Below are 112,914 nucleotides of genomic sequence, written 5' to 3'. Positions count from 1 at the left end.
GCCAACCTGCGGGTGATCGCCATGGTCACCGAGAAGCGCAACGGCACCAGCTGGACCGTGAACGTGACAGACGGCGAACTGACTGAAGTGCATGTTCCGGAGTCGGCGACGGCCGGTGGCTTCTTCCGTCTATGGCCCAGCCCAGCGCGCGGGGTGGCCTTCATTGAATTCGAGGACGGCGTCGGCACAGCTCAGCTGCAATTGATCGGCGCCGATGGGCGGGTTGTCCTGGAACAATCGGTCCGCTCAGCAGCAGGTCGTGTGGCATTTCCGATCCCCCCGGATTACGAAGCGGGCAGCTACTTCCTGCGTGCGGTTGCCGGTGATCGGGTGGGCACGCGCACCCTGGTCATCGAATGATCGGGAATGAAGGCGCCCCGCCATCGAGATGGCAGGGCGCTTAGGCGCGGAATAGCAACCCCTCGCGAACCGCGCCGTGCTCTCAGACCGGTAGGCGCAAAAGGCCCAGGAGTGAAGGAAGGCGCAATGGTGCTGTCGCGCTGGCCTCGATCGTGCTTGAGCCTTCGCTCACATTCCCCTCGGTCGGTTCCCGTTCCTTCGGCGAATCGTCGGCATCCATCTGGTCCTCGCCGGGCATGCCCTCTTCAAGCCCTTTCGACGTCATGCGCCAAGCCTTGCCGATCATGCGGCTATCGCGCGTATCGGTCACGTTGTCGACGTCGTGGATCACCCGCTTCGAACCGGCTCTGAAGAAGACGCCCTTGCCCACAGGCACCAGAAGCGTGAATCGCGCCTGTTGCGCCCGGATCTTCTCTGATCGTGCGTAGCGGAGCAGAGGTGAAACACGGAGAACATCCCCCTCCTGGCGGAATTCGGCGCGGATTCCGGATGCTGTGGCAGAGGCGAGCTTGGCTGTGCGCCCGAACGCCTCGCGCACAATCACCAGGTGGTAGAGGCTGTCGGGGCTTTGCTCCACGTCGATACGCGCCCAATCGGCGGTGATGCTGTCGCCTTCGATCCAAAGGCCATGGCAGTTGAAGTCATCGTTGTCATCGAAGCTGAAGCGCAGGTCATCGCCTTCGGTGCCCTCTCCGATCGCATCCAGGTAAAGGAGGTCGGCTTGCGGCGAAGTGAGCGTAATGGCTTCACGAGCTTTCTCATTTCGCTGGAACTCGCGAGCAAGGGAGAGGCCGCCAATGATGGTGGGCACGACCGCAGCGATCCAGATCAATCCGAGGGACCAAGCCAGCCACCCTGGGGTGCGCGTGTTCAGGAGCAAGCGGAAGCCAGCCAGCAGCACGGCCACAATGGGGATCAAGCAGATCAGCGATGCACCCACAAGCATCCAAAGCGCATGCTCGCGCGTTTGGAAAACGAGAGCACCGAAATCAAGAAGACCGAGATCGTCGCTGCCCCAGGTGGCGTGCCATAAGCCAAAGGTGCCGCCAACAACGGCGCTCACCAGCCCAAGCAGCATGCTGAAGGCGAAGAGCACGATGCCCGCTCCGAAGAGCTTAGCGAGCACATCGGCTGCCGCACCGGAACGCCTCTTCGCTTCTTGCCCCCACTTGTTGCCCATGTTGCGTGCCTCGTCAGCCACTCTCTTCCCTCCATCTTCGAATGCCCGCTTCAGATTGTCCACGGTTACCGGCTCACCGTCCATGCGAAGCCTGTCTGCAGCAGTCTCGGCCTTGGGCACCAGGATCCACAATAGCACGTAAAGCAGGATGGGGGTGCCCTTGCCAAGCAGGATGAAGATGATCATGATGATCCGCAGCCAGATCGGATCCATGCCGATGTAGGCCGCCAAACCGCCGATCACGCCACCGACCCATTTATCGACCGGTTCGCGGAAGAAGCGCTTGTAGCCGCGCTGACTGGCATTGCCTGCTGCGGCACCATCTGTTGCACCTGAGCCATCGCCGTAGTCCTCGGGTTTGCCCATCACGCTCATCACATGCTGCACATCGTCTATGGTGACCACCTGCCGCTTGCCGTCGAGCCGCTCGTCGAAGAGCTCAGCGATGCGCGCCTCCACATCGGCCAGGATCTCTTCGCGGCCGGCGTTGGCATCGAGCTGCGCCCGGATGCCGCTGAGGTAGCGCTGCAATTGGTCGTAGGCATCTTCTTCAATATGGAAGACGGTGCCGCTGACGTTGGCTGTGAATGTCTTTTTCATGGTGGTGAGGGGCTATCGGTTCTTGCGAGTGGTTTTCTTCACGGCCAATGCGAGCTCTTCCCAGGTCTGGTCCAGTTCCGCGAGGAAGCCTTCGCCGGTTGGGGTGAGCTTATAGTACTTGCGCGGTGGGCCGGATTTGCTCTCCTCCCAGCGGTACGTGAGGAATCCGCCATCCTTGAGCCGCGAAAGGAGAGGGTATAAGGTGCCTTCTACGACGATCAGGCGCGCATCCTTGAGCTGGGCGATGATATCAGATGGATACAACTCGCCCTGAGCGAGCACGCTCAGGATGCAGTATTCCAGCACGCCTCTGCGCATCTGCGCCTTGCTGTTCTCGACCTTCATCTCTAGTGGCGTTGGTTCGTTGCGGGGCAAAGATGCATGTTCCGCTTGGTACTATGTACTACAAGGTACCTTTTGTTATTAACGGCGGATGTTCATGTCAAACGGCAAAGCGCGCACGGTTCCCCTTCACCATGCCGTCCTTTGCGTAATGCAGAAAGCGGTTGCAGCGGTTCTCTTGATGCTGGCGCATGGTGTTCAGGGTCAAACCCCGATCTGCACCATCCAAGGAACCGGTCTGAGCAGCCCATTCGAGGGACAGCCGATCACGACAACCGGCATAGTCACAGCCATATTCAGCGGCAGCGGCACGGTACAGGGCTTTTTCATCGAGGACCCAGCCTGTGATCCTGACCCAGCCTCGAGCAATGGTCTTTTCGTGTACAACCCGAACACCGTGGGAATCAATTTAGGGCAGCGCGTGAGCGTGGGCGGCACGGTGATCGAGTTCCAAGGACTCACGGAACTCTCCCAGGTCTCGAACATTTCCATTCTCGGATCGGGCATGGTGTCGCCCACCGGCATCAACCTGCCTATGACCGCAATCGCCGATTGGGAGCGCTACGAAGGCATGCTGGTGCGCTTCCAGCAGGAACTCGTGGTCAATGGCAACGATACTTGGGCGCAATACGGCGAGCTGGTTCTGGCTCCGACGCGATTGTCTGCGCCCACTGACATTGCCGACCCGAACGACAATCCCGCCTCGGGTACAACCAGTACTGGAACCAGCAACGTAGGGGAGATCAATGCGCTCAGTGATCTGCAGGCGCGAAGCACCATCCTGCTCGACGACGGACGCACGAATTCCTACCCGAGTCCACTACCATTGATCGGCGCGCAAGGCACGCTCCGCTGCGGAAGCACGGTGACCGGCCTAACCGGCGTCCTGCATTACGCCTTCGGCGAGTACCGTGTCCACCCTATCGGCGTGGTGCCCCTGGAGCATGCCGCGCGGCCAGCGGTGCCGGAAGTGGGAGGGGACTTGGTCATCGCATCGTTCAATGTGAAGAACTACTTCACCTCCCTGGGCAGCAACGGCGCAAGCACGGCCAACGAACTCCTGCGCCAGCGCACCAAGCTGGTAGCCGCCTTGCAAGCCATGGCCGCCGATGCGTTCGTGCTCTGCGAGTTGCAGAACAGCGATGCCGCTTCGGATGACCTGCTCGCTGCGCTCAACACCGCCATGGGCGGCGGTTACGCCCTGATCGATCAGGATGCGCCTGGAGCGTTCACGCGAACGGTCTTTCTTTACCGGACATCCGCCCTTACGCCCATCACACAGCTCTACTCGCTGAACACCTCCACTTTCGAGCGGGCGCATCTCACACAGGGCTTCATGGCCAATGCAAGTGGCAAGCGCTTTCTGATCAGCGGCGTCCACTTACGGAGCAAATTGTGCGACAATGCAACCGGATCGAATCTCGACCAAGGTGACGGACAAGGCTGTTACAACGCCAGGCGGCGCTCACAAATGGGCGAGTTGCTCAGCCACTGGGATGGGGTGCGCGCTTCGACCTGGGTGCCTGGGCAGCTTGTCGTGGGCGATTTCAATTCCTACGACCAGGAGGACCCCATTGATCGGCTGCGTTCCGGCGGGCTCATCGACCTGATTGCCGGAATCCCTCAGCCCTATTCCTTCGGTTACGCGAATCGCTTCGGGTCGCTGGACCATGCTTTCGCAACTGGTCCGATGGCTGACGCCATCACCGGCGCCGCTGTCTGGCACATCAACAGCGATGAGCCACCCAACCTCGACTACCGGGATTCGAACGCGGCATTCTATCAAGCCAATGCCTTCCGCAGCAGCGACCATGACCCGCTGCTGATCGGAATCGATGCGCAACTGCTGCCGGTTGGGCTGATAGAGAATCCCGGGACGCCCAATGCCGTGCGTTTCCACTACGATCACGTGAGTGGATGGGCGGCATGGGAAGGGCATGGGCTCAGGATGGTCGAGTTATTCGATGCCCTCGGCCGAACACTGCATACTGCGAGCGCCGATGGGATCGGAGCTGTCCGGATGAAGGCTACGGGGGCTGGAAACGGGCCCCTGTTCTGGCGAGCATGGTCGGATGGCTTGCCAGCTGCCGGGCGTCTCATCGCTTGGTGATCACTCGCCAGCGGCTTCCGCGCGCTTGATCTCTTGATCCAGGATCTCATCCATCACCTTCAATTCCTGCTCACTCACTTTGCGATCCGTGCGCACCTACTTCTTCATGAACCGGAACATGGCAGCCTTGCGCACTTCGTAGGCCACGTACACGGTGTATTCCTTGGTCTCCTCGTTGAAGTAAGTCTCCTCGCCGACCTTCCTCAGGTCGGCCAGTTCGGTGTTCATCACCTCGCGGATCAGGCTCTGGAACTTGTCGGCCACATCGGCAGCTTGGGCGTTCTCGGTTTGGCCGAGGTATTGGTCGGTCACCGCTCGAACGTTGGTGCCCACTTGGCTGGCCACTTGGTTCTTGGCATCGATATCGGCCTTGCCCTTTGCGATATTGGTTTTGACGCTGACACCTTGGCCTACGCCACGGAACCAGGTGCCATTGCTCTCGTACTTGCTCCCGCTGAAGGGCGTTTTCACTTTGGTTCCCTGCGGACTGGCACCGCCTCCTTTGCATGCCGTGAATGAAATCGCAGCGAAAAAGAGCAGGGCGGTGGCAGCTTGTATGGTTCTCATGACTGGTCAGGTGACGGATGGTTGGAGCCAAGGTTGGAAAAATCCGTGCCGAGTGATGGCGTTTGGATCCCGGAAGGCATCTTTCGGATCCAAACCCAAGATTCAATGAAAGCACTCAAGATCATCCTCATCCTCGTGCTGGGCATCGGTGCAATGATAGCCGCACTAGGCTTCCTTGGCGACGATACCTACCGCGTTGAGCGTTCGGTGGCGATCACCGCTCCTGTCGATGATGTATGGCCAGCCGTTTCCTCACTCGGCGCCATGGATAAATGGAGCCCTTGGAACGAACTCGACCCGAACATGAAAAAGACCATAGAGGGCACCGACGGCCAGGTGGGCGCCGTGTCCCGTTGGGAAGGCAACAAGGATGTGGGCAAGGGCGAGCAGCGCATCGATTCCATCGCACGCTATTCCTTGGTTCGGACTCGATTGAAGTTCATGGAGCCTTGGCAGAGCGAGAGCGATGCATTGATCGAACTCTCGACCGATGGCGATGGAACCAAGGTCACGTGGGCGATGGAGGGCGAACACACCTTCGGAAGCCGCCTCATGGGCCGGTTCATGGACATGGATGCCATGTTGGGCAAGGACTTTGAGAAGGGCTTGGGCATGCTGAAGGCCCAGGTAGAGGAGGCGCTCGCTGCCAAGCCGAAATTCGACATCAAGTCCCTGGAATGGCCGGCAACCTTGTTCATCGGCAAACGCGGCATTGTAGCGTGGGCCGATATGAAGGCAGCCTTTGAAACCGGCTTCGGATCAGGCATGGAAGCCTTGGGCAAGGCCAAGGTGGAGATGTCCGGTTATCCCTGCGGCGTGTACTTCGAATGGAACGAAGCCAACCAGACCGCTGATATGATTGCCGGCATTCCCGTTTCCATGGATGCCAAGGACAAGCTAAAGGGCATCGACCTCTACGAATCGCCTGCCAGCAAGGCCTTGGCGATTGATTATTACGGCGGCTACAACGGCATGATGGCACCGCACATGGCCATGGACGAATACATCAAGGCCAATGGCCTCACGCATCATTCGAACGTGATCGAGGAATATGTGACCGACCCCGCGACTGAGCCGGACAGCACCAAGTGGCTCACGCGGATCGTCTATTTGGTCAAGTGAACCATCGCGAACAAGAACCGGAGCCCGGATCAAGGTCCGAACTTCGTTCTTTGCGCAGGTAGCCATCGCCATGCCGCTTCACATCTCCGTTTGCCCATACCGATTGCTCTTCAAGCACCCATTCGGCACCGCTCATGGCCTGCGCGATGGCACCGATGCGTTGTTCGTCCGTGTGGAGGAAGAGGGTGCCATAGGCTTCGGGGAGATCACCTTGCCGCCTTATGTGCGCGAGGGCATTGTGGATTCGCGGGCCCGGCTTCACCAGATCGCTCATTCCAGGTCATGGACCGTTGATGATCTGTTGCTTGAGATCGATAATCTTGGATCCTTGGAGGGAGCTCCCGCAACGCGTGCCGGATTGCACTGTGCGCTCCTTGATGCGCGGGCATGGCGCAGTGGAAAGACGGTTGCGCAGTGCTTGGAGTGTTCCGGCAGTGAGTCGCCATCGGTACTCATGACCATCGGGATTTGCGACCCCAATGTGGCCTTGCAGAGATTGGCAGAGCTGCCGGCTACCGGTGCGGTTAAGCTAAAGGTCGGTGATCAACTGGCATCCAGAAGAATAAGTCATTTGGTTGAAAGCACTGATGCAAGATTCATTCTGGACGGCAATCAGGGGATTTCTTCGGTTGTTGAGGCTCAGGAACTGGTCGAGATGATTCCTCTCGGGCGATTGATTGGTATAGAGCAGCCCTTCGCCATGGAACGAGACGATTGGAACCACGAATTGACCGAACGCACCGGGGCTGTGGTCTTCGCGGACGAGTCGCTTCAAGGCCCCCAAGATCTGGAGCGGGTGTCTAAGAGCTTCGGTGGAATAAACATCAAACTGATGAAGTGCGGAGGCTTGGACAAAGCGTACGCGCTTGCCGTTCAGGCGAATCAGTTGAAAATGCAGGTAATGCTCGGGTGCATGAGTGAGAGTTCATTAGGGTGCACGGCAATGGCGCAACTCGCTGGCGAGGCTTCGGTAATCGACTTGGATGGACCATGGTTGCTGCGCAACGATCCGTGGCTGGGAATCATGGTGGACCAAGGGACGATGGTCTTGCCTGAAGGCCCTGGATTAGGTGTACGAGGCCGGTTCGCGCTTGGCTTTGTTGACCCATAATTTATATTATGTAAACATGCATATTTCTAATAATCGGTCCATTACCCCATCGTACTGGCGATTCCGCTTGCTTCTTGCCACACCCTGCTGATCACACCTTAGCTCTCCTACTTTCGCCGCCCTTGCCATGAAGGCCCTCTTGCGCAACCTGATTCGCTGGTTCGTCAGGACCTTTCCCGTTCGCGGCCGCCATCGGTTGGCCGACACCTTGGGAGGCTGGGCCGCGGAACCGGTCACGGTGCGTGAGATCAATGGCATATGCGTGGAACTTGATCGTGCGGTGCAATACCACCGCATGATGCTCTACGACCTGTACGAGGAAGACGTCCTTGCCTACCTGCGCAAACGTCTCAAGCCCGGCATGGTGGTCTTTGACCCCGGTTGCAACATCGGCTACTTCGCGGCGCAGGTACTGGGCATGGTATCGCCTGGTGGACAGGTCTGGTCTTTCGAGCCTTCGCCCCGTTGCCTTGAACGTCTCCATCGCCACAACCCGCCCAATGCCATTCCCGGTTGGCGGTTGATGCCCATGGCCTTGACGGACCGCACTGGCGCGCTCACCTTCTACGACACACCGCGGGTGATTACCCGGGGCTACGCCGTTCTGGAGCAAGCAGGTAAACCGAGTGACAGCAATCCGGTGGAAGTGCCGGTGACCTCTGTCGATGCCTTCTGTGCAGACCATGGCATCCAACACATCGATTTCCTGAAGCTCGACATCGAGGACTCGGAGCTTCCTGCGCTGCGGGGTGCACGGCGCATGATCGCCGCAAAGGCCATCGACACGATCCTCGTGGAAACCGAGGTGCGTCCCGATCGCGAGGAATTGAATAGGGACATCTTCAACTTGCTCCTTGAGGCAGGTTACCGTCCGTTCCATGCCCGGCGTGGCGGGAAGCTTGTGACCATAGTGACCGAGCATCTTCCCCCGTCGAAGGAGGATATCATTTGGGAGCGCCCCAAGTGAACAATGCGTTGCCATTGGACTGACTTTGATCAGCACATGCGACAGGTTGATTCACGCTCTTTGCAGCCGTGGATGCCAAGACGCTGACCAAAGTCACCTGCTACCACTGCGGCGACCCCTGCGCTGATGAGCACCGTGTGCATGACGGCAAGGACTTCTGCTGCCATGGCTGCGAGGTGGTCTTCGACATGCTGAGTGAAGCCGGTCTATGCGACTACTACGCGCTGGAGAAACAGCCGGGCGTGAAGCAGGAATCCAGTGCTGACGAGCAGCGCTTGGAGCTTTTCGCCCTGCCCGAAGTGCGCGAGAAGCTCATTGAATTCAGCGAGGCAGGCATCACGAGGGCGCGCTTCCGCATCCCGCAGATGCACTGCAGCAGCTGCATCTGGTTGCTGGAGAACCTGAATCGGATCGAGCCGAGCATCATCCGGTCGCGCGTGAGCTTCACCGACAAGGAACTCACCATCACGTTCCGCGAGGAGAAGTTGCCCCTGCCTCAACTGGTTAAGCTCCTGCGGCGGATCGGTTACGGCCCACAGCTCACCGCTGGCAAGGACACCGGCCGCGCGGACCAGGTGCCGCGCATGCTCTACATCCGACTGGGCGTGGCGGGCTTCATCTTCGGCAATACCATGCTGTTCAGCTTCCCGGAATACCTAGGGGCTGATGGTGAAGCCCACTTGCGCATCGGCTTTCAATGGCTGTCTGCGCTGTTCTCAGTGCCTGTGGTCCTCTTCCTCAGCACCGACTACTTCCGGGCTGCTTGGGCAGGCCTGCGCAGCAAGCAAGTGAACATCGACCAGCCCATCGCCTTGGGCATCATGGCGCTGTGGTTCCGGAGCCTGCATGACGTGATCACGGGCGCTGGCCCCGGCTACTTCGACTCCCTGGCCGGTCTGCTCTTCTTCCTGCTGATCGGAAAATGGTACCAAGCGCACACCTACCGGGCGCTTCGGTTCGATCGCGCTTTGGAGGATTTCCTGCCCCTCGTGGTCCTTCGAAAGCGCGGTGAAGCTGAGGAACCAGCGCGCGTGGCCGACCTCGCGCCCGGCGACCGCATCGTAGTAAGGGACCAAGAATTGGTGCCGGTGGATGCCGTCCTGCGCGAAGGCACCGGGCACATCGACAACAGCTTCATCACCGGCGAACCGCTGCCTGTGCGCAAGCAAGCGGGCGACACGATCAAGGCCGGAGGCCGTCAGCGTGGCGCTGCCATCGAATTGGAAGTGCTCCGCTCCTTCGCCGAAAGCCGGTTGAAGCGCCTATGGGCCGAGCAGAGCGGCGGTCAGGAACGCCCTGCCATGCCACGCCTGATCGATCAAGTGGCGCGGCGCTTCACCTTGACGGTGCTGCTCATCGCGCTGGGCGCAGGCCTCTATTGGTGGGGCAAGGATGCCAGCATGATCTGGCCGGTGGTCACTGCGGTGCTGATCGTGGCTTGTCCTTGCGCCTTGGCATTGAGCATGCCCTTCGCATACGGGCACACCATCCGGCTGCTTGGCAAGCGCGGCCTCTTCCTGCGCGATGCTGAGGTGGTTGAGCGCATGGCCCACGTGGATGCAGTGCTCTTCGACAAGACAGGAACGCTCACCGAACGCGAAGCGCACCAGGTCGATTGGCATGGCGTCAGCCTCACCCGCGAGGATGAACGGCGCATCGCAGCACTGGCCAGGAACAGCGCGCACCCGTTGAGCGCGGTGCTGGCTGAAAAGCTGAAGAAGGTGCTGAAGGTCGAACAAGTTGGCTTCGCACCGCTCGCGGCAGCGGAGGTGCTGGAACTGATTGGCCAAGGCATCCAGGGCGAAGTGGGCGGGCTGACGATCCGAATCGGTTCGGCGGACTTCACGGGCGGTGATGAATCGGAACACGCCGCTGGCGAGGCCCACGTGCATGTGTCCATCGGTGGCATGCATCGCGGGCATTTCGCCATCCGGAAGCAGGCCCGCTCGGGCATCGTGGAAGCGGTGAGACGCTTGGGTGCATCGCTGCGCGTTGGCCTCATCACCGGCGACCACCAGGTGGATCCAGGACTCTCCGAGGTGTTCCCGGTCGGAAGCATCCGCATGCGGTGCGCACCGGATGAGAAGAGCGAAGCAGTCAAAGGGCTTCAACGCGATGGCCACCGCGTGCTCATGGTAGGCGATGGCCTTAACGATGCCGGCGCATTGGCCCAGGCCGATGTGGGCGTCACCGTGACGGAGACCACCGCGGCCCTCACCCCTGCCAGCGATGCGATCATGGATGCCGACAGCCTGCAACAGCTCCCACATTTCCTGCGGATGACACGGCGCGCGAGGCGAATCGTACTAGCGAGCCTGTGCATCTCCTTGCTCTACAACCTCACCGGCGTTTCCATCGCGGTGGCAGGCCACATGACCCCGCTCCTCGCCGCCATCCTGATGCCGCTCAGCAGCGTGAGCGTGGTGGGATTCGTGACAGTGGCTACCCTGATCGCGGCGCGCAGCGGGCGCCCGTAAGCAGCATCTTGCACGCATGCCCGCTTGGATCAATGAGTCGTCCGGCTCCATCCTGCTCACCCTGCACGTGCAACCCGGAGCCAAGCGCACCGAGGTGTCCGGCACGCACGGCGACGCGCTGAAGATCCGGCTCGCCGCGCCACCGGTTGACGGCCAAGCGAACGAGGCCCTCCTCTCCTACCTGGCCGCGCAATTCGGTGTGCCGAAGCGGCAGGTTGAAATGGTGAGCGGGCATACGAGCAGGAAGAAGCGCGTCCAACTGACCGGCGCCACGCTCCGGCCCGATAAGGACTGGTGAGACATTGGGGCTACATCAGCAGCGCTTGCAGGGCTTTCAAGTCTGAAATGCGAAGCTCTGGGCCTACGGATTTCAAGATCTTCCTGCGCTGCAGGGAACTCAGGGCTCTGATGGTCGCCTCGTAACTGGCCCCGGCATAATCCGCGAGGTCCTGGCGCGATGGCGTGAACGCCAGCAGGTCCCGGTCATCCTTATCGAAACCGAAACAACGGTGCGCGGCGAGGATGGCCTTGGCCACACGCTGCTCCACACCGAGATTCAGCAGGCCCTTGCTCTGATCCTCCGAGCGCCTCAGTTCTTCGGCGAAGAAGAGCATGAAATAGAACGCGAATGACGCATTCGCCTTCAGCGTGCTGAGGAAGAGCGGCATGGGAATGCCATCCACCTCGGTTCTTTCCAGAGCGGTTGCCGAGACCGTGTAGGTGAAATCACCGCCCATGCCGCGATGTCCAAGCACCTGTCCATCACGCGCGAATCGGAGGATGCGGGATGCCCCCGGCTCGAATGTGCTGCACACCTTGGCCTTACCGCGACGGATGATGAAGAGCGTTTCAGCGGTGTCGCCCTCACGGAAGATCGATTCACCGGCTTCAAACGCTCGATGCATCGTCTTCTCCGTGAGCAGGGCCTGCCACTCCGGGCTGCAATGCCGACGGAGCATCTCTGCAAGCGTTTCAGGGACCTTGATGGGTTCCATGGTCGCGACCACGCTCATCCTTTGATGTTGAACGGACCAGCTTCAGCTCCCAAGCGTTCCACGAGCTCGCCGATCGTCGTAGTTGATAGCATCTCGTGCAGTCCAGAGCGCACCTCAAGGAACCGGTGGTGGACCGGGCAGGGCTTCTTATCGCTGCATTGCGGCAGGCCCAAGGCGCATCGCGTGAACATGGTATCGCCATCAACGCATCGCACGATCGCTTCCAGGGTCAGGCTCCGTGCGCGCGATCCGGTAAGTGTGAACCCGCCGCCGGGCCCGCGCATCGAGGCGATCAGCCCGCCGTGCACAAGCTGCTGCAGCACCTTGCCGGTGAAGGCCTCCGGCGCGCCGATGCCCTTGGCGATATCCTTCACCGTGGCGCGTTCATCGTTAGCGGTGGCACGTGCGATGTGCAGAGCTCCACGTATGGCGTACTCACAGGCTTTTGAGAACATGACCGTTGGCGCGAATGTACCTGTGCGATCAATCGGGCTCCGTATCCTTCCTCAGGTCAAGCGCTCGTCTTTGCAGAAGCATCAAAGCCACGCCAGTTGGCATCGCGGCCGAGGCGATGAAGAGGTGCCAATAATGGCCGGGGATCATGCCCCAACCCGCCCAGAAGAAAGTGCCTTGGGCAAAGAGCAGAAGTTCGGTGGAGATGATCCCCGCCACGAGCAGGCCCATGCCCGTTCGAGCTGCCCGGTTCGATGGCGCGCACCATCGATAAGTGATGGCATAAGCAAGCAGCACGGTTGTCATGGTGCCCAATGTGTTCATGTGGATGAATCCCATGACCAGATGGCGCACGGTGAGCGACATGATGGCCACAGCGGGAACGGCCACGGCGGCTTGCACGAGAACCTTCAAAGCCATGCTCACCAATGCAATGCCGATGAGCACGCGCGCCCATGGCGTGAAGCGCGCATACGCTTGGTCCCGAAAGCGCATGAGCAGGCGCAGCGTGCGGATCGCCGCCCACGCTTGCAAGGCCACAGCAACGGAAACCGTGGCGAACACGGCGGGATGCGGTTCGCTCCAGGCGATGGCCAGCGCGTAAGTGAGTATCGCAGCGAGCACCCAAAGCACGACCGTGAATCGATCGATGCGCAGTTGGAAGCCATTGCGCTCAGCCCACCGCGCTCCAATGGCCATGGCCGCGAACCAGAACCAGCCATTGAATTGGAAATGCAGGAAGAACTGCACCGCCCAGTAATAGACCTCCTTACCCTGATTACCGGTGGCGATGATCACCGGCAAGGCCCAAGTGCCCAACGTGCTGATGATAAAGAAGGCCAAGGACCAGCGTGTCAAGCGCCCGCTGCCTTCCGCCGGCCAGGTCCGTGAAAAACGCCAGAGCAGGTAAAGCAGCGGATATGCCAGAAGCAAATGCGCTGATGAGGCTGCAATGGAGGCCGCGCCGTACCCCTGAATGGGAAAGGAGACAAGCATGACGATGACCGCGCCTTGAAGCCCGATCAGCAGCCAACGCATGCGCTTGGAAAGCGCCCCGGCACCCCCATCATGCAGCAGGCATAGCGCCACGCCAATGAATAGCCAGCCGAGCAGAGCCACGTGAGAATGGGCGTGCAGGATTGGCCGGAATCGAACGAACGGGATCTCCCAGATGTACATCGCCCGGAGCAATGCTCCGATCGTGGCTGCGAACAGCAGGTTGATCAAGGCGATACGGAACCAGTGTCCCATGAGGTTGGAATCGCAGCGAACGGAAGGAATCAACCGTTCGGATGACAAACGTCATAAATCGGATTGGCAGGTCCGATGATTTTTGTCACGCGCAACAGATAAGAGCGCGGACCCATGAGATTCCTGAATAACACCCTTGCAATAATGACCCTTGTTGCCGGCCTTGCAACTATGACGGCTTGCGGGGGCGGCACAGCCTCCACGCCCCCCGGAGCGGGCGGGCCCCCAGGTGCTGCAGCCGCTTCTGAGAAAGAAGCTCCTGCCGGATTGATCACCGCGGCCGACATCACCTTGGGCGAAATTGACCACGCCATGGTGGAGAAGGGAAAAGCCACCTACGATGTGAAGTGCCAAGCCTGCCACAGCACCGGACCGAACCGCGTGGTGGGTCCTGGCTGGAAAGGTGTGACCGAGCGCCGAAAGCCCGAATGGATCATGAACATGATGCTGAACATCGATGTGATGCTCGAGACCGACCCGGAAGCCCAAAAGGGATTGGAAGAATGCCTCGTGCGCATGCCCAACCAAGGCCTAAGCAAGGACCAAGGACGCGAGGTGCTTGAGTTCATGCGGACACTCTGACGCCTCTCAAACACCAACGAACCACAACCAATCGACCATGAAACGCTCTCTTCTAATGACCGGGACCACCTTGGGCGTCATCGCGGGTGCCTTCCTATTGATCAACAGCCTGCCCGGCTGCCGCCCATCGGGCACCACGAAGAGCGTGGTGACCGGTGATGCCGCTTCCAAAGTGTATGTGAAGCCTGGAACGCACGATGAGTTCTACAACCTCGTGAGCGGCGGTTTCAGCGGCCAGCTCGCGGTCTATGGATTGCCAAGCGGGCGCCTGCTGCGCGAGGTCCCCGTGTTCAGCGTGGATCCTGAGAGTGGCTATGGCTACAGTGAGGAGTCCAAAGGCATGCTCACCACCAGCCATGGGTTCATTCCTTGGGACGACAGCCACCACCCGAGCTATCGCAGACCGATGGAATCCCTGATGGAAAGTGGTGCCATCAATGGCAACAACACGCCACGATCGCGCTGGTGGACTCGGCACATTCCGCACCGGAAGCATCATTGAGATCCCGAATAGCGCTGGCAACCACAGCTCGCCCTTCACAACAGGCAACAGCGAGTATGTCGTGGCCGGCACCCGGTTCAGCGTGCCCATGGGCGATGACGCCTCACGCGATGTGCCCATCAAGACCTACAAGGAGAACTTCAAGGGCAACGTGAGCTTCATCCACCCCGAACCGGAGACGGGCAAAATGAGCATCGCCTTCCAGATCCTGACCCCCGGCGTGAACTTCGATCTGAGCCACGCCGGCAAGGGCCCCAGCGAAGGCTGGTTCTTCTTCAGCTGCTACAACACGGAGCAAGCCTACAGCCTCTTGGAGGTGAACGCCAGCCAGCGCGACAAGGATTTCATCATGGCCGTGAACTGGAAGATGGCCGAGCAGCTCGCCAAGGACGGAAAGGGCAAGCGCGTTCCGGGCAAGCACCACAGCAACTGGTGGAATGAGAAGACCCACAGCACCGAGACAACGGTGTATGACGATGTGCTCCAACTCGACCCCAAAGACCATCCCGGGCTGGTGTACTTCATGCCTTGCCCGAAGAGCCCGCACGGCTGCGATGTGGACCCCTCTGGCAAGTACATCGTTGGCAGCGGCAAGCTGGCTGCCTTGATCCCGGTGTTCAGCTTCGAGAAAATGCAGAAGGCCATTGCGGCCAACGAGGTCGAAGGCGACTTCGCCGGCATCCCGGTCCTCAAGTATGAAAGCGTGCTGCATGGAGAGGTGAAGAAGCCAGGGCTCGGGCCGCTGCACACCGAATTCGACGCCAACGGAAACGCCTATACCAGCTTCTTCGTGAGCAGCGAGATCGTGAAGTGGAACGTGGAGAAGCTGGAGGTGGTGGACCGCGTGCCCACCTATTACAGCATCGGCCATCTGTGCGTTCCGGGAGGCGACAGCAAGAAGCCTTGGGGTAAATACGTGATCGCTTATAACAAGATCACCAAAGACAGGTACCTGCCCACCGGCCCTGAGCTCACGCAGAGCGCACAGCTTTACAGCATCGACGGGGACAAGATGGAGCTGCTGCTGGACTTCCCCACCACCGGTGAGCCGCACTATGCGCAGGCCATCCCTGCCGATCTGGTGAAACCGCGCGAAGTGAAGTTCTTCAAGATCGAGGAGAACGAGCACCCCTATGTGGCCAAAGGCGAGAAGGAGACCAAGATCGAGCGCCGTGGCAAGGAGGTGCATGTGTGGATGACGACCATCCGCTCGCACTTCGCGCCAGACAACATCGAGGGCATTAAGCTGGGCGATGAAGTGTACTTCCACGTGACCAACCTGGAGCAGGACTGGGACGTGCCGCACGGCTTCGCCATCAAGGGAGCGGCGAATGCCGAGCTGCTTATCATGCCGGGAGAGACGCAGACGCTGAAATGGGTGCCAACTCGGGTTGGTGTGACACCCATGTATTGCACGGACTTCTGCTCCGCGCTTCATCAAGAGATGCAAGGCTACGTCCGCGTTTCCCCTGCCAATAGCAATGTGCCTTTGACCGCCCTCACGGTATCCGTGGACGCGGAGCTCTAGTACTGGTCCGCATCACCCAACAGTGACCACGGCCCCGGTTCATGCCGGGGCCGTGGCCCTGAAGCGGCAGACACCATCCACCCGAACACCATGAAGCCCATCTCACGCATCATGATCGCCGTGGCGGCGCTGAGCTTGCTCGTGCTGCTCTTCGTGCCCATCTGGCGGATTGACCTGCAGGCACCTCAATATCCCGAGGGGCTCTACCTGCAGATCTTCGCTGACCGCTTCGCGGGCGATGTGGAGAAGATAAACGGCCTCAATCACTACATCGGGATGGGGCATATCCACGATGATATGTTCCCCGAGTTCGCGGTGCTCCCTGTTGCTGATGGCGCTGGCCGCTTTCGGCGTCCTGGCCGCGCTCTGGGGCAAGCGGTGGGCGCTGTTCATGGGCCTGGTCACGCTTTCCCTCTTCGGCCTGTGGGCGCTTTGGGACATGTACCGCTGGGGCTACGAGTACGGTCACAACCTCGACCCGCGAGCCGCGATCAAGGTGGAGGACATGACCTACCAGCCGCCGCTCATAGGCCACAAGCAATTGCTGAATTTCGATGCCTGGTCCACCCCTGATGTTGGCGGTTGGGTGCTCTTCGGTGTGATGGCGCTGCTGATCGGCGTGTACATCATGGAGATCCGTTTCAATCCTCACAAGCGATGAAGGCCCGCAACATCCTGATCGCCCTGCTGCTCATGCCTGCGCTCTGGTCATGCGGCCAGCGAACGCCCACGATTGATTTCGGCAAGGCTGAATGCGCCCACTGCCGCATGAATGTGGTGGACCGCCAGTTCGGTGCGGCACTGGTGACCGAGAAGGGCCGGCAGTACGTATTCGATGATGTCTCGTGCATGGTGCGTTTCGTACTCAACGGTTCAGTTGCAGAGGACCAGGTGAAGGCCTGGTACGTCTGCGATCACGACCGGCCCGGCACCTTGATCGATGCCACCACCGCTCGCTACCTCCATGGCCCTGCGTTCCGCAGCCCGATGCGCGGGGATATCGCAGCCTTCTCGGATGAATCCGCCAGGTCCGCTGTTGCACCCGAGGAGGGATCGACCACCATGGATTGGACGATGACGCGTCAACGATTGTCTGAGTAAGCGTACCGATGCGGATAGGGCTGATCGCGCTCCTGGCCTGCATGGCGCACGGTCCTTTGGCTGCGCGTAGCTGGACTTATCGGCCCGGAACGTCAGGCACGCTGCAGCAGCTGATAGGGAAGGCAGCGGCAGGCGATACCATCAGGGTAAAAGGCACCGTGAGCGAAGGGTCCATCCACGTGGACCGCCCATTGGTGCTGCTCGGCGGTGCTGATGCGATCATCGATGGAGCGGGGAAGGGCGACGTGCTGCGTATCACCGCGGACAACGTCACCGTGCGCGGCCTCACCATCAGGGGTTCGCGCCGCAGCAACCTCGACGACCTGGCGGGCATCAAGGTGAATGAGTGCCGCGGCGTGGTGATCGCGGACAACTTCGTGGACCGATGCTTCTTCGCCATCTACCTCAGCGGTGCGAAGGATGCGCTGATCGTGGGCAACACCGCGCTGGGTGAACCGGGCGACGAGGACCATATGGCCAATGGCATTCACTTGTGGAAATGCAGCAACGCCACCATCCGCGACAATCGGATCGAATACCACCGCGACGGCATCTACTTCGAGTTCGTCACGGATTCGCGCATTACCGGCAACACCTCATTGCACAACCTGCGCTACGGATTGCACTTCATGTTCAGCCACCGCGATGCCTACGATGGCAACCACTTCGAGGATAACGGGGCCGGCGTGGCAGTGATGTTCAGCAAGGAGATCGCCATGCGCCGCAACCGCTTCCTGGCCAACCGCGGCGCGAGCGCTTATGGATTGCTGCTGAAGGAGATCAATGATGGCGAGATCATCGGCAATGCGTTCCTGGACAATACCACGGGAATCATGATCGATGGCTGCAACCGGATCGATGTGCGCGACAACGAGCTCCGGCTGAACGGGTGGGCGCTTCGGCTCTTCGCCAATGCCATCGACTGCGACTTCCAGGGAAACGCGTTCGCGGGCAATACCTTCGACGTGAGCACCAATGGGTCGCTTGTCCCGAATACCATGAACGGGAATTATTGGGACCGCTACTCGGGCTACGATCTGGACCGCGATGGCTTCGGCGATGTGCCCCACCGGCCGCTGGGCTTCTTCACCCTGCTGGTCGAGAAACAGCCTTACGCCATGGTCTTCTCGCGCAGCCTCTTCGTTTCGTTGCTCGATCGCGCTGAGCGCCTGATCCCGTCGCTGACGCCTGAGAGCATGAAGGACGACGAACCGTTGATGCGCCCGCCAGCGCTCTTGGGCAGCACCGGCGATCAAGTGCATATGCGTGCCAAGCTGACTTCAGAGTTCCCAGCTTCCAATGGCGCTCCCGTAGCGGTCCTATTGTTCTTTGCTGGTGCGGCGCTCATCGTTTCACGGAGGCTGATCGCGCGCCATGGCTGATACGCGGGTCACTTTCGAGGGAGTCGGAAAGCGCTACGGCAAGCTCTGGGCCTTGCGCAACATAGAGTGCGCATTCCGTCCCGGAGAGGTCATCATGCTCATCGGTCCGAATGCCAGCGGTAAGACCACATTGATCAAGTGCTTGCTTGGATTGGTGAGTCCCACGGAAGGTCGAATCACGGTGAACGGTGAGGCTATCGGCAGCGACCCGGCCTACCGCACGGCGATCGGCTACATGCCTCAGATATCACAGTATCCAGCTACGCTCACCATCGGCCAATTGCTCGAGATGATGGCCGACGTCCGTGGGATGAGCAAGGGCGAACCCGACGACGGTCTCGTGGAAGGTCTTGGATTGTCCGCTCAGTTGGACAAGCGCCTTTCAAGCTTGAGCGGCGGGACCAAGCAGAAGGTGAGCGCTGTTCTCGCTTTGCGTTCGCGTCCGAGCATCCTGGTGATGGATGAGCCCACGGCGGGCCTTGATCCGCTTTCGTCCATGCGGGTGCTGGAACACGCCGCAGCCGTGCGCGATGCCGGAGGAACGGTGCTCATCACCTCGCACTTGATGGAAGAGGTCGAGGCGCTTGCCGATCGAGTGGCCTACTTGGATGAGGGCTCCTTGAGATTCCTTTTGCCGGTTCAGGAGATCCTGGAACGTACGGATGCGAAACGCTTGTCGGAGGCATTGCCAAGGATCTTGGAGTCCAGGACATCTTCCATCGCCCAACGATGATTGACCGTTGCAGGGGGCTTCGTGCAAGGTGGATGGCCGTCAGTCTTCAACGGAATTAGGGCAGCCCGGATGCTGAAAGTCTTCAAATACACCCTCATCGATCTTGCGCGGAACCGCTTCGTGCTGGGTTATGCTGTATTGATGCTGCTGGTCGCGCAGGGACTATTCTCATTGGAGGGCGACCCGACCAAGGCCTTGCTGAGCCTTGTGCAAGTGGTCATGGCTCTGGTGCCGTTGATCGCCTTGGTATTCACCGTGGTCTATTTCTACGATATCCAGGAATTCACGCAACTGCTGGCCGTCCAGCCCATGTGTCGAGGCGCCATCCTCGGCGGACAGTTATTGGCGTTGGCAGTCGCGCTTCTGCTTGCCCAGGCCATTGGTCTTGGCTTGCCTCTGCTGGTCCACTCCCCTACCCTCGCCGCGCTGGTGCTATCATTCAGCGGCTCCGGCCTGGTGCTGGTCTTCATCTCCCTTGGTGCCCTGATCGCGCTGAAGCAACGGGAAAAGGCCCGCGGTGTCGGTGTGGCGTTGGCCATCTGGTTCCTCTTCGTTCTGGTGTACGACGCCTTGCTGATGTGGGGCATGTTCACCCTCAGCGACTATCCCATCGAGCCCTTCGTGGTGCCTTTGGCCGGCATCAATCCCATCGACCTGGCGCGAATCATGGTCATGCTCCAAGTGGATCTGGCCGCCATGATGGGCTACAGCGGCGCGGTCTACAAGAACTTCTTCGGCACTCAATTGGGCATGGCCGTTGCTGCACTGATCATGATGGTCTGGGTGCTCGTTCCAGGCTGGTCGGCCGTACGCGCCTTCAATCGGAAAGACCTCTGAATGGCCGGGGGGCAGCGCATGGGATGATGATAGTCATATTGCGGATGTGACCATCCTCGTTCTTTCGGACCGGCTAAACGACCAAACATCCATGAAGACCCTCAAATCAACAGGCGCACTGTTCGCAGTTATCGCGCTTCCATGCTTCATCGCTTGCGGTGGCAGTGAGACGCCTGCATCTGATGAATCAGCACCTGCAGTGAATGAACCCGGAGCTGGTCAGAGCGCGGTAAAAGACGAGCTCAGCCAGAAGAACGTGGTGCAGATCGCGGTTGCATCGCCGGACCACACCACCTTAGTGAAGGCCGTGCTCCACGTCAAGTATGAGGATGTGCTCGTGAACGCTGGACCATTCACCGTTTACGCACCGACCGATGCCGCCTTCAACGCATTGCCGCCTGGAACGCTCGATGACCTCATGAAGCCCGAGAACAAGGCCGCCTTGCAGAACATCCTGGAGTACCATGTGGCTGTTGGCGTATTCGCTCCGGATAAAATGGCCAACGGTCGCAAGCTGAACATGGCCAACCTTGCCGATACGAAATTCACGGTGGGCGAAGACGGCATCGTGATGATCAACGACGCGAAGGTGCTGGGCACAGCGCCCGCATCGAATGGCCTGGTGGTGGTGATCGACAAGGTGCTGTTGCCGCCGCAATGAGCGCATGGCCGATCCCCGAGTTACGGGAACGGTGAAAGTCAGCAGGGGCGTCCAGAAGGGCGCCCTTGCTGTTGGAGCTCGCCGCACCTGTGAATCGAAGGGTGAATTGCAGCCCATTGTGAACATCCGGGTCATGGGTTTCTGGTGGCCCGCGGTACTGTACGCAGGCTTGTTCACCTGGAAACAATGCGGTGCTATCGACCTTGCGATGGCGTCTATTCAGAGACGATATCCAGCGGTCACGCCAAGCGAGGCTATGGAAATGGCCTGCTTGAATGAGGCCGTGCCGGGCCCTAACGGCCCATCGATCTTCACCGAGCTGAAGTCCGCGTTCAAACCCTGATAGTCGACCCCTGCAAGCAAACAGAATCGTTCGGAGAGATTCACCTTGAAGCCCAGCGCCAGCATGCAGGTAGGCGCCGATGCCAGCCCTTCTTCCTGCTTGGCGAGCAGATTGCCATCGCGGGTGCTCACCTTCAACGTGGGCGAGGAAACACCGGCGAAGCCAACGAGCAGCCGCGTTGTGAAGGACCATTTCTCGTTCAGCGGGAAGGCGCCCATGCCTCCGACGAGCAGACTGCCGGTGACCCATAGGCCGGGTTCCACCTTCAAGTCCAATCCTCCAAGGCTATTGTTGAAGTCGGACTTGAGGGCCTTGTCATTCGTCGCGTTCCCCGTGCCGCGCACAATCGCCGCTACTCCGAATCGCTCGCTCAGCAGATAGCCGAACTCGAGTTGGATCGCGGCGCCATCGCTGGCATACCCCGCGCGCTCCCCTTCAGTGCTCCTGAACTCGCCCAACGGGGATGCAACGCCGAACCCTAGTCCGAGATGGCCCTTGGGCTCATCCTGGGCTTGGATGATGCATGGGCTTGTGGTGATCACGAGTGCCATGATCGACTTGAGCTTCATGCTGCCAAGATGAGGATTTGGGCAAGTTGCCGAAACGGGGTGCGATGAATGGTGCAAAGCCGGGTGGATAACTCAGCCTTCATGTCGACTCACCTCATCAAGCGCGCAGCTCCATGGTTGCCGGGCAGCCACAAGGTGTCTTCGAAGCTTGAGATGGATCTCCTCTGCAGGCTCCTTTGCGTAACTGCCCACCCGTCGCTTTGAGGCGCTGCCGAAGCAATGGCCTAGTCCCAAGGTATCGTTGACGCTGCACTGAGCCTGGCGAAGCAAGAAGGCTGAACAGGGTGAGACATCATTGGAAGATGCATAGGTCCGCTTTGGTCAAGAGTGCTGACCCCGCAGGCTGCTCATGGCATGAACTCCTGATGCAAGGCAGCGGTTCATCAAGCATCTGGGCCCCGAACGCGGCGGTCTTCATCTCCACTAGTTCGCAGTTGGTTGAAACTGCGAAAGAAATGGAGACGACTAGGCTGATCACGGGCCTGGCCTGACGGATGTCAGCATGGCTCATGACCAACCTCAGATTGCGACACTTGCGTGACAGTCACTTTCGCCGCGCAAAGGACGATCCTTGATGAGCGTCATCTTCCTCCTGATCGCCGTGAGCACCGTGGTGGCGCTCTTCTTCCTGGCGGCCTTCGTGAAGGCCGTGAAGAGCGGCCAGTTCGATGATGACCGCTCCCCTGCCGTGCGCATGCTGAATGACCAACCGCCCGCTCCAGCCACTGAAGCGGGCCCCACCTCCACCAATCCCTGAGCGATGACTGAGCGCTTCCAGTACGACAACCGCATCGTCAAGAACTTCCTCTTCGTCACCATCCTTTGGGGCATCGTGGGCATGCTCGTGGGGCTGATCGCCGCCGTGCAGATGGTGGCGCAGAACACGCCGCCCGATGCCTGGTACTTCTGGATCGTGCGGCCCTTCACCTGGCTGGGCGAACTGGAATGGACCAAGTTCGGCCGCATCCGTCCGCTGCACACCAACGCCGTGATCTTCGCCTTCGTCGGCAACGCCATTTTCGCCGGCGTGTACTACAGCCTGCAACGGCTGCTGAAGGCGCGCATGTTCAGCGATGCGCTCGGCAGGATCCATTTCTGGGGCTGGCAGCTCATCATCGTGCTCGCCGCCGTGACGCTCCCGCTGGGCCTGACCACCGGCAAGGAGTATGCGGAGCTCGAGTGGCCCATCGATATCCTGATCACGTTGGTGTGGGTGGTATTCGGCATCAACATGTTCGGCACCATCCTCAAGCGGCGCGAGCGGCATCTGTATGTGGCCATCTGGTTCTACATCGCCACCTGGGTCACGGTGGCCATGCTGCACATCACCAACAGCATCGAGCTGCCCATCTCGCTCACCAAGAGCTACAGCTGGTACGCCGGGGTGCAGGATGCACTGGTGCAGTGGTGGTACGGCCACAACGCGGTGGCCTTCTTCCTGACCACGCCCTTCCTCGGCCTCATGTACTACTTCATGCCGAAGGCCGCCAACCGGCCGGTTTACAGCTACAAGCTCTCGATCATCCATTTCTGGGCGCTCATCTTCCTGTACATCTGGGCGGGCCCGCACCACTTGATCTACAGCGCGCTGCCCGATTGGGCGCAAAGCCTGGGCACGGTATTCAGCATCATGCTCATCGCGCCGAGCTGGGGCGGCATGCTCAACGGATTGCTCACCCTGCGCGGCGCATGGGACCGCGTGCGCGAGGACCCCGTGCTCAAGTTCATGGTGGTGGCCGTGACCTGCTACGGCATGGCCACCCTTGAGGGGCCGCTGCTGAGCCTGAAGAGCTGGAATGCCATGGCCCACTTCACCGATTGGATCATCGCCCACGTGCACATCGGCGGGATCGGCTGGAACGGCATGCTCACTTTCGGCATCGTGTACTGGATGGTGCCGCGCCTCTTCGGCACCAAGCTCTACAGCGTGAAACTGGCCAACACGCACTTCTGGTTCGGCACCCTGGGCATCGTGTTCTACGCCATCCCCTTGTACCTCGCCGGATTCTGGCAAAGCGGCATGTGGAAGCAGTTCACGCCGGACGGCTACCTCGTGTACAAGAACTTCCTCGATACCGTGGTGGAGATCAAGCCGGCCTACTGGCTGCGGGCGCTGGGAGGCCTGCTCTACCTCACGGGCGCCTTCATCATGGTGTACAACGTGGTGAAGACCGTGAAGAGCGGCAAGCTCATCGCGAACGAGGATGCCGAAGCACCTGCTTTGGAGAAAGTCGCCCCCGAGGATGGCGGTTACTGGCACCGCTGGATCGAGCGCCGACCCATCCAGATGCTGGTGATCAGCCTGGTGCTCGTGGCCATAGGCGGCCTCTTCGAGATGGTGCCCACCTTCCTGGTGAAGAGCAACATCCCCACCATCACGCATGTGAAGCCCTATACGCCGCTCGAGCTGCAGGGCCGCGACATCTATGTGCGCGAAGGCTGCTACACCTGCCACAGCCAGATGATCCGGCCCTTCCGCAGCGAGACCGAGCGCTATGGGGAATACGCCAAGGCCGGCGAGTTCGTGTACGATCACCCCTTCCAATGGGGCAGCAAGCGCACCGGCCCAGACCTGCTCCGCGAAGGAGGGAAGTACGGCCACAGCTGGCACTACTACCACATGTACGACCCCACCAGCATGAGCCCGGGATCACTGATGCCGCCGTATGCGCACCTCTATGAGCACGACCTCGACACCACCACCACCAAGAAGAAGATCGAAGCCATGCTCACCATGGGCGTGCCCTATGACCAGGAGCCCTATGGCCCCGGCTTCGCTGAGCGCGCCAACGACCATCTGATCCAACAGCGCGACGGCATCGTCGAAGGGTTGAAGAAGGATGGCATCGATGCGCCAGCGGACAAGGAGATCATCGCGCTGATCGCCTACCTGCAGCGCCTCGGCACCGACATCCAGGCCAAGGAAACCGCCCAACAATAGCACCTGAAGCCATGCTCAAGTTCATCAAAGGGCACATGACCTCCATCGATCACGTGGACCTCTTCCCGGTGCTCGCCTTCATCCTCTTCTTCTCCCTGTTCGTCGGCGTGCTCTTCTGGGTTCGCGCCATGCGACGGGACCAAGTCGACCACATGAGCTCACTGCCTTTGGCTGATGATGCCGCTAATGCCACCACGAACCATGCGCACTGAACCTGCCCGACTTCACCGGGCGCTGGCAACCGCCGCCCTGGTAACCGTTGCGATCACCGCTGCCGCGCAGGATGCGGCGCCAGCCGCCACCGATCAGCCGCTGATCCCGGTGAGCGGCACCGTGAACTACGTGATGATGGGATTGGCCGTGGTGCAAGTTGTGCTGATCCTGGCCATGAGCTCGATCCTGCGCACCATGATGGGCAGCACGGGCTGGATGCGCAAGCTCACCGAGCGGCACAGCAAAGCCGCTGTGCTCCTTCCCTTCCTGCTCCTTGCAGGAAGCGCGCAAGCACAGGCCTACGTGGAGCCGACGGCGACCATGAGCCACCAGGAGCTCTTCTACCTGCTGCTCGTGATCAATGTGTTCCTCTTCATCGTGCTCATGGTGCAGATCAATCTCCTTCGCGGCACCATGCGCGCTATCACCGGGGTATTCGAGGAGCAAGGCAGCACCAGCGCCGTCGCATCGAAACGCCCATCGATCGCGGCGAAGCTCATGGATGCCCTTACCCGCCGGCCAGCCAAGGAGGTGGAGGAGCGCGACCTGCTCATGCATCATGAATATGACGGCATCCGCGAATTGGACAACGTGCTTCCGCCGTGGTGGGTGTGGCTCTTCTATGGCACCATCGCATGGGGCGTGCTCTACTTGGTGAACATGCACGTGACCGGTACATGGAACGATTCGAAGGAGGAGTACGTTGCCGAGATGGAGCAGGCGAAGGCCGATGTGGCTGCCTTCGTGGCGAAGGCCGGAGCGTCGGTGGATGAGAACACCGTGACCTTGACCGACGACGCAAGCGCCCTTGCTGCCGCGAAGGAGACCTTCACCACGTACTGCGCGGCCTGCCATGGCGCTGATGGCGCAGGCTCCGAGACCAGTGTTGGCCCCAACCTCACCGATGCCTATTGGTTGCATGGCGGCGGGGTGAAGGACGTCTTCAAGACCATCAAGTACGGTGTGCCGGCCAAAGGCATGATCAGCTGGAAGAGCCAGCTGAAGCCGAACGAGATCCAGGCCATCGCCAGCTACATCCTCAGCCTGCAAGGCTCCGGAGGCCCCACGCAGAAAGCACCTCAGGGCGAATTATGGAAGGATGCTGCAGCTCCCGTAGACTCCACGGCCACCATGATCGATACGGTGCAGGTGGCCATGAAGAACTGAAGATCACGTTCCTTGGTTCCGGGCGCTCCTTCAGGGCGCCCGGTTCATTTATGACGGATCCCGGGCATAACCATCGCATCGAGTCCAGCGTGACCGATATCACGCATCGGAACTGACGGTTGTCAGCCCATCCGACGCACAGACCCGGAGTTTTGCGGTCGACTGAGCATCGTGGCTGACAATCATCACTGAACGCGGCTCCTAAACCGAACCGAATGGCCCAGCAACCCGCACACGCTGCTCGCGATGCCCGCGCCGAAGCCTCTCGCGACGAGAGCTTCCGCGACTCCATCAGCACGGTGGACAAGCGAGGCAAGCGCATTTGGGTCTACCCGAAGAAACCAAGCGGCAAGTGGACCACGCGCAGGCAATGGTTCGCTTACTCCCTGCTCGCGCTCCTGTTCGCCGGCCCCTTCTTGCGCATCGGTGGCGAGCCGCTGCTGATGATCAATGTGATCGAGCGGCGCTTCGTCTTCTTCGGGCAGACTTTCTGGCCCCAGGACTTCCTGATCTTCGTTGTGGGCTTCCTCGCCTTCATTGTCTTCGTTGCGCTGTTCACGGTGGCCTTCGGCCGCCTCTTCTGCGGATGGGCCTGTCCGCAAACGGTGTTCATGGAGCAAGTGTTCCGCCGCATCGAGTATTGGATCGAAGGAGACTGGAAGCACCAGCAACTCTTGAACAAGGCGCCGATGTCGGCTGAGAAGCTGGGAAAGAAGACAATCAAGCACCTTTCCTTCTTCAGCATCAGCTTCATCATCGGCAACACCTTCCTCGCCTACCTCATCGGCAGCGATGAGCTCACCCGCATCATCACCGAGCCGCCAGCGGAGCATGCCACTGGCCTCATCGCCATGCTGGCCTTCAGCGGTGCCTTCTACGGGAACTTCGCCTTCTTCCGTGAACAGGCCTGCACCACCGTCTGCCCATACGGCCGTTTGCAGGGCGTGCTGCTCGACCGCAAGAGCGTGGTGATCGCGTACGACCACAAGCGAGGCGAGCAGCGCTCGGGCTGGCGCAAAGGAGAGGATCGAAACGCCGTGGGCAAGGGCGATTGCATCGATTGCAAGGCCTGCGTGCACGTATGCCCGACAGGCATCGACATCCGCAATGGCACCCAGCTCGAATGCGTGAACTGCACCGCATGCATCGATGCGTGCGACCACATCATGGACAGCGTGGGCCTGCCCAAGGGATTGGTGCGCTACGCCAGCGAGGATGAGATCACCGCGAAGAAGCCCTTCGCCTTCAACCTGCGCATGAAGGCCTACACCGCGGTGCTGCTGGTGCTGGTGGGCGCGCTCGGAGCGCTCATCGCCACGCGCAGCGAGACGCGCACCACCTTCCTGCGCACGCCGGGCATGCTGTTCCAGGAACGCCCCGATGGACGCGTGAGCAACCTCTACGCGCTGAAGGTGGCCAACAAGACGCCGCGCGAATTGCCCTTGCGATTCGAGGTGCTGAATGTCGATGGCGGCGAGGTGATGATCGTGGGCAGGCCCATCGTGCTGCAGCCCGGCGAACTCGCCAGCGGCGAGGTCTTCCTGATCCTGCCGAAGGATGCTGTGACGGCTATGAAGAACCGTGTGATCGTCGGTGTGTTCAGCGGTGAAAAGCTGCTGGAGAAAGTGACCACCTCTTTCGTCGGACCCATGAAACCGCCTGGAACATGAACTGGGGGAAAGGACTTGCAATCAGCCTGATCGCTTTCGCGGCGATGATGGCCGCATTCGGCATCGCCAGCGCACGCCGCACCGAATCGCTCGTCACCGAGGAGTACTACGCCGAGGAGCTGCGCTATCAGCAGCGCATCGATGCTCAGGGGCGCGCGCTATCGCTGAGCGCTCCGGTGGCGATCATGGTGGGAAAGGGCCGCTTGCGCATCCAATTCCCCGCTGAACTGGCAGGTAAAGCGATCACAGGCGAACTGCACCTGCTTCGGCCCAACGATGCGCGCGCTGACAAGAAGGTGGCCATCGCGGCGGACCAGGACGGCTTGTTCGAAACCCAGGCTTTGGACCTCTGGCCAGGCCGATACGACGCCTCCTTGGAATGGCAGTGCGGCGGCGTGACGTATCACAGCGCTGAGAAACTCGTTGTGCTATGAACCCATTGCTGGGCACGGCACTCCTGCTCGGCGTGGCAGGCAGTGCGCACTGCCTAGGCATGTGCGGCCCCATCGCGCTGGCCGTGCCCTCTCCCAGGCCCGATTGGCGCTCACGCCTTTCGAGCACGGTGCTCCTGAATAGCGGAAGGGTTGCGACGTATGCGCTCATCGGCGCTGCCTTCGGCTTCTTCGGACATGGATTGAGGCTCGTTGGCTTGCAGCAGGCGTCATCCATCATCGCCGGGATCATCCTGCTCCTGAGCGTTGCGGTGCCTGGCGCGCTCGAGCGCTGGCTTCCCGGATCGCGCGCTGCGCTGCTCATCGGCAGGTTGAGGTCTTCACTGGCCCGCAACCTGAAGCGGACCGCACCGGAGGCATTGGTGCTCACGGGCCTTCTCAATGGGCTCCTTCCTTGCGGCCTCGTTTATGCGGCGGCCATTGGATCTGCCGTGATGGGTGCAGCTGGTCAAGGCGCGCTTTACATGGTGCTCTTCGGCTTGGGCACATGGCCGATGCTCTTCGCCTTGCGCATGGGCAGCGGCTTGCTCGGACAGCATGCGCGACATGCTTTGCGCCGCGCATCACCGGTGCTGGTTGGCACAGTGGCCGTGCTGCTGGTGCTCCGCGGCTTGGAACTGGACATCCCCTACCTGAGCCCCGTTGGACCCCTGGTCGGTGCTGAAGCTGCAGTGTGCCATCCATAACCGCGTGATGATCCTCACCCTCCGCTTCCGCACCGCAGGGCATCTTTGGCCAAGCAACACCTGCTGACATGAAGCCGAACATGGGCACTGCCGATCGCGTGATGCGCGTCATCCTCGCCGCCGTGATGGCCATCCTCTACTTCACCGATACCGTTGGCGGCACCTTGGGCTTGGTACTGCTCGCGCTTGCGGCCGTCTTCCTGCTCACCAGCTTCATCCGCTTCTGCCCGCTCTATGCGCCATTCGGGATCAGCACCTGCAAGACGAAATGAGCAAAGCCTGGTTGATCACATTGGGCGCTGCGATCGCGGGAGCTGCAGCTGGCTTCATCTACTACAGCCTCGTGGGTTGCGCATCCGGGAGCTGTGCCATCACCAGCAGCCCGGTGAACAGCAGCCTATACGGAGCCTTGATGGGCGGCCTGCTGGCCAACTCTTTCGCAAAGAAGCAGCCCAAGGCACAGGACTGATCAAGCTACCGTGCTGACCAGCGTTATCGAACCGCGCGCTAGCTTCACCTTCCCGCGTTGAGCGAGCTGATGGAGGAGCCGGGTGATGACTTCCCGAGGGGAATTGAGCTCCTGCGCAACGTCCTGATGGGTCACCTTGAGGGTATGCTCGCCAGTGGCTTGGGCGCGCTTCACCAAGTATGTCCAGAGCTGCTCATCGAGGCGGGCAAAGGCCACCACCTCAATGGTCTCCAGGAGTTCATTGAATCGCTGATTCTGCGTATCGCTCACGAATCGGCGCCACTCGGGATAGACCATCCACTCCTCCATGAAGCGCGCGGGGATCATTACCAGCTCCGCATCCTCTTCAACGATGGCCACCACCGGGCTGGGCTGCATGCCGCTGCAGCAGTTCAAGCTCATGGCGCAGCTCTCGCCAGGCATGATGTGGTAAAGGAAGCGCTCCTGGCCTTTCGCATTCTGCGCCAGGATGCGCAGGCTGCCGCTCACGACAATGGGAATGTGGGTGATGGTGCTGCCCACGGTCATGAGCACCTCTCCGGCCTTCAATTGGCGGTGAACGCCCTCCCGCTCCAATGCCTTGGCGAGTTCTTCCGTCTTGAACATGGCGCCAAGCTATCATGCTTCATGCTTTCGCCTGACACTTGTCAGGAATGGCCTTCCGCCCCCCCGGTAGTTTCGCGATGCCAGGAGCCCTGACCTGTTGGGCGCGTGTATTATGTCCCCATACCCCATTCGATCCATCGATGAGCTGCTGAAGGAGCTGCTCCGCCATCGCGATCCGGAGTCCTACGGCCCCACCCTCCAGCGCTATGAAGTGCCCACGCGCGACTTGGAGCCGTATTTCCGTTGGAATCCGCGGCATTATACGCGGACGTGCATCCACCGGAACGACCAGTTCGAGCTCTTGGTGATCTGCTACGAACCCGGCCAACGCACGAGCATCCACGACTATGACAGCCAGACCGCGTGGATCCATCCGGTGATGGGCGAGGTGGTGGAAGAGTGCTATGCCACCATCCCTGAAGCTGGCCTAAGCCTGATCAATGCGCATCACATGGCCCCGGGCACGGATGATGTGCTCACGAACGGTCGCGCCATCCATCGATTCATCAATCCGGGCCCCGGTCGAGCGGTCACCTTGAATCTGTACGCCAAGCCCATGAGCAAATGGCGCGTGTATGATGAGCGCACAGGTGCAGCCATCATCTCGCCCGCCGGACCGCCACGATGAAGCGATTCCGGGAGATCGACGGCTACCTTGCCGCCATGCTGCGAAGCACGGATGGAACTTTCGCGGAATCCGATACCGCACGGGTCTGTGAGCTGCTGTTCATGACGGCCACCGAGGGACTCGTGGTTGTGGATGCCGACGGACGCATCATGATGCAGAACCCCAGCCTGGCACGCATGTTCGGCTTCGGCCATAATGAACTCCTCGGTCGCGGCATCGAGGACCTGCTGCCCGATGCGATCCGTGCGAAGCATGCCGCGCACCGCTCCGCTTACCACAAGAAGCCGGTGCAGCGCAGCATGGGCACAGGGATGGAACTCAGAGGCATGCGGCTGGATGGCAGCGTATTCCCAGTGGAGGTGAGCCTGAATCATTTCGAGGTGGATGGCAAGCGTTATGTGATGGCACTGGTCTCGGACATCACGTTGCGGCGGCTGGCTGAAGATGAACTGGTGCGAACCAATGTTGAGCTGGAAGACCGCGTGGAAAAGCGCACCAGCGAGCTGAAAGCAGCCCAAGAGGGGCTGAAAGGCGCCTTGGAGAAGGAGCGCGAGCTGCATGCGTTGAAAAGCCGCTTCGTGAGCATGGCGAGCCATGAGTTCCGCACGCCCTTGAGCACCATCATGGGCAGCATCGACTTGATCGCGCGCTACGCCAGCGAAGACGAGAAGGTGGACAAGCATGTGAAACGCATCCGCTCGAAGGTGCGCGAGCTCACGGCCATGCTCAACGAATTCCTCTCGCTCGAACGGATAGAGCAGGGCGTCGTGCAGGTGCAGCCCGCAGAGGTCGATGTGGTGCACCAATGCATCGAGCAGATCGAGGAATTGCGGGGCTTGGCGAAGCCGGGCCAGCACATCGACTACGACCACGACGGCCAGGAGCGCGTGATCTCCACGGACGCGCAGATGCTCGGGCATGTGGTCTCGAACCTGGTGAGCAACGCGGTGAAGTACAGCCCGGCCGGAACGCCTGTCGTGCTCCGCACTTCCATCGACAAGGGGCGTCTCACCATCACCGTGACCGATCAGGGCGTGGGCATCCCCGCCGAGGACCAGCAGCACCTTTTCGACCGCTTCTTCCGCGGCAGCAACGTGACCACCATCCAAGGCACAGGACTCGGGCTCAACATCGTGAAACGCTACCTGGACCTGCTCGGCGGCACCATCGCTTTCAAGAGCAAGCCGGGCGAGACCATCTTCACCGTAGATCTGCCGCAGCATTACGGGACCGCTTCCAACTGAACATCGATCACTCCTGCCCTCCCATGCGAACCATACTCCTGATCGAAGACGATGCCGATATGCGCGACAACACCGCCGAGATCCTCGAGCTCGCGAATTACCGGGTGATGAAGGCCGAGAACGGGCGCAGAGGGATTGAATTGGCGCGGAAGGAGAAGCCGGACCTGGTGCTCTGCGACATCATGATGCCCGAGCTCGATGGCTACAGCGTGCTGCACCTGCTCGGCAAGGACCCGGCAACCGCTGAATTGCCCTTCATCTTCCTCAGCGCGAAGACGGAGCGGGGCGATATCCGCAAAGGCATGGAGCTGGGTGCGGATGACTACCTCACCAAGCCCTTCGAGGAAAGCGAATTGCTCAACGCGATCGAAGGTCGCCTGAAGCGCTCCGAGCTCTTCCGCAAAGGATTCGACGGTGGCGTGGATGGCTTGAACAAGTTCCTCGACCAAGCGCGCGGACTTGAGGCCTTGAAGGAGCTGAGCAAGGACCGCAAGGCACGCAAGCTGCCGGCCAAGGAGATGCTCTTCCACGAAGGTGATGAGCTGCGCCACGTCCCTTACCTCATCAGCGGCAAGGCGCGCACCTTCAAGATCAATAACGACGGGAAGGAATTCGTCACAGGCCTCCATGGCCCCGGCGATTTCATCGGCTACATGGGCTTGCTCGAAGGCGGATCCGCGCTGGAGGCCGCGGAGACCATGGAGGCCTGCGAAGTTGCGCTGGTGCCTCGCGAGGACCTGCTCGCCTTGCTGTACAAGGACCGCGATGTGAGCATCCGTTTCATCAAGATGCTTGCCCGCGACGTGAAGGAGAAGGAACAGCACCTTCTGCAGCTCGCGTATGCAAGCGTGCGCCAGCGGGTTGGCCAGGCCCTGTTGCGCATCCATGCACGCTACGCGGAGAAGCAAACCAACGCGCTCGGCGTGAAGATCAGCCGTGAGGACCTGGCCAGCGTAGTAGGCACTGCGACTGAGTCGCTGATCCGCTGCTTGACGGACCTCAAGGATGAGGGCATGATCGAGACCCAAGGGCGAGAGATCATGATCAAGAACATGGCGAAGCTGGAGCAGTTGGCCAGCCGTTAAGTTCGGGGCGTGGCTCCTGAGGCGATCGCCTTCTTCGTGCTGCTGCTTGCAGCGGAAGTGCTCGGCACCGTCGGGGGCTTCGGTTCCAGCATGCTCGTGATGCCGCTCGCAGGGTTCTTCCTGCCCTTCGATCAGGCTTTGGGACTCACAGCACTGTTCCATGTGTTCAGCAACGGCGCCAAGATGGTCCTCTTCCGAGAAGGGGTCTCACGCTGGCTCCTCCTTTGGCTCGGGATTCCAGCCGTCATCGGAGTCATCGTGGGCGCGCGGCTCACGGCGCGATTCGATGAGCGCATGCTCTCCTTGCTGCTTGGTGCACTGCTCGTATGCATGGGCGTGCTGCTGCTCATCCGTAGCCAATGGAAACTGAAGGCCACGAGGGGCAATGCCATTTGGGGCGGGGCGGTCAGCGGAGCCATTGCCGGATTGGCAGGGACCGGAGGGGCGGTGCGCGGGGTCACACTGGCCGCATTCGGCCTCTCCAAGAATGCCTTCGTGAGCACCAGTGCATGGATCGACATGGGCGTGGACCTGAGCCGTTCCGTTGTGTATGCCTCACAGGGCTTCATGTCCGCTGGTGTGCTCGCCTACCTGCCGGCCATGGCCGTGGCGAGTTTCGGCGGCAGCTGGATCGGCAAGCAATTGCTCGCGCGGATCCCGCAGGAGAGCTTCCGGAGAATCGTGCTCGGGCTGGTGGTGGCCATGGGCGCCATCTCCATTTGGCGAGCTTGGCCGCCGTCAGCCTGATCTCGCCGCGCTGCTCAGCGAGGCTTCACCTTCACTCCCTTCTCCGCTAGACGATTCAAGCCCAATGCGGCATCCGTGTACTGCGGATCCAATCGGATGGCCAGCCTGTAGTCCGCGTATGCGCTGTCGAGCTCTCCTTCCAACTCATAGGTGACGCCCCGGCTGTAATAAGCCTGCACGTACGTGGGCAGCTTCGCGATGGCCATGCTGAACTCGATCCGAGCCTCAGCGATGCGCCGCTGATGCTCCAACATGATGTACCCGGTGTTGTAATACGGCGCTGGGTAATCGGGATCGATCTCCTTCATGCGGGCGTATAGCGCGAGCGCCAAGCTGTCTCGGCCATGCTCCTGCGCATACATGGCCTTGTTATAGAGCGCCTCGATGCTCCCGGGGCGCAGAGCGATCGCGTTGTCGTAATAGGACAGCGCCAGGTCATTGTGCCTTGCAGCATGCAGCACACCGAGTGAAACGTAGCTATCGTACAGCTCAGGATCCCGCTCGATGGCGGTCTGGTAGCTGCTGATGGCCAAGTTCGTATCGCCCGCAAGCCGGTGTATCCAGCCCTTCAGGTTATAGGTGCTTCCGTTGAGGGGGTCTATGCGCAGCGCTTCGTTGGCCATGGCCATGGCATCCGTATAGCGCCCTTGCATCAGGTACACCTCACTGAGCTTCGACCGTGCGTCGATGCTCCCCGGCTCAACGGCAATGGCGCCTTTCAGTTCGGCTTCCGCATCCAGCACCCGCAGCTTGGTGAAGTACAGGCTGCCCAAGGCGATGCGCCATTCCGCGGAGAGGCTGTCGAGGGCGATGGCCCGCTTCCAATCCGCCTCAGCGAGACGCGTGCTATCGAGAGCTTCGAAGAAACGCGCGCGCATGGCGAAGGATCCCGGATCCGTCGGCCGCTCGATGATGCGCTGCTCGATCCAAGCGAGGCTTCCCTCCTGGGGCGCTTCCTCCGCTCCGGCTTCCGTTGCCGCATTGCACGCACCAAGGAGGATCAGCGGCAATGCCGCGAGGAAGGCGATAGGTTGTCCCATGGAAAGGCGAAGGCCCCGGTTTCACCATCCGGGGCCTTCAAAAGTAGCGGGGCAACCCATCAGGCCATGACCGGCTGCTCGGTCTTAGCCACCGCTTCCTTGATTCGATGCTCGAGTTCTGCGCAGAGCTCGTGGTTATCCTCCAGCAATTGGCGAACGGCGTCGCGCCCTTGGCCAAGCTTGTTGTCCTCGTAGCTGAACCAGCTTCCGCTCTTCTTCACGATGTTCAACTCCACGGCCATGTCGATGATCTCACCGGTCTTGCTCACGCCCTTGCCGAACATGATGTCGAACTCGGCCTTGCGGAAGGGCGGCGCCACCTTGTTCTTCACCACCTTCACCCGGGTGCGGTTGCCGATCACGTTCTCCCCTTCCTTCAATTGGGTCACCCGGCGGATGTCGAGGCGGATGCTGGCGTAGAACTTCAGCGCATTGCCGCCTGTAGTGGTCTCAGGGTTGCCGAACATCACGCCGATCTTCTCGCGCAACTGGTTGATGAAGATGCAGCAGCAGCCGGTCTTGCTGATCGTGCCCGTGAGCTTGCGCAGGGCCTTGCTCATCAAGCGGGCCTGCATGCCTACGGCGCTATCGCCCATCTCGCCCTCGATCTCAGCGCGAGGAGTAAGCGCAGCAACACTGTCCACGACCAGGAGATCGATGGCGCCGGAGCGGATCAGGTTGTCGGCGATCTCCAGCGCTTGCTCGCCGTTGTCGGGCTGGCTGATGAGCAGATTCTCGGTGTCAACGCCCAGGCTCTCTGCGTAGAAGCGGTCGAAGGCGTGCTCTGCATCGATGATCGCGCAGATGCCGCCTTTCTTCTGCGCCTCAGCAATGGCATGAACGGCAAGGGTGGTCTTGCCCGAGCTCTCGGGTCCGTAGATCTCGACTACGCGGCCTTTCGGATAGCCACCGACTCCCAGCGCCAGGTCCAGTCCGAGGGACCCTGTGGGGATCACTTCCATCTGCTCAATCGCGTCGTCGCCGAGCTTCATGATGGCACCCTTGCCGAAGGTCTTCTCCAGCTTGTCCATGGTGAGTTGAAGAGCCTTCAATTTCTCCTTGTTTATCTCCGTTGCCATGATTGATGGTGGTTTGCTGTTCGATGTGGCCGCTTGACAGGAAATCCGTCGGTAGCGTGACGCCCAATTAAGCATCACGACCAGGCCTTTGCCAAATTTCTTGGCAGGAAGTTTTGAACAGTGCCCCGAAAGACCGGCTGTGGAGCCGCAGGAACGCGGTCAGGATTGGACTCATTAGTTCGCCTTATCCACCGTCCGGCGGATAAGGCTCCAACCCCACCATTGGCCCTACGGGCCTTGGCGGAGAGGGAGGGATTCGAACCCCCGTTACCCGTAGGTAAAGCGGTTTTCAAGACCGCCGCATTCGACCGCTCTGCCACCTCTCCGAGCGCGGCGCGAATGTAGAGGCCCGCATTCACCACTGGTGCTCAGGCGCCTTGGCGAAGGTGCTTGTCCAGCGCGTTCCGAGCCGTTCGGCGCACCTTGCCCTGAACCAAGGGCGTCCATCCGAGCAGCCAACCCACGGCCCCCAGCGCCTGCCGGCTCCAACGCCAGAAGTTGAATCGGTCGTGTTGCTGCACGATCAGCCCATCGCGCAGCGTGAACTCACTGCGGATCACGTTGTGGACCTTGCGTCCCGTGGAAGCGAAGGTGTAATGCGCATGCCACTCGCATGCGCCGCTGCGCTCATCCGAGCGCAGTACGTTGAACGTGATGCGCAGGTCCTTGCTTCGCCCTATGAGCATCTGCCACATGGCACGCACCTGCTTGGCATCCAGGTCGCCGAAGGCCGGATCGCGGAAGCGGGCATCGTCGGCGTAGCAAGCACCCATGGCTGCGGCATCGCCCGAGGCGAAGGCGGCGAAGAAGCGGTTGATCACGGACATGGGTCGGGCGCTGGTCATGTTCGCGACGCGAACCACAAATGGTGCTTCGTGCCCTTGCTGCCGTGGGCATGCACTTTCTCTTCCCGCACGCGGAAGCCCGCCATCGCCAGCCGCTTGGTGAATGGCGCATCCGGATGCGTGCTCCAAACAGCAAGCACGCCGTGCGGCCGCAGCGCATCATAGGCGGAACGAAGGCCGCGGTGCGAGTAAAGGCGGTTGTTCCTGGGCTGCGTCAATCCTTCGGGGCCGTTGTCGGTATCGAGCAGGATGGCATCGTAACCATCACGCTCGGTGCGGATCAGCTCGAGCACATCGCCTACGAACACCTTGGCGCGCGGGTCCTTCATGGGATTGCCGGAGCGCTCGCCCATGGGACCCTTGTTCCACTCCACCACCTCAGGCACCAATTCAGCCACAACCACTTCGCCTTTCGCGCCCACGCCGCGCAGTGCGGCGGCCAAGGTGAAGCCCATGCCCAGCCCGCCGACCAGCACGCGCGCCCGGCTCGTGTCCTTCAGTTGCTTCAAGGCGAGGTCCGCCAATGCATCCTCTGATCCGTGGATCGCGGTGCTCATGAGCTCACCAGCGATGCCCACCACCTCGATCGCGAAATCCTCGTTCCGTTGAAAGAGCCGCAGCTCGCCCCCGTCATTGGGAATCTGTGCCGTGGCGAGCAGGGTGTTGGTGCGGATGCGCATGGCGCAAGATGGGGAGAATGAGGGTCGGGCGATTCATCCTGCATCACATGAGGAGCGTGGTTGGCCAACACGGATGGTGATGCACCCCGCCGATGCACGGCTCACAGAATAGGACACGATATGCGATGCCTTTGCGCAGATTAAGCGCCATCTCTTCCGAAGAAGCCCCACCAGAGAAGGAGAACATGGAAGGAATCAAGGAGCCTCGAGGATGGATGAACTTTCGATGACGTTGGTCTTTGCGGCAGTCGGGTATTCTGGTGAGCAATCGCTTCATGGCATGGCGATCCAGAGATGTGGAAAACTGATCCCAGGCCCCCGTGATTCCACTGGTAGTTTCGCACTCCGCTCCGATGAAATTCTCCCACCTCCACGTCCACACCCAGTTCTCTCTGCTCGATGGCGCCGCCGCCATTCCTGCGCTATACAAGAAAGCCGCCGCCGATGGCCAGCCCGCTCTGGCGATCACCGATCACGGCAACATGTTCGGTGTGTTCAAGTTCGTGGCGGAGGCCGGCAAGCACAAGAACGAGGACGGCACACCGAAGGTGAAGCCGATCGTAGGCTGCGAGTTCTACTTGGTGGCCGATCGGACGCGCAAGACCTTCACCCGCGACGACAAGGACCAGCGCGTGCACCAATTGCTGCTGGCCAAGAACGCCACGGGCTACAAGAACCTGAGCAAGCTCTGCTCGCTCGGGTATATGGAGGGCTTCTACAGCAAGTACCCGCGTATCGACAAGGAACTGATCGAGAAGTACAAGGAAGGGCTGATCGCTACCACCTGCTGCCTCGGTGCCAGCGTGCCGCGCACCATCCTGCGCAAGGGCGAAGCGGCCGGTGAGGAGGAATTCAAATGGTGGCTCGATCAGTTCGGAGAGGACTACTACATCGAGCTGCAGCGCCACGGCATCCCCGAGCAGGACCAGGTGAATGCGCTTTTGGTGAAGTGGGCGGCCAAGTACAAGGTGCCCATCATCGCAAGCAACGACAGCCACTATGTGGACCAACAGGACGCCAACGCGCACGACATCCTGCTGTGCATCAACACCGGCGAGAAGCAGAGCACGCCCAAGGCCGACGACGGCGACGAGGAAGGCTCTCAAAAAGGCAAGCGCTTCGCCTTCCCGAACGATGAGTTCTTCTTCAAGACCACCGAGCAGATGGCGAAGGTGTTCAGTGATCTGCCCGAGGCGCTGGACAACACGAACCTTATCGTCGACAAGATCGAGCCGCTGAAGCTGAAGAAGGACATCCTGCTGCCCAACTTCCAGATCCCCGAAGGCTTCGCGGACCAGGATGAGTACCTCAAGCACCTCACATATGAAGGGGCGATAAGGCGATATCTCGGAGAAAAGGTGGATGGTGAATTGCGAATGGCGAATGGAGGAGCCCACCATTCACCAACCTCCATTCACCAATCGCCCGAGCATGGCCTTGCGGGGGGAATCGACTCCCTCGACCCGAAGATCAAGGAGCGCCTCGACTTCGAGCTGTTCACCATCAAGACGATGGGCTTCAGCGGCTACTTCCTCATCACGCAGGACTTCATCAATCACGGCCGCGACATCGGCGTATTGATCGGCCCCGGCCGTGGCAGCGCGGCAGGCAGCGCGGTGGCCTATTGCATCGGCATCACCAATATCGACCCGATCAAGTACGACCTGCTCTTCGAGCGATTCCTGAACCCGGACCGCAAGAGCATGCCCGATATCGACACGGACTTCGACGACGAAGGGCGGCAGAAGGTGATCGATTACGTGGTGCAGAAGTATGGCCAGAACCAGGTGGCGCAGATCATCACCTATGGCGGCATGGCGGCCAAGAGCAGCATCCGCGACGTGGCGCGTGTGATGGACCTGCCGCTGAACGAAGCTGATCGCCTTGCGAAGCTGGTGCCCGAGCGACCGGGCATTGAGCTGGGCCGCGTGCTGCGCGCACCGCTCGAGGGCGCTGATAGCCTGAAGGCGAAAGAGAACCTGGGCGCCGACGAACTAGCGGGCGTGAAGCAATTGCGCGAGATCCTCGAGGGCGGCGAGCTCACCGCCGATGTGCTGCGCGAAGCCGAGAAGGTGGAAGGCAGCGTGCGAGGCGTGGGCATCCATGCTGCCGGCATCATCATCGCGCCGCAGGACCTGAAGGAGATCCTGCCCGTGTGCACCACCAAGGACTCGCCCATGCTGGTGACGCAATACGACGGCAAGGTGGTGGAGGACGCGGGCGTGATCAAGATGGACTTCCTCGGGCTGAAGACGCTCACCATCATCCGCGACGCGCTGCGCCTGATCGACCAGAACCACGGGATCCGGATCGACATCGACAACATTCCCCTCGACGACCCGAGGACCTACGCCCTCTATCAACGCGCAGAGACGAACGGCACCTTCCAGTTCGAGAGCGCGGGCATGCAGAAATACCTGCGCGAGCTCAAGGCCGACCAATTCGGCGACCTCATCGCCATGAACGCGCTGTACCGGCCGGGGCCGCTGGAGTACATCCCGAGCTTCATCAAGCGCAAGCACGGGCAGGAGAAGATCGTGTACGACCTTCCGGAGATGGAGGAACTCCTGAAGGAGACCTACGGCATCACGGTGTACCAGGAGCAGGTGATGCTGCTCTCCCAGAAGCTCGCTGGCTTCAGCAAGGGCGACGCGGATGTGCTGCGCAAAGCGATGGGCAAGAAGGACCGCGCCACGCTGGACAAGATGAAGGGCAAGTTCCTGGAGGGCACCGCCGCAAAGGGATTCGATGCCAAGGTGTGCGAGAAGATCTGGACCGATTGGGAGGCATTCGCGCAGTACGCCTTCAACAAATCGCACAGCACCTGCTACGCCTTCGTGGCCTACCAGACGGCTTGGCTCAAAGCCAATTACCCGAGCGAATTCATGGCTGCGGTGCTCACGCACTCGCAGAGCAGCATCGACAAGGTCACCTTCTTCATGGAGGAGTGCCGTCGCATGGGCATCAAGGTCCTGGGGCCGGATGTGAATGAGAGCAGCTTCGCCTTCAGCGTGAACAGGACCGGCCACATCCGCTTCGGCCTCGGTGCCGTGAAGGGCGTGGGCGAGAGCGCAGTAGCCACCATCGTGCAGGAGCGCACCGAGAACGGTCCTTTCTCCAGCATTTTCGATCTGATGCGCCGCGTGGACCTGCGCGCCGCCAACCGCAAAGCGCTGGAGAGCCTCGCCTACGCCGGCGCCTTCGACTCATTGAACGTGCAGCGCGGCCTTCTTCCACAGTGCAGGAGAAGGCAAGCCCACATGGCTGGAAACACTGGTCCGCTTCGGCCAGCAGACCCAGGACAGCGCCGACAGCTCGCAGGTGAACATGTTCGGCGATGCCGTGGAAGGCGCGGGCATACCCGAGCCGGTGGTGCCGCAGATCGATGGATGGAGCGCGCTGGAGAAACTGCACTTCGAGAAGGAAGTGATCGGCTTCTACCTCAGCGGCCACCCGCTCGATGACCACCGTTTGGAGATCAAGCACCTCTGTCATCACAACCTCTCCCAGCTTTCTGACCTGAAAGCGCTGGAGGGGCGTGACGTCACCTTCGCTGGGATCGTCACCAAGGCCGAGCACCGCATCGCCAAGAGCGGCAAGCCATTCGGCACTTTGAGCCTGGAGGACCATTTCGGCTCGCACGACTTCATGCTCTTCAGCGAGGACTACATGCGCTTCAAGCTCTACCTGCAGCAAGGCGCGCTGCTCTTCGTGAAAGGCCGCGCCATGGCCCGCACCTGGGGCCGCGATGAAGGGCAGATGGAATTCAAGATCACCAGCATGGAACTGCTGGGCGACGTGCGCGAGAAGTACATGAACAAGCTCACCCTGAAGCTCGATGCGGACCACGCCAACGATGAACTGGTGCGCGACCTTGGACAGCTGATCAAATCGAACCCCGGGAAATGCAAAGTGGTGGTGCAATTGGTCAGCGAGGCCGAGAAGCTCGCGGTTGACCTGCCCAGCAAGGGTTTGGCGGTGGCGATCAGTGAGGATCTGATCGTGCGATTGGATGGGATTGCTGAGCTGAGCTACACCCTGAACTGACATAACGTCGTGGAATTCTCCGTGGCAAGAAAATCGTCGAGCGGGGGTACCTTTGGCGCCCTGTAAGGCAGCATAGGACTGAAGCGACCATCAACCCGAAACCAGCAGCGCGCAAGCGCAACCAACGAACATGGCACTCGAATTCACCGACAGCAACTTCGAAGAACTCGTCCTCAAGAGCGACAAACCCGTAATGGTCGACTTCTGGGCGGAATGGTGCGGCCCTTGCCGCATGGTGGGCCCCGTTGTGGAGGAATTGGGCATGGAATACGACGGCAAGGCCGTGGTGGGCAAGCTCAACGTCGACAACAACCCTGGCATCAGCATGAAGTACGGCATCCGCAGCATCCCGACCATCCTGTTCTTCAAGAACGGCGAAGTGGTGGACCGCAGCGTGGGCGCCGTGCCCAAGGCCCAGCTGAACCAGAAGCTGCAAGGGCAATTGGCCTGAACGATCCAGCAAGCTCTGTGAAAGCCTCGGCCTGCGCTGAGGCTTTCCCGTTCTTTGCGCTCCGGATCGATCGGATCGAAGACGCATGCCCATCCAGCAACAGCACATCCAGGCCCTCAGCGCCCTTGAGTTCAAGGCGCGGCAGGTGGTGGAGGGCTTTTTGGCCGGCCTGCACAAGAGCCCTTTCCACGGCTTCAGCGTGGAGTTCGCCGAGCACCGCGCCTACAATAGCGGTGAGAGCACGCGCCACATCGATTGGAAGCTCTATGCTCGCACCGACAAGCTCTTCGTGAAGCGATACGAGGAAGAGACCAATCTGCGCTGCGAGCTGGTGCTCGATGCTTCCTCATCAATGTATTTCCCGGAGAAGAGCGATGTGCAGGAGTTCAGCAAGGTCGAATTCGCCGTGCATGCCGCTGCGGCCTTCATCCAATTGCTGCGCAAGCAACGGGATGCCGCCGGCCTCACCGTCTTCCGGGATAAGGTGCTGGTTTCCGAGCGCGCCAGGAGCAATGCCGCGCATCTGAGGCATCTCATGGCGCAGCTCGATGGCCTGTTGGCTGCCGATGCGGTTGCACGTGATCAGCGCACCGGCCTGGTCGAAGCCCTGCACGACATCGCACAGCGCGCGCACCGACGCAGCCTGGTCGTGATCCTCAGCGATATGCTAGACGACCAGGACCGCGAAGCCGAGGTCTTCGATGCGTTGCAGCACCTTCGATTCAACAAGCACGACATCATCCTGTTCCATGTGGTTGACCGCAAGCGCGAACTGGAGCTGGACCTGCCCGATCAGCCCTACACCTTCGTTGATGTCGAGAGCGGCGAGCAGGTGAAAGCCCACCCCAGCGAGATCCGCGAAGGCTACCGAACAGCTATGGCCGAGCGATGGCAGCGACTGAAGCTCAAGTGCGGCCAGTACCGAATCGACCTCGTTGAAGCTGACATCAATGCCGGATTCCAGCCGCTCCTCCTGGAATTCCTGACCAAGCGGGCCAAGTTGTACTGAGCCGCTTGCGCGAATCGATTGAGCGCCTACATTTGCCGCCGCTCCGCCGGAAGGCGGCGCTGAACGGACCGGTAGTTCAGCTGGTTAGAATGCCGCCCTGTCACGGCGGAGGTCGCGGGTTCGAGTCCCGTCCGGTCCGCAACGTAGCCGCCGCAGCCCTTATCCACCAAGGGTTTGCGGCGGTTCTCGTTTTCCGGTTGTCGGTTTGGTTGTCGGTTCCGTGCCGTTCTCCCCTCAATAGGGGTCAAGGTCTGTAACCGTATCCCCGCCGATAATTACGGCAGGCGGTCAACAGATGCCCAGCAGGTCCAGCAGGATGAACAAGGCGATCCCGGCAGCCTCAACGGTGGCCTGGGTGCCCCACAGGGCCGCGATGCGTGCCAGCGTGTCGGTGTTCATCCTGTGAAGTTCACAACGATTGTTTGGTCCTGGGGTGCGCTCAACTCCACTGCCTTCATCTTGGGCACCACGTAGGCGGCAAGATCCATGACCATGCCGAATGCCTTGTAAGGGTCCTCTGCGGCCACTTCATCTATCCATGCCTGCAACCGCTCAACGTTGCCTTCCAACAGCAGGTTGAACGCATCCCGTGCCGCTGCGGTGGATCTATTGGCGCTCCCGGCCGGGCGTCCTGCCCGTGGATCGCCGTTCTCAAAAGGTCTGCCTCGCATTTCGTCGCATTGTTTATTGTTCGTCCTTGCCTTCGGTGTCCCTCCCAATGACCTCCCGATGGATGTGAATGATCGGACCGGGCCAGTTGTGGGGCACCTTCACAACCCCATCGTGGGCCACCAGCGGAGGAATGAGGCCGTGCCCGTTGTCGGTCTGCCCTTGGATGCGCTGCAACTTCGGTTTGAAGAACTCCGCCAGCCTCATGAACAGGTCAGCAGCCTTGAATTGATCGGCGGTGTCGGGGCTATCCCACAGGCGTTCCAGTAGGTCGTTGATGCGGCCCGTGTGCCGCTCCATGATCTCTTTGCCCAGGTCCTCCCATAGTAGCGTGCGCTCGTTCTTCGTGCCCTTCGGACGGCCGGGGTTGCCCTTGGTGAACTTGCCGGTGTCGGGGTCGTTGCGTTTGCTCATGGCGTTGTTGAGTTGATGCGCCGCGCCGGTGTGCCCAGCGATGCGCGGATGAATGACGTGTGATCGAATAGCAGCGGCCCCCGGCCTTCAAGTACCCGAAGGGTCCGCGTGAAGTTGCTGCCCCGGTTGCGGCAACTCTTTCCCATGCGCCCGATGCGCCGCTCGCTGCAATACACCGATGCAGGGTGTTGATGCCCGATGTCGGCACCACAGGCGCGGCACCTCCGCACAGGCTGCCCGCCGTCCACGATACCTACCACGGCCGAGGTATCCCCGATGTCGTTACCCGTGACATTCTCGCCCTTTACCCAAGTGGCGTATTTGTCCGGGTTGGGCAATTCCATCCCCCCGGCGAAAATGTCCGGGGTCAAGGTGTGCGCATCGGCGATCAACTCGCTCAACTTGTCCGTGATGGATGCCCTCAACAGGGCCTTCAAGTTGGGTGATGCGTACCGGGAGAACAGGTTGTGCAGGGCCTTGCGCCGCTCACTTCGTCGTTGCCGTGGCATCCCCTGCCAGTAGCCGGGTGCGGTTGCCTTGGCCAACAGATCGCGTTGAGCGGGCCGCAACGCATCGGTGGGCACGTGGGGTTCCACGATCAACAGTTCGTCGAACCTGGCCAACAGGAAGGCCCCCAGCCGCTCCCATGTGGAGGGTTCCAGCAGGTCGGCAGCGGTGCGCACGCCATAGGATGCAAGGATGCGCATTTGCCGCACGGCGATCTCGTACCGCAGCAGCTCGAAGGACAGGCCGTTTTGATGGGCCTTGTCGTACACCTTGAACCGATAGTTCCTGCCCCTCTGCCCGTGCATGATCGTGATGCCCCGTGCGCGGCCTTCCATGCGCTCCGGTGTGGATGTGCGATGCAGGGCGATGCAGGGCAACAGGTCGTTGGTGGGGCATGGCGGGGTGATGTTCACGCCCACCTCCAACCCGGCAAGATGCAGGGATGCGGGATGCAGGCCGGTGATGTCGCATAGGCTGCGCACGGTGGCCACGAATTGCGCGTGCGTGAAGTCCTGCCAGTTGGTGCCGCCGTGGTGGGCCTTGTGGAATGATCCGTTGATCTCCCAGCAGCGCGTTGCATCCCCCTCGAAGGCCCAACCCTCCAACCGGGCACGATGCAGCCCATCCCTGCCCTCCTCGAAGGCAAGGCCGGGCCGATGCCGCACAGTGCGTTGAGCAGGGCCTTGGATGCGTAGTTTCGTGCCGTCGAACATGCGGGCGACCGTGTGGCGATACTGGATAGGCAGCGGGGGCTACATGCTCCCGTTGCTGTTCATGGGGAACAAGGTCATGGGTGATGTCTGCGCGATGGGTGCCGATGGCATCCGCTCGGCGCGATCCGCGAAGGCACAGATGAACTTCACCCGTTGCTCCCGGTTGTGGATGTACCAGCCGGGATAGTAGGTCACGATCAACGTGCGGTCGTTGTCGGTGAACTGGAATATCACCAGCGAGTTCACCTTGCGCCCTGCCCGTTCTTCGCGGTCGTTGCCGAAATACCAACCCGGTCTGCCCGTGGGGATGAGGCCGGTGAAGAACTGCCAGCGGCCGCCCTTGCTGGGGCCGTGGATGACCTCCGAGGCGCCGTTGTCCCGGATGACCTGCATCCGCGTTTCCTCGACCTTCAGATATTCCGGGGCCTTGGCGACTGCGATGCGTTGGGGATCTTTCAAATACCGTCCGGTGCCTGGGTCGAGGGTGTACCGGATGACGCGGTTTGATGGCGATACTGGATGCGTCATGACCGGGCGGTTTTGGCCGTGCGGATGCGCCGCAGGTCGTTCAACACCTCGTTGCGGCGATAGCGTACACGGGTGCCGATACGATACCCGGTCACATACCCTTTGCGCGTGTACTCTCGCAATGTGGGCAAGGTGATGCCCAGCAGTTGAGCAGCCTCAACGCGGGTCAACAGTTCCTCCGGGGGAGGTGTGGCGTGTGGCGTGCGTGCATCCAGTTCGATGCGCACTGCCTTGGTGATCTCCCCCACCAGATCGGCGAGGAGCACAGAAGAAAGAATGAGTTGATCCATCGTGTTGCTGCCATTTGTTCGGCAGTGGCACGAAGGACTAAATGAGGAAGGCCGAGGTAATTCCGTCCGTTTCCGGAAACGCGGGAAGGTGCCGCCGTTGCTCTATTCCTCGGGGTCGGGTCGTTTGCTCAACTCGAACTTCCAGCTACCACGAACCGAGCGGTGTGCCTTCGGCTGCATCATCTTCTCCATGCTGGACCGCTCGAAGGCATTGCCGTCACGGTCACGGAACACGGCCAGCAGATGACGGGCCAATGATGCCCGGCCGCGTGGAGGTTCCTCGATCCAGCCGTTGACAACGAGTTGATGGAACACCTCTGCCAACTCCCCACGATCGCCCCGCCATGTGATGCGTGGGCCGGTCTGCCCGTCTGCAATGGGTTCCGGGGCCTGTTCATCCATCAGTTCACCAAGGCGCCGAATGAGGCGATCCTTGCCGGTGCGCATGATGGCGATGCCTTCGCGCCCCTCCGCCCTGCCTGCCCATTGCTCCACGAATTGCCGCCCCTCTGCGGTGCCTGGCTCGAAAGTGTTGAGCTCATCTACCAGCCGTTGAAGTTCAACCCGCAGTTCCTCGTTGTCGCTGAAACGCTGTGCGCACAACTCTACCTCAGCAACGAACTCCTCGATCCATCGGCGATAACCGTTCTCCGGGTCGGTCCTTCCCTTAGCTGGAACGACCTTGGCACCTTCGGGCAGTTGCGCATGATCCGCATCCGCTGCCAGCAGGCCATAATAGTGATCCACAACGAGGTCGTCGGGGTTATCGGGATCGGGTGCGGGTGGATAGGGAACAACGGCCTGCCATGCCCGCAGCGCACGGGTGTACGTGGTGCCGTATTGCTGCGCTCCGCGTTGATGCCGGAATACTTCGATCATGGCGTTGCGTTCATTCCGGAGCGGGTTGGCCAAGGGTCTCCATGATGTGCCACCAGCAGCGGGGAAGATAGCCAGCCGCATGAGTTGATTCATGACGCACACCTTGCCCTCCCGGATGAGTTCGGTGATCGCCGGGCCGAGGTCCCGGCCTTCGGTGACGCAGCCGCGAGGTGGGTCGTTGGGTGTGCGATATTCGATGCCACGGTACTGAGCCATCATAAGGCCCACACTCTCTAGACTGTACACCTTGCGCGGTGCCTTTGGCGCCGTGTTCTCCACGTCCTTCGTGTTCTCCATGGGATGCAGCAGTTAGACGGCCTTCATGACGGGCATCGTGAACAGGTCCGAGGCGGCGATCATGTCCGCGTGCTGTTCTCCGTCGAGGCGTAGGTACCGAAGGAAGGCCCCCTCCGTGCGGTGGCCGGTGATGGCCATGATCGTTTGCGCGGGGATTCCCCGGCGGTACAAGTTCGAGGCGAAGGACCGGCGGGCGGTGTGGGTGGTGATGAGTTCCCACTTGGCGCGGGCCGTGTCCCTCCGGATGCCTGCCTTAGTGATGCCCACGGATACACGATGCGACAACGAGGGCACCATTGCGGCGACCTCCTTCACGTAGTCGTTGAGTTTTTGGTTGGATATGGCCGGGGGCATCGTGCCGCCATACTTCACCAGCACGGCGCGAACGATCGGATGCAGGGGGATGACCACGGGCCTGCCCGTCTTTCCCGGACGGATGCGGATACGGTCGCCCTCGATGTGGTCTGCGCTCAACGTGGTGAGGTCCCCGAACCGTAGGCCGGTCCATGTACCAACGAGAAAGATGTCACGGGCGCGATCGAGGCGCGGGAGTGCGCTCAGATCGAGGTGGAACAGGTCGTTGAGTTCATCTTCGGTGAGGTACACCTTATCGCTGCGCTCCTCCGGTATCGTGATGGCGCGGGAGCGGAACTTGCTGTTGATCTCGTGGCCTTCCTCTGCAGCCGCGTTGACGAACATCCGCAGGGCACGGAGGTACTTGCCCACCGTATTGGTGGCAAGGCCGCATGTGGTGGTGAGGTACTTGGTAAACCCTTCCACGAACGCCCCATCGAGCGCGGTGAAGGGCACGCGGGTACCTCGGCGCGATGCTGCCAAGTAGTCCTTCAGCAGCCGGTGGGTGATGCGGTTGCGGCCGTGATAGGTGGAGTGCAGCGGTTTGCCGGTGCGCGGGTTCACGTTACCCTGGCTGCGCTCGATGAACTCTGCGATGAACCCCAGCAGGTCCGCACGGCGCTGTTCCTTGCGTCCGAGGGCATCGTTGAGGGCATCCCGCAGTTCATCCACTTCGGGTTCCCGGCCGTTGTCGGTGACGTAGTTCCGGAAGGTGGCCTTGGCATCCTTCAGAAGATCATCCAGCCGCTCGTTGAACTCCGGATGTTCCGGGAAGGCACGCGTTTCCTTGGCGCGTTGATAGTTGCGTTGGCCGGGGGTGTCGCACCAGTAGCGCGGATGGATAGCCTCCCCGCTGGGGTACACAAGGCGCCGGGCGCCCCAGCGGATGACGAAGTTGACGGGTGTCTCTGCCTTAGCGGATGCGTTCCGCAGGTTGAAGTTGAACTTGGGCATGGGGGTTCATGTGAGGGTGATACTGGATAGCCTCAAAGATACCCGCCGGGAGGTTCGGTTGTCGGTTTGGTTGTCGGTTTTTCTTTCTTTCACCCGCTACGGCCTTTCCTTGCCTTTCTCCCCGAAGGCCCGTATTTCTTCAGATGTAGCGCGGTTTAGAGGTGAACAAGGGGGTGTTGACAATACCATGGGTTCCGGTCCCGTCCGGTCCGCGAGAAGCCCCAGCCGAATGGCTGGGGCTTCTTCTTGATGGATAAGAGGACGGGATGCATGATCGAGGCAGCGCGCAAGCCGCAATTCCAAGTGCCCGATCAGCCACCAGACCATTCTCACCGTCCACCTCCGCTCGACCTCCGGACATCGCTGCCCGCATGACCCCACTCGCCGGTTCGGCCCAACCGCGTCAGGGGATGGCATCCTGTTATTTTCAATATTGTTTGAAAATACAAGCTTGATGACTTAGGTTTGGACCCGCTTGCCCGACGAACAATGGACCTAAAGGAAGCACGCGAGAGATTCATCGAGGCCTGGGGCGCCTTCGGCAGCGCATGGGGCATCAACCGCAGCATGGCCCAGGTGCATGCGCTGCTGCTCATCAGCCACGAACCGCTGAGCACGGAGGAGGTGATGGAGCAGCTCAATATCAGCCGCGGCAACGCGAACATGAACCTGCGCGCGCTGATCGATTGGAGCCTGGTCCGTCGGGTATTGAAGAGCGGAGAAAGGCGGGAATACTTCGAGGCCGAGAAGGATGTCTGGAAAGTGGCCACGCACATCACCCGCGAGCGGAAGAAGCGCGAGTTGGAGCCGTTGATCCGACTGCTCGATGAACTCGAGGACATCCCAGGTGCAACCGCCGAGGCCAAGGCCTTCCGCAAGACCACTCACGACCTGCACGACCTCACCACCCGCCTCGATACCTTGCTGGAGCACAGTACCAGACGCGATGTGCAATGGTTCGTGAAGGCCGCCACTACCCTGCTCAAATGATCACCCCTTTTTTTATCCGCAATATTTCAATACTTCCTGAAACATCAAGCCACAAGGACATGACCGAGATCCAACGCACCGCGCCACGCTCCGGCATCCGTGCCGTGGACCCCAAGGTGACCGCGCACTTCCATGCCAGCGCTGCGCTGTACCAGCGCTGGAGCGCAGAAGGCCACCTGCACTTCGGGCATTGGCAACCGTCCATGAGCATCCTCGATCGCAAGGCCATGCTCGAAGAGATGGTGATTCAGGTGGTGCGCAGGTTGGAACCGCGGGTGGCAGACCGTTTAGCCGACCTGGGATGCGGATACGGCAGCGCAGCGATGCTGGCGGCCCGCACCTTCGGCGTGGATGTGGACGCCTATACCGTGGTGGAGGAACAGGTGAGGATCGGGAAGGCGAAGGCCGATGCCGAAGGAGTGAGCGTGGCGCTTCACCAGCGCGATTTCCGGGATACCGGGCTCGCGAATGGCTGCATCGACGGCGTATACGCACTGGAGAGCCTCTGTTACGGGGCAGGTCATGGCAAGCGCGATGTGATCCATGAGGCGGCGCGCATCCTGAAGCCCGGCGGCCGCATAGCGCTTGTGGATGGCTTCCTGCTGAAGCCTGCGAACGGATGGCGCAGGCGCATGGTGCGCACGGTTGAGCGCGGCTGGGCCCTCCCCTGCTTCCCGCAGCGTGCGGCATTCATCGCAGCGATGGAGCAAGCGGGCTTCGTGGACATCCGCGTGCGCGACCTGGGCTGGAACGTGGCCCCAAGCGCGGTGCATGGCCCCGTGCTCATGATCCGTTGCTGGCTCGATCGCATCGGTTCAGGCGCCAGACTGGACGAACTCGAGCGCGCGCACCTGCGCAGCTGCATGCTGGGCATTCTGCTGGGCACCCAGCGCGACCTGTTCCGGTATCTGATGATCACCGCGCGAAAGGCATGATCCGATGAACCTCAATCTGGCCTCCTACGCCCTCTTCTTCCCTGCGATGCTCGCCATCGCCGTGGGCGTGGCGCAGACCTGCCACCGCCATGGGCGCATCTGGATGCTCCGGATCTTCGATGACGATGCGGCCTTCGTGGATGCCACGAACAATGTCCTGCTTGTGGGTTGCTATGCCCTGAACATCGGCTACATCGCCCTGGTCGTAGCGCATTGGGAGCCCATAACGACGGTGCAGGTGATGCTGGGCACCCTTAGCCGGCACATCGCCGTGATCCTCTTCACGCTCGCCGGACTCCATTACCAGAACATCGCCGTGCTCCTGATCTGGAGCAGTATCGCAAGGGCACGGCATATCGCGATGCAACGACCCGTCCAGCCTGAAGCAACTCTCCAACAACAACAGCCATGACCAGCAAGATCGTCCTCACCTACCTCATCTACGTGCCCATCACGCTGCTGCTCACGCTTTACGTGGCACGCACCCTCTTCCGCAACGGCCGTGTCTTCATGCTCGACATCTTCAAGGGCAAGGCCGACATCGCGGATGCCACCAACCGACTCTTCGAGGTCGGCTTCTACCTGCTCAACATCGGCTTTGCGCTGCGCATCATGCAGATCGGCCCGCGCTGGGACAATGACCCCTTCGACACCAACCAGGAGGTGGTGGAGGCACTGGCCGGAAAAGTGGGCGGCTTCGCGATCTACCTCGGCGTGATGCTCTTCCTGAATCTCTTCCTCTTCTTCCGCGGAAGGCGGAAAGCACGGCAGGCCGGCGGGAGCATCGATCCCGTTCCCTTGGTGAAGCAACCCACGGATCAATATGATGCCGGTCGAGACCGGCATGACCAGCCATGAAGATCATTCTTGCCGGAGGCACCGGAACCATCGGAAGGATCCTGCAACAGCGATTCACGGAGCGCGGGGATGAGGTGGCAGTGCTCACTCGCCGCACCGGCATCGGGCAGCACCCGGCCGCTCGAATGGTGCAATGGAACGGCCGCTCACGAGGCGCTTGGTGGAGCGAGCTGGATGGCGCCGATGCGGTCATCAACCTGGCTGGCCGCAGCGTGGATTGCCGCTACACCCCGGAGAACCGGGCGGCCATACTCAACAGCCGATTGGAGTCGACGCATGCGTTGGGCGAGGCCATGCTTTCGATCGCATCACCACCACCGGTGTGGATCAACCTGAGCAGCGCAACGGTCTATCGGCACGCGGAGGATCGCGCGATGGACGAGGAGACCGGAGAGCTCGGGGCCGACTTCAGCCCGCAAGTGGTGAAGGCGTGGGAGAACGAGTTCTTCCGTCACAAGCGCGAAGGCCTACGGCAAGTCGCCGTGCGCTGCGCCATCGTCTTCAGCGGCAAGGGCGGCGCTTTCCCTCGGTATGCGCAGCTGGTGCGCTGGGGACTTGGCGGACAGCATGGAAACGGCCAGCAGATGGTGAGTTGGGTGCATGAAGAGGACGTGGCGGGCTTCTTCGAGTGGCTCATCGAAGAGCCGAAGGCGCTCGGGGCCATCAATCTCTCTTCGCCCGGCCCTTTGCGCCAAGCGGAATTGATGCGGATCCTCCGGGAACGCATCAAGCCATGGATCGCGCTGCCCTCGCCGCGCTGGATGCTCGGGCTTGGCGCTCGCTTATTGGGCACGGAGACCGAGCTGGTGCTCAAGAGCCGATGGGTGCTTCCGACCCGCGCGCAAGAGCTGGGCTACCGATTCAAGATCGGTACGATGACGGAAGCCGTCGAGGCGCTGGTGGCCTAATCCACCGTCACCGACACACTGGCCTCCTCCTCCTTCTTGGCTCCCTTCAGTTCGGTGTCCTTGGTCACGCCGTCGAGCACTTCCAGGTTGATGCCGTCGCTCAGTCCTGTCTTGATCCATGTGCGCTTCCATTCCTCCCCGTTCTTCACCTGCACGAATGCGCTATCGCCCTTCGCGTTGAATTCCACCACGCTCTCGGGCACGGTGAGTACGCTGTCGCGACGCTCGAGCTCGATGTCGGCATTGGCGCTGTAGCCGCTGCGCAGCGCCTGGCCCTGTGCGAGCTTCACCGCTGCACGGATCTCGAACTGGATGGCGCCGTTCTCCTCCACGCCTTTGGGCGCGATGTACTCCAGCTCCGCATCCCAGGTAGCGCTCTCGATGGCGCCCACGGTGAGCACAACGGGCATGGCCAGGCGCACCTTGCCCACCTCGCTCTCATCCACCTTGCCTTGGAAGATCAGGTCGCTCATGTCAGCGATCGCAGCGATGGTGGTGCCTTCGTTGAAGTTGTTGCGCTCGATCACGCTATTGCCCTCCTTCACAGGCACGTCGAGCACCATGCCCTCGATGGTGCTGCGCACGATGGTATTGCCCGCGCTGCTTCGGCTGATGCCGTCGCGCACGACTTGCAGCGCCTCTTTGGCTGCTTCAAGGTCCTGCTTGGCGCTGCGCAGCGCGATATCGAAGCGCTGCATCTCCGCTGCGCTGATCACGCCTTTATCGAGCAGCGGCTTGTTGCGGTCGAAGTCCATCTGGGCGTTCTGCGCATTGATCTCCGCCGTGCGCACGCGGTTCTCAGCATTGCTTAGGCTGAGCATGTCGGGCACGATCTGGATCTTGGCGAGGGGCTGGTCCTTCTTCACCTGCTGGCCGGCTTCGACGTAAAGCTCGCGGATGATGCCGCTGACCACGGGCTTGATCAGGATCTCCTTGCGCGGCACGATCTTGCCGTTGGCCACGGTCTTCTTGATCACATTGGCCTTCTTGGGCCTCTCGATGGCGAACTCATCGGGCTTCTTGGCGCCTTTGCTGTACAAGAAGGCGAAGGACCAGAGCACGACAAGGACGACGGCGGCGATGAGCAGGTAGCGGAGGATGCGTTTCATGCGCGGTTCAAGGATTGGAGATTCGTTGCTTGGTGCTGATGGTCATGCGCCGGCCTGCGGCTGAGTCGATCTTCCGGGTCGGACGTGGCGGTCGGGACTGGCTCGTGCTCATGATCGCGTTCATCATTTATCCGCCCTGAGCGCATCGACCACCCGTATGGCGAGCGCGCGCCTCGCGGGGAACAAGCCGGCGAGCACGCCGCTGACCACGAGCACCGCGAGGGCCACCAGCGCAGTGACGAGGTCGATCTCAGGCTTGGCGAAGAAGGCGCCTTCCAGGCCAGCGCTGCTCACGGCCTCTAGCAGGAGCATGCCGAGGAGCAATCCGCTATAGCCGGCGATGAGGGTGAGGGTGAGGGCCTCGAGGACGATCTGTGCGGTGATGCGCCCCGGGGTGGCGCCGATGCTGCGGCGGACTCCGATCTCGTTGGTGCGTTCGCGGATCACCACCAGCATGATATTGCTCACGCCCACCACCCCTGCGATGAGGGTGCATATTCCCACGAACCACGCCAGGGCCGTGATCGCCGTGAGCAGGTCATTGGTCATATCGAACATCTCCTCCACGTTGAAGCTGCCGAAGGCCATGTCATCATCCGGGTGCACGCGGTGCTTCACGGCCAGCAGCTTCTTCACATCGGCCTGCACCTGGGAGGCCGGGGTGCCGGGCTGGGCGGTGATCGCGAACCAATGGACTTGATTGAGCGCATTGAACGCCGTTTGGAATGTGGAGAATGGCACGTAGATCACGGCCGTCTGATCGTCCCCCATCTCCGCGCTGGCCTTGGGCATATGAACTCCCACGACCTGGAAGTACACGCCATTGATCCGGATCCAGGAGCCGAGCACCTTCTCATCCGGCTCGTAGAGCAATTGCACGGCGCGCCTGCCGACCACGCACACTTTGCGCTTCTCGAGCACATCGCGCTCGTGCAGGAAGCGGCCTTCCTCCACATACGTGCCCTGTATCCGCATGATCGAAGGCAGATCTCCATTCACCGTCAGCGCTGCGGTCTTGTTGCCCCGCACCACATTGTTGCCGCCGCGCCAGCCACCCAGCTGCAGCCGGGGGGCCAATGCCTCGATGCCCTTCACCCGCTGGCTGATCAGCGCGATGTCGTCGTTGTCGAAATCGAAATAGCGTCCGCGCGGAAGGCCCTTGTAGGGCAAGGAGGTGGTCTGGGCCCACACATAGCAAGCGTTGCTGGCCCAGCCTTCGAAAGCGCCCGCCACACCGTTGCTCAAGCCATTTCCCGCGCCCAGCATGAGGATGAGCATGAAGATGCCCCATCCCACGCCGAATGCCGTGAGGAAGCTGCGCAGCTTGTTACGGCTCAGCGTCTGCCAGATCTCGCCCCATCGCTCGCGGTCGAACATCTTCAGCTTCGGGTTGGAGGTTGCAGGTTCACCGAGGTCCCGGGTTGCTCATTCATCGCGCAGGGCTTCGATGGGACGGATGCGGGCGGCGCGGCGCGCGGGCATGAGGCCTGCGAGCGTACCGGTGATGATGAGCAGGATGAGCGCTTGGATGGCGATGCTGATGTCCACTTCAGGCTGGCGGAACATGGGGCCGCCGGGCAGCAGCCGTGCGATGGCTTCCAAGGAACCCAGCCCGAGCAGCAGCCCCCCGTAGCCTGCGGCACTGGTCACGATCAGCGCTTCCATCATCACCTGGCCCATCACGGACCGCGGGGTCGCGCCCAATGCCTTGCGCACCCCGATCTCACGGGTGCGCTCCTGCACCACGATCAGCATGATGTTGCTCACGCCCATGATGCCCGCGATGATGGTGCCGATGCCCATGACCCAAACGAAGGTGCTGATGGCCATGAAGACGCCGCTGAACATAGTGTAATTCTCAAGCGAGTTCTCCACCCATATCGCGCGCTCATCAGAAGGGTCGAAGTTGTGGCGCGCGGCTAGGATGCTCTTCACACGGCTAACGGCGCGCTTGCTCTCATCGAGCGTGGCATGGCCGAGCGTGAAGTGGAACTCGTCTATCGCGGTGTAGGCGCCGAAGACGCGCTGCGCGGTGCTCAAGGGGATGAAGACCTTGCTTCGCTGGTTCTGTCCCTGCGTCTGCTCGAAGCGGTAGACCCCCACCACCTCGAACGGGATGCCGTTCACCTGGATCCAATGGTGCAGCGGGTCCTCAGCGCCGAAGAGCTTCTCGCGCGCATCGTTGGCGATGACGATCACCTTGCGCCCTTCGATCTGGTCCGGCTCGTTGATGTAGCGGCCGGCTTCAATGATCTGCGATTCCACGTGGAAGTACGCGGGCTCAATGCCTTGGATGGTGTAGTTGCCATAGCGCTCACCGTTGTTCAGCACGCTCTCGCCGCGCCAAAGCCAGTACTCCCCGCTGCTATGCTCCAGCTCGCGGACGCCCAGCCGCAGGGCGGCCATGTCCGCATTCTCCAAGGTCACCCGTCGGTTCGGGGGCAGGCCCTTCCATGGCCTCAGGGTCGTTCCGCCGCGCACATGGATGGTATTCACGTTCTGGTTCCGGAAGCCGTACTCGAAGCCATTGCGCAGCCCCTTGCCGAGTCCCAGCAGGATGATGAGCATGAAGATGCCCGTGAATACGCTGATGCCCGTGAGCGCCGCCCTCAGCTTGTTCTTGCCGATGCTCTCGAAGACCTCGCCCCATTTCTCCCTATCGAACATCGGCCATCAGGCTTGCAGGGTCCATGTGCGCATTCTCGATCAGTCCATCGCGCAAGTAGATCACGCGTTGAGTGGCAGCGGCCACCTCGCGCTCGTGCGTCACGATCACCACGGTGAGGCCGAGGTCCTTGTTCACGCTGGTGAGCAGGTCCATCACTTCATGGCTGGTGGTGCTGTCCAAGGCGCCGGTGGGCTCATCAGCGAGGATGATCTTCGGGCTGCTGATGAGCGCGCGCGCGATGGCAACGCGCTGCTTCTGCCCGCCGCTCATCTCATTGGGCATGTGCCTGGCCCAGTCCTTCAGCCCCACCTTCTCGAGCATGGATAGCGCCAGGTCATTGCGCTTGCGGCGCGCCACGCCCTGGTAATAGAGCGGCAGCGCCACGTTCTCCATGGCGTTCTTGAAGCCGATCAAGTTGAAGCTCTGGAACACGAAGCCGATGTACTTGCTCCGCAGCAGGGCATTCTCCGTCTCGCTCTGGCCCTTGATGAGCATGCCATCGAGCAGGTACTCTCCCTGGTCGTAGCCATCAAGGATGCCGATGATGTTGAGCAAGGTGCTCTTGCCGCTGCCGCTGGCACCCATGATGCTCACCAGTTCGCCGCTGCCGATGTGCAGGTCGATGCCCTTTAGCACGGGCAGGATATTGGCCCCCATGCGGTAGGCTTTGCGGATGCCTTTGAGATCGATCATCGCGGCTGGAATGCGGCAGCGGGCCGAAAGTACCGGCCGTGACTTGCGCCCTGCTTCTCCCTACACGAACGGCGGAGCCCTCGGAAGAGCGGCCCCATAAGGTCAAGCGTTAAAGAACCGGGAGCAATGCTACTGCTTCACCACTTGTACGCGTTCCACCAAACGGCCATCCGGCATGCGAAGCCCTAAGGAGTAGGTGCCTGCATCAAGCTTCGCCATGGGGATGTCCACGGCTCGGGATTCCTGGAGCGGGATCACGGCAACCAAGCGGCCGGTGACATCAAACAGCTCGATCACCGAAGCAGGCGCCCATGCGCTGCTCAGGTCCACACGAATGCCATCGGCTGTAGGATTCGGCGCAACGCGCATTCCGGGCCTGATCCCGCAGCCCAACAGTTCCACAACACGGCTCACGGACTCCTCGCCTGTGATGTCCGTTTGGCGGATGCGGTAATAGGTCACCTCGCTCGCCGGAAGTTCTGGATCAACGAACAGGTATTCCGTCAAGTCCTGGGTGTTGCCCACCCCGTTTACACGACCTGCCTCTTTCCAGGAAAGACCGTCGATGCTGCGCTCAACAGCAAAGTGGCTGTTGTGCCATTCGCTCCCGGTGGCCCACTCGATCAAAGCCTGTCCATCCGCGCATTCAGCCTCCACGCTCAGCAATTCAACCGGCAGCGTGCAATTCAGCGTGGCCGTCCCGGTCCAGTCGAGCAGGAAGCCGCTCGCACCGGAATTCGCTGACCAGCCGTTGATCATGATGTAATAGACCTGACCGGCGGTAACGTTCATCTGTGAGACCCATTGGTCACCTGTCACGGTCTCTGATGCGTCTGCTGCGCCATTGCCAAGCCCCGTATTCCCATTACCCGAGTTGATCGCGTATGAGCAGCGCACGGGCGTTCCGAGCGCGCCGCAGGTCACGTTGGGGCCGAATACGACAGGATCGAAGTCCTCAGCGTTGTTGTTCGGGTTGATCGTGAAGGCGAGTGTTCCGCTGGTCTGAATCTGGATTCGGTACCAATTGGTGTAGTTCTCCGAGGTCACGCACCCTGTGCAGCCCTCGGCGGTGATTCCCGGGCCCGGAGAGGCATCGGAGAAGGGTGTATCCACGCATACCGGCGTGGCGAAGGCGCAATCACTGTTCGAGGTGCCGCTGGGCCCGCCTGCGCAGGGCACACAGCTGATGGTGGCGGTCCAGCCGGCCAATTGCACGCTGCCATCAGAGACGAAGCGGAAAGTGAGGCAGCCGCTGGGGTTGTTCGCGGTGATGACGCCCGGGGAGGTGGTGCAATTGCTCCATAGCGCTGGGCTGTTCTGCACCGGACCATTGAGGATGGAGAGGTAGTCGCAACAACTGTTCGGGCCAAAGCACAGGAAGTACGTGTCGTTCATCGAGAATTGCGTGAACGTCGCGCGCACGCACATGCCCGCTTGGTTCGGGCAGAATGTCCTGAAGATGTTATTCACGTTCGCCGCATAATTGCCTGCAGCACCGCCGTTGTCGTAGTAGGTGCCGGAGCAGGTGGTCACCATGCAATTGCCCGTGTAGGTTCCCTGCTGGCCCACGGTGGAATGCGAATATGTCTGCGCAATAAGTGCAGGACCGGCGATAGCAGCCGCCAACAGCAGTGCGATTCTAATGGACCAGCTCATGGTACTGGGGTCTTGGAACCAGCGGCGAGAGCAGCTGCGCGGTATGCCAGGTATGCCTGACGGTCGCTCTCGCTAAGATGTTCTATGACCAGCGCCTCGAAACGATCGCGCGAGAAAAGCAGGATGCGTCGGTTGATGTACGGATCCTCGACAAGGACATCCGCAGATTGCGTCCGGAGGGCATCGTAAGCGTGCAGATCCAAGCCGAGGATCTCCGCATCGGTGGGGTCGCGGAACAAGGGCCCGTCCTGCACCTGGAAAGAACGGCCATAGTAGAGCAGCAGGCCAACGTACTTATAGTGGCTGTGCTGCCGCATATCCTCGATGTGTTCCGGAGCGAAGCGCGCCTGCAACTTGTCCAGCGCAGCACCTTCTTGCGCATTCGCGCCAAGCGCCATGGGCAGTAGGAGGATCAGGATGGAGCGCATCGGAGACAATGATCCCTGCAAGTTATGGAAACCACGGTGCGGCTGGGTGCATATCAAAGACGGGCCATCATGGATGCAGGATGCCTGATAGCGGCCCTATCCCCACAACGCCCGGTTCATTTCCCAAGCGGTTCAACGCTGCTTATCCGCAAAGCACCCGGGTAGCTTCGCCGCATGCTTCGAATCAGCCTATCCATCGCATTGCTGGCCATTTCAGGCCTGCTGGCCGCGCAGAACGTCTTTCAGCGTGCCGTTCTCAACGATACCATGCCCAACCTGGCGCCCAATCCGGGCTTCGAGGAGATCACCAAGGCTTCCTGCGTGTGGACCACCGACCCCGAGAAATTCGCCGCCAACGTCACCGGGTGGAGCTCGCCAACGCAGACCACTCCCGACCATTTCAGCACCACCCTCGACCCCGAATGCTGGGCTCATCCGAAGCAGCACAGCGGCGGCAAGCAGAGCACGCACAGCGGCCAGGGCATGGTGGGCATCAAGACCTACGGCAAGGGCAACACGCCCACCTTCTGGCACGAGTACGTCCAGGCCGAACTGAAGGAACCGCTGCAAGCCGGCGTGCGCTACATCGCCGAGGTCTGGGCCTTGCGCGCCGTGAAGAGCAACGACGCCAGCAACAATGTGGGCCTGCTCTTCACCGATGCGCCCATCAGCACGCGCGACCGGCTGCCGCTGCACATCACCCCCACGGTGAATGAGGAGAGGCTCATCAAAAGCGGCTGGCACAAGGTGCGCGGCGTGTTCGACGCCACGGGCAGTGAGCGCTTCGTGGTCATCGGGAACTTCTATGGCGATGATGCCACCCAGCACGAGCGACAGCCCCAAGGCGAGCGCGGCGCCTACTATTTCATCGACGATGTGAGCGTGCGCGTAGCACCGCCCGGAACAGCCTTGACCCCGAAGCCTAAAGAGAGCCTGCCTCCCCCGCCGCGCCCCGTGGTGCCCGACCACGTGAGCAGCACCACGGTCGACATCCACCAAGTGGAACCGGCCGTGGGCACACGCGTGCGCTTGGACAACGTGCAATTCGATTTCGACAAGGCCGAGCTGCTGCCCGGCTACGAGAAGGAATTGGAGAAGCTCGTGGACCTGATGACCGACTTCCCGTACCTGCGCGTGGAGATCGAGGGCCACACCGATGATCAGGGCAGTGACGAGTACAACCTCAAATTGAGCGATGCCCGTGCCAAGGCCGTGGTGGATTACCTCTTGAAGAAGAAAGTGGAACAGGAGCGATTATCCTGGATGGGCTACGGAGAAGGCAAGCCATTGCAGCCGAACGATAACGAGGCCAACCGTGCCATCAATCGGCGGGTGGAGTTCCGCGTGATCGAACGTTAGGCTGACGTGCGGCCCTACTGCGCTTTCAGCAAGGCTGCCTGTTGCTCGCGCATCTTCTCGGTGTAGGGCAAGTCCCACTCGAAATTGCCTGTCTCGCGGTTGTACCGGCAAATGCCGAAGGGCTCATCAAGAATGGAATAGTCCACACCTTCCTGCGGCTGGATCATGATCATATCCACATTCATCCCGAAGCCGCCGATCCATTCCTCGGGCGTTGGTCCGAACAGGATGAGCTTGATCCGTTTGCTCACATAGCCGGACGCGGAATAGGTCAAGAGCCATTCTCCGTTGCGGCCGAGGTCCAACTCATACTTGGAACTATCGTTCGTTGCCGCCAGCTCCCAACGGCCCCACTTGAGGTCGATGGCCTCAACGGTGATGCCGGTGAGCCGCTCACCGGTCCTGATGTCCTTCACCGCGCCAAAGACCACCACATCGGGTTGAGCGATCGTGAAGGCCGAGATCAACCCGGCAATGGACAGCAATAGGAAGCGCATGGCGGCAAGGTAGCGGGTGCCGATCTTCGCGGCATGCCTGCCCTCCGCTTCCTCGACAGCGCCCGCAAGGAGTTCGCCTACTACCGCACCCTGGGCGAGAAGACCTTCAACCAGCTGCCCGACGCTGACCTCTTCCGTGAGCCGGCGCCCGGCAGCAATTCCATCGCGGTGATCGTTCAGCACCTGCATGGCAACATGCTGAGCCGATGGACCGATTTCCTCACCTCGGACGGCGAGAAGCCCTGGCGCAACCGTGAGGGAGAATTCGAGCCCGGCGTCACCACGCGTGAGGAGGTGCTGCGCCTATGGAACGAGGGCTGGGATAGGCTCTTCACCGCCATCGATCCGCTCACAGCTGAACAACTCGATGGCATCGTTCACATCCGTACCGAACCGCACACCGTGGCGCAGGCCATCACGCGCCAGCTGGCGCATGTGCCCTATCACGTGGGACAGATCGTGCTGCTGGGCAAGCTCTTCAAGGGCGAAGGCTTTCAGAGCCTCTCCATTCCGCGCGGAGGCACGGCGGCCTTCAACAAGGACAAAGGGATGTGAAGCATCGGCCGAACGACCTTCGCCCCATGGACCCACGCGCCGAAGCCTTCCTCCGCCTCTTGAAGATCATGGACGAATTGCGCGAGCAATGCCCATGGGACAGGAAGCAGACGCTAGAGACCCTGCGCCCGCTCACCATCGAGGAGACCTACGAGCTGGGCGACGCCATCCTGGAAGGCGACCTTGACGGCGTGAAGAAGGAACTGGGCGACCTGATCCTGCACATCGCCTTCTATGCGCGCATCGGAAGGGAGAAGGAGGCCTTCGATATCACCGATGTGCTCAACGGAATCTGCGAGAAACTCATTCGCCGGCATCCGCACATCTACGGTGATGTGAAGGTGAAGGACGAGGAGGAGGTGAAGGCGAATTGGGAGCGCATCAAGCTTCAGGAGAAAGCCGAGGATCCCGGCGCTGGCTACTCAGGAACGCTTCGATCCTCCCGCAGTGACCGGTCGGCGGAGCCTAGCGTCCTGGAAGGCGTGCCCAAGGGCCTGCCGAGCCTGGTGAAAGCCATCCGCATTCAGGACAAAGCACGCGGCGTCGGCTTCGATTGGGAGCACAAAGAGCAGGTATGGGACAAGGTGCATGAAGAGCTCAGCGAACTGAAGGCCGAAGTGGATGCATGCAGCGCCAAACAAGCGGACGAGATCGGTGACGTGCTCTTCAGCGTGGTGAACTACGCGCGTTTCCTGGGCGTGGATCCGGATGAGGCCCTCGAGCGCACCAACCGCAAATTCATCAGCCGTTTCCAATTCCTCGAGCGCGAGAGCCGAAAGGACGGCAAGCGCATGGGGGAGATGAGCCTGGCGGAGATGGATGTGTACTGGGAAAGGGCGAAGGGCCTCTGAATCATGAAGCCATTCCTGCGTTCATTGCTGCTCAGCCTGATGCTTGGCATCCTGGAAGCCATGCGCGAGGTGGAGGCCATTGAGGCTGACCGTCTCGATGCGCGCTGGGTGATGCGCATGCCCTCCCCGCTTGACCATCCTGAACGCTGCTGGTTCTGGAACGGAAGCTCGCTCGCGAACTGACCCGTGGGGCGTATGGTTAGTCCGACTACCTTGGCGGGGCCATCACCAACCCCATCCGACATGAAGCATCTTTCCGCGCTCCTCCTCACCCTGCTCCTTGCACCCGCGCTGTTCGCCGCACAGGGCGGTCCTGACGCTTACGGCTACATCTGGAAGGACAGCAACGAGCCCGGTGGCCCTGTGTTCAGCTGGATTGACATCACCACTACCGGACAGATGATCATGGGCTTGGGCGACGATAACGTGGTCGGACCGATCGTGATGGAAACCGACATGCCCTTCTACTGGTATGCCCGGAAGAATCTGTGGATAGGGAGCAACGGCTATGTCGCCTTCAACGGCGGCAACCTCGCATCGCCCTTCCCCATGATCCCCACCAACGGCGGAGTGAACGACTACGTGGCAGGCATGGCCAGCGACCTGAACTTCCTCGGATCAGGCAACCCAGGCCGTTGCTACCTGCTCGATACCGGCGATACCACCATCATCTCATGGATCGATGTGCCTTTCTGGTCACCCACCGCGCCGACGTACACCGGCAGCAACACCTTCCAGATCATCCTGAATAAGCTGGATAGCAGCATCACGGTGCAGTACCTCACGCAAACGGGCCTCACGCAGAACAACGAGCTGAAGCTCGGCATCGAGAGCGTCGCCGGCAGCATCGGCCTGCAGCATAGCAGCAACGTGTACCCGGTCACGGGCATCGCCATCCGTTACTACATGCCCCCATCGAGCACCTTGCAGATCCTGGATGCCACGGTGGGCTGGAACGGCCAGCCGGGCTCCAACGGCATTTTCCGCTCGCGCAATGGATCGAGCTATTCCATGGTGGCCAACGCACTCAACGTGGGCAATACGGATACGGGCCCCTTCGGCTTCGCGGGCGCTTTGGTGAATTCCGTCGGAGCCACGCAGATCACCGCGACGCAGCCCATCGGCAACATCGTGCCCGGCCTCGACACAACTGTGCTCTTCGCTCCGACCTGGGTTCCGAACCCGGCAGGCACCTACCGCTTCAATACCACCGTGAGCGGCCTCACCGGCGAATTGGTGACCCTGAACAACACGCAAACGCAGGAGATCGTGGTGGTGGACACCACCACCGCCATCCAGGACCTGCGATATCACGGCCTGACTGACAACGGCGTGGGCCTGAGCTGGAACGGGGGCAATGGCGGCGTGGGCATGTACATCAAGCCGCCCTACTACCCCGCCTACGCCACGCACACCACGGTGCGCATCGTGAGCAACATCGGGCTGGCCGGATATACCATGAAGGTGTACGATGATGACGCGCCCGGCGGCCTGCCCGGCACCCTTCTCGACTCTGTGAACATCCCTGCGGCGCAAGCCATCGCTGGCGATCAAGTGATCCCGCTCTCCGCTCCTATCACCATCACCAGCGGCGGTGTTTATGTCCAGTGGTACATGCTCGGCGCCGACATCAACATCGCCGTTGACATCACCCCGCCCTTCTCCCTCAACAGCTACGAAGTGATCGATGGCGTTTGGGCCGAATACCGCGACCGTACCATCCAGGATTTCTTCATCGGCCTGCGCTTGGGGCAAGTGCCCGTCTTCGATGCTGGCTGCAATGGCTTCTTCAATCTCCTTGATGGGCAGGCCATCGGGTCGCCTACTGCCATCCGACCTTGGATCCGCAACTATGGCAATCAGGTGCTGACCTCCATCGATGTGCATTACCGATTCGGCAATGGCAACGTGGTCACGCAGGCCTACTCCGGACCGGCCATCAACCCCGGGGCGCAGCAGCTCTTCACCTTCAGCACCTCTTACGCCCCAACGGGCGATGAGACCGGCAGTCTCTGTGCATGGACCACACTGCCGAACGACGCGGTGACCGCGAACGACACGTCGTGCGTCCTTGTGAACACCTACGTCGGCATCAACGAGAATGCGCTCAACGCGGTCGTTATCGGACCTGTGCCGGCCGATCAGGAACTGAGGCTGCTGGGGCTCCCCGCTGGGATGTACGGCATCGTGATCACAGATGCCGCAGGCCGAACCGTGAGCGAGTTTCATGCTGCCCATGGCGGCGCTTGGGTTCTGCCCACCCACGACTTGCCAGCGGGTGCCTATCAACTCGTGCTAACGACCGGAAGCGTTCGCAGGGCCTTGGGTTTCGTGGTGCAGCATTGAACCGGCTGAAGGGGTTGGCGGTCCATGGCGCGAGCAGCTGGAGATGATCATCACGGAGCGCTTCGTAATGCTGAATTTCCCCAAGACCGGGAGCAGCTTTGCGCGTGAAGCGGTGAAGCAGGCGCATTTCCATCATCCGCCGACGCTACGCCAGCGCATGGCGTGGCGCATGGGCGCGCCGCAACGCATGCTGAAGGATGTGCTGATGAAGCCCAACCTCTTCAACGCCGAGCACGCCGCCAAGGCGAAGGAGGTGGCCCACGGCGCCTATTGCCAGGTCCCGGAGGAGCATCGCAACAAAGCGATCGTCACCGTGGTTCGCGAACCCATGGCCCGGATCATTTCGCTCTACGAGTTCAGGGCCTGGGCCAAGGACCCGAGGCTCGACACCGATGCAGTGCGAACCTCCCTCCCTCATTTCCCGGAGATCAGCTTCGCCGAATACTTCGACTTGCACATGGGCTGGGCATATGAGGCTTCCGCGCCGCCGGGCATGCGCACGCGGGTCGGGCCGCTCACCTTGCAATTCATCCGCATGTACGCACGCGACCCGTTGACCACCGCCCTGGCTCTCCACGACGGCATGGACCTGCGGCTGCAATGGCGGCAGCATTTCCCGCGCATCGCCTTCTTGCGCACCGAGCGCCTCAACATGGAATTGCGCCGCTTCCTCCGGCGCGAGGGCTACTCCAAGGCCAGCTTGCGCTTCATGAGCGAAAAGCAGCGCGTCAACCGCTCCGGACGCTCGCAAGCCCTTTACTTCACGGCCGGAATGGCCAAGGAGGTGCGTTGGCGAGAGCGCTTCTTCTATCAGCTGTTCCCGGATTACCTGAGCGCCCACGACCGCGCCTGAAACGCACAAGCACTGAAACGCATGGACCGCGACCAAACCGTATTCGACCTGATTGACAAGGAACGTTGGCGCCAGACCGTGGGCCTGGAGCTGATCGCGAGCGAGAACTACGTGAGCGACCAAGTGCTCGAGGCGCAAGGCAGCGTGCTCACGAACAAATATGCCGAGGGCCTGCCCGGGAAGCGCTACTACGGCGGCTGCGAGTTCGTTGACGAGGTGGAGAACCTGGCCATCGAACGCGTTAAGAAGCTCTTCGGCGCAGCCTGGGCCAACGTGCAGCCGCATAGCGGGGCTCAAGCCAATGCTGCTGTCATGCTCGCATGCTTGAAGCCCGGTGACACCATCCTCGGATTCGACCTGAGCCATGGCGGCCACCTCACGCATGGCAGCCCGGTGAACTTCAGCGGGAAGCTCTATCGCCCCACCTTCTATGGCGTTGACAAGGCCACCGGCCGCGTGGACATGAACAGCGTGCGCGAAACGGCCATGCGCGAACGCCCCAAGCTGATCATCTGCGGTGCCAGCGCCTATAGCCGCGATTGGGACTATGCCGCATTCAGGGCCATCGCCGATGAAGTGGGCGCGATCCTAATGGCCGATGTGAGCCACCCGGCCGGATTGATCGCCGCCAAGCTCCTGAATGACCCGTTGCCGCATTGCCATGTGGTGACCACCACCACGCACAAGACCCTTCGGGGCCCGCGCGGCGGCCTGATCATGATGGGCCGCGACTTCGAGAACCCATGGGGCCTCACCACGCCCAAGGGTGAGGTGCGCATGATGAGCGCGGTGCTTGACGGAGCCGTATTCCCCGGAACGCAGGGCGGTCCGCTTGAGCATGTGATCGCCGCCAAGGCCGTCGCTTTCGGCGAAGCGCTATCTCCTGACTTCACGGTTTACGGCAAGCAAGTGATCGCTAACGCAGCTGCCATGGCTCAAGCGTTGACGGACAAGGGCTACCATATCGTGAGCGGCGGCACGGACAACCACTGCATGCTCATCGACCTGCGCAACAAGGACCTTACTGGAAAGGAAGCGGAGCGGCTGCTGGGCCTCGCGCACATCACGGTGAACAAGAACATGGTGCCCTTCGACGACAAGAGCCCTTTCGTGACCAGTGGCATCCGCATCGGCACAGCCGCCATCACCACGCGCGGGCTGCTCGAGGTGGACTGCAAGAAGATCGTGGAGATGATCGACACCACCCTGCGCAGCAATGGTGACGCAGGCGAACTGGACCGCGTGAAATTCTATGTGGGCGGCATGATGCGCCTGAAGCCGCTCTACGGCTGGGAAGTGGCGAGCTGATCGATGCTGCAACGGATCAAGCTGGCGTGGCAGGAGCGCCAAGAGCGCTCCAGGACCGCACGCAGCGTGCGCGACCGCAGCGCCATCTTAGCAGCGAAGGGGTTCTGCGCTGAGGATGCGCTCGTGCTGACCGGGGATCCGCGTGGCGGCACCACCTGGCTCATGGAGACCTTGTGCGCCTGGCCCGGCACTGCCCTGAATTGGGAGCCCTTGCACCATGCATTCGGCATCGTGCCCGCCGCAATGCGTTGGGGCAAACGGCCATTCATACCGGAGCACGACCGTGATCCGGAGCGGTTCGCCATGATGCGCGAATCGCTGAGCGGCCACCGCAATACCGAATGGACCCTCCGTTACTGCACTCGCGAGCAGGCGATCGGCGCGGAGCGGCTCCTCACCAAATTCGTCCGCGCCAATCTTCTGCTGCCGTGGATGACGACCAGCATCGCATTCAAGCGAAAGCCCATCCTTCTGCTCCGCCATCCGGTGCCCACCGTGGTCTCTCAGCTCAAGGCCTTCCCGGACCCTTCCCATCATGCGGCTGCTCACACGGTGCCCGACCAGCTGTTCAACGAGCGCCATTTGCAGCACTTGGAGATGATCAACCGCCTTGCCCCCGGCTTGGAGCGGCAGTTGGCGCTTTGGTGCGTGAATAACCTCTCCACGCTTCGGCATCCTCGCCACGGGCGAGATTGGATCGTGGTCTACTATGAGGAGCTTCTTCTGGACCCGGCAGCAAGCCTTGAGCGGATCGGAGCTGCATGGGGGGTGCAGCCGGATGCGTGGATCGATCACGCGCGCCGCGACCGATCGAGTGCGACTGATTTCATGCGCGACCGGCTCAGCGACCCTGCGGCGCAAGCGGCGAAGTGGATGCAACGCATTGATCCGGCGCAGGCCGCCCGGCTGCAGGATATCCTCGACCACTTCGGCATCGATGAGTACTGCCTTGCTTCAGCAAGACCAACAGCCGTCGCGCTGGATCGATAGGCCTCCGATTCACGGCCCGCTTGACTGATTTACGTTACTTCGGCCGCTCCATGCCCGGCCATGTTCTTCAACTCCGTTGAGTTCGCTCTCTTTCTGCCGGTGGTCTTCGGCATTTTCTGGTGGATTGAGCGCCGGTCCTTCCGTGCGGGGACCGTCTGGCTTCTGGGAACGAGCATGTTCTTCTACGGCTGGTGGGATTGGCGGTACCTTGCTCTTGTACTGTTCAGTGCAGGGCTCGATTACGCGGTTGCTCTCGCGCTGCCCAAGACGAGCAAGCGCGGTCTGCTCTTGGCGGTGAGCCTGGTGGGGAATCTGGGCTTGCTGGGGTTCTTCAAGTACCATGACTTCTTCGTGACCTCCTTTGCAGAGGCATTCACGTTATTCGGAATGCCCATGGAAGGGCGGACGCTCAATCTGGTGCTGCCGGTCGGCATCAGCTTCTACACCTTTCAGAGCATGAGCTATACCATTGATGTGTACAGGCGGCAAATGGAGCCCACCCGCGACCCGGTGGCGTTCGGGGCTTATGTCCTGTTCTTCCCGCAGCTGGTGGCCGGCCCTATTGAGCGCGCCACGCAGCTCATCCCGCAGTTCCTGCGCCTGCGCCGTTTCGAGCCTGCCCTGGCGGCCGATGGATTGCGCCAGATGCTCTGGGGCCTGTTCAAGAAGGTGGCCGTGGCCGATCAATGCGCTCCGGTCGTCGACTCGGTCTTCGGCGATGGCGATGGAATGCCCGCAAGCGCGCTGCTGGTCGGCGCAGTGCTGTTCGCCATCCAGACATCTATTGCGACTTCAGCGGCTACAGCGACATCGCCATCGGATGCGCGCGGCTCTTCGGCTTCACGCTCATGCGCAATTTCGCCTTCCCGTATTTCAGCCGTGACATCGCAGAGTTCTGGCGCCGCTGGCACATCTCACTCAATACGTGGTTCCGCGACTACCTGTACATCCCGCTGGGCGGCAGCAAGGGGTCCGCATCGCTCAAGGTGCGGAACATCCTCTTGGTGTTCCTTATCAGCGGCTTTTGGCACGGTGCCAATTGGACCTTCATCGCCTGGGGTGCGATCAACGCGCTGTTCTTCCTGCCTGTGCTGCTGAGCGGCCGGAACCGTGCGAATCTGGGGACGGTTGCCGAAGGCCGTCTGCTTCCCAGCCCGCGCGAGTTCCTGGGCATGGCCGGCACCTTCGGAATCGCCGTGCTCGCCTTCATCTTCTTCCGAAGCGATTCGGTAACGGATGCCGTCGATTTCATCGCCAGGATGGCCTCGGCCACGTTAATAGCGCCCAGCGGCCTGCTCACCCCATTGCTCGTGGTGCCGCTCGTGGTCCTCTTCGCTGCCGAATGGCTCCAGCGGGAAAGGCAGCACGCGTTGGCCATTGAACACCTTCCGCGCGCGGCCCGGTGGAGCATCTACCTGCCTTTGGCGCTTTGCGTCAGCCTGATGAGCGGCGAGGCCGTCACCTTCATCTACTTCCAGTTCTGAGCCATGCGCGGCGTCATCATCCGGTTCTTCCTGTTCGGGCTGCTCTTCATGTCAGCCGGCGCGCTGATCAAGCGCATGCTGCCTTATTGCTGGGGCAATGCCTGGTACACCGACAAGCATGAGGCCCTTCACGCGATGACCGTGCCGCCGACCATCTTCTTCTTCGGCTCCAGTCGCGTTTACCGGCACCTCGCTCCAACAGTGTTCGACAGCGTGCTTGTGGCCAATGGCAAGCCAATGCGATCGTTCAACCTCGGAGCCCCGGGCACCTTTCCGCCCGAAGCCTATCACCTCATCGAAGGTGCCTTGGAGGCGGGCGACCTGCCTGCTGGCAGCACCGTTATCATGGAACTTGCTGAACCCGCCACCGTGGAACCGCACATGCTCCGAACCGCGCGTTCCTCCTATCACATGACTCCGGCCTCATGGTGGATGATGATGCGGTACTTCCGGGAGACCCGTTCAGCCGGGAACCGTTGGGAACCCATGCGCATGAGCACCATCACCCTAGGAAAGAACCTCTTCCATATTGGGCAGATGAAGGCCATGCTCGGTGAATATGATCACAGCGCTCCGGAATTGGATGGCTTGGATGTGGGCGGCTTCATGTCCCTGGAACGAGAAGCCATCGATGGACCTGTTCCCGCGCTATCGGAGGATATCCGCAAGCGCCACCACGAACTGCTCGCAGACACGTTGATGCTATCCCGCCAACGCGCTTTGGTTGCCGAAGCCCGAGCCAAGCCCCCCGGCGCAGCGCCTGCCGAGTGGCGCAATGCGCTCAATCGCGTCGAAGCAGCCTGCGCCGGGCATGGTGTCCGGCTGATCTGGTTCTTCCCGCCGAAGACCATTTCGAAGCGAGAATGGGCGATGCTGCACGAACTGGGCCCGGAGAAGGTCATAGACCTCAATGATCCTGTTGCACACCCAGAGTTCTATGTGCTTCGCTACCGGTACGACCGGGGACACCTGAACTCACGAGGCGCGAGGTTGCACACCGTCCGGCTCGCGCACCGCTTCCTGGACCTTACCCAGAACGCCGCACCATGAGTACCAAGCGCGCATTCGCTTGTGCCGCATTCATCGCATGCATTGCGGAAACGGGTCTTTCACAAGGCGATCGCGGGTCATGGTTCGCTTATTGGGGCTACAACCGGGCGTGGTACAGTTGGAGTGACCTGCACCTGAGCGGCCCGGATTACGACATGACCCTGCGCCATGTGCGCGCCGATGACCGTCCTTCGAAGTTCTCCTTCAGCACCTATTGCGTGCCCGCTTCCATCTGGATCCCTCAGTACAACTATCGTGTGGGCTATCATTTCCGCGACCGTTGGAGCATCTCCTTGGGCATGGACCACATGAAGTACGTGGTGCGGGGCGGGCAGCGAGTGCGCATGGATGGCTATGTGCGCGGCAGCCGCAGCGTGGAATACACGACGAGCGAGGGCTCCCGTGAAGTGGCCATTACCGACGATTTCCTCCTATTCGAGCACACTGATGGACTGAACCTGCTCGCCATCGATGCCGACCATCATGACCCGCTTTGGAGCAGCGCAACTGGTCGCTTCCGTCTGCGTGCTTATGAGGGCCTGCATGCCGGGCCTGTGATCCCACGCAGCGACGTGCGGCTCTTCGGCGAGGGCATCAATAACCGGTTCAACCTGGCAGGGTATGGTATTGGGGCCCAAGTGGGCCTTCACTTCAATTTCCTGCGGCACTTCTTCCTGCGCAATACCCTGCGCGCCGGCTACATCGACCTGCCGAAAGTGCTCACCACAGGGAATGCGGAGGACAAGGCGAGCCAGCATTTCTGGTTCGTGCAGCACAACATCGTCATGGGAGCGCAGTTCCGGATAACCGGTAAGCGCTCAGCCGTCGACTGAGGGCTCAACGGCGAACCTGCGAAGCAGCGGCAGTCGCGCCGCCTGGTCATCGTCGAGCCAGATGGCATAGCATGCGATGAAGGCGAGGCCCATCTCGGGGATGTCCATCCAGATGGCCGTTCCCAAGTGGAAGGCTGCACCGAAAGCCATCCAGGGCAACCGCAATGTGCGGAACCAGGCCGCGATCGGGAAACTGAGTTGGAACAGCAATACGGCATAGGTGGCCAGGCGCGCCAGAACCGGGAACGAAGCGATCCAAGCCGGACCATAGGCCGGGTCGGTGGCCACGATGCCCATGGCCGTGCCATCCAGCCAATGCGTGCCGGTGAGCTTGTGAAGGCCAGTAGCGGTGTAGGCCAGCAGCAATTGAAGCCTGATGGCCCAGAAGCCGATGGCCTTCAAGCGCTCATCGCGAGCGGAGAGGAAGGTGCACCAGAAAAGCACGTTGGCCATGAGCTGCTGGCCGCCGCTGGAGGAGAGCCATCCCGTATTCATCACATTCAGGTAGAGCAACCAGATCAAGGCCACGCGCCACCACCTCGTGGGTCGCCACGATTCCAAGGCAGCGAGAACAACGATCACACACGGAAGCAACAGTAGCAGAATCGTCTGCCATGAATCGGGGAGCTGCGGCAGAGCGTGCGTGATGTGCTTCAGTGGACCAGGAGGAAGCCATTGCGGCGATCGTGCCAGCACATTGGTCGGTTCGAAACCCGTCCAACTGAAAAAGGTGAAGAGAAGAACCCACGCCATGAGCGCGGATCGGAATAAGCGAGCAGTGGTTTCAGGTACGTTCATGGCTCCGCGAGATTGGTGATGCGCTCATTGCGAAGCCACGGCCGATGAATGTCCGAGACGCAATGCTCGACAAGCCGGAATTGAAACGTGGGGACGGCGTAGCCAGCGCGCCACTCGTAGCCATGGAGCGCCATTGTCCTCATGGCGCGCATCAACTGCGGCGCTGGTGATCTTCGGCCTTTGTGCGCTTCAGCCTGCACATGGTGCGCGATCGTCTGCGCCGCGCGTCGCTGGAGGTAATGATCGGTACCTCGAAAGATGCTGAACCAGGAGCCGCCCACACTGTATTCGATGCGGCACGAGCACAGCGGCGGATCCGGCGCGAAGAGCCTCCATTGCTGGTGGAAGAGCGGCCGGGCATAGAACTGGCCGATGACGCGCAGGCGCTCGGGAACCAGTCGCTCCGGGAAGGTGTAGCAGGCCAGCAGCAAGGTGTGCATGGCCAGAAAACCGACAACGACGCGCTTCCCGGATCGAGTCATCTGTGGGGTGAAGATGAGGTACGCCTTCGCAATGCACCTTTGTGCCATGTCAAAGAACTTGATTGATCCAGCGCTCCGCTCCTGGGTCCCGGTCCCTGAGGGCAGCGACTTCCCTATCCAGAACATCCCCTTCGGCACAGGCCTGCATGGAGGTGAGGTCCCAGCGCTCTACACGCGCATCGGCGATACCGCGATCCACATCCCCACGCTGGTGCAGCTCGGGCTCCTCGATGAACTGGGCCCCGCGAAGATGCTCGTGCAAGGCAGCGTTGATGAGCTGTTGATCGCAGGGCGGGACAGCGTCCGTGCCGTGCGCACGCGGTTGAGCGAGCTCTTGCGCGAGGATGCCTCCGCCTCCCTGATCGACAGGGTGAGCAAGAGCCTCCTCCCGGCGGATCGCGTGGAAATGACCCTGCCCTGCACCATCGGTGACTACACCGATTTCTACAGCAGCCGTCAGCATGCCTACAATGTGGGCTGCATGTTCCGTGATCCGGCGAATGCCCTGCTCCCGAACTGGCTTCACCTCCCGGTAGGCTATCACGGACGCGCCAGCAGCATCATCCCGAGCGGTACCGACATCCGGCGTCCTTGCGGCCCGTTCAAGCCAGCGCCCGATGCGGCGCCGGTCTTCGGCCCCACGCGCCAACTCGATTTCGAATTGGAAGTGGGCTTCCTCACCTACATAGGCAAGGAGCTCGGCCAACGGATAAGCACGGCCGAAGCCGACGACTGCATCTTCGGCCTGACGCTATTCAACGATTGGAGCGCGCGCGATATCCAGGCATGGGAGTATGTGCCGCTCGGCCCATTCCTGGGAAAGAACTTCGCATCCTCCCTCTCTCCATGGGTGGTGACCCTGGATGCCTTGGAGCCATTCCGTGTGCCCGGGCCGGTGCAGGAGCCTTCAGTACTCCCCTACCTGCGGTATTCAGGCCATAAGCACTACGATATCAAGCTCGAGGTGGCCATTCGCCCCGAAGGCGGGAGCGAGACGGTGGTATGCCGCAGCAACTTCAAGCACCTGTACTGGAACATGGCGCAGCAGTTGGCCCACCACACCGTGAACGGCTGCAACGTGCGCGCCGGCGACCTCATGGCCAGCGGAACCATCAGCGGCGATGACCCCGATAGCTTCGGCAGCATGCTCGAACTCGCCTGGAAAGGCACCAAGCCCGTGAAGCTGGCTGACGGCAGCGAGCGGAGATTCATCGAGGACGGTGACACCGTGATCATGCGCGGCCATTGCGAGAAGGATGGGCTGCGCATCGGCTTCGGCGAGGTGCGCGCGAAGGTGCTCCCAGCGCTGCCCTTCGAGGCTCCCTAACTTCGATGCCATGAGCAGCGCTCAAGCCTCCACCGCAGACGATACCAAGCCCGCCACGCCCGCCATCGATCCGGAGGCCGAGCGCGCGGAGATCCTGCGCCGCTACCGCACCCTGCTGCGCGCCATCAAAGGCGAGCGCACGGCGGAAGACACGCGCATGATCCGCAAGGCGTTCAACATCGCGGTGGAGGCGCACAAGAACCAGCGGCGCAAGAGCGGCGAGCCCTACATCTACCACCCCATCGCGGTCGCGCGCATCTGCGCCGAGGAGATCGGATTGGGCACCACCAGCGTGGTGGCCGCCCTGCTCCATGATACCGTGGAGGACACCGACCTCACGCTCGATGACGTCAAGGACCTCTTCGGATCAACGGTGGCCACCATCATCGACGGCCTCACCAAGATCAGCGGCCTCCAGTTCGCCACCGACAGCATCCAGGCCGAGAACTTCCGAAAGGTGCTGCTCACCCTGGCGCAGGACGTGCGCGTGATCCTTGTGAAGCTCGCGGACCGGTTGCACAACATGCGCACGCTCGACAGCATGGCGCGCGACAAGCAGCTGAAGATCGCCAGCGAGACGCTCTACCTCTACGCTCCCCTCGCCCACCGCCTGGGCCTTTACACCATCAAGAGCGAATTGGAGGACCACGCCCTGCGCTTCAAGGAGCCCGAGGTCTATGCCGAGATCAGCCATAAGCTCAAGAAAGGCGAGGCCGTGCGGCGGCGCTTCATCAACAGCTTCGTCGTGCCCATCAAGCGGGCCCTCGATCGCGAGGAATTCAGCTATGAGATCAAGGGCCGGCCCAAGAGCGTGCACAGCATCTACAACAAGATGCTGAAGAAGAACGTGAGGTTCGAGGAGGTCTATGATGTCTTCGCGATCCGCATCATCATCGACACGAAGCAGGAACTGGAGAAGGCCGATTGCTGGAAGGTGTACAGCATCGTCACGGACTTCTACCAGCCCAATCCCGACCGCCTTCGCGATTGGATCAGCCTGCCCAAGGCCAATGGGTACGAGAGCCTGCACACCACGGTGATGAGCCCCGGCGGCCGTTGGGTGGAAGTGCAGATCCGCAGCCGCCGCATGGATGAGATCGCCGAGATGGGACTAGCCGCGCATTACCGGTACAAGGACGACCAGGAGCACGCAGGCGCGCTCGATGCGTGGCTCAACCGCATCCGCGAGGTGCTCGACGACCCCACCACGGACGCCATAGACTTCGTGAATGACTTCAAGCTGAACCTCTTCAGCGATGAGATCGTGGTGTTCACGCCCAAGGGCGAAATGCGCAATCTGCCCGCTGGCGCCACCGCCCTCGACTTCGCCTTCGACATCCATACGCAGATCGGCAGGCAATGCATCGGCGCCAAGGTGAACCACAAGCTGGTGCCTTTGAGCCATCCCCTCAAAGGAGGTGACCAGATCGAGATCATCACCAGCAGGAAACAGCAGCCCAAGGAGGATTGGCTCGGCTACGTGAAGACGGCGAAGGCCCGGCACAAGATCAAGCAGAGCCTGCGCGACCTGAAGAAGAAGCTGGCGGTGGTGGGCCGCGAGCAGGTGCAGCGCCTGATCCGCAAATGGGGCGCGAAGGCCGATGCCGCCAGCATCAATGCGCTGATCGAGCATTTCGGGGCCCGCAGCGCCATGGACCTCTATTACCAAGTGGCACGCGGCAAGCATGTGCCGGAGAAGATCGAGGGCGTGGAGGTGAAAGGCGGGCGCCTGCAGCTGCCCAAGGTGGTGCGCCAATCCGATGAGCGCAGCCTGGAGGAAGTGGTGGCCGAGATCCGCGGCAGCACCCCCGGCGCATTGCTCATCGGCGACGACCTGCAGAAGATCGACTATCAGCTCAGCAAGTGCTGCAATCCCATCGCTGGCGATGATGTCTTCGGGTTCATCACCGTGGGCGAGGGCATAAAGATCCACCGGGTGAGCTGCCCCAATGCCGTGCAGCTCATGAGCAACTTCGCCTACCGCATCGTGAAGGCCCGTTGGAAGGGCAAGGAGAACATCGAGTTCCTGGCGGGCATCAAGTTCAGCGGCATCGACGATGTGGGCCTCGTGAACAAGATCACCACCATCATCAGCCACGAGCACAACGTGAACATGCGCGCCATCAGCTTCGAGAGCCACGACGGCATCTTCGAGGGCAAGGTGATGGCCTACGTCCATGACACGGATCACCTCAAGGCCCTGATCGAGAAGCTCAAGCGCGTACGAGGCGTCCGGAACGTGGAGCGGGTGGAGCAATAGCGGTGCACCGCCCCGAAGAGCCTTCAGGGATTCTCCCTTCTTGAAGCGGGTGCAGGGGATCGGGCGACCAGGAAAGGCGCGGAATCGGAGGATAACCGGATTTCCTGACGGATTCCGCAACGATGCAGGGGTGCTGAAGACCTTCGCGCTGCCGAATGCGGAGATGCCAAACAGGCTCTAAGCCTACATTTGCGCGTCGCTACAGCGTCCGCACCATGAACCCGGTAGAGCAGCAGGCCAGCGTGCACCGCATCTTCACCGAGTACCTCGAGCGCAAGGGGCACCGCAAGACCCCCGAGCGCTTCGCCATCCTTAATGAAGTGTACGCGCAGGACGGCCACTTCGACATCGAGCGGCTCTATGGCCGCATGAAGGTCAAGAAGTACCGCGTGAGCAGGGCCACCTTGTACAACACCATGGACCTGCTCCTCGATTGCGAACTGGTGCGGCGCCACCGCTTCACCTCGGAGCGGAGCAGCTTCGAGAAGGCCCACGCCTTCCGTCAGCACGACCACCTGATCTGCGAATCGTGCGGCGGCGTCACCGAGTTCTGTGACCCGCGGATCCAGCAGATCAAGAATACGGCCGCCGAAGCCACGGGCTTCAGGCCCAGCCGCCACGCCTTGCTCATCCACGGCCTTTGCGCCGCCTGCCAAGCCAAACTCAGCACCTCATGACCGTGACCGAACGCCCGCCCTTCGACCTGGAGATTTCCGATCTGCAGGGCATCCCTGTCTTCCACATGAAGGGCCGCCTGATGGACCAGCAGCAGGCTGACCGGCTCATGGAAGCCCTTGATCGCGAATTGGCCAAGGGGCCCGTTTCGGTGGTGCTCGACATGGGCGAGCTCCAGTACATGAACAGCACCGGGCTCAACATCCTCATCAGCGTGCTCACTTCCACCCGCAATAAGGGCGGCGACACCCTCATCGCACGCGTGAGCCATAGCGTGCGGCAGCTCTTCGTGGTAACCAAGCTCGATTCCGTCTTCATCATCACCGGCACCGTGGATGAGGCGATCGAGAAACTGAAGGGCTAGTGGCGCGCGCTCGGATGGACGTGCTGCTCGGTGCCCAATGGGGCGACGAGGGCAAAGGCAAGGTCGTTGACGTGATCGCGCCGCGCTATGAGGTCATCGCGCGCTTCCAAGGCGGGCCCAATGCCGGGCACACCTTGATCTTCGAGGGCACCAAGCATGTGCTGCACACCATCCCGAGCGGCGTATTCCGCGAGGGCACGGTGAACCTCGTGGGCAACGGCGTTGTGGTGGACCCGGTGATCTTCCTCAAGGAGGTGCGCGCGCTCGAGGCCGCAGGCGTCGATATCCGCGCATCGCTCCTCCTCTCCCGCCGTGCGCACTTGATCCTGCCCACGCACCGCGCGCTCGATGCCGCCAGCGAATCGGATAAGGGCAAGCTCAAGATCGGAAGCACGCTCAAGGGCATCGGCCCAACGTACATGGATAAGACCGGCCGCAACGGATTGCGCGTGGGCGACATCTTCCAGGCAGACCTTCCCGACCGGGTCGCTGCGCTGCGCCGCAAGCACGAGCGGTTGCTCTCGCTCTACGATGAAGTCGGCGCCGAAACGGAGGCCGAAGCCGAGTGGATGGACGCCGTGCAGCAGTTGAAATCGTTCAGCACGGTGGATTGCGAGCATTACCTCGATGAAGCATTGAACTCGGGCAAGCGCGTGCTCGCCGAAGGCGCGCAAGGCACCTTGCTCGATATCGACTTCGGCACCTATCCCTTCGTGACCAGCAGCAGCACCATCTGCGCCGGGGCGTGCACGGGATTGGGCGTTGCACCCAACCGCATCGATCGCATCACCGGGATCTTCAAAGCCTATTGCACCCGGGTGGGCAGCGGCCCTTTCCCCACCGAACTGGATGATGCCACCGGAGAAGCGATCCGCAAGGCTGGACATGAATTCGGAAGCACCACCGGGCGCCCGCGCCGATGCGGATGGCTCGACCTCCCGGCGCTTCGCTACGCCGTGATGATCAACGGGATCACCGATCTGGCCATGATGAAGGCCGATGTCCTGACGGGCATGGATTCCGTGCGCATCTGCACGCACTATCGGGTGAATGGCGTGATCACGGACCGCATGCCATACGACGTGACCACCGGTGTTGAACCCCTCTACGCCGACATGCCCGGATGGGATGCCGCCAACCCGAACGGGCGCCTGCCGGATTCGCTCGAACGCTACATCGCCACGATCGAGCAGGCGGTCGGCGTGCCCATTTCCATCGTGTCGCTCGGCCCTGATCGCGCCGAGACGATCATGCGCCAGCCGATGACTGCGGCCTGATGCCATGGCTCGGCGGAAGAGCAAGGACCCGCCGAATCATCGCGCAAGCGGGAGCACTTCTCTGCCCGGAGGATTCGAGCAGCGCGTTCCGATTACCGATGACGTCGAGCGCGCTGCGCTGGTTGCTGCGCTGAGCACGGCCTCTCCGGTCAGCATCCGGCTGAATCCGAACAAGCCGTTCATGATCAATGCCGAGCCGGTGCCTTGGTGCGCGAGTGGCCGCTACCTCTCGCATCGGCCTGCATTCACGCTCGATCCCTTGCTCCATGCCGGAGCCTATTACGTGCAAGAGGCCTCGAGCATGCTGCTGGAGCAAGCGGTGCTCGCCACTGGCCTGCACGAGCACGATGTGATCGCGCTCGACCTATGCGCCGCGCCCGGCGGGAAGAGCACGCACTTGCTCTCGCTGCTCACGCCGGATAGCCTGCTCGTGGCCAATGAAATTCACGCTGAGCGCCGTTCGGTGCTGGCCGAGAATTGCTGGAAGCACGGTTCCCCGAACGTGGTGATCGCAGGCAGCCGTGCCGGTGACCTTGGATCACTCGCATCCACCTTTGACCTGATCCTCCTCGATGCCCCGTGCTCGGGAGAAGGCATGTTCCGCAAGGACCCGTTCGCGCGGGCCCAATGGTCGCCGAAGCTGGTGGAGCGATGCGCAGCTGCGCAACGAGACTTGGTGAAGCACGCCTGGCAGGCCCTCAGCCCCGGAGGATCGCTGGTGTACAGCACATGCACTTGGGAGCCCATGGAGAATGAAGCGCAAGTGGGTGAATTGGTCGCGCACGGAGGCGAGTGCTTGGAATTGCCGATCGATCCGGCATGGGGCGTTCAGCGCAGCGAAGTGCATGGCGCCATAGGCTACCGCTGTTATCCGCACCGCATGCGCGGCGAGGGCTTCTTCCTCAGCGTGGTCCGCAAGCCGGGTCATCTGGAGCTCCGAGAATCGCAGGAGGCCGATAAGGAACAAGTCGGCCTGCCTTGGGTGAAGCCTTCCATGTGCTTCGAGTCGGTTGAGCGCAATGGCATCCTGTACGGGCGGCCTGCAGCGTGGTCGCGAGAACTTGATCGAATGGGAGCTTCACTCCGGATCACAGCGCCGGGACTCCCTTATGCTGAGCGCAAAGGCGATGGCTGGGCACCGCATGCGGCCTTGGCCTTGTCGAACGCGTTGGACCGCAGCACCGCGCGCGAAGTCGGGCTCAGCCGACCCGATGCGCTTCGCTTCCTGCGCGGTGAGGCCCTGATGGCCGATGGTGCTGAAGGAATGAGCCTTGCCAGCTTCGAGGGAATCGGCCTCGGGTGGATGCATGGAGCGGGCACGCGTTGGAATAACCGCTGGCCGCCGGCATGGCGCATCCGCATGCATGCGAGCGAAGCAGCCGCTGTACCTTGGTCGAAGCAGTGACTGCATCATGATCACCGCATTCCTCGACTGGTTCGAAGAGCACAAGGCCGGCGTGATCGGGGCGCTGGCCTTGCACACACTGGCGCTTTTCGCGTGCACGTTGGTCTACATGCCCTCCGTGCCCCGGGAGGACCAGATCAGCGACATGCGCATCGATGTGATCAGTGATATGGAGGCGGAAGAGATCGAGCAGCGGATCCAGGATCAGGCCGATGGCGTCCCGGAGAAGGTCACCGCCCTTACGAGCAACCTCACGGCCGAGGTGAAGCCCTCCTTCAGCCAAGCCAAGCTGGCCGAACGCGTGGAGAACGACCTGCGGGCCATGGAACAGGCCGAGTTCAACCGTTTAGCCGAAGAGCGCAAGGCGCGCGGCGAAGAAGACCCAGAGATACCGGAGCTCGACCCGAGTAAATGGGACCATGAGCGCTACCTCACCAAACCAGCGGAACCAGTGAAGGTGGAAGGTGCGGCCTTGGTGGAGCACGACCTCCGCGACCGCGTTCGCGGAGAGGGCAAGCCTGGCTACTTGTGCAAGGATCATGGCCGTGTGGTAGTTCGCGTCGAAGTGGACCGCAACGGCCGTGTGCGGAAAGCGGAATATGATGCAGCGCAGAGCAGCAACGTGGACGAGTGCATGCTCGAGACCGCTTTGAGTTCCGCTAAAGAGACCTCGTTCAACCCGAGCAGTTCGGCTCCTGACCCGCACCGCGGCGTCATCACCTTCCGTTTCGTGCAGCAATAGGCAGCCAGACCCTGCAATTCCGTCACGGCCCACTGGTGCGGACCGGAAATCCTGTCTTGCGATCGCCTTCCCTTCGCGCCACTTCGTCTCGATCAATGCAGCGGCACCCGGGTTGACGAACGCCGTGCATGATCCACTGCAAACCACAAAAACCCAAACACGCCATGACGATCGCGAAGTACCGTCCGCAGGCTGTGCTCACCAGCCCTTTCAGTGAGTTCGTGAATGAATTCTTCGGCCGCGATATCAGCCAGATGCTCGGGCATGATGATGCTCATCGCAGCGCCCCCGCCGTGAACATCGTGGAGCGCGCCAACGAATTCGAGCTGCACCTGATGGCTCCCGGCTATGCCAAGGAGGACCTGAAGCTGAACGTCGAGGACAACACCCTTACGGTGAGTGCAGAGAAGAAGGTCGAAGACCTGAAGGAGAACGAGCGCTTCACCCGCCGCGAGTTCGTGCACAGCTCATTCGCCCGCAGCTTCCGCCTGCCAGAAACGGTGAACGCAGAAGGCATACGCGCCGAGCACGTGAACGGCATGCTGGTGGTGCGCATCCCGAAAGCCGAAGCCGTGAAGCCCAAAGCCCGCGAGATCAGCATCGGCTGAACAAGGTGAATCGAGCACCAATGCGACAGAGCCCCGAACGGGGCTTTGTCCGTTAACAGACCTGCTTCATCCGAGCATTCCTGGCTCAGGACTTCACCATGACCTGCCCAACTGCGGTGAAAGGGCTTTTCCTGGGGCTAGCGGCCATTGCCCCTGAAAAGCGGAGCGGGGCCCGCTTCTCAGCGATCCCCGCTCCCATGCGACTCGGCCGTAGCCTATCGCATGCCCGATGCTCTTTCCCTTTCGGACTCGCTGCCTTCCGGCGGCTTATCCTGCGGCTTGGGGGTTCGCTGCACGTCTGGCATGCACTCGTGCATGACGCTCGCTTGACCTCTTACCAGGTGTGGTTGCGCTTGCGCGCTTCCTGCGTCGTCCTGCATTCACTCCCAACCATCCCCTTCTTGCGTCGGGGGGCGTAAAGAACTACGGTGAGACGAACCTAGCGGAAGCTCCAGAGACGGCCATGGAATCGCAGCCTCGGATTATGCACATCTTCTGCACAGGGCGCCGACTACCTGTCCGCATGCACAACTCGTAGCACCTGGCCATCAGCTGCGCCAACCAAACGGATGAAATACACCCCGGTTGAACGGTCACTTAGGTCGATTCGCACCACTCCGGCGCCAATCGGACTGTTCAGCGTCGCGCGCAACGCGCCAAGGGCATCGTGCACTTCAATGCCCTTCGCGCCCGTTGCGCCCAACTCGATCAGGTGCTCTGCTCCTTGCTGACCCAGGTAGCGCATCGACGACTGGGAAGCAGCCTCACCGATTCCCGAGCATGGATCAATGACCATTGCCACGAAGGACTGGGCATCCGCACATGGAGGCAAGCCATCGACCGTGTAGGTGTAAAGCCCTGGCTGGCTGGTTCCAGGCGAGAAGATGCCGCTCACCGGGGTGCCCACCGGATTGGTCCATGTGCCACCGGAATCGGGTGTGCCGCCCAGAAGGGTGATCAGTTGCACCGGGGGAGCATTCTCGCACAAGGTCACCGTAGTACTGGTGCCCGCATTGGGTGCAACGTTCACAGTAAAGAGGAACTCAGCCGTATCGTTGATGCATGGTGCCGTGCCAAAGACCACGTACAGCACATTGTAGCTGCCGGGGTTGGCCAGTAGCGCGTTGGTGGTGGGTTGGCCGTTGTAGAAGAAAATGCCCGTGGCGTCGCCGCTGTTCACATAGCTCACCAACGGTGGATTGCTTCCATTGGAGCATAGGGCCGTGCTCACATCAAGGCCCGCATTCGCCGGGTTCAGCAGCGTCACCGTAAGCGTGCCTTGGTCCTGCGGACAGCTCCCGGGGCAATTGGTGTTGTAGGTGTACACGCCACCTGGGTCGGTGTAGGTATCGAGTTGGCCGCTGAAGGGCAACGCGTTCGGGCCGGTCCACGCTCCGCATACGGAGGCGCCGGTCATGTAATCGAGCAGGTTGTAGGTGCCTGAATTCTTGCAGAGCGTCACGCTTCCATCGGGCCCAGCGTATGGAGCGGCGCTGATCGTAAGGTTCACGCCGTTGTCGGTGCCTATGACAACAGGCGTGCTGCTCACCACGCGGATGCGGTAGGCGGTGCCCGGAGGCGTGGCCACAGGAATGGTGCAGGCTATGCTCCCTGCTGCCGTGCTCGTCACCGAACCGATTTCGGTAGGCGCTGCGAAGCTCCCGCTGGCATCGCTGAGCTGCGCTGAGAACACATTGCCCGCTGTGTAGCTCCCGATGATGGTATAGGGTACGTTCAATTGCACGCCTTGGCAGAAGGCATTGCCTGCGATAGCGCTCGTGGTGATCGATGCGGGCACCGCAGCTGCAGAGGTTATCACCACGTCGTCCACGGCGAAAGCCGGATCCTGCGCGGAGGACGTAGTGCCGTTGAAGAAGCGGAAGCCGAAGCGCAAGGTGGCCTGGTTGCTGAAGGCCGGGAGCGTGACGCTCTGCTGCACCCAGTTCGATTGGTTGCGGTACTGGCTGATGGGCGTATTGATCACATTTCCAGCTCGCGCCGCTATTGGTGCTGTAATACACCTCGCCGTAGTTGTTCGTGCCGCCTGCGCAAAGCCACCAGAAGCTCAAGGTGATGTCCGCGGCGCCTGTGGCCACATCGGTGGACATGCGCGCGAAATGGCTGGCTGCATTGGCGCAAAGGCCATCCGCAGCCAGGAAACAGCAGCTCAGGATGCCGCTGTTCTGTGCGGCCACACTGGTGATGTGGAGGTAGTTCCCGTTCGGATCGGTGATGCCTCCGGGCTGAGCAGGCGTATTGCCCACATTGAACGGCAAGGGGAATCCGAAGCACACCACTGAGCCATTGCCACCGGTGTAGGCATTGTTGATCAGCCAGCTGTTGTCGGCTGAAGCGGTAGCGCCACCTTGATCCGCTGTGTTCAGGGCGAAGGCCGGAGCGCTCTCGAAGGTTTCGTTGAAGAGCACCGTCTGGGCGGGTGCGATCAGCGAGCAGGAGATGAGCAGAGCGAGTAGCAGTGCGCGCATGGGGTATGGTTTGGGATGGGCAAGATAGAGGGTGATGGTCAACTGTGCAGCGAGGCTAAAGATGTCCGTCCCATCCACGGCACAGACTACCACGTCACCGCCTCGCGCTCACTCCGCCGGAGCCTTGTGCTGAAGCCAAGGCCCACCAGCACGTTGCGCATAGGGCGCCGCTCGGCCGATTCAGGCGAGCCTGGAAAGCGCTGCTGGCCGAGATCCTCCGCCAGGAATGTGCGAGAGGTTTGATCATAACCGAGCGTAAGGCCGAAAGCGAGGTTCTCGGTGGCATGCACGAAATAGCCCAAGCCCAAGGCCCAGTAAGCAACACCATCGCGCGCCCCAACGCAGGTGCCGCAATCGAAATCGTACCACGCCATGCCCAAACGCAAGCCAGCCTCATAAAAGGTGTTCGGACCGGTGTACCGCTCATAGGCAACTTTGCCATAAGCGATGGTTCTGCGCACGTCGCCATTGGGCACGAAGGGCTGAAGGGTGCGCTGCTTCAAGGTGGTCCACCACATGGCCCCGCCTGCTCCTATGCTCAAGCCCTTGAACACTGGCGCTTGGTACGCTAATCCCGCTTGGCCGATGTTCTCCGTGTAATTGGTGAACAGCGGGTTCTTGAACGGGATGGGAAGGTTCAGGTCCCCCTTGATGGTACTGCTCACATCGGGGAGTTTGCCTTGCGCCATCAAGGACGAAGCGAAGGCCAAGGCGAAGAGGAAGGCGGCTGCGCGGTGCATCAGGTCTGAAGACGGAAGCGCCTTACGGTGCGTTGCGTGGCGGTGAGGAGTTCGAAGTGGTAGGTGCCAGCGGCCAGGTCCGGCAACGCGCGTTCGATCCGCCGATTGCCGCTCGGCGCCGATTCATCGGGCCATCGATGCAAAGGCTGATGCTTGTCATCGCTCAGCGCCGTGCGCAGCAACTGGGCCTCGGGCAGGTGCAGCTCGGCGAAGAGGCGCTGCGGGTGGTAGGCCACTTCAAGCGACCTGAGCTCTGCATGCAAGGGCGCGGGCAGGTCGCTGGCCAGCACCTTGCGGCGGAAACGCTGCCAGAGCACCACCACCAGCAGGATGGAGAGCGTAATGAGCAGGGCGGTGCGCAGAGTGACCAGTTCCATCGTTCAAAGGGTGATCACGCCATGGATGTCCGAAGCCCGGTCGTAACGCGCTACGACCTCATCTGCGCTGAGCATCACTTCCTTCACGGTGATGGACAGGTACTTGCCGCCGGCGGAATAGCGCCGCAGCACTTCGCTTTCAGCCGCGAACAGGTCCAGAACGGCCTGCAGGCGCTTCTCTTCCGGTTCCAGGATGAATTTGAACATGTAAACCGAAGGCCAATCGTGCACCTTGCCCAGGCTATCCCGCAACCGCTCCTTCGCTTCGTCGCTCAGCATGGCGCAACTTTGGCCAAAGGTAGCCCGCTGTTGAACCTGCGCTTGCTAGCCGTGTACAGCACCTCCGAACCATGATCCTCCGCTTCCCCTTCCGGTCGGTATTCGCTCCCACCCTGTTCGCTGCGTTCGCTTGCACCGCGCAGACCAGCGCACCTGTTGAGAAGCCCCAAGCCGCCACGGTACGGGATGCCTACCAAGGGGCGTGGAGCGTGAATGCCGAGGCCAAGGACAAGGCGAGGGCCGATAGCGCGCAGCTCGATTTCGGCCTCTTCGGCACCACTGTCACAGCGCTTTCGCCCGCCGAGGGTCTGAACCGCTTCCGAGCTGAGCGCAACAGTGCGCTGATCCGCAACCAAGGGCAGCTTCCATCGAATGAACGCACCAAGCTTAAGAAGCAAGCCGACGCGCTCAGCACCATGCACCCCGGCAGCTTCGAGGCCGAGCTCGCCGCCTTCTACACCGCATTCCCATCCCCCGCCGCCTACGAGCACCTTGATGCGGCTTCGCGCCAACAGCCCGCCCGCGATGAATTGGTCGGCCCAATGCTGACAAGGGCCTTGCGCCACGACGACCGTGGGCAGCTCGTTCCTGCGGCCCGCGAAATGAAGCTGCGCGGCGGTGTGGCACCCGGCCTGTATGCCATGGCCGACGATATCCTGCTCTCCGTGGACCCCGATGCCGTGCTGATCGTGGCCGGTGAGATGGATGGATTCCCGCTGCTCGTGCGCCAATATGCCGAAGGGCGAAGGCCCGATGTGCTCATAGTGGACCAGCGCCTGCTCGACGATGCCAGCTACAGGGCCCGGATCTGGACGCGCGCAAAGGCCCGAGGTGCCGTGGCACCCGATGCCGCCTCGTTCCCCGACCGGCTGATGAGGTCGTGCAGCAGGCCGGTGTTCCTGTCATTGGCCTTGGGTCGGCAATGGGCTGTGCGCTTTGCGCCGATGCTGCACATCACCGGAATGGCCATGCGCCTGAGCGATAAGCCCTGCTGCGATATCCGCAAGCTCGAAGCGGCATGGGATGCCATGAGCCGGACCACAGATGCGGGTCCGCTCAGCCGCAATTACGCCATACCTGCTTCAGTGCTGCTCAAGCACCATCGCGCCCAAGGCGATGAAGAGCAGGCGGCGCTCTTGGAGCACCAGCTGCGCGAGCTCGCCAAGCGCATTGGCATCACAAGTGAATTGCAGGCGAATGGCATCCTACCCCATTGAGCATGGCGCTGTTCAGCAGGGAATACGAGCGTTTGAGCGATGAGCGCCTCCTGGAGCTGATCGCTCGTGGCGATGAGCGGGCCTTCGGCGCCGTGTATGACCGGTATCAGCACCGGCTGCTCAACTATTTCCACCGCATGCTCTGGCACGACCGCGAGCGCGCACGCGACATGGTGCAGGACCTGTTCGCGAAGCTGGCGCGCAAGCCCGAGAGTTACGATGCCTCCAGGCCATTCAGCACCTGGGTGTTCAGCGTGGCCAATAACATGTGCAAGAACGCATACCGACACAACGAGGTGGTGCGTGCCGCCGCCAACCACATGCGCCATGAACCGGACCGCGTGGAGGCCCTCGACGGCATCGGCGTGGACCATGGTCTTTTCCGCGATCGCCTGAGCATGGAGCTCGACCGCATCGATCCGGACCACAAAGCCACCTTCGTGATGCGGTACCACGAAGACATGGCCATCAAGGAGATCGCTGCTGCCTTCGGATGCTCCGAGGGCACCGTGAAGAGCCGCTTGTTCTATACCCTGAAAAAACTGGCCGAGCGCATGAAAGAGTTCGACCCCAATGCCCTTCACCATGGAAAGGCGTGAGCACTACGACCCCGAGGACATCGAGAGCCTGCTGCAACAGCGCGCCTTCGATGAATTGCTCGACGAGGAGCGCGCCTACGTGCTTCGGCACCTCAGCGGCCGCGACGAGTACGAGGCCATGCGCGCCCTCCTGAACGATGTGCGCGACCACGACCGCCGCCGCGAACCCATCAGCGCCGATCCGCAATTGCGCGCCGACCTCATGGGCATCTTCCGTGCCCAGCACCGCCCGCAATGGCAGATCTGGCTCAACAGCGTGGGCACCTTCATCTGGCCCAAGGAAACCAGCGACCTCTGGCGGCCCGCCCTTGCCTTCGCCTCTTTGGCACTGCTGATCACAGCAGGCGTATGGGTATTGCGCAACGGTGACGACCACCAGCCGCAGCTCGCCGAATTGAAGCAGGAGGCGGCGAAGCCCGAAGTGCCGGTGAAGCCCGCAGCCGCGGAGGCGCCTGTTGATCCCGATGCCGACAGCAAGCGGGATGGGCATCCACAGGCCGAAGCACGATCGGATCGGGCTCCGGATGAACAGATTGCCGTGCGCAAGGAAGAGGCGCAAGCACCAGGGGTAATGGATGTGGCCACGGATGCAGCTGAAGAAGAGCTTGCCATGAAGGAGGATGCGGCCGTGAGCCAAGTAGCCTTGGAGCAGGAATCGGCCATGGACGCAGCATCGACCATGACCGGCACTGCTGCTCCATCAATCGTGAAGCATACCACCGCTGCATCTGAATCCCTCACCTCGGGATCGCGGGTGGTCACGGTGAATGAACTGGCCGCCAACCAGAGCATGGCCAACGCCGCAGGCAAGGTCGCCACGAACTCACAAGCCGCCAATCAAGCTGCTACTGCAATCAGCAATGCGCCAGAGGTGATGGCCCTGTTCGCCTCGGGCTGGTAGCCTGAACGCAAATCGGCTGCACTACTTCGCTACGGCCACTGATCGCTTCTCCCGGATCACGGTGATCTTCACCTGGCCGGGGTAGGTCATCTCCTTCATGATCCGATCGGCGATGCTCATGCTGATCTCATCGCTCTGCTGGTCGGTGATCCGGTCGCTTTCCACCATCACCCGCAGTTCCCGGCCGGCCTGAATGGCGAAGGCCTTGGTGACGCCTTGGTAACTCATCGCCAGGCTTTCCAGGTCCTTGAGGCGCTGGATGTACGCCTCCACGGCTTCACGGCGCGCACCGGGCCGTGCTCCGCTGATGGCATCGCAGGCCTGAATGATCGGCGAGAGCATCGTGGTCATCTCGATCTCGTCATGGTGGGCTCCGATGGCGTTGCACACATCGGGCTTCTCACCGTACTTCTCAGCGAGCTTCATGCCCAGCAAGGCGTGCGGCAGTTCGGGCTCCTCGTCCGGGACCTTGCCGATATCGTGAAGCAGGCCTGCACGTTTGGCGGCTTTGGGGTTGAGACCCAGTTCCGCGGCCATGATCGCGCTGAGGTTGGCCGTTTCGCGGCTGTGCATGAGCAGGTTCTGCCCGTAGCTGCTCCGGTATTTCATGCGTCCCACCATGCGGATGAGCTCGTTATGCAGGCCATGCACGCCCAGATCGATGCAAGTGCGCTTGCCCACCTCCATGATCTCCTCTTCCAGGTGCTTCTTGGTCTTGGCAACGATCTCCTCGATCCGAGCCGGGTGGATGCGGCCATCCTTCACCAGTTGGTGCAGGGCAAGCCGGGCCACTTCACGTCGCACAGCATCGAAGCAGCTGAGGATGATGGCGCCCGGGGTGTCGTCAACGATCACCTCCACCCCGGTGAGCTCTTCGAGGGTGCGGATGTTGCGCCCTTCACGGCCGATCACTCGCCCCTTCACATCATCGTTCTCGATGTGGAAGACGCTCACGCTGTTCTCGATGGCATGCTCGGTGGCCACCCGCTGGATGGTCTGGATGACGATGCGCTTGGCTTCCTTGTTCGCATTCACCTTGGCCTCCTCCTGAACCTCCTTGATGTGCGCCATGGCCGCTGTGCGCGCCTCATCCTGGAGGCTGGTCACCAATTGCTTCTTCGCCTCCTCGGCATTCAGCCCGCTGATGTTCTCAAGCATGGCCACCTGTTTGGCGTGCAGCTTCTCGCTCTCCTCCTTCCTGCGCTCAATACCGGACAGCTTCTGCTCCAATTCGCCCTTCAAGCGGTCCACGTTCTTCTCCTTGTTGGCCAGTTCTTGCTGCTGGCGGCTCAACTGCTGCTCGCGCTGCTTGGCTTTCTCTTGCAGCTGCTGCACGTTGCGCTCACGTTCCCGAACCTCCTTCTCGTGCTCCTCTTTCAGCTGCAGGAATTTCTCCTTGGCTTGAAGGATCTTGTCCTTCTTGAGCGCCTCGGCTTCCACCTCGGCTTCCTTCAGGATGCCGATGCGCCGCTTGCGCATGATGCTGTTCAAGGCAACGAAGACGATGATGCCGCCGACCACGAGGCCGGCCAAGGCGCCGATCAGGATGCTGACGATGTCGATTTCCATGGGTCCATGTTTTTATTTCATGGACCGCGCGTGGCCTCCGTGGGCGGGAGCGTGTCAGGACCGCAGATCGCCGAGCATCCGATCGATCTCCTCCACCAAGGCCGCAGCGGCTTCGGCTTCTTGCCGGGCCGCATTGCTGTTGAGGGCGCGCACGGTGACTTCGAGCGCGGCCATGGCCAGCAAGTCTTGCTTATCGGTGAGGGGGAAGCCCGCCTTGAAGCGGGCCATGCTCTCATTGATCTCGTCCACAGCACGCCGAACGTTCACCTCTTCCGCCTGATGGATAGTCAGGGGGTAGGCCCGTCCGGCGACTTCGACATTGATGGAACGCTCTTCCATGGCTGGGTACCGCTAGTTCTGGATAAGCTCCAGGCAGCGGTCAATCTCTTGAACCAGTTCGTCGATACGCTCCTTCGCTCCCGGAACGGCCGCTTCATGGGCGGCCTTGGTGTTCCGGAGGACCTCGTTCTCCTTCTCCAACTCTGCTACGCGCTGCTGCAGCACCTCTTCCGTGCGCTTGTGCTCACGGATGCCGTGCTCCAGTTCCGATACCCGGGCCTGCACGGTCTTGTGCTCCTTCAGCAAGGAGTTCACACGGCCTTTCAGGTGCTCGAGGCGGTCCATCAGCGTTTGCATGGCTTGCATTGGTTGAACGTTTCGCGGTCCGGGCCGAAGATAGCCCCGCTCGTTTACAAGGAAGGCATATTGTTTGAACCTCACGGTGTTAGCCATTATTCGCTCACCTTCTGGGCCATGCCCAAGGCACGCCCGGTACACTTGCAGGAATGCCGTTGCTTTTCCGGTATCGCCACGACCCGACCCCGCGATGAAACTTCAACAGACTATCGTTATTATTCTGACAATCAGAACTGTTGTCACGATTCAGGTGCAAGCGCAATCAGATTCAATACGAGGCCGCTACATCTCCCCGATGGACCTGCCCATTGAATTATCGGGCAACTTCATGGAACCGCGGAACGACCACTTCCATTCCGGCCTCGACATGCGCACACAGGGCCGTGAGGGCATCCCTGTTCGGGCCGTAGCCGATGGTTGGGTCAGCCGGATCAAGATCAGCCCCTTCGGCTATGGGAAAGCGGTCTACATCGATCACTACGACGGGCACACCACGGTCTACGGCCATCTCCAACAGCTCACCGGTGAGATTGGTGAGGCTTGCTTGGACCAGCAATACCGGCTGAAGGACTTCAGCATCGATTGGACACCTGAGAAAGGTGCGCTGCCCCTGAAGCAGGGTGAGGTCTTCGCCCTGAGCGGCAACACCGGCGGAAGTGGAGGTCCACACCTGCATTTCGAGGTACGCAGCACAGGCAGCCAGCATGCTCTGGACCCGGAAGCGCATGGGTTCAGCGTTGCCGATCGGGTGCCGCCGGAAATCCATGGTCTCCGGCTCTTTCCGCTGAACGATAGCTCACGCATCGCACCTTACCCCGACCAAGCCGTGGGCTATGCTGCACTCGGCGGTTCTGGCAAGTACACCCTGAAATCCGCCCCGATTGGATTCGGCACAGTCGGCATCGCGGTGAACACCTTCGACCGTTACGACAACGGGTCGGCGAAGTGCGGCGTGCGGCGCATCGAAGTCTTCGTGGACAACGTCCGCTATTTCATGACCACACTGGATCATGTGGACTTCAGCCACAACCGTTATTGCAATGCGCACATGGATTATTCCCTGTTCAAGGGGCGCAGGCTGGATTACCATCGGTGCTACAAACAGCCCAACAACAAACTGCGCATTTATGGGAATGAGCCTCAGCAGGGCCGTATTGATCTGCCTCCCGGCGGTGAACGCAATATGCGCGTGGTGGCCACCGATGCCAACGGCAACAGCAGTGAACTGCGCTTCGTACTGCGCGGAGCCAGCGCCCAAGAGGCGGCTTCATGGCCTGTGAGCGAACCTAGCGGCAGCCTATTCCGCTACGATGCGGCCAACATGATCGAAGAAGAAGGACTTCGATTCATGCTGCCCGCCCAATCGCTTTACGACGACGCGTATGTGGCCTACGCGCGCAAGCCGGCTGTTGGCCGGGCCTTGGGGCCGTTGCATTCCATCGGAGACCCGCTCACGCCCTTGCACACCGCAGCAGACCTCAGTTTGGCCGTGACCACTGGCACACCGGCCAAAGCCTTGGTCGTGCGGCTCGATGCCGACGGAAGCGTAGCTGGCGCAGTTGGCGGCAAATACGCCGATGGCTGGATCACCGCCCAAGTGAAGTCATTCGGCCAATACACGGTGATGCTGGACACCACGCCACCGGTGATCACCAATGTGGACCTTCGCGCTGACATGCGGGGGCGCAAGGGCTTCGAACTGCGGATCTCGGACAACCTCAGCGGAATCAGTTCGTGGCGAGGAACACTCAATGGCGATTGGATCCTGCTGGAGTACGATCCGAAGACAAAGACCCTCTCGCACGCCTTTGACAAGCACAGCCGAGGAGCCGGGAAGAAGGAATTCAGGCTCATCGTCGTTGACGATCGCGGCAATACCAGCAGTTACCGATCGGAGTTCACGCATTGACCGGACATGGCATCAACCAACCCAACCCGCCGATCCATGCGGCTGCGATGGCCCAGCGGGATTGTCCTCGCGGCGCTCACGGTCACCCAGCTCCATGCTCAACCAGAACTATCCAAGCGCCTTCGGGATGGCGACCTGCTCTTTCAGCACATCGGCGGAGAGCAGGGCCTTGCCCTTCAACTGGCCACCAAGAGCAGGTGGACACATGTGGGCATCGCATTCAAGCGGCAGGGACGTTGGGAGGTGTTGGAGGCGGTTGGCCCTGTGAAGTTCACCCCGCTTGCCGAATGGGTCGAGCAAGGCAATGAAGAGTATGTGCTACTGCGCCTTGCGGATGCCGATCGATTGCTGGACGAAGAGTCCATCCAACGCCTGCTTGATGCTGCCAAGCCGCTCATGGGAATCGGATACGATTGGAAATTCCAGTGGGGCGATGAACTGATGTACTGCTCTGAGCTGGTCTGGAAGCTCTATGAGCGTGCGCTGGGAATCCGGCTATGCGAGGCGAAGCCCATGCGCGAATACCACCTCAGCGATTCATTGGTGCTCAGGGTCATGCACGATCGCTACGGCAACGCGCCGCCACTGGATGAGCCCATGGTGGCCCCGTCGACCTTGATTGATTGCCCGTTGCTGGTCCGCGTGGGACAGCGCTGACCTCCCCGGAGCGTTACTTCGTGGCATGCGTGAGAGCCTGATTGCCGCGGTGCTGCTCGCTGGATGTGCCGCCCCCGACCCCGGAGCCACGCGGATCATAGGCCATGGAGGCATGGGGCCCGATCACGAAAGCCCGATGAACAGTGCCGAGAGCCTTCGTGCGGCCTTGGCCTCGGGCGCCGACGGAATCGAGCTCGATGCGCAATTGACCTCCGATGGCGTCCTCGTGGCTTACCATGCAGCCGATCTGTCCGAACTCACTGCCTGTGCCGGCAAGGTGAACAGCAAGACTTGGAACCAATTGAAGGCTTGTCCGGTGAGGCATGAAGGCATGGCTTTCTCGTTTGTCCGGGTCGATTCGCTCCTGCAGGAACTCGGCCGGCATCATCCTGAAGCTGATTTCACGCTCGACTGCAAGCTCTTCGCTCAGGGCGATTGGTGGACCTACCTGCATGCCTTTGCAGATGCGGTCATCGCATTGGACAAAGACCCCATTCTCTCCGGGCGCATCCACATCGATTGCCAGACATCGGACTTCATTCAGTTGATCATCACCAAGAAGCCCGGCATCAGTGCATACCTGTACGTAACGGACATGGATGGAGCGGCAGAGCAAGCGCTCGGCTTGGGATGTACGGGCCTCACCATTGCCCACGACAGGATCACGGATGAGGAGCTTGCGGAAGCTCAGCGGAGAGGTTTGAAGGTGTCCCTCTTCGGCACCCAAGGCGCACTTGCGCATCGGAGCGCATTCCGGAAAAAGCCCGACCGTTTGCAGACTGACCAACCGCAATATGCTGCGGGATTGCGCACATCCGACGATTGAATCGCATGGATCACGATGGCTCTGGACATCGCCAGTATCTTCGCCGCCGCTCGGCCCCGTAGTTCAATTGGATAGAATGACAGATTCCGGTTCTGTTGGTTGCAGGTTCGAATCCTGCCGGGGTCACTGAAGTTGAGTGTTGGAGCGCGCCGCCTGCGCGCCGCGGCTTGGTGCGCACGCACAACATCAAGCCGCGCGAAGCGTATAAGGCGCTTCATTTTCGCCTCAAGACCTATCTGATGTCGTTAGTCGGGTCCATGACTGCAATCCTCACGAAGCGCCCAGTGCTAACCGTTGGCATCACCACGGGCGGCTTCCGGGAACAGGTGAATGCGATCATGGCGCTGGCCCGAGAGCGCCATTCGGCTTATGTGTGCTGCGTGAATGCGCACATGGTGGTTGAAGCGACCCGGCCAGACTTCAGCGCGGTGGTGAACAACGCGGACCTCGCCACGCCCGATGGGATGCCGGTGCTGCACGCGCTTAATCGGTTCCACGGATTGCGCCAAGAGCGCGTCGCGGGGAATGACCTGATGCCGGCGCTCCTGGCAAGGGCATCGGAAGATGCAGTCGGGGTATACCTCTACGGTGGATCAGGGGAAACGCTTGCGCGCATCAAGGAGAGGGCAGCCTCGGAATTCCCGGGATTGGTGATCTCCGGCGCACACTCTCCGCCATTCACCCGATTCGAACACATGGACCTTGCAATGGAGGCCGCAAGGATCAGCGCTTCGGGTGCCGGGCTCATCCTGGTTTCGCTCGGCTGCCCTAAGCAGGAGCGATTCATGGCAGCCATGAAGGGGAAGGTGAATGCGGTGATGGTCGGTCTTGGCGGTGCTTTCCTGCTCTATGCCGGCGTTGATAAGCGAGCCCCGAAATGGATGCGTGATCTTTCGCTGGAGTGGCTGTTCCGCCTGGCGCTCGAGCCCGGTAGGCTTTGGAAGCGCTATCTCGTGACCAACTCACGCTTCATTGGTCTCTACTTGCGTGCCCGAATCAGTGGGAATTACGACCAATCCAGCCTAACGTCGAGTACCGAATCAAAGCCATTCAGCTGATTATCAACACTCTGAGCTATTGGCGATTGCTGGAAACCTTAGAGCAACATCGACGAAACAAGAATTTTCTTCGACAAACTTGACACCGGTTCCTCATCGCGAATAGATTTGCCCACACCTCAAGCAAAGCCTCCCAACACCAAGTACGCCAGCAGAACCCGGAGCATGGAGCGGATCATTACTCCCACCAGCGGAAATGGGAAAGGCACAGGGGCCAACGATGTAGCCCAAGAGCTTGCTGCGGCGTTGCGGACCCGAAGGCTTTCGCTCCAGAATGTGCAGTCCGGCATCAACAAGGTCCTCTCGTTCGAGCCTCTCACCTCGGTGAAGGACCTCGTGATCGTAGGCGACAGCCCCGCTGCCGAGGAGATCTTTCAGTACTGCCAGGATCAAACGGTTCGAGGCTACCGATTCCGCGGCATTTTCACGGACGCCCCTATTTCCGGCATGCTTGCCCAGCATCGCGTCGGCGATGTGGCGGCATTGAAAGCCTTCTCGGTGCAGAACCGGATTGACATCGTCTACTGCGCACTGCCCGGTTCCCGGAAGCAGGAGATCACCGACCTGATGGAATTCTGCGAACGCAATACCATCCGATTCCGTGTGATTCCCAGCGCCGAGAGCTTCATACCCGTCGTGAAGACAAGCGACCTCGAGTTCATGGGAAACGTGCCCGTGAGCAAATTGCGGAAGGAGCCCATGGACCGCGCTTTCAACCGGGGGGTGAAGCGCGCCTTTGACATTGCTTTCTCGCTCTTCGTGGTGCTTTTCATCCTGACCTGGCTGATTCCCTTGCTGGCCGTCTTGGTGAAGCTCTCGAGCCGCGGACCGGTCTTCTTCAAGCAGATGCGCCTTGGCCGCGACAACAAGGAATTCGTCTGCTGGAAGTTCCGGAGCATGCGGATGAACAAGGAAGCCGATGTGAAGCAGGCCACCAAGGACGACCCGCGCGTAACGGCCATCGGACGGTTCCTGCGCAAAAGCAACCTCGACGAGATGCCACAGTTCTACAATGTGCTCCTAGGGCACATGAGCGTGGTTGGACCTCGCCCCCACCCGATCCGACTGAATGAGCAGTACCGGGACATCATCGACAAATACATGGTGCGTCACTTCGTCCGGCCAGGGATCACGGGCTGGGCTCAGGTGAACGGCTTGCGCGGCGAGACCCGTACCCCGGAACTCATGGAGCGCCGGGTGGAATTGGATGTGTGGTACATGGAGAATTGGTCCTTCTGGCTCGACCTGCGTATCGTTGTGAAGACCGTGACCAACATGTTCGGCAAGGACAAGATGGCATACTAGGGCTGTCGTCCAACCGCATTGAGGGCCGGACTACCGGCCTTTTTCTTGAAGTCTGCCTGTCGCGTGCGGTAGGCTTCTATATTTGCCGCCCCTAACCGGAGGGAGAACGCAATGGCCAATCACAAGTCCGCCTTGAAACGGGTCCGGCAAACCGAGACCCGCAACGATCGCAATCGTTACCAGCACAAGACCACACGCAACGCCCTGCGCGACCTTCGCGCCACCAGCGACAAGGCTGCTGCTGAAAAGCTGCTGCCGGAGGTGACCTCCATGCTGGACAAGCTGGCCAAGCGCAATGTCATCCACAAGAACAAGGCTGCCAACCTCAAGTCATCGGCGAAGAAGCACGTCTCAGCCCTGAAGTGAGCCGTTGAAACCTACTTTGGACAGGTCCTCGCGAAACGGGGGCCTGTTCTCATTTAAGCACCAATGGAAGAACGCGATGAGACCCGGATGCCCATCCGCGATTGGGCTGCCGACGATCGTCCGCGGGAGAAGATGCTCCGCTTGAGTGCCCGCGCCCTTTCCGATGCGGAATTGCTGGCCATCCTGATCCGCTCGGGATCACGGAACGAGAGCGCGCTCGACCTTGCGAAGCGCATCCTCGCCAAATCCGGTAACGACCTGCATCGCTTGGGCACTCTTGATGCCAGTGCCTTGATGGAGCACAAAGGAATGGGTGAGGCGAAGGCGCTTGCCATCGCGGCGGCACTGGAACTGGGACGGCGCCGCCGAGCAACCGATGCTGCGGAACGACCATCGGTGACCAACAGCGCGGCGGCCTTCGAGCTCATTCGCGGCAAAGTGGCCGATCTGCCCCATGAAGAGTTCTGGCTCATCCTCCTCGATCGCGGAAACAGGCTCTTGGAACTGGCGCAGATCAGCAGTGGAGGACTGCACGGAACAGTAGCGGACCCCAAGCTCATCTTCAAGGCGGCGATCGAGCGGCGTGCTTCCTGCCTGCTGCTCTGCCACAACCACCCCAGCGGCCAGCTTCGGCCGAGCGAAGAGGACATCCGGCTCACGAAGAAGCTGGTCGAAGGCGCACGCCTGCTCGACATCACGGTGCAGGACCACTTGATCGTGGGCGCGACCGGGTACTACAGCTTCGCGGACAACGGCATGCTCGCATGAGACGCTTGCTGAGCATCGTCGGTGCGCGCCCGCAATTCGTGAAGGTTGCTGCCGTGGACCGCGCTGTGAATCTCCATGGCGGGATCCTGCATGAGGTGCTGCACACCGGCCAGCATTACGACGACGCCATGAGCCGCGTCTTCTTCCATGAATTGTCGATTCCCGCTGCGAAGACGCACCTCGGCATCGGTTCAGGTCAGCATGGTTCGCAGACCGCGCGCATGATCGAGGGCATCGAGCAGGCGCTGATCGCCCAGCGACCGGATGCGGTGCTGCTTTACGGGGACACGAACAGCACGTTGGCGGGAGCCATCGCTGCCGTGAAGCTCGGGCTGCCCATTGCCCATGTTGAAGCGGGCCTCCGCTCGTTCACCAAGTCCATGCCCGAAGAGATCAACCGCGTCCTCTGCGACCACTGCTCCGCTTGGCTCTTCTGCCCGACCGAAGCCGCCGTGGCGAATCTGCGGGCAGAGGGGATCATCGACCGCGCTGCCGCCCATGCCTCTTCCGATCACCCATGCGTCTCCCTCACCGGTGATGTCATGCTGGACAGCAGCATGCACTTCGCTGGCTTGGCCAAGGAGCGTTCTCATGTGATCCGAGAATCGGGCTTGAAGGAGAATGGGTTCTTCCTGGCCACGATCCACCGCGACTTCAATGCGGATAACCCCGAGCGGCTGAACGCTCTTCTCAACGCTTTGTCGGCATGCGCCGAATCACATGGCTTGCCCGTGGTGCTGCCGCTCCATCCGCGCACACGGCAACGCTTGGGCATTCACGGCGCGACGTCCATCGACCCCGAGCGCATTCGGCTGATCGAGCCGGTCGGTTATTTGGACATGATCGCCTTGGAGATGAACGCAAGCTTGGTCCTTACGGACAGCGGCGGGGTCCAGAAGGAAGCGTTCTTCTATGGCAAGCCTTGCGTGGTGCTGCGCCGCGAAACCGAATGGACCGAGCTGATCGACCACGGGCAAGCCATGCTCACGGATGCGGACCAGGACCAGATCCTGCATGCGGTTGGCCGATTCCTGCGGAACGGGGCACCGGCTTGTCCTCCGCTCTATGGCGACGGGCATGCGGCTGACCGCATCGTGGCGCTGCTTGCCTGACCGGCAGGCGGGCCGCCGCTCCTACCTTGCCCGCATTCCCCTGCCGTGCAAGAAGTCGCCATCTGGATCGGATCGCCCAGTACCCGTGCGCGCTACACCATAGAGCAGGTAATCGCCCGCCTGCTCGGATTCACCATCCGCTGGGCGCCGAATGCTGCGGACCTGCGCCCCGAGGAACAGCCATGCCTCGCCTACGCGGAAGGGCCCGTGAACGGAGCATTCCAAGTCCGGCCGAGTGGGACGTTGATCGATGGCAACAAGGTTGCTGCTGATCCGCCCATCTCTCACTTGGGTGAATTGCCGGTTCTCTTCCGAGTGGACGGCGGGGACCTGCCTTTCGACCCGTTCGCTGCGGCGTTCTTCCAACTGGCCCGCGTGGAGGAATGGAATGAGCTGCCGCAGGATGAGCATGGCCGCCCGCTCACAGGCGGCCTGCACGCGACCAAGCACGGGTATCTGCACCGCCCGGTGGTTGATGAATGGGCGCTCCTATTGGCCGAGCGGTGGCGCACCTTCGATCCGCGTGTTCCGGAACCCAAGCGCTCTTACAGCCAAGTGGTCACCATCGACTTGGACAATGGATTCAAGTACCTCGGTCGCGAATCGTGGAGGTCCGCTGGTGCCTGGGTGCGCGACCTGGCCCGTGGATCCTGGCATGACGCGGCGGAGCGGATCGCGGTGCTGCGCGGCACGAAGCCTGACCCCTTCGTGCTCGATGCTGAGGCGTTGCATGCCATCGAGGCAAGTTCAGCGCGATCCATCGCATTCGTGCTGGCCGCTGATCGTGGAACGCTCGACCATGCAGTCCCCGTGGAGCATCCGCGCTATGCCGCGTACCTGCGTGACCTCGCCTCATGCATCGAGATCGGCCTGCATCCCTCCTACCGCAGCAGCCTGTCCGAAGGCCTCACCGCTCGGGAGCAATCCAGGCTCTCGGCTGTTGCAGGCAAGCGCATCCGTTCCTCGCGTCAGCACTTCCTCCGTTTCACCACGCCTGGCACATTCCGAACCGCGATCAAGCTTGGTTTCCAGGAAGAGCACAGCATGGGCTGCCACGACCGCATCGGCTTCCGCGCCGGCACTTGCACGCCATTCCGGTGGTACGATCTTGAGCGCGAGCAGTCCACGGAACTCATGATCCATCCGTTCGCCGTGATGGATAACACGCTGAGCGAGAAGCTGCGCTTATCGCCCGACGATGCTGTGCGCGAAGCCGGCCGCATCATCGAGGCCGTGAAGCGCGTGCAGGGGACCTTCACGGGCCTGTGGCACGAGAGCTTCCTGGCCCCCACCGGCGAGCGCGCCGGATGGCGCGATGCCATCCTGCGCATCATCCGCAATGCGGCGCCATGATCAAGCACTTGCGCCATATCGAGATCGACAAGGACGCCTGGGATGCGAGGCTGATGCGCTGCGCCAATCGGATCTGGTACGCGCAGAGCTGGGTGCTCGACCTGGCCTGTCCGGATTGGGAGGCGCTCATCGATGAAGAGGCCGACGCCATGATGCCGCTCACGGTGCGCAGGAAATGGGGCCTTGCTTACCTCTACCAGCCATTGGGCATCCAGCAACTCGGGGTGTTCGCTGCGCATCCGGAGCGCGTCTCACAAGAGGCCTTCATCGCCGCGATTCCAAAGCGGATGCGGTACATGGACATCCTGCTGAATGAATCCATGCTCCCCTCAGGCATTGCGGCAGCCGATCTTATCCTGCTGCAGAATCAGGTGCTGGCGGCCACTGATGCCATCGATGCCCTTCGCTCGCGTTACAGCAAGGGCCACCGGAGGAACCTGAAGGATGCTGCCGACCTGCACGAGATCGAGCTGACCCCGAGCGCATTCGAAACGCTCTTCCACCGAACCACGGGCAAGCGCTTCGGGCCTTCATCCGTCAAGGGTCTGGGTGCATTCATGCGCGTGCTGAGCGAAGGCATCGAACGCGGCCAGTGCGAAGTCCGGGCGCTTGCCAGGGACCAAGAGCCCATGGCCGCGGCGTGCTTCGCCACGTGGCAGGGCCGCAGCATCATGCTTAAGTCGGCCAATACCGAAGCAGGCCATCCGGCGAAGGCCATGTTCGTGCTGATCGATGCGTGGATCGCCCGCCATGCCGGCACCGGGATGCTGCTCGACTTCGCAGGATCGAACACCCCGAGCGTGGCGCGCTTCAATGCGGGGTTCGGTGCAGTGCCCAGGACCTATTTTCGCCTGCGGCGGAACCGACTCCCGCTCCCGCTCCGGTGGCTAAAGCAATGAACGCATGGTGATGGAACTCGTGAATCAGCGCAGTGTGGCCGGGCAGTTCATCGCCGAATTGCGCGACGCCCAAGTGCAGCAGGACCCCATGAGGTTCCGCCGCAATCTCGAGCGCGTGGGTGAAGTGCTCGCGCTGGAGCTCAGCCGCACCCTTGAGTACGAAGAGCACGATGTGACCACGCCCTTGGGCATCGCGCGCGCGCACCTGCTGAAGGAGCAACCGGTGCTGGCCACGATCCTGCGCGCAGGGCTGCCCATGCATCAGGGGATGCTCAACTACTTCGATCGCGCAGACAATGCCTTCATCAGCGCCTACCGGAAGCACCGCAAGGGCGAAGAGGGCTTCGACATCGAAGTGGAATACATGAGCAGTCCGCGGCTCGACGACCGCGTCTTGGTGCTCTGCGACCCCATGCTCGCCACAGGGCAGAGCATGGTGCTGGTGTACCGCGCCCTGCTCCGCTTGGGCATTCCCAGGCAACTGCACGTGGTGAGCGCCATTGCCAGCGCCGAAGGCCTGGAGTACGCCAAGCTTCACCTGCCAGCCGGCACACGGTTCTGGATCGGTGCCATCGACGAGGAGATGACCGCGCAGGCCTACATCGTGCCCGGCCTTGGTGATGCCGGCGACCTGGCGTACGGGCGTAAGGCCTGAGCCATGGATACCGCGGGCATCTTGGCGGTACTCGGCACCAGCGTCGTGAAATTCGTGCTCGCCGCTGCGGTGTCATACGGCTTCAACCACACGTTCTGGGAAACCGTTCTGCTGCTCTCCATCGGCGGAGCCGCAGGCACGGTCGCATTCTATCTCGCCGGTGTGGGCGTGCTGAAGCGGCTGCATGCCCGTGCGGTCCGGAACCGGGACCGGCGCATCGCCAAAGGCCTCACGCCGAAGCGGGTGTTCACGCGGTCCAATCGCTTCATCGTTCGCGTGAAGCGGAGCTACGGGCTGCTCGGCCTCGCGATCATGCCTCCGCTCCTCTCGGTGCCCATCACCGCCTTGATCGCCGCGAAGTACTTCCATCACGACCGCCGCACCCTGCCCGTACTCCTCACCGCCATCGCTTGCTGGTCGCTGGTGCTGAGCATGGCCTGGGGATTCCTCCGATGAAGCATTACCGGCATCTCTTCTTCGACCTCGACCATACGCTGTGGGACTTCCGCACCAACTCGCGCGAGACCCTGCGCGAACTGGTTGCCGCGCACGGCCTGCTCGCACGCGGCATCCCGGATGCCGAGGCCTTCATCGGCGTGTACGAGGAGATCAACCACAGGCTCTGGGCGGAGCATGGCGCAGGCCGAATGCCAAAGGAGGTGATGCGCGTGCTGCGCTTCCGCTCGGCCTTGCAGCACTTCGGAGTGGTGGATGGCCGACTGCCCGGCAAGCTCTCGGAGGAATACCTGGCCCAATGCCCGCTGAAACCGGCCTTGATGCCCGGCGCGATGGAACTGCTCGACGCCGTGGCCGGCAGTCATCGCCTCCATATCATCACCAATGGCTTCGAGGATGTGCAGCATGTGAAGCTCGTGCACAGCGGCATCGCCCCGCGATTCGATGTGGTGCTCACCAGTGAGCGGGCAGGCGCTGCGAAACCCAGCGCGGCCATCTTCGCCGAAGCCCTCAAGCGCTCCGGCGCGAAAGCCGCGGAGAGCCTCATGATCGGTGACAATGCCGATACCGACATGCTGGGCGCGCGATCAGCGGGCTGGGACCAGGCCCACTACCACGCGGAAACAGACCCTGATCCCATGGCTACGCACCGGGCCGTGCACCACGACGAACTACGACGGCTGCTGGCCTGACTTCCGCTCCTCGTCCGAGACGAAGGTGTACTCCATATCGAAGTCGGCGCCTGTGATGTGGCTGTGCCGGAAGAAGCGGACCCGGTCGTTCGCGGTGACCTTGCCGCTGTAGCTGATCTCGCCGCGCAGCGGCCGGGTCACGAAGAAGATGCTGTCGCCCTTCACCGTGGCCATGACGTTATGCAGGCCGATGGATGGATCGCCCTTGGTCTCCCGGATCAGGAAATCGGGCAGGGTGGCCTCCACATCCTTGGTGCCGTTCACCAGTACGACGCGGCCTTCGGGAAAGAAGCGCAGCAGATAGCGCAGGCTGCCGCGCTCGCAGCGGTAATGGCCATCGAAGCGCACGCCCAAGCCATCGAAGGGCCCGGGGCCGGTCACTTGATCCTGCGCTCCGCCTGCGGCCGGAACCGAAGGGGCATTCATTCGCTGCATGATCATCCGGGCCGCCACGAAGACGGCGAGGGCCGCAACGATGATGACCAGCACGGACTTGATGGACCTGTTCATGTTCAACCGGGGAATTGTGCGATGACCGAGACCGAGCCTTGGACGCGGTCGCCGAGCTTCACGGTAACGCGCGCATCGAGCGGCAGCAGCACATCAACGCGTGATCCGAACTTGATGAAGCCGAACTCCTGGCCTTGCTGCGCGGGCTCGCTGGGCTTGCTGTAGGTGCAGATGCGCCGCGCCAAGGCGCCCGCGATCTGCCGGAACAGGACCTCGCCGTGCTTCGGATGCTTCACCACCACGGTGCTCCGTTCGTTCTCCGTGCTGCTCTTCGGATGCCAGGCCACCAGGTACTTGCCCGGATGGTAGCGCGCATAGATGGTGGTGCCGCTCAACGGATAGAAGTTCACATGCACGTTCAGCGGGCTCATGAAGATGCTCACCTGCACGCGCTTGCCGTTGAAGTACTCGGCCTCATGCACCTCCTCGATCGCCACCACTTTGCCATCGGCGGGCGAGAGCACATGCGATTCGTTGGCGGGCACCGTGCGGCTAGGCACGCGGAAGAACCAGATCACGATGGCCCATACCGCGATGAGCGCGGCCCCGATCACGACGGCGAGCGGCTGCGGCAGCACCGGCCATTGCATCAGCGCGAATAGGCCGAAGCCGGCCACAGCGGTGACGAGAAGCAAGGTGGGAGTGCCTTCGCGGTGCAGGTGCATAGGAGCGCGGCGAATATAGCCGCGCCCATTCGGCCAGGCGGGGAATCAGGATCGCGCGCACTATCAACGATCGGGCATGGACCACAGCGCGCAGCATGGCCGCAGCACGGTAGCGTTCGATCCTAGTTTCGCCGCCATGCAAGCGGAACCGATGCGGGTACTGGTCGTGGGACAGACCCCGCCGCCCTTCGGCGGCCAGGCGGTGATGATCGAGAAGTTCTTGGAGGGCCGCTTCGCCACGCTCGAACTGGCCCATGTGCGGTTGGCCTATTCCGAGGAGATGAGCGAGGTGGGCCGATTCAGCCTGAAGAAGGTATGGGTGCTCTTCAAGACCATCGCCGCCGTCTGGACCGCACGGATCAAGCATCGCTCGCAAGTGCTCTACTACCCGCCCAGCGGCCCGAACCTGGTGCCGATCCTGCGCGACATCATTTTCCTCATCGCCGTGCGCTTGTGCTTCCGGTTCACGGTGTTCCATTTCCACGCCGGTGGGCTATCAACCTACATGAGCAAGCTGCCAGCGCCGATCCGCTGGCTGGCCTGGCTGGCGTACCGGAAGCCTGATCTCGCCATCCGCACTTCGGATCTGGCCCCGCCGGACGCGCAGCACTTCGAATCGAAGCGCGTGGTTTCGGTGTTCAATGGCATCGAGGACCTTGCGGGCGGCCCTATTGCGCGCGACCCGGATCCCGATCGGCCCATGCGCATCCTGTTCACCGCCGTACTGATCCCGAGCAAAGGCGTCGAAGTGCTTGTGCATTCCTTCATCCAGCTCATCCAGCGCGGCGTAAATGCCGAGCTGATGCTCATGGGCCGCTGGGGCGATGCCGCGTTCGAGGAGCGCATGCTCGCATTGATAACGCAGCATGGGTTGAATGATCGCGTGCGGGTGCTCGGGGTGCGCACCGGCAATGACAAGCTGAACGATTTCCGCGCAGCGGATGTATTCTGCTTCCCCTCGCACTTCGAGGCCGAGAGCTTCCCGGTGGTGCTCATGGAAGCGGCCCAATTCGGCTTGCCCGTGGTCGCTACGGATTGGCGCGGTATCCCGGTGATGGTGGATGAGGGCGTGAACGGATTCCTGGTCCCGACGCATGACCCGAAAGCCGTAGCTGACCGCTTGGAACGGCTGGCGCGGGATCCGGAACTGCGCCATCGCATGTCCGCGGATGCGCGGCGCGTGTTCGCGGAGCGTTTCACGCTGGCGGCCTTCCACCGGAACATGGAGGCGGCCTTCGCGCAGCTGATGGGGCGTGCATAAGGACGTTATCGCTGGATAAAGGACGCACAAGGATGACGCATCCTGAAATAGGTTTGCTTACCCCCCCCGCGCATTCTTAATCAGTGATTCGAGCAAATCGGTCATTCTGCCGAACAGGTCGATGGCCTTGCTGCGCCAATGGCTGTCCTCAGCATCAATGCGCGGCGGCTCGGGCTCCATGTGAACCACGCGTGGCTCGGTCGCCGATGCCACAGCTGTTGTCGCCGTTGCTAATCCAGCAAAGGAGCGTACCCAGATCATCTACGAACGTGGCATGGAGCACGGTACATTGCAGCTCTTCGACGCTCAAGGCCGTCTGATGATGGACATCCCGCTCAAGGGCCAGCTTGCCTTCTGGGAGGTGCCTTTGCAACGCTTCTCCGAGGGCCTGTATTTCGCGCGTATAACGCTGGATGGGTTCGTACTTGGTGAAACGAAGTTCACGGTAATCAAGTGAGAGCACCGACTGCCATAACGATTGGGCTTGGCCTTCTGGCCGGGCCCAATCGTGGGCAGGCGCAGGGTTTCATTCGGCACTTTGATGCAGAGCAAGCCGGGAAACCTGGAGCTATCCTGTCGGTGCGCGAGGTGCCCAGTGGCTATTTGTTGTTCTGCTCGCAAGTGAGCAGTGATGGAACAAACAGAACGCGTCTATTCACCCGCGTGGTTGATGCTGCGGGTGAGCAGATCAATGAACAGGAATTTTTCGCAGGTATTGAGCGGCACTACATCACCGGGACCATTGATCCTGTGGCCAATCGCTCGGATGGGAATTTTGCAGCCCCGATTTTCGACATCAGTCAAGGATTCGATATGCGGACGAGTATTTTCATTCACAATGAGCTTGGCGACACCCTAGTGACAAGAGTTGTGCTAAATTATTCGGTATCGGATAGCATACTTGCCACACCCAACCAGCTAAGAATGTGTGTTGACGGTGGTGCCTATTTGTGTGGAAGTGCTGACCCATATTCGCCACCAACCGCGCTTGCGGATGCCTTGCTTGTGCGACTTGACCAGAATGGTGACACACTTTGGACGCATCGCTATAGTCCCACCCCGCAGAGCGTGTATCATGGCCTTGGTGTTCTAGAGTTTGTGGATGGTGGCGCCATCATGGTAGGCTACCGATACCAGAGCTTTGTGCTTGATGAATATTTCGTGATGCGCACCGACGCACTGGGTGCGATGCAATGGATACGGTACTTCGGCAACCGGGCGAAAGCCATTGATGCAGCCGTGCGGCTCGATAGCGAGGGCAACATCATCACCTACTCGGCATACAGGGAACAGAGTTATCCGACCTACTACGGGCAATTCATGCTCACCAAGTGGAGCCCTGGGGGCGACATCATTTGGCAGAAGAAATCGCACTATGGAAGGAATTACTACGTGGGCGACTTCGAGGTGCTTCCGGATAATTCGATCATCGCGGTGGGCTCGCACGATGGCGGCGGGGAGCTTATGCGCTTCAGCGCCGAGGGCGACAGCTTGTGGACAAGGCAGTACGTGGCCTTCGCCAGCAGCGAGCGGCACCGCCTTTTCGATGTGCAGCCCACGAGCGATGGCGGCTTCGTGGCGGCGGGCAGCTGCGATCAGTACTGGGGCGATCCCACGCCCAACCTGGAGACGGAGTGGATGATCAAGACCGACAGCCTGGGCTGCGTGGTGCCCGGCTGCCAGTACGTGGGCGTGCAAGAGGTGGTGGTTGATCTGCAAACGCATCTGCTCATTGCTCCCAACCCCACGAGCAGTTTGCTGCAAGCCGAGCTGGCCTTGCCACCGGGTGCAGCGCTGGCAGGCGCTCCGCGCGCTGTGCTGCTCAGCGGGCAAGGGCATGAGGTGCGCGCATGGCCCCTGCGCCATGGCGGCGATAAGCTCACCCTGCGCGTGGACATCAGCACATTGCCCAGCGGCGTGTACTACCTGCATATCGCAGATGGGGAGCGCTGGCTGGCGGGTGGGAAGGTGGTGGTGGAGTGAGCTGGTCTTCGTTTCTCGTTCTCGCAATTGAACGCAGGGTCTCCCAAGACGGAAGACCCTGCTGCGGTTGAGCGAGTGAGCGGCGTGCAAGGCGCGCGCCGCTCACCTACATTCGCAAGGCATTACCCATGAAGGCACCACTAACGCTCCTGTTCGTTGTTGCAGTTCATGCTGCTTGGTCACAAACCACCTTCAACGTGGTGCGTGAGCACCCAAGCATTCTATCATACAATGGAGCATTGTCAGTAAATGAATTGGCCGACGGTTATTTGATGTTCAGTTTCGGATGGTCATTGGATAGCGCCGTCGCGGCCGTGTTCGCCACCAAGTTCGACCTTGAGGGCAATTTCGTTTGGGAGAAGGAGCACCGCCGAGAGCGGGACATTTATCCAGGGATTGTTGACCCGATCGCCTCGATCAGTGGGGGTCGCTTCGTTGGAGCGATGAGTGAGTACGGAGACACCTTACCTGAAACAACTTACCTGTACTGGTGGAATAGCGAAGGCGACACTATCCGCACGCGTTTCCTCAAGTCGGATAGCAATGTGGTGAGCGGTAACCACGGCACGCGCCAATTGCTCGCACTGGCCGATGGCGGCTTCCTGCATTGTGGCTGGTGCGCGAACACCACCCCGGGGCAAGGTGGCTGCATCACCCGATTGGATAGTGCTGGCGCCATCCTTTGGGAGCGCATCTACACGCAGGCGCAGTACATCCTTAACGCCCACGAGGCTCCTGATGGCGGCTTCGTGCTGGGCGGTTATCGCAATGGCCAACAGGACAGAGCGGTGGTGATACGAACGGATAGCGCGGGAAACGTGCAATGGGTCAGGTACCACGGGCTTTATGCGGGCACCGGGGCCCATCGTGCACAGATCGACGAGCAGGGAAATGTGCTGGTGCCCGGCAACTGGAAGGATGACCCCTCGCCGTTGACCTATGATACATGGGCCTGTCTTTTCCGCTATGCCTCTAATGGCGCACTGCTGCCACGAAGAGATTACTACTTTCATCGCAGTACCTACACGGCTCACTTGGTCCCGAAGGGAGGCGGACATTATTGGATGGTCGGGGCCACCTGGCAAACTGGCTATGACCCGGATTACGCCACGCTGGTCTGGGAACTGGACGAGAATCTGGACAGTTTGTGGATGCGACGCTACTGGTTCTATGCCAGTGATGATGCGGAGAACTTGGCCTATTCCGCTCGTTCAACAAGCGACAGCGGGATGGTCTTGTGCGGTGTTTCGCGCCAAGGTGTTTCAGAGCCACTGCCCTACAAGCAAGACAATTGGCTCCTGAAGCTCGACAGCTACGGCTGCTTGGTACCCGGCTGCCAGAGCGTGGGCATACAAGACCATGTGCTGGGGCTTAATGAGTATTTGAGCATATCGCCCAACCCTGTTGCGCAAGGGCAAGCGGTGCAAGTGCGTTGGGAGCCGCCTCAGAACTACAAACCCCAGGGCTCATTGCGCGTGGTGGTGTTGGATGCCACGGGTCGCACTGTGCTGCAGGTGCGCATGGCATCTTCCACGCTTTCGCTCACTATGCCGGCAAGCGGGCTCTACTATGTGCATCTGGCAGATGGGCAGCGATGGCTCGCCGGGGGCAAGGTGGTGGTGGAGTAGCTGGTCTTCGTTTCTCGTTCTCGCAATTGAACGCAGGGTCTCCCAAGAGGGAAGGCCCTGCTGCGGTTGGACGAGGGCATGAACGGATTCCTGGTCCCGATCCACGACCCCAAGGCTGTGGCTGATCGCTTGGAGCGCTTGGCGAAAGACCTGGAGCTGCGCCATCGCATGGCCCTCGATGCCCGGCGCGTATTCGCGGAACGGTTCACCCTGGCCGCCTTCCACCGGAACATGGAAGCGGCCTTCGCGCAGCTGAAGCGCTGATTCAACCGAGCAGCAGCGCGATCACCACCATCACGGGCGCCGCGAGCAGGTAGCCATCGAAGCGATCGAGCACACCGCCGTGGCCGGGCATGATGGTGCCGCTGTCCTTCACGCCTGCCGCCCGCTTCATGGCGCTCTCGAGCAGGTCGCCGATGGTGGCGCTTACGGTGATGAAGGGAGCGGCGATGAGCCAGGCAGAAGGCTCGAGCGCATGATCGATCCAACCGGCCACCACCCATGCCGCCACGATGGTGAGCAGCAGGCCGCCAAGCAGTCCCTCGACGGTCTTGCCAGGGCTCACGCTGGGCATCAGCTTCGTGCGACCGATGGCGCGCCCCACCAAGTAGGCGCCCGTGTCATTGGCCCACAGCAGCAGCATGAAGCCGATGAGGATGTTGCCCTGGATCGCCATGAACGGCGCGCAGGCCATAGGCAGGGCGATCAGCAGGACCGAGACGGCGAGCTGGCCGATGGCGCTTGCGATCGCGGTGCGCGCGGCGCGCAGCACGGCCAAGAACGCGAGCAGCATGGCGCCGATGACGATGGCGATCGCCACCGGGAAATGCGGATCAGGGAATTCGAGGAGCCACGCCCACGCCGCGTAGCAAGCAACGGTCAGCGCGATGCCGATGAACATGGGCGGAGCAGCCTCCCTGCCGCGCCAATGCAAGCGGTGCCATTCGCGCGCCGCCATGCCCGCGAACACGAGGAAGAGCCATGCCGTGGCCTGTTGACCCAGCCATGCCGCACCGATCACGAGCGCCGCATAAACGGCACCGCTCGCAGCACGGATGGCGATCTCCTTCACGCCTCGTCCGGTTTGCCCACTTCGTGAAGGGCGCGCAGCAGGTCGGCGCGGCGCACGTGAACAGCGGCTTGTGCCAGCGGCGGGTAAGCGCTCGATCCGTTGTCGAGGACGACGGCCTCGATCCCATGCTCCTCCAACCGACCTCGCACCAATTCGGCTTCAGCGCGCGATGCCGCATGGTACACCGGTGCCCAGTCGGTGGCGGCGTGCATCAGCCGGCTGATTGTTCGGATGCACCGGTGGGCTCAACCGCAGGAGGCGCCGTCGGGGCCGACGGCGCATTGCCATTCGCATTGCCGTTGGCCGCTTGCGCAGGCACCAGGAAGGGCCGGTCGCCGAAGATCTTCTCCAGGTCCTCCTTGAAGATCACCTCCTTCACGAGCAGCTGGTTGGCCAGGGCGGTGAGCTTGTCCTTGTTCTCCGTGAGGATGCGCTTCGCGCGTTGATACTGGCCCTCGATGATCTTGTTCACCTCCTCATCGATCGTCTGCGCGGTCCTTTCGCTGTAGGGCTTGCCGAAGCTGTATTCGCTCTGGCCGCTGCTGTCGTAGTAGCTGATATTGCCCACCCGCTCGTTCAGGCCATAGATGGTGACCATCGCGTAAGCCTGCTTGGTCACCTTCTCCAGGTCGCTCAGGGCGCCGGTGCTCACCTTCCCGTACATCACATCCTCAGCGGCGCGGCCACCGAGCGCGGCGCACATCTCGTCGAGCATCTGCTCGGCCGTGGTGAGGTGGCGCTCATCGGGCAGGTACCAAGCAGCGCCGAGTGACCGGCCGCGCGGCACGATGGTGACCTTCACCAAGGGCGAGGCGTGCTCCACCAGCCAGCTCACGGTGGCGTGGCCGGCCTCGTGGTAGGCGATGGCCTTCTTCTCATCGTCGGTGATGATCTTGTTCTTCTTCTCCAGACCGCCGATCACGCGGTCCACGGCGTCAAGGAAATCCTGCTTGGCCACCTCGGTCTTCTTCTTGCGCGCAGCGATCAGCGCGGCCTCATTGCAGATGTTGGCCAGGTCCGCTCCGCTGAAGCCTGGGGTCTGGCGCGCGAGGAAGCTCACATCAACCGTCTTCTCGAGCTTCAAGGGTTTCAGGTGCACCTTGAGGATCGCCTCCCGCTCGTTCAGGTCGGGCATGTCCACGAAGATCTGGCGGTCGAAACGGCCCGGGCGCATCAGGGCGCGATCGAGCACATCGGCGCGGTTGGTGGCGCCGATGAGGATCACGCCGCTGTTGGTGCCGAAGCCGTCCATCTCGGTCAGCAGCTGGTTCAGCGTGTTCTCGCGCTCGTCGTTGGCGCCCATGCTCACGCTGCGGCCGCGTGCGCGCCCGATGGCATCGATCTCATCGATGAAGATGATGCTGGGCGCCTTCTCCTTGGCTTGCTTGAAGAGATCGCGCACGCGGCTGGCGCCCACGCCCACGAACATCTCGACGAAATCGGAGCCGCTGAGGCTGAAGAAGGGCACGCTGGCCTCGCCGGCAATGGCCTTCGCGAGCAGGGTCTTCCCGGTTCCCGGAGGCCCCACCAGCAGCGCGCCCTTGGGGATCTTGGCGCCGAGGTCGGTGTAGCGCTTGGGGGTCTTGAGGAAATCGACGATCTCCTGCAGCTCCTCCTTCGCTTCGGAAAGCCCGGCCACATCGTTGAAGGTGACGTTGGTGGTCTTGCCGCCCTCGAAGACCTGCGCCCGGCTCTTGCCGATGTTGAAGATCTGGCCGCCGGGACCACCGCCCCCGCCGATGCGCCGCATCACGAAGATCCAGATCAGGATCATGGCGCCGAAGAGCACGATGTAATAGATGGCCTCGCGGCCCCAATTGTCCTGCGTCTCGTACTCGTAAGGGATGCCGTACTTCCGCGCATCGAGCACGAGGTCGTTCTTCTCCACGTCGCTGCTGCCGGGGTTGAAGGCGTAGTGCGGGCCGGTGACGTTTTCGCCCGAGAGCGCGCTGCCCTTCAGCTTCGTCTTGTGCGGCTCCACCTTCAGGCTGTCCTTCCGGATGAAGACCTTCACCATCTGATCATTGAGGATCACGATGCGCTCCACATGGCCGCGCTCGGCCATGGCCTTGTAGTCGGTGGGCGTCACCTTCTCCATGCGCCCGCCGTACTGGAAGAGCTGGATGCTCAGGATCAGCACGATGATGATGCCGTAGATCCAATAGAAGTTGAAGGAGCGCTTGGGGCGCTCGCTCTTGGGCTTCTCGTTGCGTTCGGGTGTGTTCTCCACAGTGATTCCTCTGGTTGCTCAGGCTACATTCTCATACAGGGTGCGGACCGCATCGCCCCAAAGATCCTCCAGCGCATAATGCCCGCGCCGGTCCCGGTGGAAGACATGCACCACCACATCCACATAATCGATCAGCACCCATTCGGCATTGCGCTCGCCTTCGGTGTGCCAAGGCTTCTCTCCCATCTGCTTCCGCACGGTCTCCAGCACGGATCGCGTGATCGCTTCCACCTGCGTGGTGGAATCGCCGTGGCAGATCACCATGTGGCTGCAGACCGCATTGGGGATCCCGCGCAGGTCCATGTGAACAAGCTCCCGGCCCTTGACCTCTTGGATGCCATGGATCACAGCCTCCACCAAGCGCGAGTCGCCCGCGCCCTTCTTTTGCTTCATCCGAATAGCTTTGGGAGCGCTCAAAGGTAGGTGTTGGCCCGCCCCGCAACCGGCGGTTACCAGCCTGTTCCATGAGCGGTACGCATGCCATTCGGAGAGCCCCTCATCGAGTACGAGGTGTTGGAGAGCACCAACGCCGAGGCTTCGGCGCTCGTTGCGGCGGGCAAGGCGGCGCATGGCGCCGTGGTGCTCGGCCACCAACAGACCGAGGGCCGGGGCCAGCGCGGCCGTGCCTGGCACTCCCAGCCCGGGCTCGACCTCACCTTGAGCGTCGTCTGCAAGCCCGAAGGGCTGCGGGCCGACCGGCAATTCGCGTTGAGCAAGGTGGCGGCGCTCGCGGTCTTCGATACCGTGAGGCCCCATGTGCAGGCCGACCTGCGCATCAAATGGCCGAATGACATCCTGGTGTCCGGACGGAAAGTGGCCGGCATCCTCATCCAGAACGAACTCGTGGGCGACCAGGTGGCGCGGAGCATCATCGGCATCGGGCTGAATGTGAACAGCACCGGCTTCCCCGCTGAACTGGTGGCGACCAGCCTCTTGCAAGAGGGTGGAAAAGAACTCGACCGCCGGGCCGTGCTGTTCCATCTGCTCGACCGCTTCGGCCACTGGTGGCAGAAGTGGCAGCAGGCGCCCGACGCCGGGCTGGTGAGCTACACCGACCGGCTCTGGACCCGCGGGCGCTGGGCCGAAATGCTGCTCGATGGCGCGCCCATCACGGCGCGGGCCTTGGATGTGGATGAACTCGGCCGGTTGCTCGTGGAAGCCGAGGATGGCTCCGTGTCCGCCTATGGCCTCGACCGCCTCCGATTCGCTCCGCGCACGCCCGGTTTGCACGGCTGAACGAAAGGGCTACATTTGCCGCCCTTAAACGAAACCGAGCAGGCCATGAAGCGCACCTACCAGCCCAGCAAACGCAAGCGGACCAACAAGCACGGTTTCCGCAAGCGCATGAGCACAGCTGCTGGCCGGGCCGTTCTGGCCAGCCGCCGCAAGCAGGGCCGCCACAAGCTCACCACCAGCGACGAGCAGGTGGGCGCGAAATAGCCTTCCGTCCTATGCATTCCCGGAAGGGCTGCCCCATGGGCGGCCCTTCTTCATTCCGCGCCCCCTGTGGCTGCGGCATCCGCCGCTATGGCCTCCGCCAATTCCGCGTTGAGCAGCACATGACCGAAGGGGAGCACGTGCTCCGAAACGCTGCTTGGGGCATGGCGCGAGAGATTCTCGCCGAGGTCGGGCGGTATCACCCGGTCATGCGCGCCGAAGTAGAGGTGGATGCGCAAGCCAAGGGATTCGGCCTTCCGCGCCACCACCGTCAGGTCGGGCTCGATCCGGCGGTAGCTCAGCCACACATCGTGCACCAGCTGCCGCTTGGCGCGGCTATCGGTCTGTCCCTTCAGGAAACGGTGCATTCGCTCATTCATCAGCCGCAGCGCGCGTAACGCATCCATCACGAAGTGGACCCGCTGCGGGTGCTTCACGAAACGCTTGTAGGCCCAACTTCCCAAGCCTGACGCTGCCAAGCCCCGGTACCATGGCCTGGTCTTCAACCCGTCCGGGGCCGCC

At 61.4% G+C, this 112,914-nt stretch carries 115 protein-coding genes, 3 tRNA genes and 5 pseudogenes (2 of these 123 running past the window's edge); 80 read left to right on the top strand and 43 right to left on the bottom strand.

The genetic code is table 11. From position 1 onward, the window contains the following. On the top strand, positions 1-360 hold the end of the coding sequence (locus tag IPK70_08950) for an Omp28-related outer membrane protein (GenBank protein MBK8227286.1). The gene continues 969 nt to the left of window position 1, outside the view; the window shows 360 of its 1,329 coding nt (coding positions 970-1,329); its start codon lies beyond the left edge, outside the window; it ends in the stop codon at positions 358-360. Between the two features lie 82 nt (positions 361-442). Here IPK70_08950 and IPK70_08945 read toward each other — a convergent pair whose 3' ends face one another. Then, positions 443-2,140 carry a PspC domain-containing protein gene (locus IPK70_08945; protein ID MBK8227285.1) on the bottom strand — a complete coding sequence of 566 codons (1,698 nt, stop codon included), beginning with the start codon at positions 2,138-2,140 and terminating at the stop codon, positions 443-445. Between the two features lie 12 nt (positions 2,141-2,152). Continuing rightward, complete coding sequence (locus IPK70_08940; protein ID MBK8227284.1) at positions 2,153-2,485, bottom strand: PadR family transcriptional regulator; 333 nt, start codon at positions 2,483-2,485, stop codon at positions 2,153-2,155. 148 nt (positions 2,486-2,633) lie between these two features. Between IPK70_08940 and IPK70_08935 the strand changes: the two genes are divergently transcribed. Continuing rightward, positions 2,634-4,592 carry an ExeM/NucH family extracellular endonuclease gene (locus IPK70_08935; GenBank protein ID MBK8227283.1) on the top strand — a complete coding sequence of 653 codons (1,959 nt, stop codon included), beginning with the start codon at positions 2,634-2,636 and terminating at the stop codon, positions 4,590-4,592. A gap of 96 nt (positions 4,593-4,688) precedes the next feature. Here IPK70_08935 and IPK70_08930 read toward each other — a convergent pair whose 3' ends face one another. Next, a complete protein-coding gene (locus tag IPK70_08930; GenBank protein ID MBK8227282.1) occupies positions 4,689-5,159 on the bottom strand; it encodes a hypothetical protein in 471 nt (156 codons plus the stop codon). A gap of 153 nt (positions 5,160-5,312) precedes the next feature. Between IPK70_08930 and IPK70_08925 the strand changes: the two genes are divergently transcribed. The 5 genes from IPK70_08925 (at position 5,313) to IPK70_08905 (ending at position 11,134) form a co-directional block, all read left to right on the top strand. Further along, positions 5,313-6,281, top strand: coding sequence for an SRPBCC family protein (locus IPK70_08925; GenBank protein ID MBK8227281.1), 969 nt, complete (start codon positions 5,313-5,315; stop codon positions 6,279-6,281). Positions 6,282-6,351: 70 nt separating this feature from the next. Further along, on the top strand, positions 6,352-7,392 hold the full coding sequence (locus IPK70_08920) for a hypothetical protein (GenBank protein MBK8227280.1): 1,041 nt from the start codon (positions 6,352-6,354) through the stop codon (positions 7,390-7,392). A gap of 127 nt (positions 7,393-7,519) precedes the next feature. Further along, a complete protein-coding gene (locus IPK70_08915; protein MBK8227279.1) occupies positions 7,520-8,359 on the top strand; it encodes an FkbM family methyltransferase in 840 nt (279 codons plus the stop codon). Between the two features lie 68 nt (positions 8,360-8,427). Beyond that, positions 8,428-10,836 (top strand): heavy metal translocating P-type ATPase metal-binding domain-containing protein, encoded by a 2,409-nt coding sequence (locus IPK70_08910; GenBank protein ID MBK8227278.1) that lies wholly within the window; start codon positions 8,428-8,430, stop codon positions 10,834-10,836. A gap of 16 nt (positions 10,837-10,852) precedes the next feature. Next, on the top strand, positions 10,853-11,134 hold the full coding sequence (locus tag IPK70_08905) for a YggU family protein (protein ID MBK8227277.1): 282 nt from the start codon (positions 10,853-10,855) through the stop codon (positions 11,132-11,134). A gap of 10 nt (positions 11,135-11,144) precedes the next feature. Here the strand turns inward: IPK70_08905 and IPK70_08900 are convergent, their stop codons facing one another. The 3 genes from IPK70_08900 to IPK70_08890 are packed head-to-tail and all read right to left on the bottom strand — an operon-like array spanning position 11,145 to position 13,535. Continuing rightward, entirely contained in the window at positions 11,145-11,849 is a 705-nt protein-coding gene (locus IPK70_08900; protein ID MBK8227276.1) for a Crp/Fnr family transcriptional regulator, read from the bottom strand. Next, positions 11,846-12,286: an Rrf2 family transcriptional regulator gene (locus IPK70_08895; GenBank protein MBK8227275.1), complete on the bottom strand. Its 441-nt coding sequence runs from the start codon at positions 12,284-12,286 to the stop codon at positions 11,846-11,848. Before IPK70_08895 ends, IPK70_08900 begins: the two co-directional genes overlap by 4 nt. 28 nt (positions 12,287-12,314) lie before the next feature. Further along, positions 12,315-13,535, bottom strand: a complete 1,221-nt coding sequence (locus IPK70_08890) for a hypothetical protein (protein MBK8227274.1) — start codon at positions 13,533-13,535, stop codon at positions 12,315-12,317. Between the two features lie 114 nt (positions 13,536-13,649). On the opposite strand from IPK70_08890, the gene IPK70_08885 reads away from it, so the two are divergent. The 8 genes and pseudogenes from IPK70_08885 (at position 13,650) to IPK70_08850 (ending at position 20,861) form a co-directional block, all read left to right on the top strand. After that, the gene (locus IPK70_08885) at positions 13,650-14,117 is read left to right on the top strand and encodes a cytochrome c (GenBank protein ID MBK8227273.1); all 468 of its coding nucleotides are present in this window, start codon (positions 13,650-13,652) and stop codon (positions 14,115-14,117) included. Between the two features lie 37 nt (positions 14,118-14,154). Beyond that, a pseudogene (nosZ, locus tag IPK70_08880) lies at positions 14,155-16,147 on the top strand (Sec-dependent nitrous-oxide reductase). A 90-nt stretch (positions 16,148-16,237) separates the two neighbouring features. After that, a pseudogene (locus IPK70_08875) lies at positions 16,238-16,808 on the top strand (hypothetical protein). After that, positions 16,805-17,248, top strand: a complete 444-nt coding sequence (locus IPK70_08870) for a nitrous oxide reductase accessory protein NosL (GenBank protein MBK8227272.1) — start codon at positions 16,805-16,807, stop codon at positions 17,246-17,248. Before IPK70_08875 ends, IPK70_08870 begins: the two are co-directional and overlap by 4 nt. Positions 17,249-17,256: 8 nt before the next feature. Beyond that, positions 17,257-18,630, top strand: coding sequence for a nitrous oxide reductase family maturation protein NosD (locus IPK70_08865; GenBank protein ID MBK8227271.1), 1,374 nt, complete (start codon positions 17,257-17,259; stop codon positions 18,628-18,630). After that, positions 18,623-19,363: an ABC transporter ATP-binding protein gene (locus IPK70_08860; protein ID MBK8227270.1), complete on the top strand. Its 741-nt coding sequence runs from the start codon at positions 18,623-18,625 to the stop codon at positions 19,361-19,363. Before IPK70_08865 ends, IPK70_08860 begins: the two co-directional genes overlap by 8 nt. Positions 19,364-19,432: 69 nt before the next feature. Beyond that, on the top strand, positions 19,433-20,200 hold the full coding sequence (locus IPK70_08855) for an ABC transporter permease (protein MBK8227269.1): 768 nt from the start codon (positions 19,433-19,435) through the stop codon (positions 20,198-20,200). Between the two features lie 91 nt (positions 20,201-20,291). Further along, positions 20,292-20,861, top strand: coding sequence for a fasciclin domain-containing protein (locus IPK70_08850; protein MBK8227268.1), 570 nt, complete (start codon positions 20,292-20,294; stop codon positions 20,859-20,861). Positions 20,862-21,080: 219 nt separating this feature from the next. Here IPK70_08850 and IPK70_08845 read toward each other — a convergent pair whose 3' ends face one another. Next, on the bottom strand, positions 21,081-21,773 hold the full coding sequence (locus IPK70_08845; protein ID MBK8227267.1) for a hypothetical protein: 693 nt from the start codon (positions 21,771-21,773) through the stop codon (positions 21,081-21,083). Between the two features lie 574 nt (positions 21,774-22,347). On the opposite strand from IPK70_08845, the gene ccoS reads away from it, so the two are divergent. The 9 genes from ccoS (at position 22,348) to IPK70_08800 (ending at position 29,371) form a co-directional block, all read left to right on the top strand. Then, on the top strand, positions 22,348-22,530 hold the full coding sequence (gene ccoS, locus IPK70_08840) for a cbb3-type cytochrome oxidase assembly protein CcoS (GenBank protein ID MBK8227266.1): 183 nt from the start codon (positions 22,348-22,350) through the stop codon (positions 22,528-22,530). A 3-nt stretch (positions 22,531-22,533) separates the two neighbouring features. Further along, positions 22,534-24,714 carry a cytochrome-c oxidase, cbb3-type subunit I gene (ccoN, locus tag IPK70_08835; protein MBK8227265.1) on the top strand — a complete coding sequence of 727 codons (2,181 nt, stop codon included), beginning with the start codon at positions 22,534-22,536 and terminating at the stop codon, positions 24,712-24,714. An 11-nt stretch (positions 24,715-24,725) separates the two neighbouring features. Next, positions 24,726-24,926: a CcoQ/FixQ family Cbb3-type cytochrome c oxidase assembly chaperone gene (locus tag IPK70_08830; GenBank protein ID MBK8227264.1), complete on the top strand. Its 201-nt coding sequence runs from the start codon at positions 24,726-24,728 to the stop codon at positions 24,924-24,926. After that, positions 24,916-26,094, top strand: a complete 1,179-nt coding sequence (locus IPK70_08825) for a c-type cytochrome (protein ID MBK8227263.1) — start codon at positions 24,916-24,918, stop codon at positions 26,092-26,094. The genes IPK70_08830 and IPK70_08825 overlap by 11 nt, the downstream gene beginning before the upstream one ends. Positions 26,095-26,309: 215 nt before the next feature. Next, on the top strand, positions 26,310-27,764 hold the full coding sequence (gene ccoG / locus IPK70_08820; protein ID MBK8227262.1) for a cytochrome c oxidase accessory protein CcoG: 1,455 nt from the start codon (positions 26,310-26,312) through the stop codon (positions 27,762-27,764). Next, on the top strand, positions 27,761-28,198 hold the full coding sequence (locus IPK70_08815) for a FixH family protein (protein ID MBK8227261.1): 438 nt from the start codon (positions 27,761-27,763) through the stop codon (positions 28,196-28,198). Before ccoG ends, IPK70_08815 begins: the two co-directional genes overlap by 4 nt. Then, positions 28,195-28,902 carry a sulfite exporter TauE/SafE family protein gene (locus IPK70_08810; protein ID MBK8227260.1) on the top strand — a complete coding sequence of 236 codons (708 nt, stop codon included), beginning with the start codon at positions 28,195-28,197 and terminating at the stop codon, positions 28,900-28,902. The genes IPK70_08815 and IPK70_08810 overlap by 4 nt, the downstream gene beginning before the upstream one ends. 68 nt (positions 28,903-28,970) lie before the next feature. After that, a complete protein-coding gene (locus tag IPK70_08805) occupies positions 28,971-29,174 on the top strand; it encodes a DUF2892 domain-containing protein (protein ID MBK8227259.1) in 204 nt (67 codons plus the stop codon). After that, a complete protein-coding gene (locus IPK70_08800) occupies positions 29,171-29,371 on the top strand; it encodes a hypothetical protein (protein ID MBK8227258.1) in 201 nt (66 codons plus the stop codon). Before IPK70_08805 ends, IPK70_08800 begins: the two co-directional genes overlap by 4 nt. Here the strand turns inward: IPK70_08800 and IPK70_08795 are convergent, their stop codons facing one another. Further along, positions 29,372-29,977, bottom strand: coding sequence for a Crp/Fnr family transcriptional regulator (locus tag IPK70_08795; GenBank protein ID MBK8227257.1), 606 nt, complete (start codon positions 29,975-29,977; stop codon positions 29,372-29,374). 112 nt (positions 29,978-30,089) lie between these two features. Here IPK70_08795 and IPK70_08790 point away from each other — a divergent pair, with 112 nt between their 5' ends. From IPK70_08790 to IPK70_08775, 4 genes are read left to right on the top strand one after another with little or no spacing between them, the layout of a single operon-like run. Continuing rightward, complete coding sequence (locus tag IPK70_08790; GenBank protein MBK8227256.1) at positions 30,090-30,605, top strand: cysteine dioxygenase family protein; 516 nt, start codon at positions 30,090-30,092, stop codon at positions 30,603-30,605. 35 nt (positions 30,606-30,640) lie between these two features. Continuing rightward, a complete protein-coding gene (locus IPK70_08785) occupies positions 30,641-31,849 on the top strand; it encodes a PAS domain S-box protein (GenBank protein ID MBK8227255.1) in 1,209 nt (402 codons plus the stop codon). A gap of 23 nt (positions 31,850-31,872) precedes the next feature. Continuing rightward, positions 31,873-32,934, top strand: coding sequence for a response regulator (locus IPK70_08780; protein ID MBK8227254.1), 1,062 nt, complete (start codon positions 31,873-31,875; stop codon positions 32,932-32,934). Between the two features lie 9 nt (positions 32,935-32,943). Continuing rightward, a complete protein-coding gene (locus tag IPK70_08775; GenBank protein ID MBK8227253.1) occupies positions 32,944-33,681 on the top strand; it encodes a sulfite exporter TauE/SafE family protein in 738 nt (245 codons plus the stop codon). Positions 33,682-33,695: 14 nt separating this feature from the next. Here the strand turns inward: IPK70_08775 and IPK70_08770 are convergent, their stop codons facing one another. The 5 genes from IPK70_08770 to IPK70_08750 all read right to left on the bottom strand — a co-directional run bounded on the left by IPK70_08770 (position 33,696) and on the right by IPK70_08750 (position 37,319). Beyond that, complete coding sequence (locus IPK70_08770) at positions 33,696-34,721, bottom strand: tetratricopeptide repeat protein (protein ID MBK8227252.1); 1,026 nt, start codon at positions 34,719-34,721, stop codon at positions 33,696-33,698. 59 nt (positions 34,722-34,780) lie between these two features. Then, positions 34,781-35,800, bottom strand: a complete 1,020-nt coding sequence (gene recA, locus IPK70_08765) for a recombinase RecA (protein ID MBK8227251.1) — start codon at positions 35,798-35,800, stop codon at positions 34,781-34,783. 238 nt (positions 35,801-36,038) lie between these two features. Next, positions 36,039-36,126, bottom strand: a tRNA-Ser gene (locus IPK70_08760). A gap of 42 nt (positions 36,127-36,168) precedes the next feature. After that, positions 36,169-36,645 (bottom strand): nuclear transport factor 2 family protein, encoded by a 477-nt coding sequence (locus tag IPK70_08755; protein MBK8227250.1) that lies wholly within the window; start codon positions 36,643-36,645, stop codon positions 36,169-36,171. Continuing rightward, positions 36,642-37,319, bottom strand: a complete 678-nt coding sequence (locus IPK70_08750) for a hypothetical protein (GenBank protein ID MBK8227249.1) — start codon at positions 37,317-37,319, stop codon at positions 36,642-36,644. The genes IPK70_08755 and IPK70_08750 overlap by 4 nt, the downstream gene beginning before the upstream one ends. 359 nt (positions 37,320-37,678) lie before the next feature. On the opposite strand from IPK70_08750, the pseudogene dnaE reads away from it, so the two are divergent. The 4 genes and pseudogenes from dnaE to IPK70_08730 all read left to right on the top strand — a co-directional run bounded on the left by dnaE (position 37,679) and on the right by IPK70_08730 (position 42,971). Beyond that, positions 37,679-41,372, top strand: a pseudogene (gene dnaE, locus IPK70_08745) (DNA polymerase III subunit alpha). A gap of 130 nt (positions 41,373-41,502) precedes the next feature. After that, complete coding sequence (trxA, locus tag IPK70_08740) at positions 41,503-41,823, top strand: thioredoxin (GenBank protein ID MBK8227248.1); 321 nt, start codon at positions 41,503-41,505, stop codon at positions 41,821-41,823. An 85-nt stretch (positions 41,824-41,908) separates the two neighbouring features. After that, positions 41,909-42,832 (top strand): DUF58 domain-containing protein, encoded by a 924-nt coding sequence (locus tag IPK70_08735; protein ID MBK8227247.1) that lies wholly within the window; start codon positions 41,909-41,911, stop codon positions 42,830-42,832. Between the two features lie 65 nt (positions 42,833-42,897). Continuing rightward, positions 42,898-42,971 (top strand) — tRNA-Asp (locus tag IPK70_08730). A gap of 256 nt (positions 42,972-43,227) precedes the next feature. On the opposite strand, the gene IPK70_08725 is transcribed toward IPK70_08730, so the two are convergent. The 7 genes from IPK70_08725 to IPK70_08695 all read right to left on the bottom strand — a co-directional run bounded on the left by IPK70_08725 (position 43,228) and on the right by IPK70_08695 (position 48,437). Continuing rightward, the gene (locus tag IPK70_08725) at positions 43,228-43,503 is read right to left on the bottom strand and encodes a hypothetical protein (protein ID MBK8227246.1); all 276 of its coding nucleotides are present in this window, start codon (positions 43,501-43,503) and stop codon (positions 43,228-43,230) included. A 13-nt stretch (positions 43,504-43,516) separates the two neighbouring features. Next, the gene (locus IPK70_08720) at positions 43,517-43,915 is read right to left on the bottom strand and encodes a hypothetical protein (protein MBK8227245.1); all 399 of its coding nucleotides are present in this window, start codon (positions 43,913-43,915) and stop codon (positions 43,517-43,519) included. Continuing rightward, a complete protein-coding gene (locus IPK70_08715) occupies positions 43,912-45,135 on the bottom strand; it encodes a hypothetical protein (protein ID MBK8227244.1) in 1,224 nt (407 codons plus the stop codon). The genes IPK70_08720 and IPK70_08715 overlap by 4 nt, the downstream gene beginning before the upstream one ends. Before the next feature lie 39 nt (positions 45,136-45,174). Further along, positions 45,175-45,528, bottom strand: a complete 354-nt coding sequence (locus tag IPK70_08710; GenBank protein ID MBK8227243.1) for a hypothetical protein — start codon at positions 45,526-45,528, stop codon at positions 45,175-45,177. Positions 45,529-45,659: 131 nt separating this feature from the next. Then, positions 45,660-45,953 carry a helix-turn-helix domain-containing protein gene (locus IPK70_08705; protein ID MBK8227242.1) on the bottom strand — a complete coding sequence of 98 codons (294 nt, stop codon included), beginning with the start codon at positions 45,951-45,953 and terminating at the stop codon, positions 45,660-45,662. Between the two features lie 102 nt (positions 45,954-46,055). After that, complete coding sequence (locus tag IPK70_08700; GenBank protein MBK8227241.1) at positions 46,056-47,129, bottom strand: hypothetical protein; 1,074 nt, start codon at positions 47,127-47,129, stop codon at positions 46,056-46,058. Between the two features lie 12 nt (positions 47,130-47,141). Further along, positions 47,142-48,437: a site-specific integrase gene (locus IPK70_08695; GenBank protein MBK8227240.1), complete on the bottom strand. Its 1,296-nt coding sequence runs from the start codon at positions 48,435-48,437 to the stop codon at positions 47,142-47,144. 489 nt (positions 48,438-48,926) lie between these two features. Between IPK70_08695 and IPK70_08690 the strand changes: the two genes are divergently transcribed. The 5 genes and pseudogenes from IPK70_08690 to IPK70_08670 all read left to right on the top strand — a co-directional run bounded on the left by IPK70_08690 (position 48,927) and on the right by IPK70_08670 (position 52,128). After that, positions 48,927-49,427: a transcriptional regulator gene (locus IPK70_08690; GenBank protein ID MBK8227239.1), complete on the top strand. Its 501-nt coding sequence runs from the start codon at positions 48,927-48,929 to the stop codon at positions 49,425-49,427. A gap of 59 nt (positions 49,428-49,486) precedes the next feature. Then, positions 49,487-50,362 (top strand): methyltransferase domain-containing protein, encoded by an 876-nt coding sequence (locus IPK70_08685; protein ID MBK8227238.1) that lies wholly within the window; start codon positions 49,487-49,489, stop codon positions 50,360-50,362. 4 nt (positions 50,363-50,366) lie between these two features. Further along, the gene (locus tag IPK70_08680) at positions 50,367-50,774 is read left to right on the top strand and encodes a hypothetical protein (GenBank protein ID MBK8227237.1); all 408 of its coding nucleotides are present in this window, start codon (positions 50,367-50,369) and stop codon (positions 50,772-50,774) included. Next, a pseudogene (locus tag IPK70_08675) lies at positions 50,771-51,136 on the top strand (hypothetical protein). The gene IPK70_08680 and the pseudogene IPK70_08675 overlap by 4 nt, the downstream one beginning before the upstream one ends. A gap of 80 nt (positions 51,137-51,216) precedes the next feature. After that, positions 51,217-52,128 (top strand): TIGR01777 family protein, encoded by a 912-nt coding sequence (locus IPK70_08670; GenBank protein MBK8227236.1) that lies wholly within the window; start codon positions 51,217-51,219, stop codon positions 52,126-52,128. Here IPK70_08670 and IPK70_08665 read toward each other — a convergent pair. The 6 genes from IPK70_08665 to IPK70_08640 form a co-directional block, all read right to left on the bottom strand. Further along, complete coding sequence (locus tag IPK70_08665) at positions 52,125-53,237, bottom strand: efflux RND transporter periplasmic adaptor subunit (GenBank protein ID MBK8227235.1); 1,113 nt, start codon at positions 53,235-53,237, stop codon at positions 52,125-52,127. The two genes, IPK70_08670 and IPK70_08665, sit on opposite strands and share 4 nt — an antisense overlap. Before the next feature lie 123 nt (positions 53,238-53,360). Continuing rightward, positions 53,361-54,614, bottom strand: a complete 1,254-nt coding sequence (locus IPK70_08660; protein MBK8227234.1) for an ABC transporter permease — start codon at positions 54,612-54,614, stop codon at positions 53,361-53,363. A 48-nt stretch (positions 54,615-54,662) separates the two neighbouring features. Beyond that, positions 54,663-55,904, bottom strand: a complete 1,242-nt coding sequence (locus IPK70_08655) for an ABC transporter permease (protein ID MBK8227233.1) — start codon at positions 55,902-55,904, stop codon at positions 54,663-54,665. Further along, on the bottom strand, positions 55,894-56,598 hold the full coding sequence (locus tag IPK70_08650) for an ABC transporter ATP-binding protein (GenBank protein MBK8227232.1): 705 nt from the start codon (positions 56,596-56,598) through the stop codon (positions 55,894-55,896). Before IPK70_08650 ends, IPK70_08655 begins: the two co-directional genes overlap by 11 nt. Positions 56,599-56,727: 129 nt before the next feature. Beyond that, positions 56,728-58,254: a hypothetical protein gene (locus IPK70_08645; protein ID MBK8227231.1), complete on the bottom strand. Its 1,527-nt coding sequence runs from the start codon at positions 58,252-58,254 to the stop codon at positions 56,728-56,730. Then, positions 58,251-58,682: a hypothetical protein gene (locus IPK70_08640; GenBank protein MBK8227230.1), complete on the bottom strand. Its 432-nt coding sequence runs from the start codon at positions 58,680-58,682 to the stop codon at positions 58,251-58,253. Before IPK70_08640 ends, IPK70_08645 begins: the two co-directional genes overlap by 4 nt. A gap of 174 nt (positions 58,683-58,856) precedes the next feature. On the opposite strand from IPK70_08640, the gene IPK70_08635 reads away from it, so the two are divergent. Further along, positions 58,857-60,041: an OmpA family protein gene (locus IPK70_08635; GenBank protein MBK8227229.1), complete on the top strand. Its 1,185-nt coding sequence runs from the start codon at positions 58,857-58,859 to the stop codon at positions 60,039-60,041. Positions 60,042-60,055: 14 nt separating this feature from the next. Here the strand turns inward: IPK70_08635 and IPK70_08630 are convergent, their stop codons facing one another. Next, a complete protein-coding gene (locus IPK70_08630) occupies positions 60,056-60,538 on the bottom strand; it encodes a hypothetical protein (GenBank protein ID MBK8227228.1) in 483 nt (160 codons plus the stop codon). A 33-nt stretch (positions 60,539-60,571) separates the two neighbouring features. On the opposite strand from IPK70_08630, the gene IPK70_08625 reads away from it, so the two are divergent. The 10 genes and pseudogenes from IPK70_08625 (at position 60,572) to IPK70_08580 (ending at position 70,808) form a co-directional block, all read left to right on the top strand. Continuing rightward, positions 60,572-61,093 carry a DUF1572 family protein gene (locus tag IPK70_08625; protein ID MBK8227227.1) on the top strand — a complete coding sequence of 174 codons (522 nt, stop codon included), beginning with the start codon at positions 60,572-60,574 and terminating at the stop codon, positions 61,091-61,093. A gap of 26 nt (positions 61,094-61,119) precedes the next feature. Then, a complete protein-coding gene (gene mazG, locus IPK70_08620; GenBank protein MBK8227226.1) occupies positions 61,120-61,944 on the top strand; it encodes a nucleoside triphosphate pyrophosphohydrolase in 825 nt (274 codons plus the stop codon). A 3-nt stretch (positions 61,945-61,947) separates the two neighbouring features. Next, a complete protein-coding gene (locus tag IPK70_08615) occupies positions 61,948-62,127 on the top strand; it encodes a hypothetical protein (GenBank protein MBK8227225.1) in 180 nt (59 codons plus the stop codon). A gap of 60 nt (positions 62,128-62,187) precedes the next feature. Beyond that, positions 62,188-64,290 carry a hypothetical protein gene (locus IPK70_08610; protein ID MBK8227224.1) on the top strand — a complete coding sequence of 701 codons (2,103 nt, stop codon included), beginning with the start codon at positions 62,188-62,190 and terminating at the stop codon, positions 64,288-64,290. Between the two features lie 43 nt (positions 64,291-64,333). Then, positions 64,334-65,143, top strand: a complete 810-nt coding sequence (locus IPK70_08605) for a hypothetical protein (protein MBK8227223.1) — start codon at positions 64,334-64,336, stop codon at positions 65,141-65,143. 21 nt (positions 65,144-65,164) lie between these two features. Continuing rightward, on the top strand, positions 65,165-66,451 hold the full coding sequence (locus IPK70_08600) for a serine hydroxymethyltransferase (protein MBK8227222.1): 1,287 nt from the start codon (positions 65,165-65,167) through the stop codon (positions 66,449-66,451). Positions 66,452-66,454: 3 nt separating this feature from the next. Continuing rightward, complete coding sequence (locus tag IPK70_08595) at positions 66,455-67,441, top strand: sulfotransferase domain-containing protein (GenBank protein ID MBK8227221.1); 987 nt, start codon at positions 66,455-66,457, stop codon at positions 67,439-67,441. Positions 67,442-67,501: 60 nt separating this feature from the next. Then, positions 67,502-68,925, top strand: a pseudogene (locus tag IPK70_08590) (MBOAT family protein). A 3-nt stretch (positions 68,926-68,928) separates the two neighbouring features. Next, entirely contained in the window at positions 68,929-69,975 is a 1,047-nt protein-coding gene (locus tag IPK70_08585) for a hypothetical protein (protein MBK8227220.1), read from the top strand. Then, a complete protein-coding gene (locus IPK70_08580; GenBank protein MBK8227219.1) occupies positions 69,972-70,808 on the top strand; it encodes a hypothetical protein in 837 nt (278 codons plus the stop codon). The genes IPK70_08585 and IPK70_08580 overlap by 4 nt, the downstream gene beginning before the upstream one ends. On the opposite strand, the gene IPK70_08575 is transcribed toward IPK70_08580, so the two are convergent. Both IPK70_08575 and IPK70_08570 read right to left on the bottom strand, forming a co-directional pair. Continuing rightward, positions 70,794-71,336, bottom strand: a complete 543-nt coding sequence (locus tag IPK70_08575) for a hypothetical protein (protein ID MBK8227218.1) — start codon at positions 71,334-71,336, stop codon at positions 70,794-70,796. The two genes, IPK70_08580 and IPK70_08575, sit on opposite strands and share 15 nt — an antisense overlap. Before the next feature lie 266 nt (positions 71,337-71,602). Beyond that, a complete protein-coding gene (locus IPK70_08570; protein ID MBK8227217.1) occupies positions 71,603-72,088 on the bottom strand; it encodes a hypothetical protein in 486 nt (161 codons plus the stop codon). 46 nt (positions 72,089-72,134) lie between these two features. Between IPK70_08570 and fahA the strand changes: the two genes are divergently transcribed. The 8 genes from fahA to IPK70_08530 all read left to right on the top strand — a co-directional run bounded on the left by fahA (position 72,135) and on the right by IPK70_08530 (position 80,746). Continuing rightward, positions 72,135-73,415 carry a fumarylacetoacetase gene (gene fahA / locus IPK70_08565; GenBank protein ID MBK8227216.1) on the top strand — a complete coding sequence of 427 codons (1,281 nt, stop codon included), beginning with the start codon at positions 72,135-72,137 and terminating at the stop codon, positions 73,413-73,415. A gap of 10 nt (positions 73,416-73,425) precedes the next feature. Continuing rightward, complete coding sequence (locus tag IPK70_08560; GenBank protein ID MBK8227215.1) at positions 73,426-75,675, top strand: bifunctional (p)ppGpp synthetase/guanosine-3',5'-bis(diphosphate) 3'-pyrophosphohydrolase; 2,250 nt, start codon at positions 73,426-73,428, stop codon at positions 75,673-75,675. A gap of 215 nt (positions 75,676-75,890) precedes the next feature. Next, positions 75,891-76,352 carry a transcriptional repressor gene (locus IPK70_08555; protein MBK8227214.1) on the top strand — a complete coding sequence of 154 codons (462 nt, stop codon included), beginning with the start codon at positions 75,891-75,893 and terminating at the stop codon, positions 76,350-76,352. Continuing rightward, on the top strand, positions 76,349-76,714 hold the full coding sequence (locus tag IPK70_08550; GenBank protein MBK8227213.1) for an STAS domain-containing protein: 366 nt from the start codon (positions 76,349-76,351) through the stop codon (positions 76,712-76,714). Before IPK70_08555 ends, IPK70_08550 begins: the two co-directional genes overlap by 4 nt. A 14-nt stretch (positions 76,715-76,728) precedes the next feature. Continuing rightward, a complete protein-coding gene (locus IPK70_08545; GenBank protein MBK8227212.1) occupies positions 76,729-77,991 on the top strand; it encodes an adenylosuccinate synthase in 1,263 nt (420 codons plus the stop codon). A 4-nt stretch (positions 77,992-77,995) separates the two neighbouring features. Then, entirely contained in the window at positions 77,996-79,396 is a 1,401-nt protein-coding gene (locus tag IPK70_08540) for an rRNA methyltransferase (protein ID MBK8227211.1), read from the top strand. 7 nt (positions 79,397-79,403) lie between these two features. Further along, positions 79,404-80,138: a hypothetical protein gene (locus IPK70_08535; protein ID MBK8227210.1), complete on the top strand. Its 735-nt coding sequence runs from the start codon at positions 79,404-79,406 to the stop codon at positions 80,136-80,138. Positions 80,139-80,302: 164 nt separating this feature from the next. Next, positions 80,303-80,746, top strand: a complete 444-nt coding sequence (locus IPK70_08530; protein MBK8227209.1) for an Hsp20/alpha crystallin family protein — start codon at positions 80,303-80,305, stop codon at positions 80,744-80,746. Between the two features lie 511 nt (positions 80,747-81,257). On the opposite strand, the gene IPK70_08525 is transcribed toward IPK70_08530, so the two are convergent. The 4 genes from IPK70_08525 to IPK70_08510 all read right to left on the bottom strand — a co-directional run bounded on the left by IPK70_08525 (position 81,258) and on the right by IPK70_08510 (position 84,628). Next, positions 81,258-82,730 carry a hypothetical protein gene (locus tag IPK70_08525; GenBank protein ID MBK8227208.1) on the bottom strand — a complete coding sequence of 491 codons (1,473 nt, stop codon included), beginning with the start codon at positions 82,728-82,730 and terminating at the stop codon, positions 81,258-81,260. Positions 82,731-83,318: 588 nt separating this feature from the next. After that, positions 83,319-83,972, bottom strand: a complete 654-nt coding sequence (locus IPK70_08520) for a hypothetical protein (protein MBK8227207.1) — start codon at positions 83,970-83,972, stop codon at positions 83,319-83,321. Beyond that, positions 83,972-84,349 carry a hypothetical protein gene (locus IPK70_08515; GenBank protein ID MBK8227206.1) on the bottom strand — a complete coding sequence of 126 codons (378 nt, stop codon included), beginning with the start codon at positions 84,347-84,349 and terminating at the stop codon, positions 83,972-83,974. Before IPK70_08515 ends, IPK70_08520 begins: the two co-directional genes overlap by 1 nt. A 3-nt stretch (positions 84,350-84,352) precedes the next feature. Next, positions 84,353-84,628: a DUF493 family protein gene (locus IPK70_08510; protein ID MBK8227205.1), complete on the bottom strand. Its 276-nt coding sequence runs from the start codon at positions 84,626-84,628 to the stop codon at positions 84,353-84,355. 71 nt (positions 84,629-84,699) lie between these two features. On the opposite strand from IPK70_08510, the gene IPK70_08505 reads away from it, so the two are divergent. Genes IPK70_08505 through IPK70_08495 form a run of 3 tightly spaced genes read left to right on the top strand, consistent with a single transcriptional unit; the run spans position 84,700 to position 87,345 of the window. Then, on the top strand, positions 84,700-85,845 hold the full coding sequence (locus IPK70_08505; protein ID MBK8227204.1) for a hypothetical protein: 1,146 nt from the start codon (positions 84,700-84,702) through the stop codon (positions 85,843-85,845). A gap of 2 nt (positions 85,846-85,847) precedes the next feature. Then, positions 85,848-86,444: an RNA polymerase sigma factor gene (locus IPK70_08500; protein MBK8227203.1), complete on the top strand. Its 597-nt coding sequence runs from the start codon at positions 85,848-85,850 to the stop codon at positions 86,442-86,444. Continuing rightward, the gene (locus tag IPK70_08495; GenBank protein MBK8227202.1) at positions 86,431-87,345 is read left to right on the top strand and encodes a hypothetical protein; all 915 of its coding nucleotides are present in this window, start codon (positions 86,431-86,433) and stop codon (positions 87,343-87,345) included. The genes IPK70_08500 and IPK70_08495 overlap by 14 nt, the downstream gene beginning before the upstream one ends. A 21-nt stretch (positions 87,346-87,366) precedes the next feature. On the opposite strand, the gene rny is transcribed toward IPK70_08495, so the two are convergent. The 3 genes from rny to IPK70_08480 form a co-directional block, all read right to left on the bottom strand. Further along, positions 87,367-88,902: a ribonuclease Y gene (gene rny, locus IPK70_08490; GenBank protein ID MBK8227201.1), complete on the bottom strand. Its 1,536-nt coding sequence runs from the start codon at positions 88,900-88,902 to the stop codon at positions 87,367-87,369. A 66-nt stretch (positions 88,903-88,968) separates the two neighbouring features. After that, complete coding sequence (locus tag IPK70_08485) at positions 88,969-89,253, bottom strand: cell division protein ZapA (protein MBK8227200.1); 285 nt, start codon at positions 89,251-89,253, stop codon at positions 88,969-88,971. A gap of 12 nt (positions 89,254-89,265) precedes the next feature. Continuing rightward, positions 89,266-89,559 carry a hypothetical protein gene (locus tag IPK70_08480; protein MBK8227199.1) on the bottom strand — a complete coding sequence of 98 codons (294 nt, stop codon included), beginning with the start codon at positions 89,557-89,559 and terminating at the stop codon, positions 89,266-89,268. Between the two features lie 286 nt (positions 89,560-89,845). Between IPK70_08480 and IPK70_08475 the strand changes: the two genes are divergently transcribed. The 14 genes from IPK70_08475 (at position 89,846) to IPK70_08410 (ending at position 101,606) form a co-directional block, all read left to right on the top strand. Further along, positions 89,846-91,459 (top strand): M23 family metallopeptidase, encoded by a 1,614-nt coding sequence (locus IPK70_08475; protein ID MBK8227198.1) that lies wholly within the window; start codon positions 89,846-89,848, stop codon positions 91,457-91,459. 36 nt (positions 91,460-91,495) lie between these two features. Next, positions 91,496-92,116, top strand: coding sequence for a hypothetical protein (locus IPK70_08470; protein ID MBK8227197.1), 621 nt, complete (start codon positions 91,496-91,498; stop codon positions 92,114-92,116). Positions 92,117-92,141: 25 nt separating this feature from the next. Further along, positions 92,142-92,942, top strand: a complete 801-nt coding sequence (locus tag IPK70_08465; GenBank protein MBK8227196.1) for a hypothetical protein — start codon at positions 92,142-92,144, stop codon at positions 92,940-92,942. 52 nt (positions 92,943-92,994) lie between these two features. After that, positions 92,995-93,068: transfer RNA gene (locus IPK70_08460), tRNA-Arg, on the top strand. Between the two features lie 131 nt (positions 93,069-93,199). Further along, positions 93,200-94,000 (top strand): WecB/TagA/CpsF family glycosyltransferase, encoded by an 801-nt coding sequence (locus tag IPK70_08455; GenBank protein MBK8227195.1) that lies wholly within the window; start codon positions 93,200-93,202, stop codon positions 93,998-94,000. Between the two features lie 165 nt (positions 94,001-94,165). Next, complete coding sequence (locus IPK70_08450) at positions 94,166-95,305, top strand: exopolysaccharide biosynthesis polyprenyl glycosylphosphotransferase (protein MBK8227194.1); 1,140 nt, start codon at positions 94,166-94,168, stop codon at positions 95,303-95,305. Positions 95,306-95,416: 111 nt separating this feature from the next. After that, positions 95,417-95,671: a 30S ribosomal protein S20 gene (locus IPK70_08445; protein MBK8227193.1), complete on the top strand. Its 255-nt coding sequence runs from the start codon at positions 95,417-95,419 to the stop codon at positions 95,669-95,671. Between the two features lie 63 nt (positions 95,672-95,734). After that, positions 95,735-96,439 (top strand): DNA repair protein RadC, encoded by a 705-nt coding sequence (gene radC, locus IPK70_08440; protein ID MBK8227192.1) that lies wholly within the window; start codon positions 95,735-95,737, stop codon positions 96,437-96,439. Further along, on the top strand, positions 96,436-97,551 hold the full coding sequence (gene wecB / locus IPK70_08435; protein MBK8227191.1) for a UDP-N-acetylglucosamine 2-epimerase (non-hydrolyzing): 1,116 nt from the start codon (positions 96,436-96,438) through the stop codon (positions 97,549-97,551). The genes radC and wecB overlap by 4 nt, the downstream gene beginning before the upstream one ends. 45 nt (positions 97,552-97,596) lie before the next feature. Beyond that, positions 97,597-98,904 (top strand): polysaccharide deacetylase family protein, encoded by a 1,308-nt coding sequence (locus IPK70_08430; GenBank protein MBK8227190.1) that lies wholly within the window; start codon positions 97,597-97,599, stop codon positions 98,902-98,904. Further along, complete coding sequence (locus tag IPK70_08425; protein ID MBK8227189.1) at positions 98,901-99,803, top strand: GNAT family N-acetyltransferase; 903 nt, start codon at positions 98,901-98,903, stop codon at positions 99,801-99,803. The genes IPK70_08430 and IPK70_08425 overlap by 4 nt, the downstream gene beginning before the upstream one ends. 4 nt (positions 99,804-99,807) lie before the next feature. Continuing rightward, positions 99,808-100,458: a uracil phosphoribosyltransferase gene (upp, locus tag IPK70_08420; protein MBK8227188.1), complete on the top strand. Its 651-nt coding sequence runs from the start codon at positions 99,808-99,810 to the stop codon at positions 100,456-100,458. Between the two features lie 3 nt (positions 100,459-100,461). Further along, positions 100,462-100,914 (top strand): hypothetical protein, encoded by a 453-nt coding sequence (locus IPK70_08415; protein MBK8227187.1) that lies wholly within the window; start codon positions 100,462-100,464, stop codon positions 100,912-100,914. Further along, entirely contained in the window at positions 100,911-101,606 is a 696-nt protein-coding gene (locus IPK70_08410; GenBank protein MBK8227186.1) for a noncanonical pyrimidine nucleotidase, YjjG family, read from the top strand. The genes IPK70_08415 and IPK70_08410 overlap by 4 nt, the downstream gene beginning before the upstream one ends. Here the strand turns inward: IPK70_08410 and IPK70_08405 are convergent. Beyond that, positions 101,586-102,116, bottom strand: coding sequence for a hypothetical protein (locus IPK70_08405; GenBank protein ID MBK8227185.1), 531 nt, complete (start codon positions 102,114-102,116; stop codon positions 101,586-101,588). The genes IPK70_08410 and IPK70_08405 overlap by 21 nt on opposite strands. Positions 102,117-102,118: 2 nt before the next feature. Next, positions 102,119-102,781, bottom strand: coding sequence for a phosphatidylserine decarboxylase family protein (locus IPK70_08400; GenBank protein ID MBK8227184.1), 663 nt, complete (start codon positions 102,779-102,781; stop codon positions 102,119-102,121). A gap of 76 nt (positions 102,782-102,857) precedes the next feature. Between IPK70_08400 and IPK70_08395 the strand changes: the two genes are divergently transcribed. The 5 genes from IPK70_08395 to IPK70_08375 all read left to right on the top strand — a co-directional run bounded on the left by IPK70_08395 (position 102,858) and on the right by IPK70_08375 (position 107,917). After that, positions 102,858-104,042, top strand: coding sequence for a glycosyltransferase (locus IPK70_08395; protein ID MBK8227183.1), 1,185 nt, complete (start codon positions 102,858-102,860; stop codon positions 104,040-104,042). Between the two features lie 274 nt (positions 104,043-104,316). Next, positions 104,317-104,499, top strand: a complete 183-nt coding sequence (locus tag IPK70_08390) for a T9SS type A sorting domain-containing protein (GenBank protein ID MBK8227182.1) — start codon at positions 104,317-104,319, stop codon at positions 104,497-104,499. 707 nt (positions 104,500-105,206) lie between these two features. Continuing rightward, positions 105,207-106,025 (top strand): hypothetical protein, encoded by an 819-nt coding sequence (locus IPK70_08385; protein ID MBK8227181.1) that lies wholly within the window; start codon positions 105,207-105,209, stop codon positions 106,023-106,025. 128 nt (positions 106,026-106,153) lie between these two features. Further along, positions 106,154-107,653, top strand: a complete 1,500-nt coding sequence (locus tag IPK70_08380; protein MBK8227180.1) for a T9SS type A sorting domain-containing protein — start codon at positions 106,154-106,156, stop codon at positions 107,651-107,653. 78 nt (positions 107,654-107,731) lie between these two features. Continuing rightward, positions 107,732-107,917, top strand: coding sequence for a hypothetical protein (locus tag IPK70_08375; protein MBK8227179.1), 186 nt, complete (start codon positions 107,732-107,734; stop codon positions 107,915-107,917). A gap of 1 nt (position 107,918) precedes the next feature. On the opposite strand, the gene IPK70_08370 is transcribed toward IPK70_08375, so the two are convergent. The 4 genes from IPK70_08370 to rsfS are packed head-to-tail and all read right to left on the bottom strand — an operon-like array spanning position 107,919 to position 111,348. Then, complete coding sequence (locus IPK70_08370) at positions 107,919-108,725, bottom strand: phosphatidate cytidylyltransferase (protein MBK8227178.1); 807 nt, start codon at positions 108,723-108,725, stop codon at positions 107,919-107,921. Further along, positions 108,722-108,937 carry a DUF2007 domain-containing protein gene (locus IPK70_08365; GenBank protein ID MBK8227177.1) on the bottom strand — a complete coding sequence of 72 codons (216 nt, stop codon included), beginning with the start codon at positions 108,935-108,937 and terminating at the stop codon, positions 108,722-108,724. The genes IPK70_08370 and IPK70_08365 overlap by 4 nt, the downstream gene beginning before the upstream one ends. Then, a complete protein-coding gene (ftsH, locus tag IPK70_08360; protein ID MBK8227176.1) occupies positions 108,937-110,955 on the bottom strand; it encodes an ATP-dependent zinc metalloprotease FtsH in 2,019 nt (672 codons plus the stop codon). Before ftsH ends, IPK70_08365 begins: the two co-directional genes overlap by 1 nt. 18 nt (positions 110,956-110,973) lie before the next feature. After that, entirely contained in the window at positions 110,974-111,348 is a 375-nt protein-coding gene (rsfS, locus tag IPK70_08355; protein ID MBK8227175.1) for a ribosome silencing factor, read from the bottom strand. Positions 111,349-111,432: 84 nt separating this feature from the next. On the opposite strand from rsfS, the gene IPK70_08350 reads away from it, so the two are divergent. Beyond that, positions 111,433-112,191 carry a biotin--[acetyl-CoA-carboxylase] ligase gene (locus IPK70_08350; GenBank protein ID MBK8227174.1) on the top strand — a complete coding sequence of 253 codons (759 nt, stop codon included), beginning with the start codon at positions 111,433-111,435 and terminating at the stop codon, positions 112,189-112,191. Positions 112,192-112,236: 45 nt separating this feature from the next. Continuing rightward, positions 112,237-112,395, top strand: coding sequence for a 50S ribosomal protein L34 (rpmH, locus tag IPK70_08345; protein MBK8227173.1), 159 nt, complete (start codon positions 112,237-112,239; stop codon positions 112,393-112,395). Between the two features lie 50 nt (positions 112,396-112,445). Here rpmH and IPK70_08340 read toward each other — a convergent pair whose 3' ends face one another. Continuing rightward, a protein-coding gene (locus IPK70_08340) for an alpha/beta fold hydrolase (GenBank protein ID MBK8227172.1) crosses the window boundary here: on the bottom strand, positions 112,446-112,914 show its 3' portion. 374 nt of this gene lie beyond the right edge of the window; 469 of the gene's 843 nt are visible here — the last part of the coding sequence; the start codon falls outside the window, past its right edge; it ends in the stop codon at positions 112,446-112,448.

This window comes from Flavobacteriales bacterium (assembly GCA_016712535.1).
GTDB lineage: Bacteria > Bacteroidota > Bacteroidia > Flavobacteriales_F > PHOS-HE28 > PHOS-HE28.
This window is presented reverse-complemented; position numbering and strand designations above follow the sequence as displayed.

Coding starts and splice junctions, on each gene's coding strand:
- IPK70_08945 (MBK8227285.1), bottom strand. CDS start 2,140: ATGAAAAAGACATTCACAGCCAACGTCAGCGGCACCGTCTTCCATATT.
- IPK70_08940 (MBK8227284.1), bottom strand. CDS start 2,485: ATGAAGGTCGAGAACAGCAAGGCGCAGATGCGCAGAGGCGTGCTGGAA.
- IPK70_08935 (MBK8227283.1), top strand. CDS start 2,634: ATGCAGAAAGCGGTTGCAGCGGTTCTCTTGATGCTGGCGCATGGTGTT.
- IPK70_08930 (MBK8227282.1), bottom strand. CDS start 5,159: ATGAGAACCATACAAGCTGCCACCGCCCTGCTCTTTTTCGCTGCGATT.
- IPK70_08925 (MBK8227281.1), top strand. CDS start 5,313: ATGATAGCCGCACTAGGCTTCCTTGGCGACGATACCTACCGCGTTGAG.
- IPK70_08920 (MBK8227280.1), top strand. CDS start 6,352: ATGCCGCTTCACATCTCCGTTTGCCCATACCGATTGCTCTTCAAGCAC.
- IPK70_08915 (MBK8227279.1), top strand. CDS start 7,520: ATGAAGGCCCTCTTGCGCAACCTGATTCGCTGGTTCGTCAGGACCTTT.
- IPK70_08905 (MBK8227277.1), top strand. CDS start 10,853: ATGCCCGCTTGGATCAATGAGTCGTCCGGCTCCATCCTGCTCACCCTG.
- IPK70_08900 (MBK8227276.1), bottom strand. CDS start 11,849: ATGAGCGTGGTCGCGACCATGGAACCCATCAAGGTCCCTGAAACGCTT.
- IPK70_08895 (MBK8227275.1), bottom strand. CDS start 12,286: ATGTTCTCAAAAGCCTGTGAGTACGCCATACGTGGAGCTCTGCACATC.
- IPK70_08890 (MBK8227274.1), bottom strand. CDS start 13,535: ATGGGACACTGGTTCCGTATCGCCTTGATCAACCTGCTGTTCGCAGCC.
- IPK70_08885 (MBK8227273.1), top strand. CDS start 13,650: ATGAGATTCCTGAATAACACCCTTGCAATAATGACCCTTGTTGCCGGC.
- IPK70_08870 (MBK8227272.1), top strand. CDS start 16,805: ATGAAGGCCCGCAACATCCTGATCGCCCTGCTGCTCATGCCTGCGCTC.
- IPK70_08865 (MBK8227271.1), top strand. CDS start 17,257: ATGCGGATAGGGCTGATCGCGCTCCTGGCCTGCATGGCGCACGGTCCT.
- IPK70_08860 (MBK8227270.1), top strand. CDS start 18,623: ATGGCTGATACGCGGGTCACTTTCGAGGGAGTCGGAAAGCGCTACGGC.
- IPK70_08855 (MBK8227269.1), top strand. CDS start 19,433: ATGCTGAAAGTCTTCAAATACACCCTCATCGATCTTGCGCGGAACCGC.
- IPK70_08850 (MBK8227268.1), top strand. CDS start 20,292: ATGAAGACCCTCAAATCAACAGGCGCACTGTTCGCAGTTATCGCGCTT.
- IPK70_08845 (MBK8227267.1), bottom strand. CDS start 21,773: ATGAAGCTCAAGTCGATCATGGCACTCGTGATCACCACAAGCCCATGC.
- ccoS (MBK8227266.1), top strand. CDS start 22,348: ATGAGCGTCATCTTCCTCCTGATCGCCGTGAGCACCGTGGTGGCGCTC.
- ccoN (MBK8227265.1), top strand. CDS start 22,534: ATGACTGAGCGCTTCCAGTACGACAACCGCATCGTCAAGAACTTCCTC.
- IPK70_08830 (MBK8227264.1), top strand. CDS start 24,726: ATGCTCAAGTTCATCAAAGGGCACATGACCTCCATCGATCACGTGGAC.
- IPK70_08825 (MBK8227263.1), top strand. CDS start 24,916: ATGCGCACTGAACCTGCCCGACTTCACCGGGCGCTGGCAACCGCCGCC.
- ccoG (MBK8227262.1), top strand. CDS start 26,310: ATGGCCCAGCAACCCGCACACGCTGCTCGCGATGCCCGCGCCGAAGCC.
- IPK70_08815 (MBK8227261.1), top strand. CDS start 27,761: ATGAACTGGGGGAAAGGACTTGCAATCAGCCTGATCGCTTTCGCGGCG.
- IPK70_08810 (MBK8227260.1), top strand. CDS start 28,195: ATGAACCCATTGCTGGGCACGGCACTCCTGCTCGGCGTGGCAGGCAGT.
- IPK70_08805 (MBK8227259.1), top strand. CDS start 28,971: ATGAAGCCGAACATGGGCACTGCCGATCGCGTGATGCGCGTCATCCTC.
- IPK70_08800 (MBK8227258.1), top strand. CDS start 29,171: ATGAGCAAAGCCTGGTTGATCACATTGGGCGCTGCGATCGCGGGAGCT.
- IPK70_08795 (MBK8227257.1), bottom strand. CDS start 29,977: ATGTTCAAGACGGAAGAACTCGCCAAGGCATTGGAGCGGGAGGGCGTT.
- IPK70_08790 (MBK8227256.1), top strand. CDS start 30,090: ATGTCCCCATACCCCATTCGATCCATCGATGAGCTGCTGAAGGAGCTG.
- IPK70_08785 (MBK8227255.1), top strand. CDS start 30,641: ATGCTGCGAAGCACGGATGGAACTTTCGCGGAATCCGATACCGCACGG.
- IPK70_08780 (MBK8227254.1), top strand. CDS start 31,873: ATGCGAACCATACTCCTGATCGAAGACGATGCCGATATGCGCGACAAC.
- IPK70_08770 (MBK8227252.1), bottom strand. CDS start 34,721: ATGGGACAACCTATCGCCTTCCTCGCGGCATTGCCGCTGATCCTCCTT.
- recA (MBK8227251.1), bottom strand. CDS start 35,800: ATGGCAACGGAGATAAACAAGGAGAAATTGAAGGCTCTTCAACTCACC.
- IPK70_08755 (MBK8227250.1), bottom strand. CDS start 36,645: ATGACCAGCGCCCGACCCATGTCCGTGATCAACCGCTTCTTCGCCGCC.
- trxA (MBK8227248.1), top strand. CDS start 41,503: ATGGCACTCGAATTCACCGACAGCAACTTCGAAGAACTCGTCCTCAAG.
- IPK70_08735 (MBK8227247.1), top strand. CDS start 41,909: ATGCCCATCCAGCAACAGCACATCCAGGCCCTCAGCGCCCTTGAGTTC.
- IPK70_08725 (MBK8227246.1), bottom strand. CDS start 43,503: ATGCGAGGCAGACCTTTTGAGAACGGCGATCCACGGGCAGGACGCCCG.
- IPK70_08720 (MBK8227245.1), bottom strand. CDS start 43,915: ATGAGCAAACGCAACGACCCCGACACCGGCAAGTTCACCAAGGGCAAC.
- IPK70_08715 (MBK8227244.1), bottom strand. CDS start 45,135: ATGTTCGACGGCACGAAACTACGCATCCAAGGCCCTGCTCAACGCACT.
- IPK70_08710 (MBK8227243.1), bottom strand. CDS start 45,528: ATGCAGGTCATCCGGGACAACGGCGCCTCGGAGGTCATCCACGGCCCC.
- IPK70_08705 (MBK8227242.1), bottom strand. CDS start 45,953: ATGGATCAACTCATTCTTTCTTCTGTGCTCCTCGCCGATCTGGTGGGG.
- IPK70_08700 (MBK8227241.1), bottom strand. CDS start 47,129: ATGGAGAACACGAAGGACGTGGAGAACACGGCGCCAAAGGCACCGCGC.
- IPK70_08695 (MBK8227240.1), bottom strand. CDS start 48,437: ATGCCCAAGTTCAACTTCAACCTGCGGAACGCATCCGCTAAGGCAGAG.
- IPK70_08690 (MBK8227239.1), top strand. CDS start 48,927: ATGGACCTAAAGGAAGCACGCGAGAGATTCATCGAGGCCTGGGGCGCC.
- IPK70_08685 (MBK8227238.1), top strand. CDS start 49,487: ATGACCGAGATCCAACGCACCGCGCCACGCTCCGGCATCCGTGCCGTG.
- IPK70_08680 (MBK8227237.1), top strand. CDS start 50,367: ATGAACCTCAATCTGGCCTCCTACGCCCTCTTCTTCCCTGCGATGCTC.
- IPK70_08670 (MBK8227236.1), top strand. CDS start 51,217: ATGAAGATCATTCTTGCCGGAGGCACCGGAACCATCGGAAGGATCCTG.
- IPK70_08665 (MBK8227235.1), bottom strand. CDS start 53,237: ATGAAACGCATCCTCCGCTACCTGCTCATCGCCGCCGTCGTCCTTGTC.
- IPK70_08660 (MBK8227234.1), bottom strand. CDS start 54,614: ATGTTCGACCGCGAGCGATGGGGCGAGATCTGGCAGACGCTGAGCCGT.
- IPK70_08655 (MBK8227233.1), bottom strand. CDS start 55,904: ATGTTCGATAGGGAGAAATGGGGCGAGGTCTTCGAGAGCATCGGCAAG.
- IPK70_08650 (MBK8227232.1), bottom strand. CDS start 56,598: ATGATCGATCTCAAAGGCATCCGCAAAGCCTACCGCATGGGGGCCAAT.
- IPK70_08645 (MBK8227231.1), bottom strand. CDS start 58,254: ATGAGCTGGTCCATTAGAATCGCACTGCTGTTGGCGGCTGCTATCGCC.
- IPK70_08640 (MBK8227230.1), bottom strand. CDS start 58,682: ATGCGCTCCATCCTGATCCTCCTACTGCCCATGGCGCTTGGCGCGAAT.
- IPK70_08635 (MBK8227229.1), top strand. CDS start 58,857: ATGCTTCGAATCAGCCTATCCATCGCATTGCTGGCCATTTCAGGCCTG.
- IPK70_08630 (MBK8227228.1), bottom strand. CDS start 60,538: ATGCGCTTCCTATTGCTGTCCATTGCCGGGTTGATCTCGGCCTTCACG.
- IPK70_08625 (MBK8227227.1), top strand. CDS start 60,572: ATGCCTGCCCTCCGCTTCCTCGACAGCGCCCGCAAGGAGTTCGCCTAC.
- mazG (MBK8227226.1), top strand. CDS start 61,120: ATGGACCCACGCGCCGAAGCCTTCCTCCGCCTCTTGAAGATCATGGAC.
- IPK70_08615 (MBK8227225.1), top strand. CDS start 61,948: ATGAAGCCATTCCTGCGTTCATTGCTGCTCAGCCTGATGCTTGGCATC.
- IPK70_08610 (MBK8227224.1), top strand. CDS start 62,188: ATGAAGCATCTTTCCGCGCTCCTCCTCACCCTGCTCCTTGCACCCGCG.
- IPK70_08605 (MBK8227223.1), top strand. CDS start 64,334: ATGATCATCACGGAGCGCTTCGTAATGCTGAATTTCCCCAAGACCGGG.
- IPK70_08600 (MBK8227222.1), top strand. CDS start 65,165: ATGGACCGCGACCAAACCGTATTCGACCTGATTGACAAGGAACGTTGG.
- IPK70_08595 (MBK8227221.1), top strand. CDS start 66,455: ATGCTGCAACGGATCAAGCTGGCGTGGCAGGAGCGCCAAGAGCGCTCC.
- IPK70_08585 (MBK8227220.1), top strand. CDS start 68,929: ATGCGCGGCGTCATCATCCGGTTCTTCCTGTTCGGGCTGCTCTTCATG.
- IPK70_08580 (MBK8227219.1), top strand. CDS start 69,972: ATGAGTACCAAGCGCGCATTCGCTTGTGCCGCATTCATCGCATGCATT.
- IPK70_08570 (MBK8227217.1), bottom strand. CDS start 72,088: ATGACTCGATCCGGGAAGCGCGTCGTTGTCGGTTTTCTGGCCATGCAC.
- fahA (MBK8227216.1), top strand. CDS start 72,135: ATGTCAAAGAACTTGATTGATCCAGCGCTCCGCTCCTGGGTCCCGGTC.
- IPK70_08560 (MBK8227215.1), top strand. CDS start 73,426: ATGAGCAGCGCTCAAGCCTCCACCGCAGACGATACCAAGCCCGCCACG.
- IPK70_08555 (MBK8227214.1), top strand. CDS start 75,891: ATGAACCCGGTAGAGCAGCAGGCCAGCGTGCACCGCATCTTCACCGAG.
- IPK70_08550 (MBK8227213.1), top strand. CDS start 76,349: ATGACCGTGACCGAACGCCCGCCCTTCGACCTGGAGATTTCCGATCTG.
- IPK70_08545 (MBK8227212.1), top strand. CDS start 76,729: ATGGACGTGCTGCTCGGTGCCCAATGGGGCGACGAGGGCAAAGGCAAG.
- IPK70_08540 (MBK8227211.1), top strand. CDS start 77,996: ATGGCTCGGCGGAAGAGCAAGGACCCGCCGAATCATCGCGCAAGCGGG.
- IPK70_08535 (MBK8227210.1), top strand. CDS start 79,404: ATGATCACCGCATTCCTCGACTGGTTCGAAGAGCACAAGGCCGGCGTG.
- IPK70_08530 (MBK8227209.1), top strand. CDS start 80,303: ATGACGATCGCGAAGTACCGTCCGCAGGCTGTGCTCACCAGCCCTTTC.
- IPK70_08520 (MBK8227207.1), bottom strand. CDS start 83,972: ATGCACCGCGCAGCCGCCTTCCTCTTCGCCTTGGCCTTCGCTTCGTCC.
- IPK70_08515 (MBK8227206.1), bottom strand. CDS start 84,349: ATGGAACTGGTCACTCTGCGCACCGCCCTGCTCATTACGCTCTCCATC.
- IPK70_08510 (MBK8227205.1), bottom strand. CDS start 84,628: ATGCTGAGCGACGAAGCGAAGGAGCGGTTGCGGGATAGCCTGGGCAAG.
- IPK70_08505 (MBK8227204.1), top strand. CDS start 84,700: ATGATCCTCCGCTTCCCCTTCCGGTCGGTATTCGCTCCCACCCTGTTC.
- IPK70_08500 (MBK8227203.1), top strand. CDS start 85,848: ATGGCGCTGTTCAGCAGGGAATACGAGCGTTTGAGCGATGAGCGCCTC.
- IPK70_08495 (MBK8227202.1), top strand. CDS start 86,431: ATGGAAAGGCGTGAGCACTACGACCCCGAGGACATCGAGAGCCTGCTG.
- IPK70_08485 (MBK8227200.1), bottom strand. CDS start 89,253: ATGGAAGAGCGTTCCATCAATGTCGAAGTCGCCGGACGGGCCTACCCC.
- IPK70_08480 (MBK8227199.1), bottom strand. CDS start 89,559: ATGCAAGCCATGCAAACGCTGATGGACCGCCTCGAGCACCTGAAAGGC.
- IPK70_08475 (MBK8227198.1), top strand. CDS start 89,846: ATGGACCTGCCCATTGAATTATCGGGCAACTTCATGGAACCGCGGAAC.
- IPK70_08470 (MBK8227197.1), top strand. CDS start 91,496: ATGCGGCTGCGATGGCCCAGCGGGATTGTCCTCGCGGCGCTCACGGTC.
- IPK70_08465 (MBK8227196.1), top strand. CDS start 92,142: ATGCGTGAGAGCCTGATTGCCGCGGTGCTGCTCGCTGGATGTGCCGCC.
- IPK70_08455 (MBK8227195.1), top strand. CDS start 93,200: ATGACTGCAATCCTCACGAAGCGCCCAGTGCTAACCGTTGGCATCACC.
- IPK70_08450 (MBK8227194.1), top strand. CDS start 94,166: ATGGAGCGGATCATTACTCCCACCAGCGGAAATGGGAAAGGCACAGGG.
- IPK70_08445 (MBK8227193.1), top strand. CDS start 95,417: ATGGCCAATCACAAGTCCGCCTTGAAACGGGTCCGGCAAACCGAGACC.
- radC (MBK8227192.1), top strand. CDS start 95,735: ATGGAAGAACGCGATGAGACCCGGATGCCCATCCGCGATTGGGCTGCC.
- wecB (MBK8227191.1), top strand. CDS start 96,436: ATGAGACGCTTGCTGAGCATCGTCGGTGCGCGCCCGCAATTCGTGAAG.
- IPK70_08425 (MBK8227189.1), top strand. CDS start 98,901: ATGATCAAGCACTTGCGCCATATCGAGATCGACAAGGACGCCTGGGAT.
- upp (MBK8227188.1), top strand. CDS start 99,808: ATGGTGATGGAACTCGTGAATCAGCGCAGTGTGGCCGGGCAGTTCATC.
- IPK70_08415 (MBK8227187.1), top strand. CDS start 100,462: ATGGATACCGCGGGCATCTTGGCGGTACTCGGCACCAGCGTCGTGAAA.
- IPK70_08410 (MBK8227186.1), top strand. CDS start 100,911: ATGAAGCATTACCGGCATCTCTTCTTCGACCTCGACCATACGCTGTGG.
- IPK70_08405 (MBK8227185.1), bottom strand. CDS start 102,116: ATGAACAGGTCCATCAAGTCCGTGCTGGTCATCATCGTTGCGGCCCTC.
- IPK70_08400 (MBK8227184.1), bottom strand. CDS start 102,781: ATGCACCTGCACCGCGAAGGCACTCCCACCTTGCTTCTCGTCACCGCT.
- IPK70_08395 (MBK8227183.1), top strand. CDS start 102,858: ATGGACCACAGCGCGCAGCATGGCCGCAGCACGGTAGCGTTCGATCCT.
- IPK70_08390 (MBK8227182.1), top strand. CDS start 104,317: ATGGAGCACGGTACATTGCAGCTCTTCGACGCTCAAGGCCGTCTGATG.
- IPK70_08385 (MBK8227181.1), top strand. CDS start 105,207: ATGCGCACCGACGCACTGGGTGCGATGCAATGGATACGGTACTTCGGC.
- IPK70_08380 (MBK8227180.1), top strand. CDS start 106,154: ATGAAGGCACCACTAACGCTCCTGTTCGTTGTTGCAGTTCATGCTGCT.
- IPK70_08375 (MBK8227179.1), top strand. CDS start 107,732: ATGAACGGATTCCTGGTCCCGATCCACGACCCCAAGGCTGTGGCTGAT.
- IPK70_08365 (MBK8227177.1), bottom strand. CDS start 108,937: ATGCACGCCGCCACCGACTGGGCACCGGTGTACCATGCGGCATCGCGC.
- rsfS (MBK8227175.1), bottom strand. CDS start 111,348: ATGAAGCAAAAGAAGGGCGCGGGCGACTCGCGCTTGGTGGAGGCTGTG.
- IPK70_08350 (MBK8227174.1), top strand. CDS start 111,433: ATGCCATTCGGAGAGCCCCTCATCGAGTACGAGGTGTTGGAGAGCACC.
- rpmH (MBK8227173.1), top strand. CDS start 112,237: ATGAAGCGCACCTACCAGCCCAGCAAACGCAAGCGGACCAACAAGCAC.